This is a genomic window from Pseudomonas sp. RW409 (assembly GCF_003184125.1).
In the GTDB taxonomy this organism is placed as follows: domain Bacteria; phylum Pseudomonadota; class Gammaproteobacteria; order Pseudomonadales; family Pseudomonadaceae; genus Aquipseudomonas; species Aquipseudomonas chlororaphis_I.
In genome coordinates this window covers 691,182-797,585 of the sequence record NZ_QHHP01000021.1, presented here as the reverse complement: position 1 = coordinate 797,585, position 106,404 = coordinate 691,182, and the positions used below count along the sequence as shown (strand labels likewise).

At 64.2% G+C, this 106,404-nt stretch carries 100 protein-coding genes; 51 read left to right on the top strand and 49 right to left on the bottom strand.

Features of this window, described 5'->3' with window-relative positions; all coding sequences use genetic code 11:
• Positions 1–354 precede the first annotated feature (354 nt).
• From DK261_RS12410 to pilG, 6 genes are all read right to left on the bottom strand, one after another.
• Positions 355–810: a chemotaxis protein CheW gene (locus DK261_RS12410; RefSeq protein WP_009046013.1), complete on the bottom strand. Its 456-nt coding sequence runs from the start codon at positions 808–810 to the stop codon at positions 355–357.
• A complete protein-coding gene (locus DK261_RS12405) occupies positions 803–6,757 on the bottom strand; it encodes an Hpt domain-containing protein (protein WP_110175775.1) in 5,955 nt (1,984 codons plus the stop codon). The genes DK261_RS12410 and DK261_RS12405 overlap by 8 nt, the downstream gene beginning before the upstream one ends.
• Positions 6,758–6,787: 30 nt before the next feature.
• Complete coding sequence (locus DK261_RS12400) at positions 6,788–8,851, bottom strand: methyl-accepting chemotaxis protein (protein ID WP_009051306.1); 2,064 nt, start codon at positions 8,849–8,851, stop codon at positions 6,788–6,790.
• 97 nt (positions 8,852–8,948) lie between these two features.
• A complete protein-coding gene (locus DK261_RS12395) occupies positions 8,949–9,488 on the bottom strand; it encodes a chemotaxis protein CheW (RefSeq protein ID WP_038575084.1) in 540 nt (179 codons plus the stop codon).
• 11 nt (positions 9,489–9,499) lie between these two features.
• Positions 9,500–9,865 carry a twitching motility response regulator PilH gene (pilH, locus tag DK261_RS12390; protein WP_007929961.1) on the bottom strand — a complete coding sequence of 122 codons (366 nt, stop codon included), beginning with the start codon at positions 9,863–9,865 and terminating at the stop codon, positions 9,500–9,502.
• Between the two features lie 43 nt (positions 9,866–9,908).
• Positions 9,909–10,316, bottom strand: a complete 408-nt coding sequence (pilG, locus tag DK261_RS12385) for a twitching motility response regulator PilG (RefSeq protein WP_016704855.1) — start codon at positions 10,314–10,316, stop codon at positions 9,909–9,911.
• 236 nt (positions 10,317–10,552) lie between these two features.
• Between pilG and gshB the strand changes: the two genes are divergently transcribed.
• The 7 genes from gshB (at position 10,553) to DK261_RS12350 (ending at position 16,701) form a co-directional block, all read left to right on the top strand.
• Entirely contained in the window at positions 10,553–11,527 is a 975-nt protein-coding gene (gene gshB / locus DK261_RS12380; RefSeq protein WP_009051309.1) for a glutathione synthase, read from the top strand.
• 150 nt (positions 11,528–11,677) lie between these two features.
• Entirely contained in the window at positions 11,678–12,577 is a 900-nt protein-coding gene (locus DK261_RS12375; protein ID WP_007929970.1) for an energy transducer TonB, read from the top strand.
• Positions 12,578–12,769: 192 nt separating this feature from the next.
• Positions 12,770–13,339, top strand: coding sequence for a YqgE/AlgH family protein (locus DK261_RS12370; RefSeq protein ID WP_007929972.1), 570 nt, complete (start codon positions 12,770–12,772; stop codon positions 13,337–13,339).
• A complete protein-coding gene (gene ruvX / locus DK261_RS12365; protein ID WP_110175774.1) occupies positions 13,339–13,776 on the top strand; it encodes a Holliday junction resolvase RuvX in 438 nt (145 codons plus the stop codon). Before DK261_RS12370 ends, ruvX begins: the two co-directional genes overlap by 1 nt.
• Before the next feature lie 119 nt (positions 13,777–13,895).
• Complete coding sequence (pyrR, locus tag DK261_RS12360; RefSeq protein WP_007929976.1) at positions 13,896–14,402, top strand: bifunctional pyr operon transcriptional regulator/uracil phosphoribosyltransferase PyrR; 507 nt, start codon at positions 13,896–13,898, stop codon at positions 14,400–14,402.
• Positions 14,403–14,428: 26 nt separating this feature from the next.
• Entirely contained in the window at positions 14,429–15,433 is a 1,005-nt protein-coding gene (locus tag DK261_RS12355; RefSeq protein ID WP_007929978.1) for an aspartate carbamoyltransferase catalytic subunit, read from the top strand.
• Positions 15,430–16,701: a dihydroorotase gene (locus DK261_RS12350; RefSeq protein ID WP_110175773.1), complete on the top strand. Its 1,272-nt coding sequence runs from the start codon at positions 15,430–15,432 to the stop codon at positions 16,699–16,701. Before DK261_RS12355 ends, DK261_RS12350 begins: the two co-directional genes overlap by 4 nt.
• 105 nt (positions 16,702–16,806) lie before the next feature.
• Here the strand turns inward: DK261_RS12350 and DK261_RS12345 are convergent, their stop codons facing one another.
• Positions 16,807–17,226 (bottom strand): TM2 domain-containing protein, encoded by a 420-nt coding sequence (locus DK261_RS12345; RefSeq protein ID WP_009051311.1) that lies wholly within the window; start codon positions 17,224–17,226, stop codon positions 16,807–16,809.
• Positions 17,227–17,476: 250 nt separating this feature from the next.
• On the opposite strand from DK261_RS12345, the gene DK261_RS12340 reads away from it, so the two are divergent.
• Positions 17,477–18,109, top strand: a complete 633-nt coding sequence (locus DK261_RS12340) for a C40 family peptidase (RefSeq protein ID WP_009046022.1) — start codon at positions 17,477–17,479, stop codon at positions 18,107–18,109.
• An 82-nt stretch (positions 18,110–18,191) separates the two neighbouring features.
• Here DK261_RS12340 and DK261_RS12335 read toward each other — a convergent pair whose 3' ends face one another.
• Positions 18,192–19,226, bottom strand: a complete 1,035-nt coding sequence (locus tag DK261_RS12335; protein ID WP_053270126.1) for a type IV pilus twitching motility protein PilT — start codon at positions 19,224–19,226, stop codon at positions 18,192–18,194.
• Positions 19,227–19,283: 57 nt separating this feature from the next.
• On the opposite strand from DK261_RS12335, the gene DK261_RS12330 reads away from it, so the two are divergent.
• The 11 genes from DK261_RS12330 to DK261_RS12280 all read left to right on the top strand — a co-directional run bounded on the left by DK261_RS12330 (position 19,284) and on the right by DK261_RS12280 (position 26,990).
• On the top strand, positions 19,284–19,982 hold the full coding sequence (locus DK261_RS12330; RefSeq protein WP_009051313.1) for a YggS family pyridoxal phosphate-dependent enzyme: 699 nt from the start codon (positions 19,284–19,286) through the stop codon (positions 19,980–19,982).
• Between the two features lie 34 nt (positions 19,983–20,016).
• On the top strand, positions 20,017–20,835 hold the full coding sequence (gene proC / locus DK261_RS12325; RefSeq protein WP_009051314.1) for a pyrroline-5-carboxylate reductase: 819 nt from the start codon (positions 20,017–20,019) through the stop codon (positions 20,833–20,835).
• 10 nt (positions 20,836–20,845) lie between these two features.
• Positions 20,846–21,436, top strand: a complete 591-nt coding sequence (locus DK261_RS12320) for a YggT family protein (protein ID WP_009051315.1) — start codon at positions 20,846–20,848, stop codon at positions 21,434–21,436.
• Between the two features lie 13 nt (positions 21,437–21,449).
• Positions 21,450–21,743, top strand: a complete 294-nt coding sequence (locus DK261_RS12315; RefSeq protein ID WP_028683556.1) for a DUF167 domain-containing protein — start codon at positions 21,450–21,452, stop codon at positions 21,741–21,743.
• A 173-nt stretch (positions 21,744–21,916) separates the two neighbouring features.
• The gene (locus tag DK261_RS12310) at positions 21,917–23,056 is read left to right on the top strand and encodes a homoserine O-acetyltransferase (RefSeq protein WP_009051317.1); all 1,140 of its coding nucleotides are present in this window, start codon (positions 21,917–21,919) and stop codon (positions 23,054–23,056) included.
• Positions 23,057–23,063: 7 nt separating this feature from the next.
• A complete protein-coding gene (gene metW / locus DK261_RS12305) occupies positions 23,064–23,684 on the top strand; it encodes a methionine biosynthesis protein MetW (RefSeq protein ID WP_110175772.1) in 621 nt (206 codons plus the stop codon).
• Positions 23,685–23,711: 27 nt separating this feature from the next.
• Positions 23,712–24,146, top strand: coding sequence for a DUF4426 domain-containing protein (locus tag DK261_RS12300; protein ID WP_028683555.1), 435 nt, complete (start codon positions 23,712–23,714; stop codon positions 24,144–24,146).
• Complete coding sequence (gene rdgB, locus DK261_RS12295; RefSeq protein WP_009051318.1) at positions 24,143–24,739, top strand: RdgB/HAM1 family non-canonical purine NTP pyrophosphatase; 597 nt, start codon at positions 24,143–24,145, stop codon at positions 24,737–24,739. The genes DK261_RS12300 and rdgB overlap by 4 nt, the downstream gene beginning before the upstream one ends.
• Positions 24,736–25,938 (top strand): radical SAM family heme chaperone HemW, encoded by a 1,203-nt coding sequence (gene hemW / locus DK261_RS12290; protein WP_110175771.1) that lies wholly within the window; start codon positions 24,736–24,738, stop codon positions 25,936–25,938. Before rdgB ends, hemW begins: the two co-directional genes overlap by 4 nt.
• Positions 25,939–25,960: 22 nt before the next feature.
• A complete protein-coding gene (locus tag DK261_RS12285; RefSeq protein WP_007921199.1) occupies positions 25,961–26,284 on the top strand; it encodes a DUF3392 domain-containing protein in 324 nt (107 codons plus the stop codon).
• A gap of 157 nt (positions 26,285–26,441) precedes the next feature.
• Positions 26,442–26,990, top strand: a complete 549-nt coding sequence (locus DK261_RS12280; RefSeq protein ID WP_101283832.1) for an RNA 2'-phosphotransferase — start codon at positions 26,442–26,444, stop codon at positions 26,988–26,990.
• 69 nt (positions 26,991–27,059) lie between these two features.
• Here the strand turns inward: DK261_RS12280 and trmB are convergent, their stop codons facing one another.
• From trmB to DK261_RS12255, 4 genes are all read right to left on the bottom strand, one after another.
• On the bottom strand, positions 27,060–27,785 hold the full coding sequence (gene trmB / locus DK261_RS12275) for a tRNA (guanosine(46)-N7)-methyltransferase TrmB (protein WP_016704842.1): 726 nt from the start codon (positions 27,783–27,785) through the stop codon (positions 27,060–27,062).
• A gap of 9 nt (positions 27,786–27,794) precedes the next feature.
• The gene (locus tag DK261_RS12270; RefSeq protein ID WP_007921204.1) at positions 27,795–28,589 is read right to left on the bottom strand and encodes a thiazole synthase; all 795 of its coding nucleotides are present in this window, start codon (positions 28,587–28,589) and stop codon (positions 27,795–27,797) included.
• Between the two features lie 209 nt (positions 28,590–28,798).
• Positions 28,799–28,999, bottom strand: coding sequence for a sulfur carrier protein ThiS (gene thiS / locus DK261_RS12260; RefSeq protein ID WP_016704841.1), 201 nt, complete (start codon positions 28,997–28,999; stop codon positions 28,799–28,801).
• Positions 29,000–29,070: 71 nt separating this feature from the next.
• Complete coding sequence (locus DK261_RS12255; RefSeq protein ID WP_009051323.1) at positions 29,071–29,451, bottom strand: DUF423 domain-containing protein; 381 nt, start codon at positions 29,449–29,451, stop codon at positions 29,071–29,073.
• A gap of 73 nt (positions 29,452–29,524) precedes the next feature.
• Between DK261_RS12255 and mtgA the strand changes: the two genes are divergently transcribed.
• Positions 29,525–30,247 carry a monofunctional biosynthetic peptidoglycan transglycosylase gene (gene mtgA, locus DK261_RS12250; RefSeq protein ID WP_009051324.1) on the top strand — a complete coding sequence of 241 codons (723 nt, stop codon included), beginning with the start codon at positions 29,525–29,527 and terminating at the stop codon, positions 30,245–30,247.
• Positions 30,248–30,409: 162 nt separating this feature from the next.
• Here mtgA and rpoH read toward each other — a convergent pair whose 3' ends face one another.
• The 4 genes from rpoH to ftsY all read right to left on the bottom strand — a co-directional run bounded on the left by rpoH (position 30,410) and on the right by ftsY (position 34,608).
• Complete coding sequence (rpoH, locus tag DK261_RS12245; protein WP_007921212.1) at positions 30,410–31,264, bottom strand: RNA polymerase sigma factor RpoH; 855 nt, start codon at positions 31,262–31,264, stop codon at positions 30,410–30,412.
• Between the two features lie 115 nt (positions 31,265–31,379).
• Positions 31,380–32,402: a permease-like cell division protein FtsX gene (gene ftsX, locus DK261_RS12240; protein WP_110175770.1), complete on the bottom strand. Its 1,023-nt coding sequence runs from the start codon at positions 32,400–32,402 to the stop codon at positions 31,380–31,382.
• On the bottom strand, positions 32,399–33,070 hold the full coding sequence (ftsE, locus tag DK261_RS12235) for a cell division ATP-binding protein FtsE (RefSeq protein ID WP_009051326.1): 672 nt from the start codon (positions 33,068–33,070) through the stop codon (positions 32,399–32,401). Before ftsE ends, ftsX begins: the two co-directional genes overlap by 4 nt.
• Complete coding sequence (gene ftsY, locus DK261_RS12230) at positions 33,067–34,608, bottom strand: signal recognition particle-docking protein FtsY (protein ID WP_110175769.1); 1,542 nt, start codon at positions 34,606–34,608, stop codon at positions 33,067–33,069. Before ftsY ends, ftsE begins: the two co-directional genes overlap by 4 nt.
• A gap of 621 nt (positions 34,609–35,229) precedes the next feature.
• Between ftsY and DK261_RS12220 the strand changes: the two genes are divergently transcribed.
• From DK261_RS12220 to DK261_RS12200, 5 genes are all read left to right on the top strand, one after another.
• Positions 35,230–36,585 carry a pitrilysin family protein gene (locus DK261_RS12220; RefSeq protein WP_009051328.1) on the top strand — a complete coding sequence of 452 codons (1,356 nt, stop codon included), beginning with the start codon at positions 35,230–35,232 and terminating at the stop codon, positions 36,583–36,585.
• Positions 36,578–38,068: a pitrilysin family protein gene (locus DK261_RS12215; RefSeq protein WP_110175768.1), complete on the top strand. Its 1,491-nt coding sequence runs from the start codon at positions 36,578–36,580 to the stop codon at positions 38,066–38,068. The genes DK261_RS12220 and DK261_RS12215 overlap by 8 nt, the downstream gene beginning before the upstream one ends.
• Positions 38,068–38,688 carry a 16S rRNA (guanine(966)-N(2))-methyltransferase RsmD gene (rsmD, locus tag DK261_RS12210; RefSeq protein ID WP_110175767.1) on the top strand — a complete coding sequence of 207 codons (621 nt, stop codon included), beginning with the start codon at positions 38,068–38,070 and terminating at the stop codon, positions 38,686–38,688. Before DK261_RS12215 ends, rsmD begins: the two co-directional genes overlap by 1 nt.
• A gap of 63 nt (positions 38,689–38,751) precedes the next feature.
• The gene (locus tag DK261_RS12205; RefSeq protein WP_110175766.1) at positions 38,752–39,756 is read left to right on the top strand and encodes a hydrolase; all 1,005 of its coding nucleotides are present in this window, start codon (positions 38,752–38,754) and stop codon (positions 39,754–39,756) included.
• Complete coding sequence (locus DK261_RS12200) at positions 39,753–40,586, top strand: AraC family transcriptional regulator (RefSeq protein ID WP_110175765.1); 834 nt, start codon at positions 39,753–39,755, stop codon at positions 40,584–40,586. Before DK261_RS12205 ends, DK261_RS12200 begins: the two co-directional genes overlap by 4 nt.
• 122 nt (positions 40,587–40,708) lie before the next feature.
• On the opposite strand, the gene DK261_RS12195 is transcribed toward DK261_RS12200, so the two are convergent.
• Together DK261_RS12195 and DK261_RS12190 are read right to left on the bottom strand one after the other, a co-directional pair.
• A complete protein-coding gene (locus tag DK261_RS12195) occupies positions 40,709–41,563 on the bottom strand; it encodes a sulfurtransferase (protein ID WP_110175764.1) in 855 nt (284 codons plus the stop codon).
• Between the two features lie 39 nt (positions 41,564–41,602).
• A complete protein-coding gene (locus tag DK261_RS12190) occupies positions 41,603–42,274 on the bottom strand; it encodes a TetR/AcrR family transcriptional regulator (RefSeq protein WP_038575050.1) in 672 nt (223 codons plus the stop codon).
• Between the two features lie 145 nt (positions 42,275–42,419).
• Here DK261_RS12190 and DK261_RS12185 point away from each other — a divergent pair, with 145 nt between their 5' ends.
• The 5 genes from DK261_RS12185 to DK261_RS12165 all read left to right on the top strand — a co-directional run bounded on the left by DK261_RS12185 (position 42,420) and on the right by DK261_RS12165 (position 47,137).
• Positions 42,420–43,850 carry a coniferyl aldehyde dehydrogenase gene (locus DK261_RS12185; protein WP_110175763.1) on the top strand — a complete coding sequence of 477 codons (1,431 nt, stop codon included), beginning with the start codon at positions 42,420–42,422 and terminating at the stop codon, positions 43,848–43,850.
• Between the two features lie 27 nt (positions 43,851–43,877).
• Positions 43,878–44,423 carry a twin-arginine translocation pathway signal protein gene (locus tag DK261_RS12180; protein WP_110175762.1) on the top strand — a complete coding sequence of 182 codons (546 nt, stop codon included), beginning with the start codon at positions 43,878–43,880 and terminating at the stop codon, positions 44,421–44,423.
• Positions 44,424–44,536: 113 nt separating this feature from the next.
• A complete protein-coding gene (locus tag DK261_RS12175; RefSeq protein WP_110175761.1) occupies positions 44,537–46,132 on the top strand; it encodes a GMC family oxidoreductase in 1,596 nt (531 codons plus the stop codon).
• Between the two features lie 115 nt (positions 46,133–46,247).
• Entirely contained in the window at positions 46,248–46,727 is a 480-nt protein-coding gene (coaD, locus tag DK261_RS12170) for a pantetheine-phosphate adenylyltransferase (RefSeq protein WP_003229157.1), read from the top strand.
• Positions 46,728–46,885: 158 nt separating this feature from the next.
• Positions 46,886–47,137, top strand: coding sequence for a YfhL family 4Fe-4S dicluster ferredoxin (locus DK261_RS12165; protein WP_007921257.1), 252 nt, complete (start codon positions 46,886–46,888; stop codon positions 47,135–47,137).
• Positions 47,138–47,243: 106 nt separating this feature from the next.
• Here DK261_RS12165 and mutM read toward each other — a convergent pair whose 3' ends face one another.
• Together mutM and DK261_RS12155 are read right to left on the bottom strand one after the other, a co-directional pair.
• A complete protein-coding gene (gene mutM / locus DK261_RS12160; RefSeq protein WP_007921258.1) occupies positions 47,244–48,056 on the bottom strand; it encodes a bifunctional DNA-formamidopyrimidine glycosylase/DNA-(apurinic or apyrimidinic site) lyase in 813 nt (270 codons plus the stop codon).
• 34 nt (positions 48,057–48,090) lie between these two features.
• Positions 48,091–48,903: an HDOD domain-containing protein gene (locus DK261_RS12155; RefSeq protein WP_164485217.1), complete on the bottom strand. Its 813-nt coding sequence runs from the start codon at positions 48,901–48,903 to the stop codon at positions 48,091–48,093.
• Positions 48,904–49,167: 264 nt separating this feature from the next.
• Between DK261_RS12155 and DK261_RS12150 the strand changes: the two genes are divergently transcribed.
• Entirely contained in the window at positions 49,168–50,364 is a 1,197-nt protein-coding gene (locus DK261_RS12150; RefSeq protein ID WP_007921262.1) for a class I SAM-dependent rRNA methyltransferase, read from the top strand.
• 84 nt (positions 50,365–50,448) lie between these two features.
• Here DK261_RS12150 and DK261_RS12145 read toward each other — a convergent pair whose 3' ends face one another.
• The gene (locus DK261_RS12145; RefSeq protein ID WP_110175760.1) at positions 50,449–51,012 is read right to left on the bottom strand and encodes a hypothetical protein; all 564 of its coding nucleotides are present in this window, start codon (positions 51,010–51,012) and stop codon (positions 50,449–50,451) included.
• Positions 51,013–51,322: 310 nt separating this feature from the next.
• On the opposite strand from DK261_RS12145, the gene ilvD reads away from it, so the two are divergent.
• The gene (gene ilvD, locus DK261_RS12140; RefSeq protein WP_110175759.1) at positions 51,323–53,164 is read left to right on the top strand and encodes a dihydroxy-acid dehydratase; all 1,842 of its coding nucleotides are present in this window, start codon (positions 51,323–51,325) and stop codon (positions 53,162–53,164) included.
• A 155-nt stretch (positions 53,165–53,319) separates the two neighbouring features.
• On the opposite strand, the gene DK261_RS12135 is transcribed toward ilvD, so the two are convergent.
• Positions 53,320–54,375, bottom strand: coding sequence for a phosphorylcholine phosphatase (locus DK261_RS12135; protein WP_053270140.1), 1,056 nt, complete (start codon positions 54,373–54,375; stop codon positions 53,320–53,322).
• Between the two features lie 240 nt (positions 54,376–54,615).
• On the opposite strand from DK261_RS12135, the gene DK261_RS12130 reads away from it, so the two are divergent.
• A complete protein-coding gene (locus DK261_RS12130) occupies positions 54,616–56,007 on the top strand; it encodes an L-cystine transporter (RefSeq protein ID WP_016704825.1) in 1,392 nt (463 codons plus the stop codon).
• Between the two features lie 204 nt (positions 56,008–56,211).
• Here DK261_RS12130 and DK261_RS12125 read toward each other — a convergent pair whose 3' ends face one another.
• Positions 56,212–56,724 (bottom strand): dihydrofolate reductase, encoded by a 513-nt coding sequence (locus DK261_RS12125; protein WP_096375718.1) that lies wholly within the window; start codon positions 56,722–56,724, stop codon positions 56,212–56,214.
• Between the two features lie 96 nt (positions 56,725–56,820).
• Between DK261_RS12125 and DK261_RS12120 the strand changes: the two genes are divergently transcribed.
• Entirely contained in the window at positions 56,821–58,200 is a 1,380-nt protein-coding gene (locus DK261_RS12120; RefSeq protein ID WP_101283856.1) for a DUF2868 domain-containing protein, read from the top strand.
• A complete protein-coding gene (locus DK261_RS12115) occupies positions 58,193–59,581 on the top strand; it encodes a GTPase/DUF3482 domain-containing protein (RefSeq protein ID WP_110175758.1) in 1,389 nt (462 codons plus the stop codon). Before DK261_RS12120 ends, DK261_RS12115 begins: the two co-directional genes overlap by 8 nt.
• A gap of 112 nt (positions 59,582–59,693) precedes the next feature.
• Here the strand turns inward: DK261_RS12115 and DK261_RS12110 are convergent, their stop codons facing one another.
• From DK261_RS12110 to DK261_RS12080, 7 genes are all read right to left on the bottom strand, one after another.
• Positions 59,694–60,248: a phosphonate degradation HD-domain oxygenase gene (locus DK261_RS12110; protein ID WP_110175757.1), complete on the bottom strand. Its 555-nt coding sequence runs from the start codon at positions 60,246–60,248 to the stop codon at positions 59,694–59,696.
• Positions 60,248–61,381: a TIGR03364 family FAD-dependent oxidoreductase gene (locus DK261_RS12105; protein WP_110175756.1), complete on the bottom strand. Its 1,134-nt coding sequence runs from the start codon at positions 61,379–61,381 to the stop codon at positions 60,248–60,250. The genes DK261_RS12110 and DK261_RS12105 overlap by 1 nt, the downstream gene beginning before the upstream one ends.
• Positions 61,382–61,535: 154 nt before the next feature.
• Complete coding sequence (locus DK261_RS12100) at positions 61,536–62,561, bottom strand: putative 2-aminoethylphosphonate ABC transporter substrate-binding protein (RefSeq protein WP_110175755.1); 1,026 nt, start codon at positions 62,559–62,561, stop codon at positions 61,536–61,538.
• Positions 62,562–62,599: 38 nt separating this feature from the next.
• Complete coding sequence (locus DK261_RS12095; RefSeq protein WP_101283864.1) at positions 62,600–64,324, bottom strand: putative 2-aminoethylphosphonate ABC transporter permease subunit; 1,725 nt, start codon at positions 64,322–64,324, stop codon at positions 62,600–62,602.
• A 1-nt stretch (position 64,325) separates the two neighbouring features.
• Positions 64,326–65,402, bottom strand: coding sequence for a putative 2-aminoethylphosphonate ABC transporter ATP-binding protein (locus tag DK261_RS12090; protein ID WP_038636035.1), 1,077 nt, complete (start codon positions 65,400–65,402; stop codon positions 64,326–64,328).
• 222 nt (positions 65,403–65,624) lie between these two features.
• Positions 65,625–66,488 carry a LysR family transcriptional regulator gene (locus DK261_RS12085; RefSeq protein WP_009051348.1) on the bottom strand — a complete coding sequence of 288 codons (864 nt, stop codon included), beginning with the start codon at positions 66,486–66,488 and terminating at the stop codon, positions 65,625–65,627.
• A 20-nt stretch (positions 66,489–66,508) separates the two neighbouring features.
• On the bottom strand, positions 66,509–68,707 hold the full coding sequence (locus DK261_RS12080; RefSeq protein ID WP_233146675.1) for a heavy metal translocating P-type ATPase: 2,199 nt from the start codon (positions 68,705–68,707) through the stop codon (positions 66,509–66,511).
• A 36-nt stretch (positions 68,708–68,743) separates the two neighbouring features.
• Here DK261_RS12080 and DK261_RS33535 point away from each other — a divergent pair, with 36 nt between their 5' ends.
• Both DK261_RS33535 and cadR read left to right on the top strand, forming a co-directional pair.
• Positions 68,744–68,950: a hypothetical protein gene (locus DK261_RS33535; RefSeq protein ID WP_371923069.1), complete on the top strand. Its 207-nt coding sequence runs from the start codon at positions 68,744–68,746 to the stop codon at positions 68,948–68,950.
• Between the two features lie 49 nt (positions 68,951–68,999).
• Positions 69,000–69,449, top strand: coding sequence for a Cd(II)/Pb(II)-responsive transcriptional regulator (cadR, locus tag DK261_RS12075; RefSeq protein WP_009051350.1), 450 nt, complete (start codon positions 69,000–69,002; stop codon positions 69,447–69,449).
• A 105-nt stretch (positions 69,450–69,554) separates the two neighbouring features.
• Here cadR and DK261_RS12070 read toward each other — a convergent pair whose 3' ends face one another.
• From DK261_RS12070 to DK261_RS12060, 3 genes are all read right to left on the bottom strand, one after another.
• Positions 69,555–70,526, bottom strand: a complete 972-nt coding sequence (locus tag DK261_RS12070; RefSeq protein WP_016704815.1) for a thymidylate synthase — start codon at positions 70,524–70,526, stop codon at positions 69,555–69,557.
• Between the two features lie 47 nt (positions 70,527–70,573).
• Entirely contained in the window at positions 70,574–71,395 is an 822-nt protein-coding gene (lgt, locus tag DK261_RS12065; protein ID WP_009051352.1) for a prolipoprotein diacylglyceryl transferase, read from the bottom strand.
• A 79-nt stretch (positions 71,396–71,474) separates the two neighbouring features.
• Positions 71,475–72,257 (bottom strand): sulfite exporter TauE/SafE family protein, encoded by a 783-nt coding sequence (locus tag DK261_RS12060; RefSeq protein ID WP_009051353.1) that lies wholly within the window; start codon positions 72,255–72,257, stop codon positions 71,475–71,477.
• A 123-nt stretch (positions 72,258–72,380) separates the two neighbouring features.
• Here DK261_RS12060 and DK261_RS12055 point away from each other — a divergent pair, with 123 nt between their 5' ends.
• Complete coding sequence (locus tag DK261_RS12055) at positions 72,381–73,127, top strand: NRDE family protein (protein ID WP_029527260.1); 747 nt, start codon at positions 72,381–72,383, stop codon at positions 73,125–73,127.
• A gap of 87 nt (positions 73,128–73,214) precedes the next feature.
• Here the strand turns inward: DK261_RS12055 and ptsP are convergent, their stop codons facing one another.
• Together ptsP and DK261_RS12045 are read right to left on the bottom strand one after the other, a co-directional pair.
• Positions 73,215–75,494, bottom strand: coding sequence for a phosphoenolpyruvate--protein phosphotransferase (gene ptsP / locus DK261_RS12050; RefSeq protein ID WP_016704812.1), 2,280 nt, complete (start codon positions 75,492–75,494; stop codon positions 73,215–73,217).
• 22 nt (positions 75,495–75,516) lie between these two features.
• Complete coding sequence (locus tag DK261_RS12045) at positions 75,517–75,996, bottom strand: RNA pyrophosphohydrolase (protein WP_007927344.1); 480 nt, start codon at positions 75,994–75,996, stop codon at positions 75,517–75,519.
• Between the two features lie 143 nt (positions 75,997–76,139).
• On the opposite strand from DK261_RS12045, the gene DK261_RS12040 reads away from it, so the two are divergent.
• Positions 76,140–76,796, top strand: a complete 657-nt coding sequence (locus DK261_RS12040) for an HAD family phosphatase (RefSeq protein WP_110175753.1) — start codon at positions 76,140–76,142, stop codon at positions 76,794–76,796.
• 81 nt (positions 76,797–76,877) lie between these two features.
• Here DK261_RS12040 and DK261_RS12035 read toward each other — a convergent pair whose 3' ends face one another.
• Both DK261_RS12035 and ilvA read right to left on the bottom strand, forming a co-directional pair.
• Positions 76,878–77,306, bottom strand: coding sequence for a DUF2269 family protein (locus DK261_RS12035; RefSeq protein ID WP_009051357.1), 429 nt, complete (start codon positions 77,304–77,306; stop codon positions 76,878–76,880).
• Between the two features lie 40 nt (positions 77,307–77,346).
• The gene (gene ilvA / locus DK261_RS12030) at positions 77,347–78,861 is read right to left on the bottom strand and encodes a threonine ammonia-lyase, biosynthetic (protein ID WP_038636019.1); all 1,515 of its coding nucleotides are present in this window, start codon (positions 78,859–78,861) and stop codon (positions 77,347–77,349) included.
• Positions 78,862–79,145: 284 nt separating this feature from the next.
• On the opposite strand from ilvA, the gene rpiA reads away from it, so the two are divergent.
• Both rpiA and DK261_RS12020 read left to right on the top strand, forming a co-directional pair.
• Positions 79,146–79,817, top strand: a complete 672-nt coding sequence (gene rpiA, locus DK261_RS12025; protein ID WP_009051359.1) for a ribose-5-phosphate isomerase RpiA — start codon at positions 79,146–79,148, stop codon at positions 79,815–79,817.
• Between the two features lie 296 nt (positions 79,818–80,113).
• A complete protein-coding gene (locus tag DK261_RS12020; protein ID WP_028683528.1) occupies positions 80,114–82,066 on the top strand; it encodes an autotransporter domain-containing protein in 1,953 nt (650 codons plus the stop codon).
• A 4-nt stretch (positions 82,067–82,070) separates the two neighbouring features.
• Here DK261_RS12020 and DK261_RS12015 read toward each other — a convergent pair whose 3' ends face one another.
• The 4 genes from DK261_RS12015 to DK261_RS12000 form a co-directional block, all read right to left on the bottom strand.
• Positions 82,071–82,982: an SdiA-regulated domain-containing protein gene (locus DK261_RS12015; protein WP_053270147.1), complete on the bottom strand. Its 912-nt coding sequence runs from the start codon at positions 82,980–82,982 to the stop codon at positions 82,071–82,073.
• A 115-nt stretch (positions 82,983–83,097) separates the two neighbouring features.
• Positions 83,098–84,027: an SdiA-regulated domain-containing protein gene (locus DK261_RS12010; protein WP_110175752.1), complete on the bottom strand. Its 930-nt coding sequence runs from the start codon at positions 84,025–84,027 to the stop codon at positions 83,098–83,100.
• A gap of 190 nt (positions 84,028–84,217) precedes the next feature.
• A complete protein-coding gene (locus tag DK261_RS12005) occupies positions 84,218–84,883 on the bottom strand; it encodes a fumarylacetoacetate hydrolase family protein (RefSeq protein ID WP_028683527.1) in 666 nt (221 codons plus the stop codon).
• Positions 84,884–84,938: 55 nt separating this feature from the next.
• Positions 84,939–86,333, bottom strand: a complete 1,395-nt coding sequence (locus tag DK261_RS12000; protein ID WP_016702901.1) for an FAD-binding oxidoreductase — start codon at positions 86,331–86,333, stop codon at positions 84,939–84,941.
• Positions 86,334–86,537: 204 nt separating this feature from the next.
• Between DK261_RS12000 and serA the strand changes: the two genes are divergently transcribed.
• Complete coding sequence (gene serA / locus DK261_RS11995; protein WP_110175751.1) at positions 86,538–87,767, top strand: phosphoglycerate dehydrogenase; 1,230 nt, start codon at positions 86,538–86,540, stop codon at positions 87,765–87,767.
• An 88-nt stretch (positions 87,768–87,855) separates the two neighbouring features.
• On the opposite strand, the gene DK261_RS11990 is transcribed toward serA, so the two are convergent.
• Positions 87,856–88,293: a DUF4399 domain-containing protein gene (locus DK261_RS11990; RefSeq protein ID WP_009051365.1), complete on the bottom strand. Its 438-nt coding sequence runs from the start codon at positions 88,291–88,293 to the stop codon at positions 87,856–87,858.
• 133 nt (positions 88,294–88,426) lie between these two features.
• Here DK261_RS11990 and DK261_RS11985 point away from each other — a divergent pair, with 133 nt between their 5' ends.
• Positions 88,427–89,200 (top strand): transporter substrate-binding domain-containing protein, encoded by a 774-nt coding sequence (locus DK261_RS11985; protein WP_041985003.1) that lies wholly within the window; start codon positions 88,427–88,429, stop codon positions 89,198–89,200.
• Positions 89,201–89,296: 96 nt separating this feature from the next.
• Here the strand turns inward: DK261_RS11985 and DK261_RS11980 are convergent, their stop codons facing one another.
• A complete protein-coding gene (locus DK261_RS11980) occupies positions 89,297–89,779 on the bottom strand; it encodes a DUF523 domain-containing protein (RefSeq protein WP_038636011.1) in 483 nt (160 codons plus the stop codon).
• A gap of 2 nt (positions 89,780–89,781) precedes the next feature.
• Positions 89,782–90,414 (bottom strand): 2OG-Fe(II) oxygenase, encoded by a 633-nt coding sequence (locus DK261_RS11975; RefSeq protein ID WP_009051368.1) that lies wholly within the window; start codon positions 90,412–90,414, stop codon positions 89,782–89,784.
• A 171-nt stretch (positions 90,415–90,585) separates the two neighbouring features.
• On the opposite strand from DK261_RS11975, the gene DK261_RS11970 reads away from it, so the two are divergent.
• A complete protein-coding gene (locus tag DK261_RS11970) occupies positions 90,586–91,338 on the top strand; it encodes a DUF2059 domain-containing protein (RefSeq protein ID WP_016702898.1) in 753 nt (250 codons plus the stop codon).
• A 117-nt stretch (positions 91,339–91,455) separates the two neighbouring features.
• Here the strand turns inward: DK261_RS11970 and DK261_RS11965 are convergent, their stop codons facing one another.
• Positions 91,456–92,379, bottom strand: coding sequence for an alpha/beta hydrolase (locus DK261_RS11965; protein WP_110175750.1), 924 nt, complete (start codon positions 92,377–92,379; stop codon positions 91,456–91,458).
• Positions 92,380–92,488: 109 nt separating this feature from the next.
• Here DK261_RS11965 and DK261_RS11960 point away from each other — a divergent pair, with 109 nt between their 5' ends.
• Together DK261_RS11960 and DK261_RS11955 are read left to right on the top strand one after the other, a co-directional pair.
• On the top strand, positions 92,489–93,067 hold the full coding sequence (locus DK261_RS11960; protein WP_009051371.1) for a DUF6436 domain-containing protein: 579 nt from the start codon (positions 92,489–92,491) through the stop codon (positions 93,065–93,067).
• 107 nt (positions 93,068–93,174) lie between these two features.
• Positions 93,175–95,586 (top strand): penicillin acylase family protein, encoded by a 2,412-nt coding sequence (locus DK261_RS11955; protein WP_110175749.1) that lies wholly within the window; start codon positions 93,175–93,177, stop codon positions 95,584–95,586.
• 288 nt (positions 95,587–95,874) lie between these two features.
• Here DK261_RS11955 and DK261_RS11950 read toward each other — a convergent pair whose 3' ends face one another.
• The 4 genes from DK261_RS11950 to DK261_RS11935 form a co-directional block, all read right to left on the bottom strand.
• The gene (locus DK261_RS11950) at positions 95,875–96,765 is read right to left on the bottom strand and encodes an ABC transporter permease subunit (protein ID WP_110175748.1); all 891 of its coding nucleotides are present in this window, start codon (positions 96,763–96,765) and stop codon (positions 95,875–95,877) included.
• Positions 96,762–97,643, bottom strand: coding sequence for an ABC transporter permease subunit (locus tag DK261_RS11945; protein ID WP_164485211.1), 882 nt, complete (start codon positions 97,641–97,643; stop codon positions 96,762–96,764). The genes DK261_RS11950 and DK261_RS11945 overlap by 4 nt, the downstream gene beginning before the upstream one ends.
• 44 nt (positions 97,644–97,687) lie before the next feature.
• A complete protein-coding gene (locus DK261_RS11940) occupies positions 97,688–98,830 on the bottom strand; it encodes an ABC transporter ATP-binding protein (RefSeq protein ID WP_009048285.1) in 1,143 nt (380 codons plus the stop codon).
• A 236-nt stretch (positions 98,831–99,066) separates the two neighbouring features.
• Positions 99,067–99,828, bottom strand: coding sequence for a gamma-glutamyl-gamma-aminobutyrate hydrolase family protein (locus DK261_RS11935; RefSeq protein ID WP_110175747.1), 762 nt, complete (start codon positions 99,826–99,828; stop codon positions 99,067–99,069).
• Positions 99,829–100,093: 265 nt separating this feature from the next.
• Here DK261_RS11935 and DK261_RS11925 point away from each other — a divergent pair, with 265 nt between their 5' ends.
• The 5 genes from DK261_RS11925 to DK261_RS33530 form a co-directional block, all read left to right on the top strand.
• On the top strand, positions 100,094–101,470 hold the full coding sequence (locus tag DK261_RS11925) for a glutamine synthetase family protein (protein WP_009048287.1): 1,377 nt from the start codon (positions 100,094–100,096) through the stop codon (positions 101,468–101,470).
• Between the two features lie 33 nt (positions 101,471–101,503).
• Complete coding sequence (locus DK261_RS11920; protein ID WP_028682243.1) at positions 101,504–102,994, top strand: aldehyde dehydrogenase; 1,491 nt, start codon at positions 101,504–101,506, stop codon at positions 102,992–102,994.
• Between the two features lie 55 nt (positions 102,995–103,049).
• The gene (locus DK261_RS11915; RefSeq protein WP_177411709.1) at positions 103,050–104,330 is read left to right on the top strand and encodes an FAD-binding oxidoreductase; all 1,281 of its coding nucleotides are present in this window, start codon (positions 103,050–103,052) and stop codon (positions 104,328–104,330) included.
• A gap of 351 nt (positions 104,331–104,681) precedes the next feature.
• Positions 104,682–105,230 (top strand): cupin domain-containing protein, encoded by a 549-nt coding sequence (locus DK261_RS11910; RefSeq protein WP_009043206.1) that lies wholly within the window; start codon positions 104,682–104,684, stop codon positions 105,228–105,230.
• A 150-nt stretch (positions 105,231–105,380) separates the two neighbouring features.
• The coding region (locus tag DK261_RS33530; protein ID WP_256597577.1) for a PAAR domain-containing protein at positions 105,381–106,404 on the top strand (1,024 nt) is incomplete at its 3' end.

Below are 106,404 nucleotides of genomic sequence, written 5' to 3'. Positions count from 1 at the left end.
GTTCATCAGGGGGATGGCGCGCAGCGCCCCTCGACGCAGTCGAGGACATCGTATGGAGGTCGAAGCGAAGCCGACCGGAGTCGATGCCCCCTGATGGACACCGGAGCGAGGGAACCTGAGCGCAGCGAAGGCCGTACGCAGGGGCAAGACCTTTTGGTTACTTTTGGGGCGTTTGCCAAAAGTGACCCGCCGTAAGGGCGGAACCCTAAGTAGCCGTGACCGCAGAAACGGATATGTACACCGTCCAAAAAATGCAGCGCCAGCACGGACGCCATCGCGGGCAAGCCTCGCTCCTACAGATCAGTGGCGCCCCATCAGTCCCAAATAGGGAACGATCAAGCCGCTCGACAGGGCCTAAGACAACCCCGCCTTCACCAGCATCTCCTCCAACCCCAACAGATCCGGAATCTTCGCCACCTGCTCCCCCACCTGCACCGCGGCCTTTTCCAGCCGGCACAGCGGCACGTCGACGTAGCTCAGCTGGCTGTCGAGCCGGCAGGAACGCGGGATGCCCTGGATCACCAGGGCGATGAACTTCAGGCGCTCACGGCCGCCCAGGGTGTTGAGCACCACGATGCGGGCGCGTTCGCCGATGGCGAGGGGCTGCCCGCAGGCAGCCTCGAAGCTGATCAGCGGCAGTTGGCGGTCGCGCCAGGCCACGGAGCGCAGGTACCAGGGCGGCGCGTCGCTGGCGGGTTCGCCGCGCTGGTAGTCGATCAGTTCGGCCACCGCGACGTTGGGCAGGATCAGGGTGCGGTCGGCCAGGGGCAGCAGCAGTCCGGTGAGGAAGCTGGCGCGGTAGTCATGCATGGGGTCTGCTCCACTGGGCGATGCTCTCCAGCAGCACCGACTCCTGGTAAGGCTTGCCGAGGTAGTCGTTGACGCCGATGGCCATGGCCCGGTCGCGGTGTTTCTGGCCGGTGCGCGAGGTGATCATGATGATCGGCAGCTGTTGCAGGCGCGGGTCGGCGCGCACCTGCATCGCCACCTCGAAGCCGTCCATGCGCGGCATTTCGATGTCCAGCAGCATCAGGTCCGGGGTGTGCTCCTGCAGCAGCGCCATGGCGTCGACCCCATCCTTGGCGGTCAGCACGTTCATGCCGTGGCGTTCCAGCAGGCGGCTGGTGACCTTGCGCACCGTCACCGAGTCGTCGACCACCAGCACCAGCCTCGGCCGCAGCGGTTCGACCTCGGCGCTCACTTCATCGCCGACCGCCATGCGCGGCAGTGGCAAGCGCGTCTGCAGGGCGCGGATATGCGCCAGCAGATCGAGGATCAGCACCACCCGGCCATCGCCGAGGATGGTCGCGCCGGACAGCCCCTGCACCGCCGCGAACTGCGGCCCCAGGCTCTTGACCACGATTTCCCGGGTGCCGGCCATGGCGTCCACCTGCACGGCGATCCGGTGTTCGTTGTAGTGCACCAGCAGCACCGGCAGCGGCAGGCTCTGCCCCAGCAGTTTCGGCCGGGCCACGGTGTGCAGCAACTCGCCGAGGTAGCACAGCTCATAGCGCTGGCCGGCGTATTGGTAATGGGGCGAGTCGAGCTGGTAGTAGCTTTCCAGTTCGTGGGGCAGTACCCGGACGATGCCCTCGATGGTGTTCAGCGGGATCGCGTACTGCTCCTCCAGGCACTGCACCATCAGTGCGCGGTTGACCGACAGGGTGAACGGCAGGCGAATGCGGAAATGCACGCCCTGCCCCGGGATCGAGTCGATGGTCATCGAGCCGCCGAGCTGGCGCACCTCTTCATGGACCACGTCCATGCCCACCCCGCGCCCGGAAATCTGGGTGATTTTTTCCGCTGTGGAAAACCCCGGCTGCATGATGAATTGCAGTACGTCGCGATCGCTGATCTCGACATGGGGGGCGAGCAGGCCACGCTTGATCGCCTTGCGCCGCACCGCCTCCAGCGGCACCCCGGCGCCGTCGTCGCGCATGTCGAAGACGATATCGCCGCCTTCGTGGGACAGGTCCAGGGTGATCCGCCCCTGCTCCGGCTTGCCCGCGGCGCGCCGCACCTCGGCGGACTCCAGGCCATGGTCGACGGCGTTGCGCAGCATGTGTTCCAGGGGCGCGACCATGCGTTCCAGCACGTTACGGTCCATCTCGCCCTCGGCGTTGCCGACGCTGAACGACACATCCTTGCCCAGCTCCTCGGCCACCTGGCGGACGATGCGCTTGAGGCGCGGCACCAGGCGCTCGAACGGCACCATGCGCGTGCGCATCAGGCCTTCCTGCAGCTCGGTATTGACCCGGCCCTGCTGCTGCAACAGGTTTTCCGCATCCTGGTTGCGCCGATCCAGGGTTTCCTTGAGGTCGAGCAGGTCGGACGCCGACTCGAACAAGGCCCGCGACAGTTGCTGCAACTGCGAATGGCGGTCCATCTCCAGCGGGTCGAATTCCTCGTACCCCAGGCGCTCGGCCTCGACCTGCTGGCGGCTGAGGATTCGCCCCTGGGTTTCGGTGTCCAGGCGGCGCAACTGGTCGCGAATACGCTCGATGGTGGTTTCCATTTCGCTCAGGGCCACCCGCGCATCGTTGACCTGCTGCTCGATGCGCCCACGGAAGATCGAGGTTTCCCCGGCCAGGTTGACCAGATCATCGAGCAACTCGGCCGAGACCTTGACCATATCCCCGGCCACCACGGCTTCCGCCGGTACCACTGGCGGCTCGGGTTTGCTCGGTGGGCTAAGGTCGGGCAGCAGCAGAGGCGGCGCTTCGGCCTGGGTCGGATGGGTGAAGCCGCGAATCGCCTCGATCAAGCTGTCGGCCGGTTTGATCGGTTGTTCGGCACGGGCGGCGTCGAGCATCTGCGCCAGCCGGTCCTGGCTTTTCTGCAACAGGCCGAACAACGCCGGGGTCGCTTGCAGCAGTCCCGCGGACAGGCCCTCGTAGAGAAATTCCAGTTCATGGGCCAGGTCGCCGATCGGCGCGATCTCCACCATGCGCGCGCCGCCCTTGAGGGTGTGCAGGTCGCGCAGCAGGGTTTCCACTTCCTGGCGGCTGGCCGGCTCGGCCTGCCAGCGCGTCAGCGCCGCGCCCGAACTGTCGAGAATGTCGAAGCCTTCTTCGAGGAATATCTCCAGCAGCTCCGGATCGTGGGCCGCAGAATCGTCGGCCACCGCCGCCTCGGGCATTTCAGTGGTGACCCCGCTGCGCTGGCGAAAACCGCGGATTGCCTCGATCAACGCCTTCGGATCGCTCAGCGCTTGCTGCGCCTGCAACTGCTGCAACAGCAGCGCCAGTTGCTCATGGCTGCGTTGCAGCAGGTCGACCAGGGCCTCGCCATGCTGGTAACGGCGATCCACCAGGCCTTCGTAGAGGTTTTCCAGTTCCTGGGCCAGGTCGCCCACCGGGCCGACTTCGGCCATGCGCGCGCCGCCCTTGAGGGTGTGCAGGTCGCGTTGCAAGGAGGACAGCGGCGCGCCGTTGTCCGGGTCGGCCAGCCAGCGCTGCAAGGCCTGGCCGGCGCTTTCGAGAATATCCACCGCCTCTTCGAGGAAGATCGCCACGATTTCAGCGTCCGGTCCCTCCACCTCGATCGGCGCTTCCTGCTCCATCTTGGCGGTGGCGCTGGCCAGGTCGGTGATGCTCAGGGTGCGGCTGCCATCGCTGCGGATCAGGCCCATGGCCGACGGGTCGAGGCTTTCCTCGAGCAGTTCGCGCAAGGCCCGGACCATGGCCGGTTGCGGGCTGATTTCCTGGCCGGCGGCCAGTTCGTCGAGCATATTGATCAGGGCTTCGTGGGCGTTTTCCGCCTCATGGAAAAACCGCTCGCCGACCGCCAGGCTGCTTTCTTCCACGGCGCCGTACAGGTCCAGCAGCGCCTCACACAGCTCGTCCATCGGCTGCAGGTCCGCCAGGTGCGCGCCTTCGCCGAGGGTGGTCAGTTCGTCCAGCAGCGCACTGAGTTCCTGGCGCTCGCCGGGGTGCTGCTGCCAGCGGCGCAGCAGGTTTTCGGCATCCAGCAGGATGTCCATGCCCTGGGCCAGGAAGCTGCTGATCAATTGCGCATCGCGCTTGACCCGCAGCCCGGTATTGGGCGCGTTGAGCAGGTTTTCCAGGCGCTCGGCGGTCAGCGCCTTGACCCGTTCGATCAGGTCGTCGGCGCCTTCGATGGGTGCCAGCGGGTCGCTGCCCAGCTGTTGCAGGCCACGGCGAAACAGGCCTTCGGCTTCCAGCAGCAGCTCGACTTCGTCCAGGTCCAGGGCCATCAGGTGCGCGCGGTATTCCCGGGCCAGCAGGTCCAGCGGCGCCGCCAGCTCGGCGATCGGCAGCACGCCGGCCATGTAGGCGCTGCCCTTGAGGGTGTGCAAGGCGCGCTGCAATTCGTCGCTGGCCTGCAAGGGCAAGTGCTCGGCAGCTTGCTCGAGAAAGCGCTTGATGCTCTCCAGATGGGTTTCGGCCTCGTTGCGGAAGATCTCCAGCAACTGCGGATCGAGCCCGTCCTCCGGCTCGTCTACCGACGCCGTTTCGCCCTTGGCCAGGGCGTGCGCCCGGGCAGCCAGGCGATCGACATCGTCGCGCTGGCGCTGGGCCTGGGCGGCGAACTCGGCGACCAGCTCCGGCAGCAGCTGCAACACCTCTTCGAGCAATTGCCGCACCTGCGGCCCTGGCTCCACGCTGTGTTCCAGGACACGGTTGAGCAGGTTTTCCACGGCCCAGGCCAGTTCGCCCAGCACCAGCGCGCGGACCATCCGCCCGCTGCCCTTGAGGGTATGGAAGGCCCGGCGGATTTCGCCCAGCGCCGCCTTGCCGTGAGGGTCGGCGGCCCAGCGCGGCAGGTACTCGCGCAGCACGTCGAGTACTTCGTCGGCCTCTTCGAGGAAGACTTCACGCAGCTCGTCGTCCACCGGCGCTTCATCGCCCGGCGGCGGCAACAGGCTACCCGGTGTGTCCAGCGCCGGCGGGTTGAGCGCCGAGACCGGGCTGGCCAGCACATCGGCCAGGGACTGCACCACTTCCGGGCTGTCCAGCTCCTGCAGGTCCTGCATCACCAGGGCTTCGTTGGGGCTGAGCACATCGCTGAGCAGCGGCACCTGTTCGCTCGCTACCCACTCGTCCGGTGCCTGCTTTTGTGGCACATAGCCCAGCGCGGCCAGGCCCTGCTCGGCCACGTCGAGAATCTTTTCCCCCGGCGCCTGGTGATCGTCGCTCAGGCGCTCCAGGTAATACTCGATGCTGGTGATCACGTCGGCCAGATTGTCCAGCTGCTGCCAGCCGGGCTGGCGCGGGTCCAGCAGCAGGTGTTCACGCACGAAGCCGATGCAGGCTTCCAGCAGGCCCGCAGCCCGGCTCAGGGGGATCATCGCCAAAGCGCCACGCACCTGGGTCAGCAGCTCCGGCAGCGCCTGCAAGTGCTCGCGGTCCCAACCGGCGTCGATGTAGTCGACGATCAGGTCCTTGGCCTGCTGCAGGCAGATCCGCGCCTCCTTGATCACCAGTTGGTGGATCTGGGTCAGGTCGGTGGTCGGCAGGCGGCTCTCTTCGCGGCTCTCGGGTTCGGCCGGGCCGACCATGCCGGCCAGGGTCGCCTCCACATAAAGCAGCGCCCCGGCCACATCCATCAGCACCGCGTCATTCGGTTCGCGCTGGCCCTGGGCCAGGCTCAGCACCACCGCCAGCTGGTCGATGATGACCTTGCGCGGCTGGCCGAAACCCAGCACCGCCAGGGTGTCGGCGATCTGCCGCAGAGGCGCCAGCAGGCTGTCCAGGTCCGACGCGTGCTGGCGGTCGCTGCGCACGAACAGGTCCAGGCGCTCCTTGACCCGCACCAGTTCCTCGCACAGGGCCGACAGCACCGAGCGCATGGCGTCGCGGTCGGGGCCGGCCATGCGGGCCCGTTCCTGGTCGACCAGCGCATTGTCGGGCAAAGCGTCATCGAGTCCGTAAGCGTCTTTCATGGTCTGCATCTGCGCGGTGGGATAGCGGGCCTTGGCGATGTAAAACAACAGGCTTTTGAGCAATTCTTCGGGGGCTGGCTGGTTGATTCCGGCGATGCCCTGTTCATAGAGGCGCTTGAGCTCGCGGTCGGCATCCTTGAGCAGGCTGCGCACCGCCGGGCTGTTGGCGATCGCCCCGCTGCCCATGCCTTCCACCAGGGCCAGGGCGATCTGCCACAAGGGCCCCAGCGGGGCGTTCTGGCACAACACCTGGAGGCGCTCGAAGACCTTGGCCATGTAGCCCAGGCTGTTTTTCACATCCTGTTCGCGCAGCAGGTCGACCAGCGCGGTTTGCAGCATGTGCCGCAACTTGCGCAGCAGGATGGTCAGGTCGGGGGGCGCCAGGCGGTTCAGCGTCGCCTCGTCCAGCGCCGGCAGGTCCGGCAGTTGCGGGCTGAACAGGCTGGTTTCGCTCAGCAGGCCTTCGCCCCGGGCGCTGCGCAGGTCGTTGAGCAGCGGCAAGACCACCAGCGGCAGGTCGCGGCGCGCGCTTTGCACCCGGTCGAGGTACTGCGGCAACTGGCTGATGGCTTGGCGCAGCAGGTAGATCGCCTCGTCGCGCTGGGCCACGCGGTATTCGCGCAGGGCCAGGGTCAGGGCTTCCATTTCTTCGGCGAGCAGCGCCGCGCCATAGAACTCGACCATCTGCAGGCTGCCGTGGACCTGGTGGATGCAGTCCAGGCACTGGTCGAGGGCTTCCACCGCCTGCGGCTCGTCGACCAGGTGATCGAGCGCCTGGTGGGCCTGCTTCAGCGTTTCGGCAATTTCGCCCTTGACCCATTCCAGGGCCACATAGTCGTGCCGATCACCCATTACCATTCCCATCAAAGTCGTGCTCCGGCCTCAGCGGTTTTCCCGCGGCGTCTGCTCGCGACTGGCCGGCAAGGTGAAACCGGACACCGAGCGCCGCAGCTGGCTGGCCATTTTCGCCAGGTTGCCGATGCTTTCGGCCGTCGCGGTCGAGCCGGACGAAGTCTGTGAAGTAATCTGCTGGATCACGTTCATGGTCAAGGATATCTGTCCGGCCGACGAAGTCTGCTGCTGGGCGGCGTTGGAGATGCTCTGGATCAGCGCCGCCAGGGTCTTGGAGACGCCTTCGATTTCTTCCAGGGCCACCCCGGCATCCTGCGCCAGCCGGGCGCCACGCACCACTTCCGAGGTGGTCTGCTCCATGGAGATCACCGCCTCGTTGGTGTCGGTCTGGATCGCCCGCACCAGGGTCTCGATCTGCCGGGTCGCCGCCGAAGAACGTTCCGCCAGGCGCTGCACCTCATCGGCCACCACCGCGAAGCCGCGCCCGGCATCCCCGGCCATGGAGGCCTGGATCGCCGCATTGAGCGCGAGGATATTGGTCTGGTCGGCAATGTCATCGATCAGGCTGACAATGTCGCCAATTTCCTGGGAAGACTCGCCCAGGCGCTTGATGCGCTTGGCGGTGTCCTGGATCTGCTCGCGAATGTTGTCCATGCCGTGGATGGTGTTGTGCACCACCTCGTTGCCCTTGTTGGCGATCTCCACCGAACGCTCGGCCACCGCCGAGGACTCGGCGGCGTTGGCCGACACCTGGTCGATGGACTGGGCCATTTCGTTGATCGCGGTGGAGGCTTCGGAAATCTGCTGGGCCTGATGCTCCGAGGCTTCGGCCAGTTGCATGGCGGTGGCCTGGGTTTCCTGCACCGCGCCGGCGACCTGGCCGGCGGTGAGGTTGATGGTCGCCACCAGGTCGCGCAACTGATCCACGGAATAGTTGATCGAGTCGGCGATGGTGCCGGTGAAATCCTCGGTGACCGAGGCGGTCACGGTGAGGTCGCCGTCGGCCAGGTCCTCGATCTCGTCCAGCAGGCGCATGATCGCGTTCTGGTTGCGCTCGTTCTTCTCCGCGGTCTCGTGCAGCTGGCGATTGGTTTCCCGCACCATCACCAGGCCGATCAGGATGATCGAGGCCAGCGCCGCCAGGCCCAGGACATAACCGCCGATGGTGTCCAGCGAACGACCGCCAGCCAGGTTCTCGAAGCCGATGGCCAGGTGCGAGGCTTCATCGAGCAGGGTCTGCGACAGGCTGAAGATATTGCTCGCCGATTCGCGGACCTGGAACAGCTCGGGAGAGGTTTCAAGAATTTCGTCCACCGAGCCGGAGACGAACTGGAACAGCTCGCTGATCTCGGTCAGGCGCGCCCGCGCATCGCGGTCCTCGACCTGGCTGATCTTCAGGGTCGGGTTGCCCTGGAGCATGCCGCTCAGCACCTGGCCGAAGCGCGCCGCGTCACGGCCAAAGGCATCGGCGGCCTGCACCGCGTTCTCGTCGCCGGCCAGCACGGTATTCACCGCGCCGAGAATGCGCTCGGCGAGCAGCGACTGGCGCTGCGCCATGGCCACCTGGGCGGCTGGAGCGCCGCGCTGCAGGAGGATTTCCACGACCTTTTCATACTCGACCTGCAGCTGCGGCACGGTTTCCGCCAGGGTCGCGGCCACTTGATGCAAAGACAGCACGGTCTGTTCGCTGGCCAGGATCGCATCGGCGTTGTGCAGCAGCTTGTCCCAGTCCTGCTGCACCGCATGCATTTCCTTACGCACCGCCACCGGCGCGGCGGGCAGCCCGGTGGCCGGGTCGCCTTTTTTCAGGTAGCCCCAGCGCTGGGCGAAATCGTTGCGCGCATCGCCCAGCAGCTTGAAGGCCGCGGCCTTGCCCGCCGCAGCTTCCGTGGCGTTCTTGGCGATGCGCTGGGACAGCACCCGCAGCTCGCCGGCGTGGCCGATGTACTGCTTGTCGTAAGTGGCCTGGGTGTTGAGGTAAGCGAAGTTGGCGAACAGCAGCATGATGAACACGATCAGGGCGATGAACAGCACGATGATCTGCGAGCGGCTGCGCGATCCTTCCATTGGCTTGCCTGGGTTGGCTTTTAGCATCTGCACACCTGAATTCCGGTTGTTCTGTTGCCCGCGCAATGGACGGCGCGGTTCTGCAGGTTCATCGCGCACTATTCATCGCGAGCAGGTCTCGCGCCTACAGCGCCACATCCAGAAACCCCGGCGACTGCGCCAGGGCGAAGGGGCTGAAGACCCACCAGACCTGCTCGCAGGGGAAATACCCGCGCAGGTACGGCGTGATGGCGCCCTGTTCGCTACCGCTGGCAGCCGTCTTCAGGCTGCTCTGCTCGAAATGCTGCATGCCGGCCACCTCGTCCACCATCAAGCCGGCGAACACTTCCTTGTGCTCGACCACCAGCACCCGCCGCTGCTTGCGCAGCGCCGACAGCTCATGACCGAAGAAGCCGCACAGGTCCATGATCGGCAGTAGCCGTCCGCGCAGGTTGGCCACGCCCTTGACCCAAGGCTTGACCCCGGGCAGCAACGTATAACGCGGCTCGTGCAGGACTTCGCTGACTTCGCCCATCGGCGCCACATACCAATGCTCGCCGATGCGAAAGCCGATCCCGCTCCAGCCGTGCTGGCGGGTTTCCTGGGAGGGCAAATCGGCCGCCAGCAGGCGGCAGCGCTGGTCGATCTCGAGCAGCAGTTCGAAGGCGGTTTGCGACTCGGCCATGGCGCGGGCGGTCAGCCGGCCAGGACGCTGTTCAGGGTCTTGATCAGGGTGTCTTCGTCGACCGGCTTGGTCAGGTAATCCTTGGCGCCCTGGCGAGTGCCCCAGACCTTGTCGGTTTCCTGATCCTTGGTGGTGATGATGATCACCGGGATATGGCTGGTTTCCGCGTCCTTGGTCAACTGACGGGTGGCCTGGAAGCCATTGAGGCCGGGCATGACGATGTCCATCAAGACCGCGTCGGGCTTTTCCTGGCGCGCCAGGGCCACGCCGTCGGCGCCGTTTTCGGCCTTCAGGACTTCATGGCCGTGCTTTTCCAGCATGCCGGTCAGTTTGTACATTTCAGTCGGCGAGTCATCGACGATCAGAATACGAGCCATGGTCTTCCCCATACGAATAGGCGTGCGGCCCGCTGGCCGGACCTCAATGTGCTTGTTCTACTGCGGCGAACCCCGGCACATGGGCCTTGATCGCGCTCAGCAGCTCTTCCTTGCTGAAAGGCTTGGTCAAAAACTGGTCAGAGCCGACGATGCGACCCTTGGCCTTGTCGAACAGGCCGTCCTTGGAGGACAGCATAATCACCGGCGTGGACTTGAACGCGCTGTTGTTCTTGATCAGCGCGCAGGTCTGATAGCCATCGAGCCGCGGCATCATGATGTCGACGAAGATGATGTCCGGGTGGTGGTCGGCGATCTTGGCCAGCGCCTCGAAACCGTCGACCGCGGTAATGACTTCACAACCCACATTCTTCAGCAACGTTTCGGCCGTGCGGCGAATCGTCTTCGAATCATCGATCACCATCACCTTGAGGGCGCTGGATTGCTGTTCCATATCTGCTCTACCATCGCCACAGCGAATCGATTTTCTGCCCGTACTGGTAGCCAGTGCCTCAAGCCCTTGATGTTCAAGGCCTGAGCACGGCATGCGAGCCTTTTTAGCATACTCTCCCCATGCAATCTATCGGCCGGCCGGCGCGGTGGTTTTTCCTTGACCGGGAACCGCCCGAGCGCCACTCTGACGCCACTTTTTCAAGCCATTGCGCCCACTAATTTTCGAGGAAACCGCCCATGAGCGTTCGCGTCGGGATTGTCATGGACCCTATCGCCAGCATCTCCTATAAGAAGGACAGCTCGCTGGCCATGCTGCTGGCCGCCCAGGAACGCGGCTGGACCCTGTTCTATATGGAGCAGCGCGACCTGTACCAGGCGACCGGTGGCGTGGCCCGGGCGCGGATGCGTCCGCTGAAGGTGTTCGCCGACCCGCACAAGTGGTTCGAGCTGGAGGCCGAGACCGACAGCGCCCTGAGCGAACTGGACGTGATCCTGATGCGCAAGGACCCGCCGTTCGACATGGAGTTCGTCTACTCCACCTACCTGTTGGAGCAGGCCGAGCGCGACGGTGTGCTGGTGGTCAACAAGCCGCAGAGCCTGCGCGACTGCAACGAAAAGCTGTTCGCCACCCTGTTCCCGCAGTGCACGCCGCCGACCATCGTCAGCCGTCGCCCGGACGTGTTGCGCGAATTCGCCGACCATCACGGTGACGTGATCCTCAAGCCGCTGGACGGCATGGGCGGCTCGTCGATCTTCCGTCACACCGCCGGCCACCCGAACCTCTCGGTGATCCTCGAAACCCTGACCCAGCATGGCAAGCAGCAGATCATGATCCAGGAGTATCTGCCGGCCATCGTCGATGGCGACAAACGCATCCTGATGATCGACGGCGAACCTGTGGATTACTGCCTGGCGCGGATTCCCGCCCACGGCGAAACCCGTGGCAACCTCGCCGCCGGTGGCCGTGGCGAAGCCCGGCCGCTGACCGAGAAAGATCGCTGGATCGCCGCACAGGTCGGCCCGACCCTGCGCGAGAAAGGCCTGCTGTTCGTGGGGCTCGACGTGATCGGTGAGCACCTGACCGAAATCAACGTCACCAGCCCGACCTGCATCCGCGAGATCGACAACGCCTTCGGCACCAATATCGGCGCAATGCTGATGGATGCCATCGAGAAGAAGCTGCAAGCTGCGAGCCGCAAGCCACAAGCTTGACGGCTGTCGCATGCAGCTTGTCGCTTGAAGCTCGAGGCTTACGGCTTGAAACCAACATTGCGTTATCATGCGCCGCCTGTGAAACCCGCAATGTTGGTCTTGTGAAGTTTTTTGTGATGTTGAACCGCTGATGACTGTTGTGAACCGCTGATGGCTCTCCCTTCCGATCTGCCCCCCGAGCTGGCCCACAGCGGCGTGCGCCCGGCCGATCGCCTGGGATTTACCCTGTTCCTGGCCGCCCTGCTGCATATCGCGCTGATTCTCGGCCTGGGTTTCTCCTTCGCCGAACCCAAGCAGATCAGCAAGACCCTGGAAATCACCCTGGCCACCTTCAAGAGCGAGACCAAGCCGAAGAAGGCCGATTTCCTTGCCCAGGAAAACCAGCAAGGCAGCGGCACCCTGGACAAGAAGGCGATCCCGAAGACCACCGAAGTGGCGCCGTTCCAGGAAAACAAAGTCAACAAGGTCACCCCGCCGCCTCCAGCCAAGACCGAAGTCAAGGAAGCCGCACCCAAGGCCGCGGTCGCCACCACCGCGCCAAAGCCGAAAAAGACCGTCACCAAGCGTGAAGAGGTCAAGACCGAGGCCAAACCCAAGGTTCCCGTACCGACGTTCGACAGCGAGCAGCTGTCCAGCGACATCGCCAGCCTGGAGGCCGAACTGGCCCAGGAGCAGCAGCTGTATGCCAAGCGCCCGCGCATCCACCGCCTGAGCGCGGCCTCGACCATGCGCGACAAGGGCGCCTGGTACAAGGACGAGTGGCGCAAGAAGGTCGAGCGCATCGGCAACCTCAACTACCCGGAAGAAGCCCGGCGCAAGCAGATCTACGGCAACCTGCGGCTGATGGTCTCGATCAACCGCGACGGCTCGCTGTATGAGGTGCTGGTGCTGGAGTCCTCCGGCCAGCCGCTGCTGGACCAGGCGGCCCAGCGCATCGTGCGCCTGGCGGCGCCGTTCGCGCCCTTTACCGGCGACCTGTCGGATATCGACCGGCTGGAGATCATCCGCACCTGGAAGTTCGCCCGCGGCGACAGGCTGTCCAGCAACTGATTCCAGGGCGAAGCCATCCGCCCAGCCTTATCGCGAGCAAGCTCGCTCCTACAGGGACGGGGCAATACCTGTAGGAGCGAGCTTGCTCGCGATGGACCCGATGCCGACACAGCTGCAAAAGGCCGACCAAAATGCCCGGTGCCGCGCATCCCCAGCTTGTCAGTTCGCCCCTCCACCGCCACACTAGCGCTCATGAAAAACGTCAGCCCCAGCTACCTCAAGCATCACTTCCTGATCGCCATGCCGCACATGGCCGACCCGAACTTTGCGCACACCTTGACCTACATCGTCGAGCACAATGCCAATGGCGCCATGGGGTTGGTGGTCAATCGTCCGCAGGACCTGAACCTCGCCGACATCCTCGAGCAATTGCGCCCCGAGATCGACCCGCCAGCGCTCTGCCAGCATGTGCCGATCTTCATCGGTGGCCCGGTGCAGACCGATCGCGGTTTTGTCCTGCATCCCAGCGGCCCGACCTTCCAGGCCACGGTCGAGCTGGATGGCCTGTCGCTGTCGACGTCCCAGGACGTGCTGTTCGCCATCGCCGATGGCGTCGGCCCGGCCAAAAGCCTGATCGCCCTCGGTTATGCCGGCTGGGAAGCCGGGCAGTTGGAAGCCGAGCTGGCGGACAACGCCTGGCTGACCTGCCCGTTCGACGCCGACATCCTGTTCAACACCAGCAGCGAGCTGCGCCTGGAAGCGGCGGCCAAGCACCTGGGCATCAACCTCGCCCTGCTGACCAGCCAGGCGGGCCACGCCTGATGGCCCTGCGACTGATCCTCGGGTTCGACTACGGCACCAAACAGATTGGCGTGGCGGTTGGCCAGGCCATCACCGGCCAGGCCCGCGAGCTGTGCACCCTGAAGGCGCAGAATGGCGTACCGGACTGGAACCAGGTCGAAGCCCTGATCAAGGAATGGAAGCCGGACGCGGTGGTGGTCGGCCTGCCATTGAACATGGACGGCACCCCGAGCGAGATGTGCGTGCGCGTCGAGAAATTCGCCCGGCGCCTCAATGGCCGCTACAACCTGCCCTTCTATACCCATGACGAACGCCTGACCACCTTCGAGGCCAAGGGCGAACGCCTGGCCCGGGGCGGCCAGAAAGGCAGTTACCGCGACAACCCGGTCGACGCCATCGCCGCCGCCCTGCTGCTGCAAGGCTGGCTCGACGAAAACGCAGCGCTGTTGAACAACTGAAACGCCGAATCCTGAAGATGCGTGGCCCCCCCGGCCACGCGCCTCCTGGCCACAACACCAGCCGTAAGACCCTGCGCCTCGCTGCACGCAACCAGGCGCGGGCCCACGAAGGAGCAATCATGAGCCTGCCCAATCCCGCCGAACTGATCAGCCAGATGGCCGTGCGTCTCACCGCCCACCTGGAACAACGCGCCATCAGCGAGCCCCGCTATATCGGCATCCGTACCGGCGGCGTCTGGGTCGCCCAGGCCCTGCTCGCGGAACTGGGCAGCGACGCGCCGCTGGGCACCCTGGATGTGTCCTTCTACCGCGACGACTTCAGCCAGAACGGCCTGCACCCGCAGGTGCGCCCTTCCGAGCTGCCGTTCGAGATCGAGGGCCAGCACCTGATCCTGATCGACGACGTGCTGATGAGCGGCCGCACCATCCGCGCCGCCCTCAACGAGCTGTTCGACTATGGCCGCCCGGCCAGCGTGACCCTGGTCTGCCTGCTGGACCTGGACGCCGCCGAGCTGCCGATTCGCCCGAACGTGGTCGGTGCCACCCTGTCGCTGGCCGCCCACGAGCGGGTAAAATTGTCCGGTCCTGCGCCGCTTCAACTCGAGCTTCAAGACCTCGCCCTTTAATTCGCCCCTCTAAAGAGTCCATTGCGATGACGCCTCTAGACGCCAAGCGCCCGCTGCAGCTCAACGATCAGGGCCAGCTGCGCCATTTCCTCTCGCTCGACGGTCTGCGTCGCGAGCTGCTGACGGAAATCCTCGACACCGCCGACTCCTTCCTCGAAGTCGGCGCCCGGGCGGTGAAGAAAGTCCCTTTGCTGCGCGGCAAGACCGTGTGCAACGTGTTCTTCGAAAACTCCACCCGCACCCGCACCACCTTCGAACTGGCGGCCCAGCGCCTGTCGGCGGACGTGATCACGCTCAACGTGTCCACCTCCTCGGCCAGCAAGGGTGAAACCCTGCTCGATACCCTGCGCAACCTCGAAGCCATGGCCGCCGACATGTTCGTCGTGCGCCACGGCGACTCCGGCGCCGCGCACTTCATCGCCGAACATGTGTGCCCGCAGGTGGCGATCATCAACGGCGGCGACGGCCGCCACGCCCACCCAACCCAGGGCATGCTCGACATGCTCACCATCCGTCGGCACAAGGGCGGCTTCGAAAACCTCTCGGTGGCCATCGTCGGCGACATCCTGCACTCGCGGGTGGCGCGCTCGAACATGCTGGCCCTGAAAACCCTGGGTTGCCCGGACATCCGCGTGATCGCGCCCAAGACCCTGCTGCCGATCGGCATCGAGCAATACGGGGTGAAGGTCTACACCGACATGGCCGAAGGCCTGAAAGACGTCGACGTGGTGATCATGCTGCGCCTGCAGCGTGAACGCATGCAGGGCGGCCTGCTGCCGAGCGAGGGCGAGTTCTACCGCCTGTTCGGCCTGACCACCGCGCGCCTGGCCGGCGCCAAGCCGGACGCCATCGTCATGCACCCGGGGCCGATCAACCGCGGCGTGGAGATCGAATCGGCGGTGGCCGACGGTCCGCACTCGGTGATCCTCAACCAGGTGACCTACGGCATCGCGGTACGCATGGCCGTACTGTCCATGGCCATGAGCGGGCAGACCGCCCAGCGACAATTCGAGCAGGAGAACGCCCAGTGAAGCTCAGCATTCTCGGCGCCCGTGTCATCGATCCAAGCAGCGGCCTGGATCAAGTCAGCGATATCCATCTGGAAGCCGGCAAGATCGTCGCCATCGGCGCCGCGCCCGCCGGTTTCAACGCGGTCGAAAGCCTCGACGCCAAAGGCCTGGTGGCCGCGCCCGGACTGGTGGACCTGAACGTCTCCCTGCGCGAGCCGGGCTACAGCCGCAAAGGCACCATCGCCAGCGAAACCCGCGCCGCCGCGGCCGGTGGCGTCACCAGCCTGTGCTGCCCGCCGCGCACCAAGCCGGTGCTGGACACCTCGGCGGTGGCCGAGCTGATCCTCGATCGCGCCCGCGAAGCCGGCAATACCAAGGTGTTCCCGATCGGTGCCCTGAGCAAAGGCCTGGACGGCGAACAGCTGGCCGAGCTGATCGCCCTGCGCGATGCCGGCTGCGTGGCCTTCGGCAACGGCCTGGAGGGCTTCCGCAGCGCCCGCACCCTGTGCCGGGCGCTGGAATACGCGGCGACCTTCGACCTGACGGTGATTTTCCACTCCCAGGACCGCGACCTGGCCGAAGGCGGCCTGGCCCACGAAGGCGCCACCGCCAGCTTCCTCGGCCTGCCGGGCATTCCGGAAACCGCGGAAACCGTGGCCCTGGCCCGCGACCTGCTGCTGGTGGAGCAAAGCGGCGTGCGCGCCCACTTCAGCCAGCTGACCAGCGCCCGCGGCGTGGCCCTGATCGCCCAGGCCCAGGCCCGTGGCCTGCCGGTGACCGCCGATGTAGCGCTGTACCAGCTGATCCTCACCGACGACGCGCTGATCGACTTCTCCAGCCTCTATCACGTACAGCCGCCGCTGCGCTCGCGCGCCGACCGCGAAGGCCTGCGTGAAGCGGTGAAGTCCGGGGTGGTCCAGGCCATTTCCAGCCATCACCAGCCCCATGAACGCGATGCCAAGCTGGCGCCTTTCGGCGCCACCGAACCAGGCATCAGCAGCGTCGAGCTGCTGCTGCCGCTGGCCATGACCCTGGTGGAAGACGGCCTGCTCGACCTGCCGACCCTGCTGGCACGCCTGAGCAGCGGCCCGGCCGACGCCCTGCGCCTGCCAGCCGGCAAGCTGGCGGTGGGCGCTCCGGCGGACCTGGTGCTGTTCGACCCGAGCACGTCCACCGTGGCCGGCGAACGCTGGCTGTCGAAAGGCGAGAACTGCCCGTTCCTCGGCCATAGCCTGCCGGGCGTGGTGCGCTACACCCTGGTGGATGGGCGGATCAGCCACAAGGGCTGACGGCCATGATCGCGAGCAAGCTCGCTCCTACAGGTACGGCACAGGCCACATGGGCGCCGTACTTCTTCTGTAGGAGCGAGCCTGCTCGCGATAGCGCTCCTGCATTCAACGCCGCTGCGCGTTACGCAACGACACCTGGTCGTTCAGTGTCCAGAAGTCGTACAAGACCCCCAGAAAGAACACCCCGCCAGTCAGCAGGTACAGCAGGCCGCTGATCCATTTGCCCTGATACATACGGTGCACGCCAAAGATCCCGAGAAAGGTCAGCAGGATCCAGGCGACGCTGTACTCGATCGGTCCCGGGGTAAAACGCAGGTCGGCCTCACGGTCCATGGCCGGGATCAGGAACAGGTCGATCAGCCAGCCGATGCCCAGCAAGCCCAGGGTGAAGAACCAGATAGTTCCGGTAATCGGCTTGCCGTAATAGAAGCGGTGAGAGCCGGTAAAACCGAAAATCCACAACAGGTAACCGATCACCTTGCTGTGGGTGTCATGGGTCGAACCGTCCGGGCGATAGGTGTTCATTGAGTACCTCGTTCCACGCAATAGATAAATTTTCTTTAATTCTTTGTGACTTTTTTACAGGCAGCCGACGTGTGGCAAATGTTAAGGTCGCTGCCGTGAAACCCTTGTACTGCCTGACTTCTGTCGGACAATTGCGTCAATTTGCCGCCTCTTCAGCGAATTTGACCTCCAGGTTGAATCGACCAACGGCCTGAGAAGTGACAAAAAAGCTGTTATAAAGTTGCGCGCTAACCCATATGAGCCTTGCCTAATGCGTCCATTTTTCAAGACATGGCTAACCATTTGCCTATTGATGCCACTGGCCGCCCACGCCACCAATCGTGAGCAACGTCTTCCCAACGTGAACGGCTTCACTCCAAAAGCCCACGTTACCCAAGTCAGCAAGAACAGCTCCAAGAACAAGCTGTCGGTCAAACGCCCGACCCACCTGAGCAGCGTCAGCAGCAAGCCGGTGCCGCAGATGGCGGCCAAGCAGAGCAGCACCGTGCTCAGCCGTGCCGTCAACGTACTGGGTACCCCTTACCGTTGGGGCGGCAGCAGCCCAAGCAAAGGCTTCGACTGCAGCGGCCTGGTGAAATACGCGTTCAACGACGTCGCCGCCGTCGATCTGCCGCGCACCTCCAATGCCATGGCCAGCGGCCACGGGCAGAAAGTCGAGCGCAAGGACCTCAAGCCTGGCGACCTGCTGTTCTTCAACCTCAAGAGCCGCCGGGTCAACCACGTCGCCATCTACCTGGGCAACGATCGTTTCATCCACGCGCCGCGCCGCGGCAAGTCGGTGACCATCGATACCCTGAAGAAGCCGTACTGGGACAAGAACTACGTAGTGGCCAAGCGGGTCCTGCCAAAAGAGCAGAACACCCTGCGCATCGTCCAGCGCTGATCCGCTTTCCCTGATCGCGAGCCATCGAGCAGCCATGCTCGATGGCTCGCGATTGCATTTGCCGCCCCGATACCCCTCCCCCTCAAATACTCTCCGGCGCCCGCGCCTTCTCCCGGGCGTGCTCCCGGCTGACCAGCCCGGCATCCACCAGCGCCTTCAGGCTCATGTCCAGGGTCTGCATCCCCTGCGCCCCGCCGGTCTGGATCGCCGAATACATCTGCGCCACCTTGTCCTCGCGGATCAGGTTACGGATCGCCGCGCTGCCCAGCATGATCTCGTGGGCCGCTACCCGGCCTCCGCCGATCCGCTTCACCAGCGCCTGGGAAATCACCGCCTGCAGCGATTCGGAGAGCATGGAGCGGACCATCGCCTTCTCCTCGGCCGGAAACACATCCACCACCCGGTCCACGGTTTTCGCCGCCGAGGTGGTGTGCAGGGTACCGAACACCAGATGCCCGGTCTCCGCGGCGGTCAACGCCAGGCGAATGGTTTCCAGGTCGCGCATCTCGCCGACCAGGATCACATCCGGGTCCTCGCGCAGGGCCGAACGCAGCGCCGTGGAGAAGCTGTGGGTGTCGCGATGCACCTCGCGCTGGTTGATCAGGCACTTCTTCGATTCGTGGATGAACTCGATGGGGTCCTCGATGGTGAGGATGTGCTGGTGCCGGCTCTGGTTCAGGTGATCGATCATCGCCGCCAGGGTGGTCGACTTGCCCGAACCGGTCGGTCCGGTCACCAGTACCAGGCCGCGGGGCACTTCGCTGATGCGGCGAAACACCTCGCCCATGCCCAGTTCGTCCAGGCTCGGCACCTTGGCCGGAATGCTGCGAAAGACCGCGCCAGCGCCGCGCTGATGGTTGAAGGCATTGACCCGAAAGCGCGCCAGGCCCGGCACCGCGAAGGAAAAGTCGATCTCCAGAGCGGCCTTGAACTCGGCCCGCTGCGGGTCCGTCATGCTGGCCAGGATCAGCTCGTGCACCTGTTGCGCCTCCAGCACCGGCAGGTTGATCCGGCGAATATCGCCGTCGATGCGAATCATCGGCGGCAAACCGGCCGAGAGGTGCAGGTCCGAAGCGCCCTGTTTGACACTGAAGGCCAGCAACTCAGTGATATCCATAGCGTTCCCCAATTCCAGTAGAATGCCGCGAACCCAAGACCCGCTGGCGTACATCGAATGTCCACGATAGCAGACAACATCGCCCTGGTTAGCGCACGGATCCGTGCCGCGGCGCAGGCCTCGCAACGTGACGAAAGCAGCATCCACCTGCTGGCCGTGAGCAAGACCAAGCCTGCCGCGGCGCTGCGTGAAGCCTACGCCGCCGGCCTGCGCGACTTCGGCGAGAACTACCTGCAGGAAGCCCTGGGCAAACAGGCGGAACTCGGCGACCTGCCCTTGAGTTGGCACTTCATCGGCCCCATTCAGTCGAACAAGACGCGAGCTATCGCCGAGAACTTCGCCTGGGTGCATTCCGTGGATCGCTTGAAAATCGCTCAACGCCTGTCCGAGCAACGCCCGGCCGACTTGCCGCCGTTGAACATCTGCATTCAGGTCAATGTCAGCGGCGAGGCCAGCAAGTCTGGCTGCACGCCGGCCGACCTGCCCGCCCTGGCCAGCGCCATCGGCGCCTTGCCGCGCCTGAAACTGCGCGGGCTGATGGCGATTCCCGAGCCGACCGAAGATCGTGCCGCCCAGGACGCCGCCTTCGCGGCCGTACGCCGCCTGAACGAAAACCTGCACGCCAGCCTGGACCTGCCAACCGACACACTTTCCATGGGCATGAGCCACGACCTCGAAGCGGCCATCGCCCAAGGCGCCACCTGGGTACGTATCGGTACCGCCCTGTTTGGCGCTCGCGATTATGGCCAGCCATGACCGTGGCGGCCCCACCTCTGAATAAGGACCTGTCATGAGCAAGACTCGTATCGCCTTTATCGGCGCCGGCAACATGGCTGCCAGCCTGATCGGCGGCCTGCGCGCCAAGGGCCTGGACGCCAGCCAGATCCGCGCCAGCGACCCGGGCGCCGAAACCCGCGCCAAGGTCCAGGCCGAGCACGGCATTGAACTGTTCGCCGACAACGCCGAAGCCATCGACGGCGTCGACGTGGTGGTGCTGGCGGTCAAGCCACAGGCCATGAAGGCCGTGTGCGAAGCCCTGCGCCCCAGCCTGAAGCCGCACCAGCTGATCGTGTCCATCGCCGCCGGCATCACCTGCGCCAGCATGAACACATGGCTCGGCGAGCAGCCGATTGTGCGCTGTATGCCCAACACCCCGGCCCTGCTGCGCCAGGGCGCCAGCGGCCTGTACGCCACCGCCGCGGTGAGCGCGGAGCAACGCCAGCAGGCGCAAGAGCTGCTGTCGGCTGTGGGCATCGTCCTGTGGCTGGAACAGGAGCAGCAACTGGACGCGGTGACCGCGGTGTCCGGCAGCGGCCCGGCGTATTTCTTCCTGCTGATCGAAGCCATGACCGCCGCCGGCGAGAAGCTCGGCCTGCCACGGGAAACCGCCCGGCAACTGACCCTGCAGACCGCGCTGGGCGCGGCGCACATGGCGGTGTCCAGCGACGTCGACGCGGCCGAACTGCGCCGCCGCGTGACCTCGCCGGCCGGTACCACGGAAGCGGCGATCAAGTCGTTCCAGGCCAGCGGCTTCGAAGCCCTGGTGGAAAAAGCATTGGGTGCCGCCGCGCACCGCTCGGCCGAGATGGCCGAACAACTGGGCCAATAAGGAGCCAATGATGATTGGATTGAACACTGCGGCGGTGTACGTGCTGCAAACCCTGGGCAGCCTGTACCTGCTGATCGTGCTGCTGCGCTTCGTGCTGCAACTGGTACGCGCCGACTTCTACAACCCGCTGTGCCAGTTCGCCGTGCGCGCCACCCAGCCGCTGCTCAAGCCGATGCGCCGGGTCATCCCGAGCCTGTTCGGCCTGGACATGTCGTCGCTGATCCTGGCGATCGTCGTGCAACTGCTGCTGATGGCCCTGACCCTGCTGCTGACCTACGGCACCACCGGCAACCCGGTGCAGCTGCTGATCTGGTCGATCATTGGCGTGACCGCGCTGTTCATGAAGATTTTCTTCTTCGCCCTGATCATCAGCGTGATCCTTTCCTGGGTCGCCCCGGGCAGCCATAACCCGGGCGCCGAACTGGTCAACCAGATCTGCGAGCCGGCCCTGGCGCCGTTCCGCCGCATCCTGCCGAGCATGGGCGGCCTGGATATCTCGCCGATCCTGGCGTTCATGGTGCTCAAGCTGATCGACATGCTGGTGATCAACAACCTGGCAGCGATGACCATGATGCCGGAAATCCTGCGCCTGCTGATCTGACCCGGCCTCTGTGATGAGCTACTTTCGCTGGGACGGCGACGACCTGATCCTGGAGTGTCACCTGCAACCTGCGGCCCGTAGCGATGACTTCGCCGGGCTGCATGGCGAGCGCCTGAAGATCCGCCTCACCGCGCCGCCAGTGGAGGGCAAGGCCAACGCCTACCTGATGGCGTTCCTGGCCAAGGCGTTCGGCGTGTCCAAGAGCCAGGTCAGCCTGATCAGTGGCGAGCTGAACCGGCAGAAACGGGTGCGGATCAACGCGCCGAAGAAGCTGCCGGATCTGCCTGGCCTGACGCGCCAGACCTGAGCCTGTTTCGCGAGCAAGCTCGCTCCTACAAGGTCACCGCAGCCCCTGTAGGAGCGAGCTTGCTCGCGATAAATGGCCCGCTTGGCAATGCAATGAAATCAGCCCCGGCCTTTGCTTGCCGCTGGGGGCAGCGGTCTTTAGACTTACGCCTCATTTAAACGAGAGCAGGGTCGATGCCAACTGCCTTTCCCGCCGATTCCGTTGGTCTGGTGACGCCGCAAGTGGCGCACTTCAGCGAGCCCCTGGCCCTGGCCTGCGGTCGCTCCCTGCCAGCCTATGATCTGATCTTTGAGACCTACGGCCAGCTGAACGCCACGGCGAGCAATGCCGTGCTGATCTGCCACGCCCTGTCCGGCCACCATCACGCCGCCGGCTACCACAGCCCCGACGACCGCAAGCCGGGCTGGTGGGACAGCTGCATCGGCCCGGGCAAACCGATCGACACCAACAAGTTCTTCGTCGTCAGCCTGAACAACCTCGGCGGCTGCAACGGCTCCACCGGCCCGAGCAGCATCAACCCGGACACCGGCAAGCCGTTCGGCGCCGATTTCCCGGTGCTGACCGTGGAAGACTGGGTGCACAGCCAGGCACGCCTGGCCGACCGGATCGGTATCCACCAGTGGGCCGCCGTGATCGGCGGCAGCCTGGGCGGCATGCAGGCCCTGCAATGGACCATCACCTACCCGGACCGGGTGCGCCATTGCCTGGCCATCGCCTCGGCGCCCAAGCTGTCGGCGCAGAACATCGCCTTCAACGAAGTGGCGCGCCAGGCCATCCTCACCGACCCCGAATTCCACGGCGGTTCGTTCCAGGAACAGGGCGTGATCCCCAAGCGCGGGCTGATGCTGGCGCGGATGGTCGGACACATCACCTACCTGTCCGACGACTCCATGGGCGAGAAATTCGGCCGTGGCCTGAAGAGCGAAAAGCTCAACTACGACTTCCACAGCGTCGAGTTCCAGGTCGAAAGCTACCTGCGTTATCAGGGCGAGGAGTTCTCCGGGCGGTTCGATGCCAACACCTACCTGCTGATGACCAAGGCCCTGGATTACTTCGATCCGGCGGCGAACTTCGACGATAACCTGGCGAAAACCTTCGAAGGCGCCAAGGCCAAATTCTGCGTGATGTCCTTCACCACCGACTGGCGCTTCTCCCCGGCCCGCTCGCGGGAGCTGGTGGACGCCCTGATGGCCGCGCGCAAGGACGTCAGCTACCTGGAAATCGATGCGCCACAGGGCCACGACGCCTTCCTGATTCCGATCCCGCGCTACTTGCAGGCGTTCGGTAATTACATGAACCGAATTACGGTGTGAACAAGCCATGAGAGCTGATCTGGAAATCATCCAGGAATGGATCCCCGCCGGCAGCCGCGTGCTCGACCTCGGTTGCGGCAATGGCGAACTGCTGAGCTGGCTGCGCGATCACAAGCAGGTCACCGGTTATGGTCTGGAAAACGACCCGGACAACATCGCCGAGTGCGTGACCAAGGGCATCAACGTCATCGAGCAGGACCTGGACAAGGGCCTGGGCAACTTCGCCAGCAACAGCTTCGATATCGTGGTCATGACCCAGGCCCTGCAGGCCGTGCACTACCCGGACCGGATCCTCGACGAAATGCTGCGGGTCGGCCGCCAGTGCATCATCACCTTCCCCAACTTCGGCCACTGGCGCTGCCGCTGGTACCTGGCCAGCAAGGGGCGGATGCCGGTCTCCGAATTCCTGCCGTACACCTGGTACAACACGCCGAACATCCACTTCTGCACCTTCGAAGACTTCGAAGAGCTTTGCCGCGAACGTGAAGCCAAGGTCATCGATCGCCTTGCGGTGGATCAACAGCACCGCCACGGGTGGGCCAGTAAGCTATGGCCTAATCTGTTAGGTGAGATCGGCATCTACCGCGTCAGCAGCCCCGGCCTGCAGGATCACCAGATCGCGGTATAAACCAGGTTCAAAGCAAGGAGAACGATCATGGGTCGCTTGGTTACTTTTCTATTGGCAGCGTGCCTGAGTGCGTCGGCGATGGCCGCCGAGCCCATCAAGGGCGAGCGCCAGGAAGTGTTCGGTGACGTGACCGTGCACTACAACACCTTCAACTCCACCTTCCTGCAACCGGATATCGCCAAGGCCGCGGAGCTGGTGCGCAGCAAGAACCAGGGCGTGATCAACGTTTCGGTGCTCAAGGCCGGCAAACCGCTGGTCGCCCAGGTCACCGGGACCGTCAAGGACCTGACCAGCCAATCGGTGCCGCTGAAATTCAAGCAGGTCACCGAACAGGGCGCGATCTACTACATCGCCCAGTACCCGGTGGAACAGCAGGAAACCCGCACCTTCGAAATCAAGGTGCAGACCGGCGACACGATCAACACCATCAATTTCAACCAAGAGCTTTTCCCCGGCGAATGATGACTTTTACCCAACTCGTACTGGCCAGCCATAACGCCGGCAAACTCAAGGAACTCCAGGCCATGCTCGGCGACTCGGTGCACCTGCGCTCGATCGGCGAGTTCAGCAGCGTCGAGCCGGAAGAAACCGGCCTGTCGTTCGTCGAGAACGCCATCCTCAAGGCCCGCAACGCTTCGCGGATTTCCGGCCTGCCGGCGCTGGCGGACGATTCGGGCCTGGCGGTGGACTTCCTCGGCGGCGCACCGGGCATCTACTCGGCGCGTTACGCCGACGGCCAGGGCGACGCGGCGAACAATGCCAAGCTGCTGGACGCCCTGAAGGACGTCCCCGAGGCCGAGCGCGGCGCGCAGTTCGTCTGCGTGCTGGCGCTGGTGCGGCATGCCGAGGATCCGCTGCCGATCCTCTGCGAAGGCCTGTGGCACGGGCGCATCCTCACGGCGGCCAGCGGTGAGCACGGTTTCGGCTACGACCCACTGTTCTGGGTACCGGAGCGCAACTGCTCCAGCGCCGAACTGGACCCGATCCAAAAGAACCAACTCAGCCATCGCGCCCGCGCCATGGCCCTTCTGCGGCAACGCTTGAGCCTGCAATGACCATTGATTCGTCCGCGCAACCGCTGATTCTCGGCGGTGCGCAAACGCCCCGGGCGGCCCTCCCCCATCTGCCGCCACTGGCGCTGTACATCCACATCCCGTGGTGTGTACGCAAATGCCCTTACTGCGACTTCAACTCCCACGCCGCCAGCCCGGTGCTGCCGGAAGAAGAGTACGTCGACGCCCTGCTGGCTGACCTCGACCAGGACCTGCCCGCCGTCTACGGCCGCGAGCTGAGTTCGATCTTCTTCGGCGGCGGCACGCCGAGCCTGTTCAGCGCCCAGGCCCTGGGCCGGCTGCTCAAAGGCGTGGAGCAACGCATCCCGTTCGCCCACGACATCGAGATCACCCTGGAAGCCAACCCCGGGACCTTCGAGCAGGAGAAGTTCACCGCCTATCGCGCTCTGGGCATCAATCGCCTGTCGATCGGCATCCAGAGCTTCCAGGAAGACAAGCTCAAGGCCCTGGGCCGCATCCACAACGGCGACGAAGCGGTCCGCGCCGCCGGCATGGCGCGCCAGGCCGGGTTCGACAACTTCAACCTGGACCTGATGCACGGCCTGCCGGATCAGTCCCTGGACGATGCCCTGGGCGACCTGCGCCAGGCCATCGCCATGAAACCGACCCACCTGTCCTGGTACCAGCTGACCCTGGAGCCCAATACGGTGTTCTGGAACCAGCCGCCGACGCTTCCGGAAGACGACACCCTGTGGGATATCCAGGAAGCCGGCCAGGCGCTTTTGGCCGAACACGGCTACGCCCAGTACGAAGTCTCGGCCTATGCCCAGCCCGGCCGGGCGGCCCGGCACAACCTCAATTACTGGAGCTTCGGCGACTTCATCGGCATCGGCGCCGGCGCCCACGGCAAGCTCAGCCATCCGGACGGGCGCATCGTGCGCACCTGGAAGACCCGCCTGCCCAAGGACTACCTCAACCCGACGAAAAACTTCAAGGCCGGCGAAAAGGACCTGAGCAACGAAGAGCTGCCGTTCGAGTTCCTGATGAACGCCCTGCGCCTGACCGAAGGCGTCGAGGCCCGGCTGTACCCGGAGCGCACCGGGCTGCCCCTGGAAAGCCTCGCCGAAGGTCGCCGCGACGCCGAACAAAGCGGCCTGTTGCAGGTCGAACCGTCACGCCTGGCGGCCACCCCGCGCGGCCAACTCTTCCTCAATGACTTGCTGCAGAAATTTCTGAGCTGATTTCAGCCCTAAGGGAAAACGAATGGATTTGATACTCGACCTGCTCGCTACCGTGTCCCGCTGGAGTCGCAGCAACCTTTCAGAAATCTCCCTGGCCCTGGTCGGCTGCCTGTTGGTGCTGTTCGGTGCCGATATCAAAGGCTGGGTCGAAGCGCGCCTGGGCGGCCTCGCCGGCGCTCTGCGCGTACCGATGATGGCGCTGCTGTGCATGATCGGCAGCGGCGCAGCGCTGATCTACGCCACGCCGTGGATCGTCCGCGGACTGAGCCAGTTCAACAACTACAGCCTGGCGCCGGTGCTGCTGGTGGTGCTGGTGCTGATCGGCGTCGTCGCCGACCGCCGCTGACCTGTAGCCGCTGCCGCAGGCTGCGATTGGCTGCGCAGCAGCCATAAACCCAGACACTGCATTACACCTGACATATCGCATCAACAGGCTTGGCGGTCGCTTCGCAACCGATCGCAGCCTGCGGCAGCGGCTACATGACTTATGCACAAGGATGAATATGAGCAGAAAAGCCGCTGAAGAAGTCAGTAAATTCCTCAGCTACGTGTTGCGCCACGAGCCGCAGGCGATTGGCCTGCAGCTGGACAGCGAAGGCTGGGCCGGGATCGATGCCTTGATCGAGGGTGCCGCCAAGGAAGGACGCCAGCTGACGCCCGAACTGATCGCCGAGGTGGTCGCCAGCAACGACAAGAAACGCTTCGCCCTGTCCGAGGACGGCCAGCGCATTCGCGCCGTGCAAGGCCATTCCAGCAAGACCGTGAGCTTGCAACTGGCCGAGCAGCAGCCACCGGCCGTGCTTTACCACGGCACCGCCACGCGGTTCATGGACTCGATCAACGAGAAAGGCCTGATCCCAGGCGCACGCCATCACGTGCACCTGTCACAGGACCTGGCGACCGCCGAATCGGTGGGGCAGCGTTACGGGAAGGTGGTGATACTCAAGATCGCCGCACAGGACATGCAGGCGCAGGGCTTCAAGTTCTATCAGGCGGAGAACGGGGTCTGGCTGACCGATCAGGTTCCGGCGAATTTCATCGCAATCCTGTAGGAGCTGGCTTGCCAGCGATTGGCCCGCAAGAAGCCCATCGCCGGTCAGCCGGCCCCTACAAGGCTGGGCTCAAGCCAGCTTTTCGAACTTCAGATCCCACACACCATGGCCCAGGCGCTCGCCGCGGCGCTCGAACTTGGTGATCGGGCGCTCGGCCGGGCGCGGCACGCACTTGCCGTCTTCGGCCAGGTTGCGGTAACCCGGCGCGACATTCATCACTTCCAGCATGTACTCGGCATAAGGCTCCCAGTCGGTGGCCATATGCAGGATGCCGCCGACCTTCAGCTTGCTGCGCACCAGCTCGGCGAAGGACGCCTGAACGATACGACGCTTGTGGTGACGGCTCTTGTGCCACGGATCGGGGAAAAACAGCATCAGGCGATCCAGGCTGTTATCGGCGATGCAGCGGTTGAGCACTTCGATCGCATCGCAATCGTAGACCCGCAGGTTGGTCAGGCCCTGGGTCAGCACGCCGTTGAGCAGCGCGCCGACACCCGGACGGTGCACTTCCACACCAATGAAATCCTGCTCCGGCGCGGCCGCGGCCATTTCCAGCAGCGAGTGGCCCATGCCGAAGCCGATTTCCAGGGAACGTGGCGCCGATCGGCCAAACACCTGATCGAAATCCACCGGCGCGTCGGCCAGCGGCAGCACATACAGCGGCGCGCCCTGCTCCAGGCCGCGCTGCTGGCCTTCGGTCATGCGCCCGGCGCGCATCACGAAACTCTTGATGCGGCGGTGTTGGCGCTCGTCGCCGGCTTCCGGCTGGATTGGCGTGTCGTTTGATTCAGTCATCAATGGCTCTTACTTGATCAGACCATCCAGCGGCGAGGAGGCGCTGGCATAGAGTTTCTTCGGCATGCGGCCGGCGAGGTACGCCAGGCGGCCTGCCACAATGGCGTGCTTCATGGCTTCGGCCATCAGCACCGGTTGTTGCGCATGGGCGATGGCCGAGTTCATCAGCACCGCTTCGCAGCCCAGCTCCATGGCGATGGTGGCGTCGGAGGCAGTGCCGACACCGGCATCCACCAGCACCGGGACCTTGGCTTCTTCGAGGATGATCTGCAGGTTGTACGGGTTGCAGATCCCCAGGCCAGTACCGATCAGGCCGGCCAGCGGCATGACCGCGATGCAGCCCATTTCCGCCAGCTGGCGGGCGATGATCGGGTCATCGCTGGTGTACACCATCACGTCGAAACCTTCCTTGACCAGCACTTCGGCGGCCTTAAGGGTTTCCAGCACGTTGGGGAACAGGGTTTTCTGGTCGGCCAGCACTTCCAGCTTCACCAGGTTGTGGCCGTCGAGCAGTTCACGGGCCAGGCGGCAGGTGCGCACGGCTTCGACCGCGTCATAGCAGCCGGCGGTGTTCGGCAGGATGGTGTAACGGTCCGGCGGCAGGATATCCAGCAGGTTCGGTTCGCCCGGGTTCTGCCCGATATTGGTCCGGCGCACGGCGACGGTGACGATCTCGGCACCCGAGGCTTCGATGGCCAGGCGGGTTTCTTCCATGTCACGGTACTTGCCGGTGCCTACCAGCAAACGCGACTGGTAAGTACGACCGGCCAGAACGAAAGGCTTGTCGCTGCGAACGTTGCTCATCGGAAATCCTCTGTTGGGGTGAGGTTCTTGCAGAATGCTTTATTAGACCAAACGCCGTGAAAACGTAGCGAGCAAAGGCAAGACAAGGCAAAAACAGGCGAGGAACGGTTGGAGTCGCACCCGACTTTACTGGCTGTAAATGAGCATTCCGAGCCTGTTTTTAACGCAGTATTGCGCGCGAAGCCTGCAGTAGTTTTCACGGTGTTTGGCTAGCCGCCGCCGATGGCGTGGACTACTTCGACCTGATCGCCCTCGTTGAGGGTGGTCTCGGCGTGCAGGCTGCGCGGGACGATATCCAGGTTGAGTTCGACCGCGATCCGGCGTCCGGTCAGGTCCAGACGGGTCAGCAGGGCCGCAACGGTTTCGCCGTCGGGCAGTTCAAAGGATTCGCCGTTCAACTGAATGCGCATGCCGGATGCCGCCATCATTTTTAGGGGCCAGCATTCTAGCCCGATCATGACCTAAAGGTCAGCTACAAGCGTCAAGCGGTCAGCTGCAAGCGCCAGGCGGCAAGACCCAGGCATAACCAGCCGATCAGGAAGGCCAGCCCACCGAACGGGGTGACAATGCCCAGCTTGCTGAAACCGGTCAGGGTCAGCAGGTAGAGGCTGCCGGAAAACAGCAGGATGCCGATGGCGAACGAAGCGCCGGCCCAGGTCACCAGGCGGCCGGGGATCTGCGTGGCCAGCAGCGCCACGCCCAGCAGCGCCAGGGTGTGCACCAGCTGGTAAGTGACGCCGGTATGGAAAATCGCCAGGTATTCCGCGCTCAGGCGATTTTTCAGGCCATGGGCAGCGAATGCGCCCAGGGCAACGCCGGTAAAGCCGAAAAAGGCGGCCAGCATCAGGAAACCACGCAGCATGAGGAACTCCAGTCAGAATCGTCGGTCGGGCCTGTATAATGGCGCGCTCAACGGGTTCGGCCAAGCCATCTCTATGCTGCGTTTATTTTTCCGTCGTTTCTCTAAAGCCCTGCTCTGGTTCGCCGTCGGCAGTGTTTTGCTGGTGCTGGTGTTCCGTGTCGTGCCGCCTCCGGGCACGGCCTTGATGGTCGAACGCAAGGTCGAATCCTGGGTCGACGGCGAACCCATCGACCTGCAACGCAGCTGGAAACCCTGGGACGAGATCTCCGACGACCTGAAGGTGGCGGTGATCGCCGGTGAAGACCAGAAGTTCCCTGAACACTGGGGGTTCGACTTCGGCGCGATCCAGGCCGCCTTCGCCCACAACGAGCGCGGCGGTTCGATTCGTGGCGCCAGCACCCTGAGCCAGCAGGTGGCGAAAAACCTGTTCCTGTGGTCCGGACGCAGCTGGCTGCGTAAAGGGCTGGAGGCTTGGTTCACCGGGCTGATCGAGATCTTCTGGCCCAAGCAACGGATTCTCGAGGTCTACCTCAACAGCGTTGAGTGGGACGAAGGCGTATTTGGTGCCGAGGCCGCAGCGCGGCATCACTTCGGCGTCAGCGCGGGCTCGCTGTCGCGGCAGCAGGCCAGCCTGCTGGCCGCAGTCCTGCCCAACCCACGAGTATGGAGTGCCAGCCATCCAAGCAGCTACGTGGCGCAACGGGCCGGCTGGATCCGCCGGCAGATGAACCAGCTGGGCGGCGACAGCTACCTGCTGGGCCTGAACGATTCGCGCAAGGCGCTGTGGGCGCAGTGACGTTCAAGATCTGATCGCGAGCAAGCTTCGCTCCCACAGAAGAATGCGCGGCCCCGTAGGCGCGAAGCTTGCTCGCGATAGCGCCCTTACAGATACCGCCGCCCCAACGCCACAAACAAAAACGCCCCGATCGAATCGGGGCGTTTTGTATTGCGTGGCGTATTACGCGGCAATCGATAGCTTGAGCTTGTTCATCGCGCTCTTCTCGAGCTGACGGATACGCTCGGCCGAGACGTTGTACTTCTGCGCCAGGTCGTGCAGCGTGGCTTTCTCTTCCGCCAGCCAGCGCTGGTAGAGGATGTCGCGGCTGCGGTCGTCCAGCACTTCCAGCGCTTCGTGCAGGTTGCTGGTGGAGTTGTCGGTCCAGTCGGCGTCTTCCAGCTGACGGGCCGGATCGTACCGGTGGTCTTCCAGGTAGTTGGCCGGCGATTGGAAGGCGCTGTCGTCATCCGCTTCGGCGGCTGGGTCGAAGGCCATGTCATGGCCGGTCAGGCGGCTTTCCATCTCGCGCACTTCGCGCGGCTCCACACCGAGGCTTTCCGCCACACGATGGACTTCTTCGTTGTTCAACCAGGCCAGGCGCTTCTTCTGGCTGCGCAGGTTGAAGAACAGCTTGCGCTGGGCCTTGGTGGTCGCGACTTTCACGATGCGCCAGTTGCGCAGGATGAACTCGTGGATTTCCGCCTTGATCCAGTGCACGGCGAACGAAACCAGACGCACACCCATTTCTGGGTTGAAGCGTTTTACAGCCTTCATCAGGCCGACGTTGCCTTCCTGAATCAGGTCGGCCTGGGCCAGACCGTAGCCGGAATAGCTACGGGCGATATGTACGACAAAACGCAGGTGGGCGAGCACCATCTGCCGAGCCGCCTCAAGATCCTGCTCATAGTAGAGACTCTCGGCCAGTTCACGCTCCTGCTCGGGCGTCAGCAATGGAATGCTGTTCACCGTGTGCACATAGGCCTCCAGGTTCGCACCCGGGACCAAGGCATAAGCAGGTTGCAAAGAAGTGGTCATACGAAAAAACCTCCGACTCACATAACTCGTGCTTATTCAGCACTGCTGAAAATTGACCGGGAACCACAAAACAAGTTCCCAAAAATTCTAAAAGGTCAATACAAGCAAAAAGACACTATTTCGGCGCCAGCTCCCGCAAGTGACGGGCCACCGCAATCCACGCACCGATATACCCCAACAACACCGCGCCAAGCAAGAGTGATAGACCATCGGCGACCGGCACGCCAGCCAGGGCGAAATCACTGCCGTACAAGCCGGCCAACCCCACTACCGCGTCGTTCAGCCAGTCGAGGCCGAACGCCAGAACACCCCAGGACAGAATCCCCGCACCGAAGCCATACAAGGCGCCCATATAAAGGAAGGGACGCCGTACATAACTGTCCGTGCCGCCGACGAGTTTAATCACTTCTATCTCGGTGCGGCGGTTTTCAATATGAAGACGAATGGTATTGCCTATCACCAAAAGTAATGCAGAAACCAGCAACACCGTCAGGCCGAAGACAAACCGGTCGCCCAGCTTGAGGATCGCCGCCAGCCGCTCGACCCACACCAGGTCCAGTTGCGCCAGCTGCACCTTGGGCATTTCCGCCAGGCGCTGGCGCAAGGCTTCCAGGGTCGCCTTGTCCACTTCGTTCGGCGTGACCAGGACCACGCCCGGCAGCGGGTTCTGCGGCAACTCCTTGAGCGCCTCGCCCAGCCCGGACTGCTGCTGGAACTCGTCCAGGGCCTTGTCCTTGCTGATGAACTCGGCATCCGCCACGCCCGGCATGGCCTTGATCTGCTCACTCAGGCTTTCGCCCTCGGTGGCGCTGGCGTCGAGCTCCAGGTACAGGGAAATCTGCGCCGCGCGCTGCCAGGAGCCACCCAGGCGCTCGACGTTGTTGAGCAACAACGACAAGCCCATCGGCAGGCTCAGGGCCACGGCCATCACCAGGCAGGTGAAGAAACTGCCGATCGGCTGTTTGCCCAGGCGACGCAGGCTGTCGAGCAGGCTGGCGCGATGGCTTTCGATCCAGGCGTGCAGCAGGGTGCTGAAATCCGGACCGTCGTCTTCGTCGCGCTTTTTCTTCTGCGGCGGTTGATCCGGGGCTTTCGGAGCCACGCGTTCGGCCACTTTAGGGCTGCGGGTCGCACTCATACGCTAGCCTCCCCGTCGCCGATCAATCGGCCGCGTTGCAGGGTCAGCATGCGATGGCGCATGCGCGCGATCAGCGCCAGGTCGTGACTGGCGATCAGCACGCTGGTGCCCAGACGGTTGATATCTTCGAATACGCCCATGATTTCCGCCGCCAGACGCGGGTCGAGGTTACCTGTGGGTTCGTCCGCCAGCAGCAAGGCCGGGCGGTGCACGATGGCGCGGGCAATGCCGACGCGCTGCTGCTGACCGGTGGACAGGTCGCCCGGGTAGAGATCGGTCTTGTCCGAGAGCGCCACGCGCTCCAGGGCCGAGTCCACGCGCTTGGCGATTTCGGCCTTGGACAGGCCGAGGATCTGCAGCGGCAAGGCGACATTGTTGAAAACGGTGCGATCGAACAGCAGCTGGTGGTTCTGGAACACCACGCCGATCTGCCGCCGCAGGAACGGAATCTGCGCATTGCTGATGGTGCTCAGGTCCTGACCGGCCAACAGCAGCTTGCCGCTGGTTGGACGCTCCATGGCCAGCAGCAACCGCAGCAGCGTGGACTTGCCGGCGCCAGAATGACCGGTGACGAACAGAAACTCGCCCCGACGAACCCGGAAACTCAGCTCGTGCAAGCCGACATGGCCGTTCGGATAACGCTTACCGACCTGTTCGAAACGAATCATGAACGCTCCCGCTCGGCAAACAGTGCCTGGACAAAGGGTTCGGCTTCAAAGGTACGCAGGTCGTCGATGCCCTCACCGACGCCGATGTAGCGGATCGGCAGGCCGAACTGCTTGGCCAGGGCGAAGATCACCCCGCCCTTGGCGGTGCCGTCGAGCTTGGTCAGGGCCAGGCCGGTCAGCTCGACCGTCTGGTTGAACTGCTTGGCCTGGTTGATGGCGTTCTGGCCGGTACCGGCGTCGAGCACCAGCAACACTTCGTGCGGCGCGTCGGCGTCGAGCTTGCCGATCACCCGGCGGACCTTCTTCAGCTCTTCCATCAGGTTGTCTTTGGTGTGCAGGCGGCCGGCGGTGTCGGCGATCAGCACATCGATGCCACGGGCCTTGGCGGCCTGCACGGCGTCGAAGATCACCGAAGCCGAGTCGGCGCCGGTGTGCTGGGCGATGACCGGGATCTTGTTGCGCTCACCCCAGACCTGCAGCTGTTCCACGGCCGCGGCGCGGAAGGTGTCGCCCGCGGCGAGCATGACCTTCTTGCCTTCGAGCTGCAGCTTCTTGGCCAGCTTGCCGATGGTGGTGGTCTTGCCGGCGCCGTTGACGCCCACCACCAGAATCACGAACGGCTTGGTTTGCGAAGCGATCTGCAGCGGCTGTTCCACCGGCTTGAGCATGCTCGCCAGCTCGGCCTGCAGCGACTTGTACAGCGCATCGACGTCGGTCAGCTGCTTGCGCGCGACCTTCTGGGTCAGGTTCCGGATGATCACCGCGGTGGCTTCCACGCCCACGTCGGCGGTCAGCAGGCGGGTCTCGATATCTTCCAGTAACTCGTCGTCGATGGTCTTCTTGCCCAGGAACAGGCTGGCCATGCCTTCGCCGATGCTGGCGCTGGTCTTGGACAGGCCCTGCTTGAGGCGAGCGAAGAAGCCGACCTTGTTGTCTTCGGCACGGGGCGGCTCGACGGCAGCAGGCACTTCGACCGCCGCGACCGGAGCAACTGGAGCAACGACAACCGGGGCAGGCTCCGGTGCTCGGACAGGCTCGGGCTGCACGAAGGCCGCGATCACTGGTTGTGGCACGTCCTCCTCTTCGATCAGCGCCTGGGCCGCAGCTGGCTCGCTGTGTGCCAACTCGGCCACCAACAGCTCGGCGGCTTGCTGCACATCGGTCGCGGCCGGAATCGGCGGGGTGATGTGCGGCGCCTGCTCGTCTTCCACCAGCGCCACCGGCTCTTCCGCCACCGGCAGGGTCAGCCAGGGCTTGTGCTCGGGGGTCAGCGGCAGTTCCGGCGCGGGAGCATGTTCGACCGCCGGCGCAGGTTGTTCAGGCTGCAGGATCGGCTCGGCAATCGGCGACACCACAGGAGCGGCGACTTCGACAACCGGGGCTTGATCTATAACGGGAGCGGGAGCCGGGGCAGGCTCGACAGGGACTTGTGGCTGTTCGACGACGGTTTCCTGCGGTTTTTTGCGCAGCCATCCGAACAGGCCTTTCTTTTCGCCAGCCGCGGCTGGGGTCTTCTTGTCGTCGTTGGAACCAAACATGGAGGACGGCTATCTCAAGGTAGCGACGCGCCATCAAGGCGCACCGGCAAATAAATATTCGATGCAGAACAGACTGCGTTTCCGCCGGCTTGTTCACGCGCAACATTTTGTCGAGGTGCCCAATGGCATCTCAAGGATCGATTTTACTAAAGGACTGAAACGGCAAAATCGGCGAAAAGTCGAAGTCTAGTCGATAAAACAGCGCTTCTTGCCGGGAACCCATACAACCTGCTCAAGCACACGTTGATCCATGCGAGCCTGATAGGCGTGGCCGCCAGTAAAACGGATCAGTATCCTAGGGCGTGTCATCAATCATTACCAGTACCGCGTGGCCGCCTGAAAACGGGCCAGGCAAGGCGCAGTCCGCCGGAAATGTGTTTTCCTTTCCAAGGACTGCAACGCAGCATGGCCCGCTTTCAGGCGCCACCCGGAGGGCCGGGCCTGCCAGTGCGCAGGGCTGCGTTGCTCGGAGTTTATTTGGAATGACCAAACCACACTCCTCGCGCCTTGCCCTGCGCACTGGCAGGCTCCGGCGCGGTACTGGTAATGATTGATGACACGCCCCAACCTCTCGCCCGTAGGCTAAGACCAAGCGGGCAGTCCAACAGGTTTAAAAAACGAATGAATGCTCTAGCCCGCCGCGCCGCAGGCCTGCTGCTCAGTACGGTTTGTCTGCCCCTTTCAGCCTTGGCTGCCGATCCACAACCCACCCACGAATTCAGCCTCGACAACGGCCTCAAGGTCGTGGTCCGGGAAGACCATCGGGCTCCGGTCGTGGTCTCCCAGGTCTGGTACAAAGTCGGCTCCAGCTACGAAACCCCGGGCCAGACCGGTTTGTCCCACGCCCTGGAACACATGATGTTCAAGGGCAGCGAAAAGGTCGGCCCCGGCGAAGCCTCGCTGATCCTGCGCGACCTGGGCGCCGAAGAGAACGCCTTCACCAGCGACGACTTCACCGCCTATTACCAGGTGCTGGCCCGTGACCGCCTGGGCGTGGCCTTCGAGCTGGAAGCCGATCGCATGGCCAGCCTGCGCCTGCCGCCGGACGAGTTCAGCCGCGAAATCGAAGTGATCAAGGAAGAGCGCCGCCTGCGCACCGACGACAAGCCGATGTCCAAGGCCTTCGAACGCTTCAAGGCGATGGCCTACCCGGCCAGCGGCTACCACACGCCGACCATCGGCTGGATGGCCGACCTCAACCGGATGAAGGTCGAAGAGCTGCGCCACTGGTACGAGTCCTGGTATGTGCCGAACAACGCCACCCTGGTGGTGGTCGGCGACGTCACCCCGGACGAAGTCAAAACCCTGGCCCAACGTTATTTCGGCGCGATTCCCAAGCGCGCCGTGCCCGCGGCGAAGATTCCCCTGGAACTGGCCGAGCCCGGCGAGCGGCAGATCACCCTGCGGGTGAAGACCCAGCTGCCGAGCGTGATGCTGGCCTTCAACGTGCCGAGCATTGCCACCGCCGAAGACAAGCATTCGGTGCATGCCCTGCGCCTGATCGCTGCGCTGCTCGACGGCGGCTACAGCGCCCGCATCCCGACCCGCCTGGAGCGCGGCGAAGAGCTGGTGTCCGGCGGTTCGTCGAGCTTCGACGCCTACACCCGCGGCGACAGCCTGTTCCTGCTTTCGGCCATGCCCAACAGCCAGAAGAAAAAAACCATCGCCCAAGCCGAAGCCGGGTTGTGGCGTTTGCTCGAAGAGCTGAAAACCACCCCGCCGACCGCCGAAGAGCTGGAGCGCGTGCGCGCCCAGGTGATCGCCGGCCTGGTCTACGAGCGTGACTCCATCACCAGCCAGGCCACCGCCATCGGCCAGCTGGAAACCGTCGGCCTGTCCTGGAAGCTCATGGACACCGAACTCGCCGAACTGCAAAGCGTGACCCCTGAAGACATCCAGAAGGCCGCTCGTACCTATTTCACTCGCGAACGCCTGAGCGTTGCCCACGTATTGCCTGAGGAGTCCGCTCATGAGTAAGCGCAAAAGCGCCAGCCCGGTCCTGCTCGGCCTGGCACTCGTGGCCCTGATCATCGCTGCCGGCCTTTATCTGCTGCGGGCGAACGAATCCAACGCCAGCCAGGCGCTGGACAAGGCCAAGAGCAGCCAGAAGCTGCAATCCCTGGCCGAGCTCGACGGCAAGGCCCCAAGCCGCCGCAGCCTCGACATCAAAACCTGGAGCACCGCCGAAGGCGCCAAGGTGCTGTTCGTCGAAGCCCATGAGCTGCCGATGTTCGACATGCGCCTGACCTTTGCCGCCGGCAGCAGCCAGGACGGCGACGCGCCAGGCCTGGCGATGCTGACCAACGCCATGCTCAACGAAGGCGTGGCCGGCAAGGATGTCGGCGCGATCGCCGAAGGTTTCGAAGGCCTGGGTGCCGACTTCGGCAACGGTGCCTACAAGGACATGGCCATCGCCTCCCTGCGCAGCCTGAGCGCACCGGACAAGCGCACGCCGGCCCTGCAACTGTTCGCCGATGTCGTCGGCAAGCCGACCTTCCCGGCCGACTCCCTGGCGCGCATCAAGAACCAGATGCTTGCCGGTTTCGAATACCAGAAGCAGAACCCCGGCAAGCTGGCGAGCCTGGAACTGATGAACCGCCTGTACGGCAGCCATCCGTATGCCCACTCCAGCGACGGCACCGCGCAGAGCGTGCCGCCGATCAGCCTGGCCCAGCTGCGGGCGTTCCACGCCAAGGCCTATGCCGCCGGCAACGTGGTGATCGCCCTGGTGGGCGACCTGTCGCGCAGCGATGCCGAGGCGATTGCCGCACATATCTCCGCCGCCCTGCCCAAAGGCCCGGCGCTGGCGAAAATCCCGCAACCGACCGAGCCGCAGGCCAGCGTCGGCCATATCGAATACCCGTCCAGCCAGACCAGCCTGCTGCTGGCGCAACTGGGCATCGATCGTGACGACCCGGATTACGCCGCGCTGTCCCTGGGCAACCAGATCCTTGGCGGCGGCGGTTTTGGTACCCGGCTGATGAGCGAAGTGCGCGAGAAGCGCGGCCTGACCTACGGCGTCTATTCTGGCTTCAGCCCGATGCAGGCCCGTGGTCCGTTCATGATCAACCTGCAGACCCGCGCCGAAATGAGCGAGGGCACCCTCAAGCTGGTGCAGGACGTGCTCGCCGACTACCTCAAGACCGGCCCGACCCAGAAGGAACTCGACGACGCCAAGCGCGAGCTGGCCGGCAGCTTCCCGCTGTCCACCGCCAGCAACGCCGACATCGTCGGCCAACTGGGCGCCATCGGCTTCTACAACCTGCCGCTGAGCTATCTTGAAGACTTCATGCAGCAGTCCCAGAGCCTGACGGTGGAGCAGGTCCGGGATGTACTGAACAAGCACCTGAGCGCGGACAAGATGGTCGTCGTCACCGCCGGTCCGACCGTGCCGCAAAAGCCGTTGCCGGCCCCTACTGAAAAACCCGCCGAGCAGCCGCTCGGGGTTCCGGAGCACTAATGGCCAGCCCATCGCGTCCCAACAAGAAACCCGTCCACAACCAGCACAACGGTGTGGGCCAACTGCGCATCATCGGCGGCGAGTGGCGCAGCCGTCGCCTGAGCTTCCCCGATGTGCCGGGCCTGCGCCCGACCCCGGACCGGGTGCGCGAAACCCTGTTCAACTGGCTGGCGCCTTATGTCGCCGGGGCCAAGGTGCTCGACCTGTTCGCCGGCAGCGGCGCGCTGTTTCTCGAAGCCCTGTCCCGTGGCGCCGCCATGGGCCAGGCGCTGGATGCCAGCAACCTGGCCGTGTCGCGCCTGCGCGAGCACCTGGGCACCCTGCGCTGCACCGTTGGCCAGGTGCAGACCGCCGACGCCCTGCGTTATCTGGAAACCCAGCCGGCCAGCCGTTTCGACCTGGTGTTCCTCGACCCGCCGTTCCATCAGAACCTGCTGCCGGCCGCCTGCGCCCTGCTGGAAGAACGCGACTGGCTGGCCGACGACGCCTGGGTCTATACCGAAAGTGAAACCGCGCCGTCGACCCTCGGCCTCCCGGCGAACTGGCGCCTGCACCGCGAGCAGAAATCCGGGCAGGTGTACTACGCCTTGTGGCAACGTATGGCAGAGATCGCCGGTTAAACCACTGGCCTGAAAAGGTGCGCAGCCCCGCCGGGGACGCGCACCGCTGCTACGAGAATCACCGTGCCTACTCCGTCAGATCGCTTCATTCCCGCCTTCGGCCTCGGCAACCCGCACCTGCAAACCCTGTGGGGCCCGCTGTGGCGCAAGACCACTCACCTCGACCGCCAGCGCGAACGCCTGTGGCTCGACGACGGCGACTTTCTCGATCTCGACTGGCACGGCCCGCACACCGCCACCGCGCCCCTGGTGCTGGTGCTGCACGGCCTGACCGGTTCTTCCAATTCGCCTTACGTGGCCGGCCTGCAAAAGGCCCTGGCGAACCAGGGCTGGGCCAGCGCGGCGCTGAACTGGCGCGGCTGCTCGGGCGAGCCGAACCTGCTGCCACGCAGCTACCACTCGGGCGCCAGCGAAGACCTGGCCGCCGCCATCGACCACCTGCGCAGCAAGCGCCCGCTGGCCCCGCTGTTCGCGGTGGGCTACTCGCTGGGCGGCAATGTATTGCTCAAGCACCTGGGGGAAAGCGGCAGCGCCAGCCAGCTGCAAGGCGCCGTCGCGGTATCGGTGCCGTTTCGCCTGGACCAGTGCGCCGACCGTATCGGCCAGGGCTTTTCCAAGGTCTACCAGGCGCATTTCATGCGCGAGATGCTTGCCTACATCAAGGACAAGCAGCGCCAGTTCCAGCACGACGGGCGCCATGAGGGCCTGGCCGTGCTGGAGCGGCTCGGGCCGCTGGAAAAGCTGCGCACCTTCTGGGACTTCGACGGCCGGGTCACCGCGCCGCTGAATGGCTTTGCCGATGCCCAGGATTATTACCGGCGTGCCTCCAGCCGCTATTTCCTTGGGGAAATCCGCACACCAACCCTGATCATCCAGGCCGCGGACGATCCTTTCGTATTCCCCCACAGCCTGCCGGAAGCCCGGGAGCTGTCCGGCAGCACCCACTTCGAATTGCAGGCCAAGGGTGGGCACGTCGGCTTTGTCGAGGGTTCGGTGAAGACGCCGGGTTATTACCTGGAACGGCGCATTCCCCAGTGGCTGTCCGGCCTGGGGGGCGAGCTGCGATGAACAGCGGCCAGGGCGAATCGATCCGTTTCTGGCAAACCGCACCCCTGGCCGGCGTGGAGTTGCTGGCCGCGCGTTATATCGAGCATCGCTTCGTGCCCCATGTGCATGACGGCTATGTGATCGGCATGATCATGGACGGCGCCCAGCGCTACCGTTATCGCGGCGCCGAGCACCTGGCGGGGCGCGGCACCCTGGTGCTGATCAACCCGGACGAGTTGCACACCGGCCACAAAGGCACCGAGGACGGCTGGCTGTACCGGGCGTTTTATCCGGACAACGCGCAGATCCTCGCCATGCTGGGCGAGCTGGAATTGCCCACTGACAGCCTGCCGGCCTTCGGCGCCACGCTGTATCGCGACCCCGATCTGGTCAGCGGCTTCTGCCAGTTGCATCAATTACTGGAAAGCCCGGCCACCGCCCTGCAACAACAGACCCTGTGGCGGGAAATGATGCTCTTGCTGCTGCGGCGTCACGCCGGGGTCAGGGCGCCGGGCAAACCCGGGCGGGAACACCGGGCGATCGTCCAGGCCAAGGAGTTGCTGCAAGCGCAGCTGGCCGCCCCGCCGTCCCTGGAAGAACTGGCCGCGGCGGTCAATCTCTCGCCGTTTCATTTCGCCCGGGTATTCCGTCGCGCCACCGGCATGCCGCCGCACACCTGGCTGATGCAACAGCGCATCGCCCAGGCCCGGGCATTGCTGCGCGACGGTTGCCTGCCGCTGGAGGTGGCGACGCAATTGGGGTTCGCCGACCAGAGCCATCTGAGCCGGCAGTTCAAGCAGGTCTATGGCGTGGGGCCGGCAGCCTACCGCAGCGCCCGCCAGTTTCTCTGAAACAGCACCTGTCCCCTGTAGGAGCGAAGCTTGCTCGCGAAAAATGTCTCAGGCGACGCGGTCCAGCAGAAACAACGCAGCGCCTGGATCGCGAGCAAGTTTCGCTCCTACGGTAAGGGGATTCAGTCGCCCGTGGCGACCGCGCGCTGCGGATCGGTGATCCATTCGCTCCAGGAGCCGGCATACAACTTGCCCAGGGGATAACCGGCCAGGCACAGGGCGAACAGGTTGTGACAGGCAGTCACGCCCGAGCCGCAGTACGCCACCAGTTCGGTCGGCGCACGCTCGCCCAGCTTCGCGGCAAAACGCTTCTTGAGCTGATCGGCCGGCAGGAAACGGCCGTCGCTGTCCAGGTTGTCGGTGAACGCCGCACATTGCGCGCCGGGGATATGCCCGGCCATCGGGTCGATCGGCTCCACCTCGCCGCGAAAGCGTGGCTGGGCGCGGGCGTCGAGCAGGGTCAGGGTCGGCTGGCCGAGGCGTTTTTGCAGCTGCTCGGCACTCAGCAGCAGGGTTTTGTCGGGCTGGCCCGTGAAATGGCCGAGAACATTGGTCGGCGGATCCAGGCTCAACGGCAGGCCCGCGGCGTGCCAGGCTTTCAAGCCGCCATCGAGGATGAACACACCGTCGCGCTTGCCCAGCCAGGCCAGCAGCCACCAGGCGCGGGCGGCATAGGCACCGGGGCCGTCGTCGTAGAGCACGATGTCGCTGTCGGCGTCGATGCCCCAGGCCTGCAGGCGCGCGATCAGCGTCGCCGGTTCGGGTAGCGGATGGCGCCCGGTCATGCCCTTGACCACCCGCCCACTGAGATCGCGCTCCAGGTCGGCAAAATGCGCGCCGGCCAGATGCCCGCTGGCATAACTGCGTTGGCCGTAATCCGGGTCTTCCAGGGCAAAACGACAATCGAGAATCACCAGCCCGGGCTGCTCCAGGCGAGCGGCCAATTGCTGTGGACTGATCAGTTGCGCGATGGGCATGACGGGCTCCAGTAATTGAACGATGACTTGATCCAGATCCTACTGCACTTCTTCCAGGGCTTGCGCGAGGGGCACGTAAAACTCGTCGTATAGCGCATCGACCGCCTCCCGGGCGTGGTCGGTGACAAATCCGGCCTCCAGCACCAGCACCTGGTACACACCGCGCTTGATGGCTTCTTCGCTCAGGTGCGCGGAGTTTTCCCGGGTGGTGCACAAAAAACGCACCCAGGAAGTGAGAATGATCCAGGCATTGAGGGTCAGGGACTCGATCTGCACCTTGTCCATCCGCAGGATGCCGGCCTCGACGAAACCTTCGTAGATCGCCGTGCCGTGGATCAGGCAGCGCTGGGAGAAGCGTCGGTAACGGGCGGCCAGTTCGGCGTCGCTGTCGAGCAGGTGTTCCAGGTCGCGGTGCAGGAAGCGATAGCGCCACATGGCGGCCAGCAGTTCCTGCAGGTAATAGCGCTTGTCCTCCACGGTCACGCTGCGGCCCTGGGGCAGGCGCAGGAAGCTGTCAACCAGGGCTTCGTACTCGCAGAACAGCACGGCGATAATCGCCTGCTTGTTGGGGAAGTGGTAATACAGGTTGCCCGGCGAAATCTCCATGTGGGCGGCAATGTGATTGGTGCTGACACTGCGTTCGCCTTGCTGGTTGAACAGCTCCAGGCTGTTCTGGACGATACGTTCGCGGGTTTTTATGCGTGGGGCCATGAGCGTGGGCTTTAATCGAGAAGGCATTGCCCGGCATCTTACGACCTATCCCCGATGGGATAAATCAAAGCTGGCCCGGGATCTCATTTGACATTTTAGAGTATAAACTCTAAAAATCTCCCACCCACAAAAACCGGAGCCGCCCATGTCTGCCGAAATCGCCTACTTGCCGGAAGCCCACCAGCAGCTGGATGAGCTCCACCGTCTGTTCGCTATCCAGCGCCAGGCCTTCGCGGCCAACCCCATGCCACCGGCCGGCCAGCGCCAGCAATGGCTCAAGAGCCTGCGCGACCTGCTCGACAGCGAACGCCAGGCCCTGATCGAGGCCATCAGCGAAGACTTCAGCCATCGCAGCGCCGACGAAACCCTGCTCGCCGAAATCATGCCCAGCCTGCAGGGTATCCACTACGCCAGCAAACACCTCAAGGGCTGGATGAAACCTTCGCGGCGCAAAGTCGGCGTGGCCTTCCAGCCGGCCTCGGCCAAGGTCGTCTACCAGCCATTGGGCGTGGTCGGGGTGATCGTGCCGTGGAACTACCCGCTGTTCCTGGCCATCGGCCCGCTGGTCGGCGCGCTCGCCGCCGGCAACCGGGTATTGCTCAAGCTCAGCGAATCGACCCCCGCCACCGGCCTGCTGCTCAAGCGCCTGCTGGCCAAGGCGTTCCCCGAGGACCTGGTCGCCGTGGTGCTGGGCGAAGCCGACGTGGGCGTGGCCTTCTCCCGGCTGCCTTTCGATCACCTGCTGTTCACCGGCGCCACCAGCATCGGCAAGCACGTGATGCGCGCTGCGGCGGAAAACCTGACCCCGGTGACCCTGGAGCTGGGCGGCAAATCCCCGGCCATCGTTTCCGACGACGTGCCGCTCAAGGACGCCGCCGAACGCATCGCCTTCGGCAAGACCATGAACGCCGGCCAGACCTGCGTCGCCCCGGACTACGTGCTGGTCCCGGAACACCGCGTCGGCGCCTTCGTCGACGCCTATCGCCAGGTGGTCCGGGGCTTCTTCCCGACCCTGGTCGACAACCCCGACTACACGGCGATCATCAACCCGCGGCAACTGGCGCGCCTGAACAGCTACATCAGCGACGCCACCAGCAAGGGTGCGCTGCTGATCCCGCTGTTCGAGGAGAACCAGGAACGGCGCATGGGCCACAGCCTGATGCTCAATGTCAGCGACGACATGACGGTGATGCAGGACGAGATCTTCGGCCCGATCCTGCCGATCGTGCCCTACACCGGCCTGGACCAGGCCTTCGCCTACATCAACCAGCGCCCTCGCCCCCTGGCGCTCTACTACTTCGGCTACGACAAGGCCGAGCAGGAGCGGGTACTCAACGAAACCCACTCGGGCGGGGTCTGCCTCAACGACACTCTGCTGCACGTCGCCCAGGACGACATGCCGTTCGGCGGCATCGGCCACTCGGGCATGGGCCATTACCACGGTCACGAGGGTTTCCTGACCTTCAGCAAAGCCAAGGGTGTACTGAGCAAGCAGCGCCTGAATGCCGCGCGACTGATCTACCCGCCTTATGGCAAACCGATCCAGAAGCTGATCCAGAAGCTGTTCATCCGCTAACCAGACCATTGCCGGGTAATAACAATAATGACTCCCAGCCTGCCTGCAGCACCCGTACTGTCGCGCCGTGGCCTGTTGAAAATCGGCCTGTGCGCCAGCGCGTTCCTGACCACCGCCGGCCTCGGCGCCAGCCTCAGCGGCTGCTCGTACGGCACCGCGGCCAGCGGCTTTGCCGCATTGCGCAGCAGTGACCTGCCGGTGCTGCGGGCGCTGATCCCGGTCATGCTCGACGGCGCCGTGGCTGCCGAGAAGCTGCCGGCGGCGCTCGACGCCACCCTGAACAGCCTGGATCACAGCCTCGACCACTTGTCGCCGGAGATGCTCAAGCTCACCCGCCAGCTGTTCGACGTGCTGGGCATGGGCATCACCCGCGGCCCCCTGACCGGCATCTGGGGCAGTTGGGAAAACGCCAGCGCCGAAGACATCCGGCACTTCCTCGAACGCTGGGAAAACAGCTCCCTCAGCCTGCTGCGCATGGGCCACGCGTCCCTGCTGCAACTGGTGATGATGGCCTGGTACAGCCGCCCCGAATCCTGGGCCCATTGCGGTTATCCCGGGCCGCCCAGGATCTGACACCCGTAGCCGCTGCCGCAGGCTGCAATAAGCCCCGCAGGGGCTTGCTTTGCAGCCGATCGCAGTCTGCGGCAGCAGCTACAGAAATACAGAACAACTAGAGAGCGCCTGATATGCCCGTACCCGATCTGTTTCGCGAAGGCCTGGCCCGAGGCTGGAAAACCTACAACGGCTCGCAATTGCAGGAGGACCTGACCCTCGAAGCGGATGTCGCCATCATCGGCAGCGGCGCGGGCGGCGGCACCAGCGCCGAGATCCTCAGCGCCGCCGGCTACAAGGTGCTGCTGATCGAAGAAGGGCCGCTCAAGACCAGCGACGACTTCAAGATGCTCGAGGACCAGGCCTACGCCAGCCTCTATCAGGAAGGCATCGGCCGCGTGAGCAAGGATGGCGCCATCACCATCCTGCAAGGCCGCGCGGTCGGTGGCACCACCCTGATCAACTGGACCTCCAGCTTCCGTACCCCCGAGCCGACCCTGGAGCACTGGGCCAAGGAGCACGGCGTCAAGGGCCACAGCCCGGCCGAGATGGCGCCCTGGTTCGAAAAAATGGAGCAGCGCCTGGGGGTCGCTCCGTGGATCATGCCGCCCAACGCCAACAACGACGTGATCAGGATCGGCTGCGAGAAGCTCGGCTACAGCTGGCACGTGATCCCGCGCAACGTGCGCGGCTGCTGGAACCTTGGCTATTGCGGCATGGGCTGCCCGACCAACGCCAAGCAGTCGATGATGGTCACCACCATTCCCGCGACCCTGGAGAAAGGCGGCGAGCTGCTGTACCTGGCCCGCGCCGAGCGCTTGCAGATCAAGGGCGACCAGGTCGAAAGCCTGCTCTGCCTGGCCATGGACGAGCGCTGCGTGGCGCCCACCGGGCGCACCATCAAGGTCAAGGCCCGGCACTACGTGCTGGCCGGTGGCGGCATCAACAGCCCGGCCCTGCTGCTGCGCTCCGACGCGGCCGATCCGCACAAACGCCTGGGCAAACGCACCTTCCTGCACCTGGTGAACTTCTCCGCCGGGCAGTTCGACCAGGTGATCAACCCGTTCTACGGTGCGCCGCAGTCGATCTACTCCGATCATTTCCAGTGGCAGGACGGCGCCACTGGCAAGATGTCCTACAAGCTCGAGGTGCCACCGCTGCAACCGGCGCTGGCCGCCACCCTGCTCGGCGGTTTCGGCCCGCAAAGCGCGCTGAACATGCAGCAGTTGCCCCACACCCACGCCATGCTCGCGCTGCTGCGCGACGGTTTTCACCCGGACAGCAGCGGCGGCAGCGTGGAACTGCGCGGCGACGGTTCGCCGGTGCTCGACTATCAGGTCTCGGACTACGCCTGGGACGGCGTGCGCCGGGCCTTTCACAGCATGGCGCAGATCCAGTTCGCCGGCGGCGCCAAGGCGGTCATGCCGATGCACAGCGATGCCCGCTACGTGAAGACCCTGGCCGAGGCCAGGACCCTGATCGACGGCCTGAACCTTGCGCTGTACCGCACCCGCCTGGGCAGCGCCCATGTGATGGGCGGTTGCGCCATGGGCGAAGACCCGAAAAACGCTGTCGCCGACAGCCTGGGCCGCCATCACCAACTGGCCAATCTGTCGATCCACGACGGTTCGCTGTTCCCCACCAGCATCGGTGCCAACCCGCAATTGTCGGTCTACGGCCTGACCGCGCAACTGGCCACGGCCCTGGCCGAACGGCTGAAAAGCAGGTGAAAACGCCGCTTATTTTCGTCGTCTATAGTGCTTTCTTCCGTTACAGGCGACTTGGCCGACCGGAAAGGCTGCGATACCATCCGACTCCCCAACGGACTCCCGCCAGGACGACGCGATGAACCGAGTGTTGTACCCAGGTACCTTCGACCCTATTACCAAGGGCCATGGCGATCTGGTCGAACGCGCCTCGCGCCTGTTCGATCATGTGATCATCGCCGTCGCCGCCAGCCCGAAGAAAAACCCGCTTTTTCCCCTGGAACAGCGTGTGGAACTGGCTCGCGAGGTCACCAAGCATCTGCCGAACGTTGAAGTCGTCGGTTTTTCCACGCTGCTGGCGCATTTCGCCAAGGAGCAGAACGCCAATGTCTTCCTGCGGGGGCTGCGGGCGGTTTCGGACTTCGAATACGAATTCCAGCTGGCCAACATGAACCGCCAACTGGCGCCGGACGTGGAAAGCCTGTTCCTCACGCCGTCTGAACGTTATTCGTTCATTTCCTCGACCCTGGTCCGGGAAATCGCGGCATTGGGCGGCGATATCAGCAAGTTCGTGCATCCGGCCGTGGCCGACGCCCTGACCCTGCGCTTCAAGAAATAACCCCCGCGGGAGCTGGCGCAGCCTGCGCCAGCTCCCGCGCAGTCGACCTGCAAACGCCCCTCCCATCGAGCCCCGCGTGCACTGCGCTCGCCAATGCGGCACAATTGCGCCATTGGTTTTTCAAATGCCTGGGCCCGCCGCCCTGGCCGGAGTGCCCCATGTCCCTGATCATCACCGACGATTGCATCAACTGCGACGTCTGCGAACCCGAGTGCCCGAACGCCGCGATTTCCCAAGGCGAAGAGATCTACGTGATCGACCCGAACCTGTGCACCCAATGTGTCGGCCACTATGACGAGCCGCAATGCCAGCAGGTCTGCCCGGTGGATTGCATCCCACTGGACGAGGCCCACCCGGAAACCGAAGAAGAGTTGATGGCCAAGTACCGGAAGATCACCGGCAAGGCTTGAGAAATTTAGCGTCTGGCTGGACGCCTTCGCGGGCAAGTCGGATCGCCGCCCGCTCGCCCCTACAGGGTTTTGCTTCTGTAGGAGCGAGGCTTGCCCGCGATGCTTTTCAGCTCTGGCATTTAGGGCAGAACACGCTCGCACGCTGCCCCAGCTTGATCTCGCGCAGCCCCGTGCCACAGACCTTGCAGTGTTCCCCGCCACGCCCGTAGACGAACAGTTCCTGCTGGAAATAGCCCGGCTGCCCGTCGCCGCCGATAAAGTCGCGCAGGGTGGTGCCACCGCGCTCGATGGCCGCGGCCAGGATACGTTTGATCTCGATCGCCAGCTTCAGGTAGCGCGCCCGGGAAATCCCCTTGGCTTCGCGACGCGGGTCGATGCCGGCGGCGAACAGCGCTTCGGTCGCGTAGATATTGCCCACCCCCACCACCACCGCGTTGTCCATGATGAACGGCTTGACCGCCATCGAACGTCCCCGCGACAGCTGATACAGGCGCTCGCCGTCGAACAGGTCGGTCAGCGGCTCCGGCCCCAGGCGGATCAGCAACTCGTGATTGAGCGGATCGAGGCTCCAGAGCATCGCGCCAAAGCGCCGCGGGTCGGTGTAGCGCAGTGCCAGGCCGGACTCCAGCTCGATATCGACATGCTCGTGCTTGGCCGCCGGCAGGCCGACTTCCACCAGGCGCAGGTTGCCCGACATACCCAGGTGACTGATCAGGGTGCCGACTTCGGCATTGATCAGCAGGTACTTGGCGCGGCGCTCGACCTTGACGATCTGCTGGCCGGACAGGCGCACATCGAGGTCCTCCGGAATCGGCCAGCGCAGACGCCGCTCGCGCACGATCACGCGGCTGACGCGCTGCCCTTCCAGGTGCGGCGCGATACCGCGCCGGGTGGTTTCGACTTCCGGTAATTCAGGCATGTGCGCCTCGTGTTCTCTATAACGTGGTCGGGAATCAGTGCGCGCCCAGTTCGCGCACGGTTTCCTTGAGGTTCTCGAAGTCATAGTCGGACAGGCCGACGTAATCGAGGATCAGATGGCCGATGCTGTTCCATTCATGATCATCGACCTGATTGCCCAGCACCCGGTAGGACGCGCAGATATGCTCGGCCATTTTCAGGATCGCCAGCAGGTTCTTCAGCTGGCTGTTGCGCGAAGACTCGTCGCTGAAGATCGCCAGGGCGTTGTGGTGATTGGCGATGGCGTTGGTCACATGCTCCGGCAGGCGCCAGGACTTGGCCGTGTAGTAACCGACCACCGCGTGGTTGGTATTGAACACACGGTTTTCCGTGTCCACCACCCGGTTCTCGGGGCCCGCGCTGGCGTAGGCCTCTTCCAGCACCGTCATGTAGTCGGGGAAGCGCTTGAGCATCAGCGGCACGCCGCAATCGTGGAACAGCCCCAGGGCATAGGCTTCGTCGACCGCTTGCGAGCCGGTGCGCTTGGCCAGGGTCAGGCAGGTCATCGCCACATCCTGGGCGGTGTCCCAGAAGCGGTTGAGGGTGACGATGGTTTCGTCGCTCATCTCGCCCTTGATCGACTGCGCGTTGATCAGGTTGATGATCGAACGGCTACCCAACAGGTTCACCGCGCGCTGGATCGAGGCGATCTTGTTGCTCAGCCCGTAATACGGCGAGTTGACGATTTTCAGCAGGGCGCCGGAAAGGCCCGGGTCCTGGGAGATCAGCCGCGCGATCACTTCCAGGTCAGGGTCGGGCATGTACTGCTCCATCTGCAAATCCACCATGATTTGCGGTTGGGGCGGCACGCTGATGCCTTGCAGGGCCTGTTGAATCTGTTCGGCGGAAAGCTCTTGGGACATAGATACGCACTCTGGACTAGGCGGCGATTCTAACCCTTTAAAAGGCGCCCATGGCCACCCGAAAGGAACTTTACAACGGGCGCCTCGGGGCAACGCCGGGGCAGGCGCGAGATATCCATGGCGGGTCTGCCCTGTCACCGCATATCCACTCGCCAGCCTCTCGGCGAGCGCAACACGTTATACTCCCGCTCTTTTTTCCGGAGCGACGTCATGTCCCTGCCAAGCCTGCGCCTCAAAGCCAACGCCGATCGCCGCCTGCGCGCCGGCCACCTGTGGGTCTACAGCAACGAAATCGATGTAGCCGCCACCCCACTCCACGGCTTCAAGGCAGGCGACCAGGCAGTGCTGGAAGCCGCCGGCGGCAAGCCGCTGGGCGTCGTCGCCATGAGCCCGAACAACCTGATCTGCGCCCGCCTGCTGTCGCGCGACGCCAAGCTGGCGCTGGACAAGTCGCTGCTGGTGCACCGCCTGAACGTGGCCCTGTCGCTGCGCGAGCGCCTGTTCGACAAGCCGTTCTACCGCCTGGTCTACGGCGATTCCGACCTGTTGCCGGGCCTGGTGGTCGACCGCTTCGGCGACATCCTCGTGGTGCAGCTGGCGTCAGCGACCATGGAACAGCACAAGGACGACGTGATCGCCGCCCTGGTCCAGGTGCTCAAGCCCAGCGGCATCCTGTTCAAGAACGACTCCGCCGCGCGTGACGCCGAAGGCCTCAACCGCTACGTGGAAACCGTGTTCGGCCTGGTGCCGGAATGGGTCGCCCTGGAAGAGAACGGCGTGAAGTTCGAAGCCCCGGTGATGGAAGGCCAGAAAACCGGCTGGTTCTACGACCACCGCATGAACCGCGCCCGCCTGGCGCCTTACGCCAAGGGCAAGCGCGTGCTGGACCTGTTCAGCTACATCGGTGGCTGGGGCGTGCAGGCCGGCGCCTTCGGTGCCAGCGAAGTGTTCTGTGTCGATGCCTCGGGCTTCGCCCTCGATGGCGTTGAACGCAACGCCGCCCTGAACGGCATCGCCGAGAAAGTCACCTGCATCGAAGGCGACGTATTCGAGGCCCTGAAAGAACTCAAGGCCGCCGAAGAGCGTTTCGACGTGATCGTGGCCGACCCGCCCGCCTTCATCAAACGCAAGAAAGACCTGAAGAACGGCGAAGGCGCCTACCGCCGCCTGAACGAACAGGCCATGCGCCTGCTCAGCAAGGACGGCATCCTGGTCAGCGCTTCGTGCTCGATGCACCTGCCGGAAGACGACCTGCAGAACATCCTGCTCACCAGCGCCCGCCACCTGGACCGCAATATCCAGCTGCTGGAACGCGGCGGCCAGGGCCCGGACCATCCGGTGCACCCGGCCATCCCGGAAACCCGCTACATCAAGAGCATCACCTGCCGCCTGCTGCCTAACAGCTGAGCCTGACTGGACGCCCCTTGCCCCACGCGGCAAGGGGCATCCATGCCGATTGCCCCCACCACCTCCTCACCCAATACTCAGCGCTCAAGCGACCTGTGCCCGACGGCGCGCGCGCCATAAAGCGCCGAGGAACATGGCGCCGGAGAACGCGAGGGTCGGCGCGGCAAAAAACGCCAGGGACAGGAGTCCGCTCTTGAAGGGGTCGAGGTGGCGGTGCTGAATCCATAGCTTGAACAGCCACTGCGCCAGCCAGGGCATTGGCAGAGCCAGCAGCACCCAGGCGCCGTTGCCGAGCAGCCGTCGCCACAGATGGTCACGCCCCTGCAGCAGCGTGGCACCGAGCAGGGTCATCAGCAGCAGGCCGGCTGTCACGCCGCCCCCCACGCCAAGGCTGAAGGGCAGACCACTGCAGGCCCACACCAGCCCCGCCGCACCCAACGCCACCAGTAGTATCGCGATCCAGGTCCGCGGCTGGCGTCGTTGCTCGGCCAGCAGTTGCAGCAGCCCGCCGCCCATCAACAGGCCAGCCGTCAGCGCACTCATGGCGACACCGGACAAGCCGCTGTAAAGGACGGCCCACATCAGCAGCAGGCCCTGCGCCAGGCCGACGACAAGGTAGAACCTCAGGGATCGCAGCGTCGCGGACATTCCAGCTCCATTGGAAGGTGATCGAAGGCCGGCGAGTCTAAACCAGTCCCTGATCGCCAGCTGCCCGATTCGATCTCCAGGCAATCGACGCCGTAGAGCGGCCACTGCATTCCTTCCTGGCGCCAGCGGTGTAGAATCGCGAGATTCATCGCCAGTCATCCCCCGGCGGGTTTATGAGCTCAGGCTGAGGCGCGCGGCGATCCCGCGGCGTCATCGGCAGCTTCAGGACACACGGCCATTTCTGAGTGTTCCAGAGGTCAATAGAAGCTCACTCCCCATTTGTTACCTGATTAGCCGCCCGGAGTGCTCCATGCCTGATTACCGCTCGAAAACATCCACCCACGGCCGCAACATGGCCGGCGCCCGCGCACTGTGGCGCGCCACGGGGATGAAAGATGACGACTTCAAGAAGCCGATCATCGCCATTGCCAACTCCTTCACCCAGTTCGTACCGGGCCACGTGCACCTCAAGGATCTGGGCCAGCTGGTCGCCCGCGAAATCGAACGCGCCGGCGGCGTGGCCAAGGAGTTCAACACCATCGCCGTGGATGACGGCATCGCCATGGGCCACGACGGCATGCTGTATTCGCTGCCGAGCCGCGAGATCATCGCCGACTCCGTGGAATACATGGTCAACGCCCACTGCGCCGACGCCATCGTCTGCATCTCCAACTGCGACAAGATCACCCCCGGCATGCTGATGGCCGCCCTGCGCCTGAACATCCCGGTGATCTTCGTCTCCGGCGGCCCGATGGAAGCCGGCAAGACCAAACTCGCCTCCCACGGCCTCGACCTGGTCGACGCCATGGTGATCGCCGCCGACTCCAGCGCTTCTGACGAGAAGGTTGCCGAGTACGAGCGCAGCGCCTGCCCGACCTGCGGTTCCTGCTCCGGCATGTTCACCGCCAACTCGATGAACTGCCTGACCGAGGCCCTGGGCCTGGCCCTGCCGGGCAACGGTTCGACCCTGGCCACCCACAGCGACCGCGAGCAGCTGTTCCTGCAGGCCGGCCGCACCATCGTCGAGCTGTGCAAGCGCTACTACGGCGAGAACGACGAGTCGGTGCTGCCGCGCAACATCGCCAACTTCAAGGCGTTCGAGAACGCCATGATGCTCGACATCGCCATGGGCGGTTCGACCAACACCATCCTGCACCTGCTGGCCGCCGCCCAGGAAGCCGAGATCGATTTCGACCTGCGCGACATCGACCGCCTGTCCCGCAGCGTGCCGCAGCTGTGCAAGGTGGCGCCGAACATCCAGAAGTACCACATGGAAGACGTGCACCGCGCCGGCGGCATCTTCAGCATCCTCGGTTCCCTGGCCCGCGGCGGCCTGCTGCACACCGACCTGCCGACCGTGCACAGCCGCAGCATGGAAGAAGCCATCGCCAAGTGGGACATCACCCAGACCAACGACGAAGCGGTGCACCACTTCTTCAAGGCAGGCCCGGCCGGCATCCCGACCCAGACCGCGTTCAGCCAGTCGACCCGCTGGCCGAGCCTCGACGACGACCGTGAACACGGCTGCATCCGCAGCGTCGAGCACGCCTACTCGAAAGAAGGCGGCCTGGCCGTGCTGTACGGCAACATCGCCCTGGACGGCTGCGTGGTGAAGACCGCCGGCGTCGACGAGTCGATCCACGTCTTCGAAGGCAACGCGAAGATCTTCGAAAGCCAGGACAGCGCGGTGCGCGGCATCCTCGCCGACGAAGTGAAGGAAGGCGACATCGTCATCATTCGCTACGAAGGTCCGAAAGGCGGCCCGGGCATGCAGGAAATGCTCTACCCGACCTCCTACCTGAAGTCCAAGGGCCTGGGCAAAGCCTGTGCCCTGCTGACCGACGGCCGCTTCTCCGGCGGTACCTCGGGCCTGTCCATCGGCCACGCTTCGCCGGAAGCTGCCGCGGGCGGCGCCATCGGCCTGGTCCAGGACGGCGACAAGGTGCTGATCGACATTCCGAACCGCTCGATCAACCTGTTGGTCAGCAACGAAGAACTGGCCACGCGCCGTGTCGAGCAGGACAAGAAAGGCTGGAAGCCCGCGGAAAAACGCCCACGCAAGGTGACCACCGCCCTGAAGGCCTACGCCCTGCTGGCCACCAGCGCCGACAAGGGCGCGGTGCGCAACAAGGCAATGCTCGACGGCCTGTGATTGCCTGCCGCTGAATGAAAATGCCCCGCCAAGTGCGGGGCATTTTTTTGCCTGGAGATCGGCCTCTGCGAGGCCTATCGCGGGCAAGCCTCGCTCCTACAGACGGCACTGATCCTGTAGGAACGAGGCTTGCCCGCGATGGGTTCAACCCGCTGTTACTGGATATCTTCCGGCTTGACGATCACCCAGTTCTTGTCCGCCGTCACCGGCAGCCCTTCCTTGGCCTGGGCCGCGGCGTGCTTGGCCATCATGCCGTTGATCTGCGCCATGTACTTGTCCTTGCGGTTGACCCACAGGTGGATGCCGCCCTTGGCCACGTCGACACCATGGAACAGCATGTAGCCGTCGCTGGTCGGGGTGTCGCCGCCCACCAGCACCGGTTTTTTCCACTCGTCGATGTAAGTCAGGATCGCTGCGTGCTTGCCGGCCATCCAGGTCGCCGGGGTCCACAGGTAAGGGGTCAGTTCCAGGCCGAGGTTGGCCTTCTCGTCATATTTGCCGGCGGTGATCTGCTTGCGCGCGGTGGTCAGCTCGCCGGTCTTGCGATCCTTGAGCAGGGTGGTCACGCCGATGACGTTCTGCGGCTTGACGTTGTAGCCGTACTTCGGATCGGAGGCGACCATGCGCACCAGTTCCTCGGAGGCGGCGGTCATCACGTAGACCTCGATGCCGTTCTCCATCAGCTTGTTGTACAGCTCTTTCTGGCCGGTGAAGATCTTCGGCGGATTGATCTCGGTGTTCTTGACCACGTCGCCTTCGAAATAAGTGGCCGGCACCGGTTTGCCCGAGGCCATCAGCTCGTCGACATAGCCCTTGAGTTCCTTGAGGGTGAAGCCGGAGAAGACTTGCGCCACCCAGGGGTAGCAGACCATGTCGTCGATTTCACAGAGGCGATAGTAGTAGCTGAACAGGCTTTCCTTGTGCTCGGCAGTGTCCTTGAACGGCATCAGCTTCAGGGAGGGGTCGAGGGTCTCGCGGGTGATCAGGCCCTTGTTCTCCATGAACGGCAGCAGCGACTCTTCCAGGTCGTAGCGGTAACTGGTGTTGTCCATGTCGAACACCGCGTAGTTACCCTTGTTGGCGTTGGCCGCGATCATCGCGTCCAGTTGCTTGGCCTGTTCCGCGGGCCAGTGCTTCAAGTCGGTGGCGAGAACCTGGCCGGCAAGGCCCAGGCAGAGTGCGGCAACCAGAAATTTCGGAGTGAGTTTCATCGGCGTTTTCTCCCTGATTTAAAGAGATCGACGCTAACAAATCGCTGTGACAATCCTCGCCTGTGGGCGACCGCCCGCGTCCTGATTCCGCCACCGGCATGTGCCTGAGCGTCAGCGGCTTATTCCAAAAACGACAGTCTCAATGCGTTTTTGATATTAATTCATTAGATATCAAGCTGTTAGGCTTGCCGGTTCGCAATCGCAGCCACAAGCGATTGGCACAAGTCTTATGGAGCCTCAATGAACCTGCCGCTGATCCTCAATCTGCTGGTGTTCCTCGCCTTGCTGCTGGGCCTGGCACAAACCCGTCACACCACCTGGAGCCTGGCCAAGAAGGTCCTGCTGGCGCTGGTGCTGGGCGTGGTCTTCGGTGTTGCCCTGCACAGCCTCTACGGTGCCGGCAACCCCATCCTGAAAACCTCCATCGGCTGGTTCGACCTGGTGGGCAACGGTTACGTGCAGCTGCTGCAGATGATCGTGATCCCGCTGGTGTTCGCCTCGATCCTCAGCGCCGTGGCGCGCCTGCACAACGCCTCGTCCCTGGGCAAAATCAGCTTCCTGACCATCGGCACCCTGCTGTTCACCACCGCCATCGCCGCGGTGATCGGCATCGCCCTGACCAACCTGTTCGGCCTGACCGCCGAAGGGCTGGTGGCCGGTACCCAGGAAATGGCTCGCCTGCAGGTGATCCAGAGCGATTACGCGGGCAAGGTCGCCGACCTGAATATCCCGCAGTTGCTGCTGTCCTTCATTCCGCAGAACCCCTTCGCCGACCTGGCCCGGGCCAAGCCGACCTCGATCATCAGCGTGGTGATCTTCGCCGCCTTCCTCGGTATCGCCGCCCTGCAACTGCTCAAGGACGACGCCGACAAGGGCCAGAAAGTGGTCAACGCCATCGACACCCTGCAAGCCTGGGTCACCCGCCTGGTGCGCCTGGTGATGAAGCTGACCCCTTACGGCGTGCTGGCGCTGATGACCAAGGTGGTCGCCAGTTCCAACCTGCAGGACATCATCAAGCTCGGCAGTTTCGTGGTGGTGTCCTACATCGGCCTGGGCCTGATGTTCGTGGTTCACGGCCTGCTGGTGTCGCTGGCCGGGATCAACCCGCTGCGCTTCTTCCGCAAGGTCTGGCCGGTGCTGACCTTTGCCTTCACCAGTCGCTCCAGCGCCGCGACCATCCCGCTGAGCATCGAGGCGCAGACCAGCCGCCTGGGCATTCCGCAGTCCATCGCCAGCTTCGCCGCCTCGTTCGGCGCGACCATCGGGCAGAACGGCTGCGCCGGCCTGTACCCGGCGATGCTGGCGGTGATGGTGGCCCCGACCGTCGGCATCAACCCGCTGGACCCGCTGTGGATCGCGACCCTGGTGGCGATAGTGACCTTGAGTTCGGCCGGGGTGGCCGGGGTGGGCGGTGGCGCGACCTTCGCCGCGCTGATCGTGCTGCCGGCCATGGGCTTGCCGGTGTCCCTGGTGGCGCTGCTGATTTCCGTGGAGCCGCTGATCGACATGGGCCGTACCGCACTGAACGTCAGCGGTTCGATGACTGCCGGTGCGATCACCAGCCAGATCATGCAGCAGACCGATAAAGAAAAGCTCGATGCCGATGAGCATGCGGAGCTGGCGCAGGCCTGATCTTTCAGCCCCGTTCCGGGTTCACGCCCGGAACGGGATCACGACCTGTAGCCGCTGCCGAGCTCGCGAGGCTGCGATCGACTGCGAAGCAGTCGTAAAACCAGACAACCTGTTTTTCCTGAAACACCGCGCGCTCAGGTTTTGCGAGGACTTCGTCCTCGATCGCAGCCTCGCGAGCTCGGCAGCGGCTACAGGGCTACGGGGTTAAACCCGCTCCCAGACTTCGAAGCTGTAGGCCGGCTTGTCGCCTTCCGCCGGGTTCGGCATGTCAGACACCAGTTTCCACTGCTGCTGATCGAACTCCGGGAACCACGCATCCCCTTCCGGGCTCAACGCCACGCGTGTCAGGTACAGGCGATCGGCCTGCTCCAGGCCCTGGGCATACAGCTGCGCCCCGCCGATCAGCATCAGCTCGGCGACGCCCTGCTCCAGCGCCCATTCCTCGGCACGCGCCACCGCGGCGTCCAGCGACGGGTACACCTCGGCGCCTTCGAGCCGTAGGTCGGCCTGGCGGCTGACCACGATATTCAGCCGCCCCGGCAGCGGACGCCCCAGCGAATCCCAGGTCTTGCGACCCATGATGATCGGCTTGCCCAGGGTGGTGGCCTTGAAGTATTTGAAATCCCCCGGCAAGTGCCAGGGCATGCTGTTGTCGACGCCGATCACGCGGTTTTCACCGAGGGCCGCGATCAGGCTGAGAGGGAGAGATTTTTTCATGCCGGCGAGGATACCAGAGGCTCGGTGCCCCGCAACGTACCCCGATCGGCGCGACAGCGGTTATGCTCACCCCTCATTTGAGCAACGGAATGACGTGTGACAGCACTGACCCCACTGGAAAAACTCTGGCTCACCGAAGCCGTACGCCTGCGTGAAGAACACGCCGGCGCCCTGGAGGACCAGGAAGCCAATCGCCTGGCGCGCACCGCTGGCGGCGATCTGGCGAGCCGCCTCCAATACCGCGCGCTGTGGCTGGCCGAACGCGACGGCCTGGCCGCTGCCCTGCGCCACTGGGTCCAGGGTGCGCGCCTGGCGCTGATGCTGCTGGCGCTGCTGGCCATCGTCAGCGGCGCCGGCCTGGCCTTCGCCGCCCTGGGCAACGGGCAGGCGCCGGTCAATGTGTTCTGGGCCCTGGGCAGCCTGCTCGGTCTCAACCTGCTCCTGTTGCTGAGCTGGGCCCTGGGCCTGCTGTTCGCCGGCGAACAGGGCGCCAGCCTCGGCCGCCTGTGGCTGTGGCTCAGCGCCAAGCTCGCCCGCGACGCCAAGGCCGCGCAGCTGGCGCCCGCCCTGCTGCTGTTGCTGCAACGGCGCAAACTCAATCGCTGGGCCATCGGCACCCTGGTCAACGGCTTGTGGCTGCTGGCCCTGCTCAGCGCCACGGCAATCCTGCTGATGCTGCTGATCACCAAGCGCTACGGGTTCTACTGGGAAAGCACCCTGCTCGGCGCGGATGCCTTCGTGGCGATGACCAACGCCCTCGCCGCCATACCCCGTGCCATAGGTTTTGGCGTACCGACCGTAGAGATGATTCACGCCAGCACCCGGGATGTTTACAACACTGAACTGGTGCGCCAGATGTGGGCCGTCTGGCTGGTGGCCTCGCTGATCATTTACGGCGTGCTGCCGCGCCTGCTGTTGATGCTGTTCTGTCGCTGGCGCTGGAAGCACGGGCAGGCGCGCCTGCAACTGGACCTCAACCTCCCCGGCTACAGCCAGCTGCGCGAAGCGTTGATGCCCAGCAGCGAACGCCTGGGGATCAACGATGCCGCCCCCGACTTGCTGCACCGTATCGAAGGCGGCGTCAGCGCGCAGGACAGCGATGGCGCCCTGCTGGTGGCCATCGAACTGGACGACCAGCGCCCCTGGCCACCGCCATTGCCGGCCACGGTGAAAGACGCCGGCATCCTCGACAGCCGCGAATCCCGGCACAAGCTGCTGGAACAGATGAGCCGCTTTCCGCCGGCGCGCCTGGCCATCGCCTGCGATCCACGGCGCTCGCCGGACCGTGGCAGCCTGGCGCTGATCGCCGAGCTGGCCCGCAGCGCCACTGCCACCCGGGTCTGGCTGCTGCAGGCGCCACCGGGCCAGGCGCTGGACGCCGAACGCCTGGGTGACTGGCAGGTGGCCCTGCAACAACTGGAGCTGCCATTCGCCGATTGCGTGCCGCTGAACTGGCTGGAGACCGGGCATGACTGATTCTCGCAAACCGCCGTTGAAGCTGGCGGTAGTCGGCCACACCAACGTCGGCAAGACCTCCCTGCTGCGTACCCTGACCCGGGACGTCGGCTTCGGCGAGGTCTCCCATCGCCCCAGCACCACCCGCCATGTCGAGGGCGCGCGGCTGTCGGTGGACGGCGAACCGCTGCTCGACCTGTACGACACCCCCGGCCTGGAAGACGCCATCGCCCTGCTCGACTACCTGGAACGCCTGGAGCACCCCGGCGAGCGCCTGGACGGCCCGGCCCGCCTGGTGCGGTTTCTCGAAGGCAGCGAGGCGCGCCAGCGTTTCGAACAGGAAGCCAAGGTGCTGCGCCAGCTGCTGGACTCCGACGCCGGGCTGTATGTGATCGATGCCCGCGAGCCGGTACTGGCCAAATACCGCGACGAACTGGAAGTCCTCGCCAGTTGCGGCAAGCCGCTGCTGCCGGTGCTGAATTTCGTCAGCAGCGCCGACCATCGCGAGCCGGACTGGCGCGAAGCCCTGGCCCGCCTGGGCCTGCACGCGCTGGTGCGGTTCGACAGCGTGGCGCCGCCGGAGGACGGCGAGCGGCGGCTGTATGAAAGCCTGGCGTTGCTCCTGGAAAGCTCGCGGCCACAGCTGGAACGCCTGATCGCCGATCAGCAGGCGCAGCGCCTGGCCCGCCAGCAAAGCGCCGCGCGGCTGATCGCCGAACTGCTGATCGATTGCGCCGCCTGCCGGCGCAGCGTGGTCAGCGAGGTCGAGCAGGAACAACAGGCCATTGGCGAACTGCGCAAGGCCGTGCGTCAACGTGAGCAGCGCTGCGTCGAATCGCTACTCAAGCTCTACGCCTTCCGCCCGCAGGATGCCGCCGCCAGCGATGTGCCGCTGCTCGACGGGCGTTGGGGCGATGACCTGTTCAACCCGGAAACCCTCAAGCAGCTGGGCGTGCGGGTCGGTGGCGGGATTGCTGCCGGCGCGGCGGCCGGGGCCGGCGTCGATCTGCTGGTGGGCGGCCTGACCCTGGGCGCGGCGGCCCTGGCCGGGGCGATTGCCGGTGGCGCGCTGCAAACCGCCCGCAGCTACGGCGGCCGCCTGCTGGGCAAACTCAAGGGCCAGCGCGAGCTGACCGTGGACGACAGCGTGCTGCGCCTGCTGGCCCTGCGCCAACGGCAACTGGTGCAGGCGCTGAATGTGCGCGGTCATGCGGCGCTGGGCAGCATCCAGCTGGCCACGCCCCAGGACCAGAGCTGGCGCGAGGGCAAGCTGCCGGAGGCACTGAACAAGGCCCGCGCCCATCCGCAGTGGTCGTCACTGAACCCGGCGCCGCGCCTGAGCCAGGCCGAGCGCCAGGAGCAGATCGAGGCGTTGGCGCAGAAGCTGGTGGTCGGGGATTAGGTTAGCGCCGTTCTCACGGACGCCATCGCGGGCAAGCCTCGCTCCTACAGACGGCACTGATCCTGTAGGAGCGAGGCTTGCCCGCGATAGCCATCTTCCAGGCACCACAAAATCAGGGGTTCAGCAGACGCGCCGCCTTGTCCTTGAGCACCTGCAAATCCATCACCGGCACCCACAGTTCCTTGGCCTGTTCGTCCCACTGGCGCAGGCGCAGGCTGACCGCGCACAGCGGGTCCTGTTCGAAGGCCCGGGCTTCCTCGGCACTCATCACTCCACCCTGGTATTCCAGGGTGCGCCGGCTGGCTTGGCTGAGCCGCTCGTAGTAGCCCGGTTCCTTGAAGGTCAGGTAACGCTTGGCCTGCACGTGGTATTCCACCAGCCGCGCCAGGCGCTCGCTGAAACCGGCGCGGCGCAGGTAGTCGGCGCCCAGCCGCTCATGGCTGACCACGCCGAAACCGCCCATGTTCTCGGCATCCTGCGCACAGATATGCCCGATATCGTGGAAGAACGCCGCCAGCACCACTTCGTCGTCGAAGCCCTCGGCCATGGCCCGTTGCGCGGCCTGGGACATGTGTTCGAGCTGCGACACCGGCTCGCCGATGTAGTCGCTGTCGCCAAAACGCTCGTACAGGCCGAACACCTCGGCGATCCGCTGCTCAGGCCCCATCAGGCTTCCTCCAGCAAACGGGCGATATTGCCCTCGGCCATGGCCGGGCCGACGCTCATGCCCACACCGCTGTGCATCAGCGCCACGCTGACCCCGGCGGCCGGGCGCAGGAACGAGAACGGCCCCGGGCCGCGGGCGCCATAGACACCCTGCCAGCGCTCGATTACCTGCACCTTGCAGCCCAGGGTGTGTTCGGCCAGTTCGAGCATCCAGTTGTCCACCTGTTCGGCATTGAACGGCGAGGGATCGCTGCCGTAATGGTGGGAGTCGCCGATGATCAGCTCACCATAGGGCGTCGGGCTGATCAGCAGGTGGATGCCGTTTTCGTGCAGGTGCGGCGCGTCCCGCAGGATCTGCGCCTGCACCGCCGCCGCTTCGGGCAGGTCGGCAAAGGCGCCGTAATGCACACAGCTCAGGCCGGTGAGCAGCGCGTGTTGCAGGTCCAGCTGCATCTCTGGCCGGGCGCGGAGCATTTGCAGGCGACAGACCTGCGGCGCCAGCGCGGCGATCGGCTCGGCCAGCAGGGTCTGGTAGTCATGCCCGGAACAGACCAGGATCTGCGCCGCGCGAAAGCTGCCGGCGGTGCTGTGCAACTGGCCGGGCTCGATGTCGCGCACCAGGGTGGAGAAATGAAACTCCACCCCCAGGTCGCGGCGCAGGTAGTCGATCAGCATCGGGATGGCTTCCCGGGAGTACAGCTGCTGGTCGTCCAGGCCGTGCAGCGCCGCGCGATGATGGCGCAAGCGCCCGCCGTACAGATCGTTCAAGGCCGCGCCGCGCAGCAGTTCGACGCGGTAGCCGTGCTCCCGCGCGCGTCCGGCGCAGAAGGCCTGCAGCAATTGCTCTTCGACCTCGGTGCGGGCGAACAGGTAAGAGCCGTTGCGCTTGAGCGGCAGGCCGGCCAGTTCGGCCCAGTCACCCCAGATGCCGCGGCTGGCCTTGGCCAGGTCGAGCATCACCCCAGGCGGCTGGCCGGTCACCAGGGCCTGGCCGAAATTGCGCACCGACGCGCCCAGGGGCGTGGCGCTGCGCTCGAAAACCTTGACCCGCAAACCGCGCTTGGCCGCGGCATAGGCATGGGACAGCCCGAGGATGCCGGCGCCGACGATCAGCAGGTCGTTGTGGTTACTCATGTGTATGTTGTCCTTGGGAGATGACCTGTAGGAGCGAGCTTGCTCGCGAAAAAAACCAAGGGCACCGCGTGCATTCAGGACGCCCTTGTCATCGTTGGCCTCCATCGCGAGCAATCGAGCGTCGACCGGCTGCTCCTACAGGGAGACCTTGCGGTTACTTCGTGGCGACCTTCTCGGACTTGCCGTCATAACGCTTGCGCCACTCGGCGAGGATCTCGTCGCGGTTCTTCGACGCCCAGGCGAAGTCGTTCTTGATCAGGCGCTGCTCGTAGTCGGCCGGCAGTTCGGTCTGCGGCTTGGCGATCCCCGGCTGGGCCAGGACGGCGAAGTTTTCCTTGTACAGCTCCATGGCCGCGGGGCTGGCGGAGAAGTCGGCGAGTTTCTTCGCGGCTTCTTCATGCGGGGTGCCCTTGATCACCGCGGTGGCTTCGATTTCCCAGCCCAGGCCCTCCTTCGGCAGCACGATGTCCAGCGGCGCGCCCTGGCGCTTGAGCTGCACGGCCGGGTATTCGAAGGAGATGCCGATCGGGAATTCGCCGGCCGCCGCCAGCTTGCACGGCTTGGAACCGGAGTGAACGTACTGGCCGATGTTCTGGTGCAGCTCGTCCATGTACTGCCAGCCCTGCTTCTCGCCGAAGGTCTGCAACCAGGCGCTGACGTCGAGGAAGCCGGTGCCGGACGAGGCCGGGTTGGGCATGACGATCTTGCCCTTGTACTCAGGCTTGGTCAGGTCCTGCCAGCTCACCGGCTTGGTCAGGCCCTGCTTTTCGGCCTCGACGGTGTTGAAACAGATGGTCGCGGCCCAGACGTCCATGCCGACCCAGGCCGGCGGGTTGGCGGCGTCGCGGTAGTTGCCGCCGATCTTGCCCAAATCCTTCGGCGCATAGCTTTGCAGCATGCCCTGCTGATCGAGGATCGCCAGGCTGGAGGCCGCCAGCCCCCACACCGCGTCCGCCTGCGGCCGGGCTTTTTCCGCCAGCAGCTTGGCGGTGATGATCCCGGTGGAGTCGCGCACCCATTTGATTTCCACGTCCGGGTTGGCGGCTTCGAAGGCCTGCTTGTAGCTCTTCAGTTGCTCGGCCTCGAGGGCGGTATAGACCGTCAGTTCGGTCTTCGCGGCGAAGGCGTTCATGCTGAAAGCAGTGAGGACAGCAGCGGCAACAGCCAGGGGCTTGAACATGGTGCGGTTCCTTTCTGTGGTAGTGGGGTTGGACAGATTCAGTGGCCAGGCGCGGTCTGCCGCCAGGCCTGGGAGCGGCGCAGCAAGCCACGCGAAGCCCAGGCCAGGAGCAGGGACACGCCCGCCGAGGTCAAGAGGATCAGGGTCGACATGGCGGCCGCGCCGCCGACGTTGCCGGCGTCGTCCATGTTCAGCACCGCCACCGCCGCGAGGATGGTGTCGGGGCTGTAGAGGAAGATCGCCGCCGAGACGGTGGTCATGGCCGAGACGAACAGGTAGCGCAGGATATCCAGCAGCGCCGGCAGACAGATCGGCACGGTGACCCGCAGGTAATGGCGGTACAGCGGCGCCTTGAGCGACAGCGCGGCGGCCTCGAACTCGGCGTCGAGCTGGCGCAGCGCGGTGGTGGCGGTCATCTGCGCGGTGGTCAGGTAGTGGGCGATGGTGCACACCACCAGCAGGGTCATGCTGCCGTAGAACACATGCAGCGGGTTGCCGCTGAGGTTGAAGAAGAAGACATAACCCAGGCCCAGCACCAGGCCCGGCACCGCCATCGGCACGAAGCTGAGCATGCGCAGCGCCAGGTTGAGGCCGCGCTGGGCGTGGGTCTTCTCCATCAGGTAGGCGCCGGTGAAGATCAGCGCGCCGCCGATCAGCGCCGTGCACAGGGCCATGGTCAGGCTGTTGCGGTAGGCCAGCCAGCCGCCGCCGGCGGTGTCGTTGAACTGGTAGTGGTTGAGCGACATCGACAGGTTATAGGGCCAGAACTTCACCAGCGACGAGAACACCGCCATGCCGAATACCAGCAGCAGCGCCGCGCAGATCAACAGGACGATCGCCAGGTAGCAGCCGTCTCTCACGCGAGAAGGCGCCGGCTGGAACACCTGGGCCCGGCCGCTCATGGAATCGCCATGACGGCGGCGCAGCCAGGCATCGACACCGAAGCTGAACAGCGCCGGCAGCAACAGCACCATGCCGATCAAGGCGCCACGGCCGAACTGCTGCTGGCCGACCACCGCCTTGTAGGCCTCCAGCGCCAGCACCTGATAGTCGCCACCGACCACCACCGGCACCCCGAAATCGGTGATGGTCAGGGTGAACACCAGGCAGAACGCGGCGAACACCGCCTGCCGGGTGGCTGGCCAGGTGATGCTGCGAAAGGCCTTGGCCGGGCTGGCGCCCATGCTCGACGCGGCGTCGAACAGCCGCGCATCGGCCAGGGACAGGGCCGACAGCAGGATCATCAAAGCGTGGGGAAAGGTGTAGATCACTTCGCCGAGGACAATGCCCCAGAAGCCGTAGATATTGTCCGAGAGCAGCCCGCGCAGCAGGCCCTGGTTGCCGAACAGATAGACCAGGGCAATCCCCGGCAGCATCGACGGCGCCATCAGCGGCAATAGCGACAGGCCGCGCCAGATCGCCTTGCCGGGAATCAGCGTGCGTTGCAGGGCATAGGCGAACAGGTAGGCCAGCGGTACCACGATGGCAGCGACGCTGAGGGAGACTTTCAGGCTGTTGCCCAACAGCCAGTGGAAGTTGGCGCTGGTCACCAACTCACGGGCGGCGACCAGGCCACCGCCCTGCCCGGCTTCACCGCTGAAGCCGCGCCAGAAGATCGCCAGCAACGGCAGCAGTACCGCCAGGCCCAGCAGCACGAGCAGCACCAGCTTGCCGCCGAGCACGAAGATGCGGTCGCCGATTTCCGCACGGGAAGCCTGGCGCGCCCGTTTTGCGGGTAGCGGCAGGCTCAGATCAACGGCCATCTCAGGCAAACACCTGCAGGCTGCGCGGTGGCAAGGCGACCCAGATGTCCTGGGCGCCAAGGCGCGGCATGGCTTCCGGGGCCAGCTCGGCCAGCAGCGGATGGCCGGGCAATTCGTTGAGTTCGAAGCTCATGCGGCAGCGGTTGCCGAGGAAGGTGATCTCCCGGACCTTGGCCGGGAACAGGTTTTCCTCGTGCACCGGCGGATTGACGTTGATCGCTTCCGGACGGCAGAACAACCGGCCCGAAGCGGCCTTGCCGGAGTCGGCCGCCAGCCGCAGGTTCATCCCGCCGACCTGGGCGTGGCTGTCGCTGCTGCGGCGGAACGGCAGCCAGTTGCCCTGGCCGACGAATTCGGCGACGAATGGGGTGGCCGGGCGATCGTAGATTTCCTGCGGCGTGGCGTACTGCTCGACCCTGCCGTTGTTCATCACCGCGATGCGGTCGGCCATCAACATGGCCTCGTCCTGGTTGTGGGTCACCATCAGGGTGGTGATACCCAGGCGCCGCTGCAGCTGGCGCAGTTCGGTACACAGGTGCTCGCGCACCCGGGCATCCAGCGCCGACATCGGCTCATCCAGCAACAGCAACGAAGGCGCCGGGGCCAGGGCGCGCGCCAGGGCCACCCGCTGCTGCTGGCCGCCGGACAGCTGGCCGGGGTATTTCTTTTCGCTGCCGGTCAGGCCCACCAGTTCCAGCATCTGCGCCACGCGCTGGCGCACTTCGTCACGGCCGCTGCCGGCCAGGCCGTAGGCGATGTTGGCTTCGACGCTGAGGTTGGGGAACAGCGCATAGGACTGGAACAGAATGCCGTAGTCCCGGGCCTGGGGCGCCAGGTGCGAGACGTCGCGGCTGCCCAGGTACAACTCACCCCGGTCCTGGCGCTCGAGGCCGGCGATGCAGCGCAGCAAGGTGGTCTTGCCGCAGCCCGACGGGCCGAGCAGGCACACCAGCTCACCGGCCGCCACGTCCAGGGAGACGTTATCCAGCGCGGTGAAAGCGCCAAAGCGCTTCTGCATGCCACGCACCTTCATCGGCGCGCCGGGGTTGCTCAGGGCAGTTGCGATCGGATTGTTCATGGACGGACCTCATCAAGCTGATGCAGGCCATCCTAGGGAGCGAATGCGTAGTTACTGTGGCAGTGAGGCAAAAGCTGCCGATAGTGGTATTGGCGGATTTGGGTTGGGGATCGCGTTAGCCGTTGCGACGCTATCGCGGGCAAGCCTCGCTCCTACAGAAGCCGAGCGGTGTTTCTGTAGGAGCGAGGCTTGCCCGCGATCACCTGCGCAGCAGGTGGCTGTTCAGGCCGGCGCCATTTCCTGCGCCAGCCCGAGGAAGGCCGCCGGCAGGCGCGCGCCCTTGCGCTCCTTGAGGCAGTACAGGTATTCGGCGATCTGCGGCGCGTTCTCGATGGTCAGCACCCGCAGCTGCGGATCGTGGGGCACTTCCTGGCGGGCAATGATGCTGATGCCGATATTGCGCAGCACCGCCTCGCGGATCGACTCGCGGCTGCCGATTTCCAGCAGCGGCCCGAAGCTGACCCGGGCGCTGTCAAGCAGCTCTTCGGTCAGGCGCCGGGTGGTGGAGCCCGGCTCGCGCATCAGCAGGGTATGCCCAGCCAGGGCATTCAGGGGGACGTGATCGAGGGCCGCCAACGGATGATTGCGATGCACCGCCAGCACCAGCGGATCGCTGCCGAGCACCCGGCGGATCAAGCGCGAATCTTCCAGCAACTGCGAGGACGCGGCGATGTCGACCCGATACTCCTCCAGCGACTCCAGGACCTGCTGCGAGTTGCCGATTTCCACCGACACCTCCACCTGGGGCAGGCGCTCCCGAAAGGTCTTCACCAGATCGAGGATGTAATACGGCGCCGTGGCGGCGATCCGCAGGGTGCCTTGCAGCTGGCCGCTGTTACGCAGGAAAAACTCGATATCGGCTTCCTGTTGCAACAGCGCCTTGACCATCGGCAGCAGCCGGGCGCCCTCCTCGCTAACGCTGAGGCGGCGCCCGCCGCGATAGAACAGCTCGACCGCGTACTGGCTTTCCAGATGGCGGATCTGGGTGGTCACCGTGGGCTGGCTCAGGCCGAGCTTTTTCGCCGCCAGGGTGATGCTGCCCAGGCGGGCCACCATGTAAAACGCCTTCAGCTCGGCACTCAGCACTGCACGCTCTCGTTATCCCTTTATTTGCGCAACAGGCGCAAACCGTTGAAGACCACCAACAGGCTGACGCCCATGTCGGCGAACACGGCCATCCACATGGTGGCCAACCCGAAGAAGGTTACCCCAAGAAAGATCGCCTTGATGACCAGGGCCAGGGCGATATTTTGTACGAGGATGTTCGAGGTCTGGCGGGACAGTCGGACAAAGGCCGGAATCTTGCGCAGATCGTCGTCCATCAGGGCGACATCGGCGGTCTCGATGGCAGTGTCGGTCCCCGCCGCGGCCATGGCGAAACCGATCTCTGCGCGGGCCAGGGCTGGGGCGTCGTTGATGCCGTCGCCGACCATACCGACCCGATGCCCTTGGGCATACAGATCTTCGATGGCTTGCAGCTTGTCGGTGGGCAGCAGGTCGCCGCGGGCCCGGTCGATGCCCACCTGGGCGGCGATGGCCTCGGCAGTGTGCGGGTTGTCGCCGGTCAGCATCAGGGTCTTGATGCCCAGCTCGTGCAACTGCTGGATCGCTTCGCGACTGGACTCCTTGACCGTGTCCGCCACGGCGAACAGGGCCAGGGGGCCGGCGCTGTCGAGCAACAGCACCACGGTCTTGCCCTGTTTCTCCAGGGCGAACAGCTGCTCTTCCAGCTCTGGCGAGCACAGCCCCAGTTCCTCCACCAGGCGATGGTTGCCCAGGTGGTAGAGCTGGCCGTTGATTTCCCCGCGCACACCGCGGCCGGCCAGGGCTTCGAAGTTATCCACAAGGTGCAGACTCAGTTGCTTATCCACAGCCGCATTGGCGATGGCCAGGGACACCGGGTGATCGGAACGGGACGCCAGGCTGGCGGCGATGGCCGGGGCGCTGCTGTCCGCCAGCGGGTCGAGGGACAGGAAATCGGTCTGCACCGGCTTGCCGTGGGTGATGGTGCCGGTCTTGTCCAGCGCCAGGTAGTCGAGCTTGTAACCGCCCTCCAGGTAGACCCCGCCCTTGATCAGGATGCCTTTGCGCGCCGCCGCGGCCAGGCCGCTGACGATGGTCACCGGGGTGGAAATCACCAGGGCGCACGGACATGCCACCACCAGCAGCACCAGCGCGCGGTAGATCCAGTCGAACCAGGCGGCGCCCATGAACAGCGGTGGAATCACCGCCACGGCCAGGGCGAAGGCGAACACCGCGGGGGTATAGATTTTCGAGAAGCTGTCAACGAAACGCTGGGTCGGCGCCCGCGCGCCCTGGGCCTGTTCCACCGCGTGGATGATCCGCGCCAGGGTCGAGTTGTTGGCCGCCGCGGTCACCCGATACTCCAGGGAACCGGCCTGGTTGATGGTGCCGGCGAAGACCTTGTCGCCCAGGGTCTTCTCCACCGGCAGGCTTTCGCCGGTGATCGGCGCCTGGTCGATGGTCGAACTGCCGGCCACCACCTCGCCGTCCAGGCCGATGCGCTCACCCGGACGCACCCGTACCCGCGCGCCGAGTTCGATGCTTTTCGCTTCCAGCTCGAGCCAGCTGCCGTCCGCCTGCTGCACCGTGACCCGTTCCGGGGTCATCTGCATCAGGCCGCTGATGGCATTGCGCGCGCGGTCCAGGGACCGGGCCTCGATCAGCTCAGCCACGGTGAACAGGAACATCACCATCGCCGCTTCCGGCCATTGGCCGATCAGCACGGCGCCGGTCACGGCGATGCTCATCAGGGCGTTGATGTTGAGGTTGCGGTTCTTCAGGGCGATCCAACCCTTCTTGTAGGTGCCGAGACCGCCGCTGAGGATCGATACCAGGGCAATCACCGCCACCACCCAGGTCGGCGCGGCGCTGGTGAAGTGGATCACTTCCGCGGCCAGCGCGCCGATGCCGGACAGCGCCAGCGGCCACCAGTGCTTTTTCACCGGTGCTGCGGCCGGGGCATCGGACTCGCCACCCTGGCCGATGGGCTCTGCCTCCATGCCCAGGGACTTGATGGCGGCGATGATCGGAGCGTCGTCCTGCAGGTCGTGGGTCACGCCCAGCACGCGGTTGATCAGGTTGAACTCCAGTTGCTGCACACCCGCCAGCTTGCCCAGCTTGTTCTGGATCAGCGTCTGCTCGGTCGGGCAGTCCATGGCGTCGATGCGAAAGCTGCTCAGGCGCGCATTGGCGCTCGGCGCCGCGCTGAGCTTGACCAGCGATGGCGCGGCGGCCGACGAACAACAGGCATCGCCATGGCTGTCAGCCTGGGGCTCGCTCAACTGGACCAACGACGGCGCTGAACAGCAGGAACCGCCGTGACCGGCATGATCGTGTTTTTTCACCGGATGCAGTTTTGCGCCATGGCCGTGATCGTGATCGTGATCGTGATCGTGATCGTGATCGTGATCGTGATCGTGATCGTGATCGTGGCCAGCATGCTTGGAACCAGCGCCGGGTTTGCCAGGGGTGTGCAACGAATCGCTCATAAGGTCGCGTCCGAAAAGGTGCCTGTTGCCAAGTGAACACCCTGTAGCCACTATAGGGTCAAGCACCCTTTCGGAGATTGGCGCGATGAAAATTGGCGAGCTGGCGAAGCTGACCGACTGTCAGGTCGAAACCATCCGTTACTACGAGCGTGAAGGCCTGCTGCCGGAACCGGCCCGCAGCGAAGGCAATTACCGTCTGTATACCCAGGCCCACACCGAACGCCTGACCTTCATCCGCAACTGCCGCAGCCTGGACATGACCCTCGAGGAAATCCGCAGCCTGCTGAACCTGCGCGACAGCCCGCAGGACCAGTGCCAGAGCGTGAATGCGTTGATCGACGAGCATATCCACCACGTCAAGGCGCGGATCGACGGGCTGCTGGCCTTGCAGACACAGCTGCTCGACCTGCGCCAACGCTGCAGCGAAGGGCCGGATCTGGATCAGTGCGGGATTTTGCAGAGCCTGGAAGTCAGCGGCTCGGTGGCCCCCAGCGAGGCCGAGGACTCTCACGTGGGCCGTAGCCACGGCCACTAGACAAACCCTGTAGGAGCGAGCTTGCTCGTGATAGCGGTAAGGTGGGCACCGCAAATCTCAGCCTGGCGGCTGATCGCGAGCAAGCTCGCTCCTACAGAGGGTGTATCAGACCGCCATCGGCGCGGTCATCGGCGCGTGGTGCTCGTAGCCTTCCAGCGAGAAGTCGCTCGGCTCGACCTTTTCCAGCCACTCCGGCTCGTACACGCCGGTCTTGGCGAACTCCGGTACACGCTCGGAAATCACCAGCTTCGGCATCGGGAACGGCTCGCGCTTGAGCTGTTCGTTGAGCATGTCCAGGTGGTTTTCGTAGACGTGGGCGTCACCGATGAAATAGGTGAACCAGCGCGGAGTGTAGCCGGTCAGGCGACCGATCAGGCTCAGCAGTGCCGCGCCTTCGGTGAGGTTGAACGGCGTGCCCAGGCCCAGGTCGTTGGAGCGGATGTAGAGGGTCAGGGAAATCTCCCGGGTCTCGACATTCGGGTGGAACTGGTACAACAGGTGGCACGGTGGCAGGGCCATTTCATCCAGCTGGGCGCAGTTCCAGCCGTGGAACAGGATACGGCGGCTGCCCGGGTCCTTGATGATGGTGTCCACGCACTGGCGCACCTGATCGATGGCCTTGTACAGCACCACGTAGGCCTGGCCGTTTTCCTCGCCTTCGGCGATCTGCCGGTAGCCCTGCTTCAGGGTCTGTTCGATGGCGGCGGGGTTGCTCAGGGGAATCTGCTTGTACGCCGGCCACTTGCGCCATTGCACGCCGTAGATCTCACCCAGGTCGTCCTCGCCCTGGCGGAAGGGGTTGGCCAGCCACTGGGCGTTTTCGTTGGCGTTCTGGTCCCAGACCTTGCAGCCCAGGGCACGGAATTCGGCGGCGTTGTTCACCCCACGAAGGAAACCGCACATCTCGCCGATGGCCGATTTGAAGGCCATCTTGCGGGTGGTGATCGCCGGGAAACCGTCTTTCAGGTCATAACGCAGCATCGCGCCGGGAAAGCTGATGGTGTTCACGCCCGTGCGGTTGGCCTGCTTGGTGCCGTTCTTGATGACGTGAGCGACCAGATCGAGATATTGCTTCATGTATTACCTGTGTCCTTGAAGGCAGGGCTCGCGCCCTGCGATCCGAATTAGAGCGCGGCGTCTTTCGCCGCCGGTGCCGCTGGAGCGCGGTGGTAGGCCAGCCAGATCAGGAACAGGCCGCCAACTATCATCGGCAGGCACAGCACCTGGCCCATGGTCAGCCAGTTCCACGCCAGATAACCCAGCTGCGCATCCGGGACCCGGACGAACTCGACGATAAAACGGAAAATACCGTAAAACAGGGCGAACATCCCGGAAACCGCCATGGTTGGGCGAGGTTTGCGCGAGAACAGCCAGAGGATGAGGAACAGCGCCACGCCTTCCAGGGCGAACTGATACAGCTGCGAAGGATGGCGCGGCAGCTGGGCCGGGTCGCTGAACGGCGGGAAGATCATCGCCCACGGCAGGTCGGTCGGCTTGCCCCACAACTCGGCGTTGATGAAGTTGCCGATGCGCCCGGCGCCCAGGCCGATCGGCACCATCGGCGCGACGAAGTCCATCAGTTGGAAGAACGACTTGTTGTTCTTCTTGCCGAACCACAAGGCCGCCAGCATCACCCCGATGAAACCGCCGTGGAACGACATGCCGCCTTTCCAGACCTCGAAGATCAGCGTCGGGTTGGCCAGGTAGGCGCTCAGGTCGTAGAACAGCACATACCCCAGGCGCCCGCCGACAATGACCCCCATCGACATCCAGAACACCATGTCGGAGAGCTTCTCCTTGGTCCAGGTCGGGTCGAAGCGGTTCAACCGGCGCGACGCCAGCAGCCAGGCGCCACCGATGCCGATCAGGTACATCAGGCCGTACCAGTGAATTTTCAGCGGGCCGATGGCCAGGGCCACCGGGTCGATCTGCGGGTAAGGCAGCATTGCGACTCCTCGTTAGAGTGAAACTCGATGTGCGCCGCGACCATGTCACGCGCGGATTAAGCCAGGATTGCGAAACCTGTCAGAGCAGGAACGTCAGGCCGACCACGAACAGCAGGCCGGCGAACAGCCGCTTCAACAGGCGCGGAGACAGCCGATGGGCCAGTCGCGCGCCGAACCGGGCAAAGACCATGCTGGTCAGGGCGATGCCCAGCAGCGCCGGCAAATACACAAAACCCAGACTATGAGCCGGCAGCGACGGATCATGCCAGCCCAGAATCATGAAACTTATTGCACTGGCCACGGCAATCGGCAAACCACAGGCCGAGGACGTGGCCACCGCCTGCTGCATCGGCACGCTGCGCCAGGTCAGGAACGGCACGGTCAGCGAGCCGCCGCCGATGCCGAAAATCGCCGAAGCCCAGCCGATCACACTGCCGGCCAGGGTCAGCCCGAGCTTGCCGGGAACGTCGCGGCTGGCCTTGGGCCGCAGGTCCAGGGTCATCTGCAGGGCGATCACCAGGGCGAAGACACCGATGATTTTCTGCAGGTTCGGCCCGGAGATCGCTTCGGCCGTCAGCGCCCCGACCCCGGCGCCGAGCAGGATGCCCAGGGTCATCCAGGCAAAGATCGGCCAGCGCACCGCGCCCCTGCGCTGGTGTTCGCGAACCGCGTTGACCGAGGTGAAGATGATGGTCGCCAGCGACGTGCCGACCGCCAGGTGGGTCAGGATCGACGGATCGAAACCTTGCAAGGTGAAGCTGAACACCAGCACGGGCACGATGATGATGCCGCCACCCACGCCAAACAGACCAGCCAATACGCCGGCGCAGGCCCCCAGCAGCAGATAGAGCAGAAATTCCATGGAGGCATCCCGAAAAGAGAGCGGCATGGTAACGGATGCATGGCCCTTGGCTCCACTGGATGGCGATGGATACCCAGTCGATCTGTGCGTAGAGTGGGCAAAAAACACAAAAGGGACGACCTGATGTGCTTGATCGTATTCGCCTGGCGGCCGGGCCACGCCCTGCCCCTGATCGTCGCGGCCAACCGTGACGAGTTCTACGCCCGCCCCAGCCTGCCGCTGGCGCAATGGCCCGAAGCGCCCGACATCTACGCCGGCCGCGATCTGGAGGCCGGCGGTACCTGGCTCGGCCTCGGCGCCGACGGACGCTTCGCCGCCCTGACCAATATCCGCAATCCCCACCAGCCCCCCGCACGCCGTTCCCGAGGCGAGCTGGTAGCGCGTTTTCTCAGCAACAAGATGTCGATAGACGACTATTTCAGCGACGTTGTCGGCCGATCCCTGGAATATGCCGGCTTCAACCTGCTGATAGGCACCCCTGACCAGCTCTGGCACTACAACGCCCAGGCCCGTGAGCCGCAGCAACTGGACAGTGGCGTGTACGGCCTGTCGAATGCCGGGCTCGACACACCCTGGCCCAAGCTGCTCAAGGCCAAGGCGGCGCTGCAGGAAGTACTGCACGACCCGCACCCCCAGGCTCTGCTCGCCCTGCTCAGCGATGCGCAGACCGCGCCGTTTGCCGACCTGCCCGACACCGGGGTTGGCCTGGCCACCGAGAGCCTGCTGTCGAGCGTGTTTATCGCCAGCCCCAGTTATGGCACGCGGGCCAGCACGGCGCTGATCGTCCGGGCCGATGGTTCCAGGCACATAGTCGAGCGCAGCTTCGGGCCCTATGGCGGGCATCTGGGGGAAGTGGAGCTGAAGGTTTAGCGGTGTCTGAAAGTACGCTATCGCGAGCAAGCTCGCTCCTACAGGGTTTGGCGGCGCCTGTAGGAGCGAGCTTGCTCGCGATAGCTCTTAAAGGGTCTTGGCCGACGCCGGATTGATCATCCGCGCCAGGCCCAGGTTCTTCAGCGCCAGTTGCAGCGAGCTGTGGATAACTTGCGGGTTGTCGATGGTCATCAACTCGGCCAGCAGTTCCTTGGCCTTGCTGAGATTGATCTGACGCAGCATCCACTTCACTTTCGGCAGGTTGGTGGCGTTCATCGACAGGCTGTCGAAGCCCATCGCCATCAGCAGCACCGCCGCCGCCGGATCGCCGGCCATCTCGCCGCAGATGCTCACCGGCTTGCCTTCGGCATGGGCGTCGCGCACCACGGTCTGCAAGGCTTGCAGCACCGCCGGATGCAGGTAGTCGTAGAGATCCGCCACCCGTGGGTTGTTGCGGTCCACGGCCAGCAGGTACTGGGTCAGGTCGTTGGAGCCGACCGACAGGAAGTCCACCTGGCGCGCCAGTTCCTTGGTCTGGTACACCGCGGCCGGGATCTCGATCATCACCCCGATCGGCGGCATCGGCACATCGGTGCCTTCGTCGCGCACTTCGCCCCAGGCGCGGTGGATCAGGTGCAGTGCCTCTTCCAGCTCATGGGTGCCGGAGATCATCGGCAGGAGAATGCGCAGGTTGTTCAGGCCTTCGCTGGCCTTGAGCATGGCGCGGGTCTGGACGAGGAAGATCTCGGGATGGTCGAGGGTGACGCGAATGCCGCGCCAGCCGAGGAAGGGGTTGTCTTCCTTGATCGGGAAATACGACAGTGACTTGTCGCCGCCAATGTCCAGGCTGCGCATCGTCACCGGTTGCGGGTGGAAGGCCGCAAGTTGCTCGCGATAGATCGCCAGCTGCTCCTTTTCGCTCGGGAAGCGTTGGTTGATCATGAACGGCACTTCGGTGCGGTACAGACCCACACCTTCGGCGCCGCGCTTCTGCGCCCGCGCCACGTCCGCCAGCAGGCCGGTGTTGACCCACAGCGGCATGCGGTGGCCGTCCAGCGTCACGCACGGCTGGTCGCGCAGCGCATCCAGGCCCTGGGCCAGTTGCCGTTCTTCCTCGACCACATCGGCGAACTGCTTGCGCAGCACATCGCTGGGGTTGGTATAGACCTCGCCGTGGTAGCCATCGACGATCATCTGGATGCCGTCGACTTTCGAGTACGGCAGGTCGACCAGGCCCATCACTGTCGGGATGCCCATGGCCCGGGCCAGGATCGCCACGTGGGAGTTGCCCGAACCCAATACCGAGACCAGGCCGACCAGCTTGCCTTCCGGCACCTCGCCGAGCATGGCCGGCGTCAGTTCTTCGCTGACCAGGATAGTGTTGTCGGGGTAGACCAGGGTTTGCTGGCGCTCTTCCTGCAGATAAGCCAGCAGGCGACGGCCCAGGTCCTTGACGTCCGACGCCCGCTCGCGCAGGTAGGCATCGTCCATCAGTTCGAAACGGTTGACGTGATCGGTGACCACCTGGCGCAACGCGCCCTGGGCCCACTGGCCGGTCTTGATCACGGTGGTCACTTCGCTGCCCAGGGAGGCATCGTCGAGCATCATCAGGTAGACGTCGAACAGCGCCCGCTCTTCGGGGCGCAGCTGGGTGGCGAGTTTTTCCGAGAGGGTGCGCATGTCGGCGCGCACGCCTTCGATAGCGGTCTTGAACAACGCCAGCTCGGCGTCGATGTCGGTAATGCTCTTGTCAGGCACCACGTCCAGGTCGGCCGGCGGCAGCATGACCACCGCGGTACCGACCGCCGCGCCGGGCGAGCCGGGCACGCCGATGAACTTGGCTTCCTGGATACCCTTGCCCTGACGACCCAGGCCACGGATCGAACCGGTGGCTTCGGCATGAGCGATAACCCCCGCCAGTTGGGCGCTCATGGTCACCAGGAAGGCTTCTTCGCCCTCGTCGAACTGACGACGCTCCTTTTGCTGGATGACCAGAACGCCGACGACCCGGCGGTGGTGAATGATCGGCGCGCCGAGGAAGGAGGCATAGCGCTCCTCGCCGGTCTCGGCGAAGTAGCGATAACGCGGGTGATCGGCGGCGTTTTCGAGGTTCAGCGGTTCTTCGCGCGTACCGACCAGGCCGACCAGACCTTCGTTGGGTGCCATGCTGACCTTGCCGATCGAGCGCTTGTTCAAGCCCTCGGTGGCCATCAGGACAAAACGGTTGGTCTCCGGATCCAGCAGATAGACCGAGCAGACCTGGCTGCCCATGGCCTCTTTGACGCGCAACACAATAATCCCCAACGCCGCCTTGAGATCCTTGGCGGAGTTAACTTCCTGGACGATCTTGCGCAGCGTATTGAGCATGGCTCGGGGTCGAACTCCGTCGTCAGTCGCGCGCTAGAAGGCGCGGGGCAAGCTCTTTGAGAGCGCGGCGATAAACCTCGCGCTTGAATGTCACCACCTGGCCCAACGGATACCAATAACTGACCCAGCGCCAGCCATCGAACTCCGGTTTACCGGTCAAATCCATCCGCACCCGCTGCTCGTTGGAGATCAGGCGCAGGAGAAACCATTTCTGTTTCTGGCCGATGCACAGCGGTTGGCTGTGGGTACGGACCAGGCGTTGCGGCAAACGATAGCGCAACCAGCCCCGGGTGCAGGCGAGAATTTGCACATCTTCGCGTTCCAGGCCTACTTCTTCGTTCAACTCGCGGTACAGAGCGTCTTCCGGCGTCTCTTCGGGGTTGATTCCCCCTTGCGGAAACTGCCAGGCATCTTGATTGATACGGCGAGCCCATAGCACCTGGCCGGCATCATTCGTCAGAATGATCCCGACATTGGGGCGGAAACCATCGGGGTCGATCACGGCAACAACCTCGCAAACGCATGTCGCCGCATTGTTCCACAAAGGTTGTGAAAGCAGCAACGAGGCTTCCTAGCTTATGTGCACTCTTGTGAAAAGACCGTATTCTGGACGCCTTTTTTCAGACTTATCAGCGAGTAACCGTGATGCGCCTGGCTTTATTCGACTTGGACAACACCCTTCTGGGCGGCGACAGTGACCACGCCTGGGGCGATTACCTGTGCGAACGAGGCTTCCTCGACGCCGTCGCCTACAAGGCCCGCAACGACGAGTTCTACCAGGACTACCTGGCCGGCAAGCTCGACCAGGCTGCATACCTGAACTTCTGCCTGGAGGTTCTCGGCCGCACCGAGATGGACGTGCTCGACCAATGGCACCGCGACTACATGCGCGACTGCATCGAGCCGCTGATGCTGCCCAAGGCTGCGCAATTGCTGGCCAAGCACAAGGCCGCCGGCGACAAACTGGTGATCATCACCGCCACCAACCGCTTCGTCACCGCGCCGATCGCCGAACGCCTGGGCGTGGAAACCCTGATCGCCACCGAGTGCGAGATGCAAGACGGCCGCTACACCGGGCGCAGCATCGACGTCCCGTGCTTTCGCGAAGGCAAGGTCACCCGCCTGACGCGCTGGCTCGAGGAAACCGGCCACAGCCTGGAAGACAGCTACTTCTATAGCGATTCGATGAATGACTTGCCGCTGCTGGATCTGGTGGCGAACCCGATCGTCGTGGACCCGGACCCGAACCTGCGGGCCCTGGCCCAGCAGCGTGGCTGGCCGGTGATCAGCCTGCGCACCTGAGGACGCCATCGCGAGCAAGCTCGCTCCTACGCCAATCTCTGTAGGAGCGAGCTTGCTCGCGATAACAATGCTAAAAGCCGATCAGACAGGCTTGGCGCCCATCAACCCGGCAATGGCGAAGAAACACACGAAGCTGAACACCGCCAGCGCCAGGGTGAACTTCGGACTCCCTACACCCGAAGCGATCCGGACCCGATTGAGCCGCGCCAGCAGCCAGAAACAGCTCAGGGCACCCAGGGTATAGATCAGGCTGGAGGCCAGGATCCAGGTCTGCCCCAGCGACCAGCCCAGCAGGTGCACCAGCCACCAGCCGCTGAACGGCAGGCTGGCCAGGCAGATCACCAGCAACAGCCAGACGAACACCAGCGGCCGGCGCAACAACCGGCTGTAAATGCTTGCGTCACCCTTGCTACGAGCGCGCCAGACCCAGATCGCCAGCCCTAGCGCGCTGCCCAGCAGCAACACGGTGGCCAGGATATGGACGGTTTTGAGGACGGTCAGCGTTTCCATGTAATCGACTCCTTGAGGCCTTGCCCACCAGCGTAGCCGTTCAGCCGAGGAACAGCTGATACGCCGGGTTATCACTCTCGTCCCAATACGGGTACCCGATCTGCTCCAGCGCCGTCGGCACCAGGTGGCGTTCGCTCGCCGGCACTTGCAGGCCGGCGACCACCCGGCCATCGGCCGCGCCATGGTTGCGGTAGTGGAACATCGAGATGTTCCAGCGCCCGCCGAGCTTGTTGAGGAAGTTGAACAGCGCGCCCGGACGCTCCGGGAACTCGAAGCGGAACACCACTTCGTCGCTGACCCGCGCGGCATGCCCGCCGACCATATGACGGATATGCAGCTTGGCCAGTTCGTTGTCGGTCAGGTCGGTCACCGGGAAGCCCTGTTCGGACAGGCTGGCGATCAGCGCACTGCGCGGATCGTTTTCCGGGTGGGTCTGCACGCCAACGAAGATGTGCGCTTCGCTGCCGGTGTTGTAGCGGTAGTTGAACTCGGTGATCTGGCGCTTGCCGATGGCTTCGCAGAACGCCTTGAAGCTGCCCGGCTGCTCGGGAATGGTCACGGCGATGATGGCTTCGCGGCCCTCGCCCAGTTCGGCACGCTCGGCGACATGGCGCAGGCGGTCGAAGTTGACGTTGGCACCGGAGTCGATGGCCACCAGGGTCTGCCCGCTGACGCCACGCTGCTCGACGTATTTCTTGATCCCGGCCACGCCCAGGGCGCCAGCCGGCTCGGTGATGGAGCGGGTGTCGTCGTAGATGTCCTTGATCGCCGCGCAGATCTCGTCGGTGCTGACGGTGATCACTTCATCCACGTAGTCCTTGCAGATGTCGAAGGTGTGCTGGCCGATCTGCGCCACCGCGACGCCGTCGGCGAAGATGCCCACGGTCGGCAGCACCACGCGCTCGCCGGCGGCCATCGCCGCTTGCAGGCAGTTGGAGTCGTCCGGCTCGACGCCGATGATCTTGATTTCCGGCCGCAGGTATTTGACGTAGGCCGCGATCCCGGCGATCAGGCCGCCACCGCCGACCGGCACGAAGATCGCGTCCAGGCGCCCCGGATGCTGGCGCAGGATTTCCATCGCCACGGTGCCCTGCCCGGCGATGGTGTGCGGATCGTCGTACGGGTGGATATAGACGTAGCCTTTTTCGTCCACCAGCTTCAGCGAGTAGGCCAGGGCTTCGGGAAAGGAATCGCCGTGCAGCACCACTTTGCCGCCGCGCGAGCGCACGCCTTCGACCTTGATCTCCGGGGTGGTCTTGGGCATCACGATGGTCGCCTTCACCCCCAGCACCTTGGCCGCCAGGGCCAGGCCCTGGGCATGGTTGCCGGCCGAGGCGGTGACCACGCCACGGGCGCGCTCCGCGTCGCTGAGCTGGGTCAGCTTGTTGTAGGCGCCACGAATCTTGAACGAGAACACTGGCTGCAAGTCTTCGCGCTTGAGCCAGATCTGATTGCCCAGCCGCTCGGAGAGCTGGCGGGCAGTCTGCAACGGGGTTTCTACGGCAACGTCGTAAACGCGCGAGGTGAGGATCTTTTTGACGTACTGTTCGAGCATCGGAAAGCATCACTGAGCGGGTTGGGCAGGGCCAGCGAGTCTAACCCAGCGTTTGCCCGGGCGACCACACGAATCCAGAGGTTTAACCCTCTGTAGCCGCTGCCGAAGGCTGCGATAGGTCCGTAGGACCTCCAGCGCACTCTCGTCCGTCACGACCTGACGGTCGATCGCAGCCTTCGGCAGCGGCTACCAAAAGCGCTTCGCCAAACGGGCAATGACCTGCTCAGGACACCGGCCTATAATGCCGGCCTTTCCGTTCCCCCTTGCCCGCTTCCGGAGCCCGCATGACCCAGGATCAACTCAAACAGGCCGTGGCCCAGGCTGCCGTCGACCTCATCCTCCCGAAACTCGATGACAAGAGCATCGTCGGGGTCGGCACCGGCTCCACCGCCAACTGCTTCATCGACGCCCTGGCCCAGCACAAGGCCGCCTTCGATGGCGCGGTCGCCAGCTCCGAAGCCACCGCGGCGCGCCTCAAGGGCCACGGCATCCCGGTGTACGAACTGAACACCGTCAGCGACCTGGAGTTCTACATCGACGGCGCCGACGAAAGCGACGAGCACCTGAACCTGATCAAGGGCGGCGGCGCGGCCCTGACCCGCGAAAAGATCGTCGCGGCCGTGGCCAAGACCTTCATCTGCATCGCCGACGCCAGCAAGCTGGTGCCGGTGCTGGGCGCCTTCCCGCTGCCGGTGGAAGTGATCCCGATGGCCCGCAGCCACGTGGCCCGCGAGCTGGTGAAGCTGGGCGGCGACCCGGTCTACCGGGAAGGCGTGATCACCGACAACGGCAACATCATCCTCGACGTGCACAACATGCAGATCACCAATCCGGTGGAGTTGGAAGCACAGATCAATGCGATTGTCGGCGTGGTCACCAACGGCCTGTTCGCCGCCCGCCCGGCCGACGTACTGCTGCTGGGCACCAGCGAAGGCGTGAAGACCCTCACCGCCTGATGCCGCCGATTTCGCCCCTGCCGCAATGGCGGGGGCGAATGCTTCGATCCATACCTTCCCCCGCCTCTCCCCGCACCAACTCCGCCCGCACCGCTACTTTTCGCCGCATTTAGCCGCAGAAATATCCAGATTCGCGCACCAGGTCTCAGCACGGCCCACGACTTCCCGTATCAAATCCGTTACAAATTACCGCCAGGCGACGTTCGGTTTAAGCAATGCGCCAATCCAGGGTCGCCCAGGGAAAGAGGCGCGCATTGTGCAACGACCCCCGTTTTTCACCCTCAAGGAAGATCACCGTGCTCAAACCCCTCACGCTTGCTGTCAGTCTTGCCAGCGTCCTGCTGTCCACCCAGGCCCTCGCCTATGAATATGGCGAACACGCAGCCACCACTCTCGACAAACTGATCAACGACTACCCGGGCCGCTACCGTGGCACCGCCAACTTCGCCGGTGCCGCCGACTGGATGCAGAGCCAGATGGGCAGCGCCTACGACATCAGCCGCCAGGACTTTTCCTGGACCGCCGGTGGCAGCAGCCGCAGCTCGCAAAACGTGGTGGCCTACGCCGCCGGGACCAAGCCGCAGTACGTGGTGGTCGGCGCGCACTTCGATACCTATTTCGGCCGCCCGACCCTGCAAGGCCTGGACGACAACGGCTCCGGCGCCAGCGTCCTGACCGAGATCGCCCGTAACCTCGGCGGGCTGCAGCTGGAAAACGGCTTGCAGGTGGTCGGCTTCGGTGCCGAGGAGGAAGGCCTGCGCGGCTCCAGGGCGTTCGTCGACTCCCTCAGCGCCAGCCAGCGCGCCAACATGCTGGCCATGATCAACCTCGACAGCCTGATCACCGGCGACATGATGTACGCCCATGCCGGCCAGAACAGCACCGCCAACCCGGCCCTGGCCTCGTTGCGCGAACACACCCTGCAGATCGCCAGGGAACTGCAGATCAATCTGTTCACCAACCCCGGCCTCGACCCGGCATACCCCGCGGGCACCGGCTGCTGCAGCGACGGCGAGGCCTTCGAAGGGCTGAACATCCCGATTCTCTACATCGAGGCCACCAACTGGGAAATCGGTGACCTGGATGGCTACACCCAGACCACCAACCCGGCCATCCCCGGCGGCTCCACCTGGCACGACCCCACTGAGGACAATAAGGCGGTGCTGACCAACGCCTTCGGCCAGGAGCTCATCGACCAGCGCCTGCGCGATTACTCGCGGCTGCTCAGCCGCCTGGTCCTGGAGCTGACCAACGCCGACCTGCTGGCCTCCACCGCTTCCGGCGGCGCCGTGGCGCGCAACCAGCAGGATCATCTGCAACGCCAGCATCAGGCCATGGTCCGGCTGCACGACCGGCGCTGGCTGACCTTGCAGGCGATGGGTCGCGAAGTCGGCAGTTTCGATGGCGAGATCGGCATCGACGGTGAATACAGCCCCGACAGCGGTTTCGACAGCGCGCCGAATCCCGAGGCGCGTCGGCTGGGGGTGCATGCCCTGGGCGACTACCAGCTCAATTCGAGCCTGAACGTTGGCGCCAGCCTCAGCTACCAGAACGGTCGCGACAAGCTCGAGCATCGCGGCAAGCTCGACAGCGACACCTGGCAGGCGGCGGTCTACGCCTTGCTCAATGACGGCGGCCCGCAATGGCTGGCCGGCGACCTGAGCGTCGGCCGCACCCGCTTCGAATCCAAGCGCAACCTGGTGATCCAGGCCAACGGCGGCCCGGTGCTGCTGAACCAGAAGCTGACGGGCGATACCGACGCCCTGACCCTGGGCGCCCGTGTGCTCGGCGGTTACGACCTGGATTTCGGGGCGATCAAGAGCGGCCCCTTCGCTGGCCTCGATTACACCCACTACCGCATCGACCGCTTCCACGAGAAGCAGGACCTGCGCACGGCGCTGGGTTATGAGGAGCAGTCATTCGATTCGCTGGAAGCCAGCCTCGGCTGGCGCGTTCGCGGCGCCGTCACCCTGCCCTACGGCATGAGCCTGCTGCCTTATGGCGACCTGGCCTGGGTCAAGGAGCTGGGAGATGGCCGCCTGGACGACCTGGACCTGACCAGCCGCGCCGATGGTCAAGTGCGCGTGGCTCGCCTGGGCGGTGTAGACAAGAGCTTCGGCCGCGCCCAGCTCGGCAGCCAGCTGGCGATCACGCCACAGCTAGGGCTGTACGCCGAGGTCAATGGCCGGATCGGCCACGCCGAAGGCAGCCAGACCGGCTACTCCCTCGGCGTGCAGTGGCAGTTTTAAGGGGTTACTGGGCCGGCTTCTTGAAGACGTAGAACAGGTTCGGCTCGCTGACCAGGTACAGGGTGCCATCATCGTCCATGGCAATGCCTTCGGCCTGCGGCACCGTGGCCTGCAAACCTTGCCGCCCCTTGCGCAGCGACATGGTGCTCAGGGGCCGGCCATCCACATCCAGTTCCAGCACCAGCCACGACTCATCCGACAGCGCCAGCAGATGCCCGGTGCGCTCGTCGTATTGCAGGCTGGACAGGTCACGCACGAACAACCCGGCATCGCGCTTGGGGTTGTTGACCACATGCACCGCGTAGGACTTCTCCGGGTCGTAATGCGGGAAGCCCTTGACCTCGTAGATCAGCATCGGGTCGCGTTCCTTGGCGACGAACAGGCGTTTGCCCACCGAATCGTAGGCCAGGCCCTCGAAACCCTTGTTGCCGCTCATGTGCACACCCAGGGTCATCTGCTCGGCGTCCGCCGCGTCGAGGAACACCGTGTCCTCCTCCAGATGAATCTTGATCAGCCGCTGCTGGCGCTCGTCGGTAATCACGTAGGTGTCGGCGCTGATGAACTCGACCGCTTCCGGATCGCCAAAACCGGTCAGGGCGATGCGCCGCAGGATGCGCCCGTCGAGCGACAGTTCGATCAGCTCGGCATTCTTGTTGGTCACGGTGAACAGGCTTTTGCGCACCGGGTCGTAGGTCAGCGCCGAGACATCATCCAGACCTTCGATCTTTTGTGCTTCGAGACTCACCCGATAGCCATCCAGGCCAATGGCATCGGTGTTGACCGGCTGCGACATGACCCGCCAGTTGAACCACAGGCGCTCGAAGTAACGGTGGTGCTGCCCGGCAATGCCCAGCAGCACCAACACGATAAAACACAGGAGGAGGAACAACGGTTTGGGATAGGCGAGTCGACGCATGCTGGCAAGCTCAAATACAAATCAGGCGGATGAAATATCACAGCCGGATGAATTTAAACTTAATCGCAGCGGGCGTATGCCAGATTATGGCCTTTTGCCGCTAGAAACTGCTGAATCAGTGCTTCTCAAAGCGATAGAACAGGTTGGGTTCGCTGACCATGTACAGGTTGCCCAGCTCATCCATGGCCACGCCCTCGGCCCGCGGAATGGTGTCTTTCAGGCCGTTGAAACCGCCCAGCAAGGTCATGAAGCTGACCTGCTCGCCGGTTTCGTCCAGCTCCAGCAGCATGTGCGAATCGGCGGACAGCACCAGGGTATGACCGGTGCGTGGGTCGATGCTCAGGGCGGACAGGTTGCGCAGGTCCAGCTCATCGCTTTCCAGCTTCTGCTTGTCGCCCTTGAGGGTCTGGCTGCCGTCGCTGTTCCAGATGAACAGCGCCGGCGGACGCTCCTCGCCCAGCAGCAACTGCTGCTTGCGCGGGTCCCAGGCCACGGCTTCGAACGCCTTGTTCTGGTCCTGAGAGGGCCCCAGGTCGTATTTCGGGAAGTCGGAAATGTTCAGCTCGCGGGTATTGGCATCCACCTTGACGATGGTCAGCAGGTGATCGCGCTCGTCGACGATCCCCAGCAGGCCGTTCTCCATGACCGTCACCCCTTCCGGGTTGCTCCAGCCCACCAGCGGCATCTTGCGCAGCACATCGCCCTGCAGGTTCAGCTCGACCAGGAACGGGTTCTTGCCCATCACCGAAAACAGGGTCTTGGTCTGCGGGTTGTAGGCCAGGTCGGAGGCCTCGTCCTTCTCCATGCCCGGCAGCACCTTGGCGTCGATCACCGCGCGGTAATCCGGCAGCCAGACACTTTCCTGGCGCTCGGCCGGAGTTTCGAAACGCTCCAGCACCCAGAGCAGGCCACGGTCGTCCCAGTGCATGGCGATCGCAATGCCATACATCACCACGCCCGACAGCAACAGCCAGGAATACCAGCGCATGTGGAACAAACCGCGACGACGAACCGTTTGAAGCTCGGGGGTGTGAGGCATGGACATGGGGAGCGCGTTCCAGAAAACCAGCTATGGGTAATAGCACATCGGGGCAGACTCAGACGTCTGTAATCGGAAAATTATCCAGAACGGATGTGAAAAAAACGGCAAAGGGTCTGAAACGCCCCAGATGCCAGTACTTTCGCTGAAGAGGCCCGCCCATTGCAGGCGAGCCTCGCGTCGAAAACCGGCTGGATCAGCTGACGCGACTTTCGAAGCGGCTGACGCCCGGCAGCTCCAGCACCAGCTCATCGCCTACGTTCAACGGCCCCACACCCACCGGCGTGCCAGTCAGGATCACGTCGCCCGCCTGCAGGGAGAAGCAGCCGGCCATGTACTGGATCATCGGTACGATCGGGTTGAGCATGATGCTGCTGTTGCCGTCCTGGCGGACTTCGCCGTTGATGGTCAGGCGAATATTGATGTCGGTCAGGTCCGGGAAGGTGCTGCCGACCACGAATGGCGCCAGCACGCAGGCGCCGTCGAAGCACTTGGAGATTTCCCAGGGCAGCCCCTTGGCCTTGAGCTCGGCCTGCTTGTCGCGCAGGGTCAGGTCCAGGGCCGGGGCGAAACCGGAGATGGCATCCAGCACTTCCTCACGGCTGGGCTTGGTCGACAGCGGCTTGCCGATCAGTACCGCGATTTCCGCCTCGTAATGCACGGAGCCACGTTCGGTGGGGATGGCAAAGCCGCCTTCCAGCGGCACCACGCAACTGCCCGGCTTGATAAACAGCAGCGGCTCGGTCGGCACCGGATTGTCCAGTTCCTTGGCGTGCTCGGCATAGTTGCGCCCGATGCACACGATCTTGCCGACCGGGAAATGAATACGGGTACCGTCGACATACTGGTGCTGATAGCTCATTACCGACTCCTGCTCGTTTGGTTCATCAGGTACCGCTGCTTGAGTGACCCTGGGGTCAAACAGCGAAAATCTTGCCCGGGTTCATGATGCCGTTCGGGTCGAACACCGCCTTGACCGCCTTCATGTAATCGATTTCCACCGGCGAACGGCTGTAGGTCAGGTAATCGCGCTTGGTCATGCCCACGCCGTGCTCGGCAGAAATCGAGCCGTTGTACTTCTCGACGGTTTCGAACACCCACTTGTTGACGGTGGCGCACTTGGCGAAGAACTCGTCCTTGCTCAGGTCATCCGGCTTGAGGATGTTCAGGTGCAGGTTGCCGTCACCGATGTGGCCATACCAGACCACTTCGAAGTCCGGATAGTTTTGCGCGACGATCGCGTCAATATCCTTCAGGAAAGCCGGCACCTTCGACACGGTGACCGAAATGTCGTTCTTGTACGGTGTCCAGTGCGAGATGGTTTCGGAGATGTACTCGCGCAATTTCCACAGGTTCTGCAGTTGCTGCTCGCTCTGGCTCATCACGCCGTCCAGCACCCAGCCCTGCTCCACGCAGTGCTCGAAGGTGGCCAGGGCGTCGTTGGCCACGTCCTCGTTGCTGGCTTCGAACTCCAGCAGCACATAGAACGGGCAATCGGTCTCGAACGGCGCCGGCACATCACCGCGGCCGAGGATCTTGGCCAGGGCCTTGTCGGAGAAGAATTCGAAGGCGGTCAGGTCGAGCTTGCCCTGGAAAGCATGCAGCACCGGCATGATCGAGTCGAAATCCGGAGTCCCGAGCACCATCGCCGTGAGGTTGTTCGGCGCGCGCTCCAGGCGCATGGTGGCCTCGACCACGAAACCCAGGGTGCCCTCGGCACCGATGAACAGCTGGCGCAGGTCGTAGCCGGTGGCGTTCTTGACCAGGTCCTTGTTCAGTTCCAGCAGGTCGCCCTTGCCGGTGACCACCTTCATCCCGGCCACCCAGTTGCGGGTCATGCCGTAGCGAATCACCTTGATCCCGCCGGCATTGGTGGCGATATTGCCGCCAATCTGGCTGGAACCGGCGGAAGCGAAGTCCACCGGGTAATACAGGCCGTTTTCTTCGGCGCGGTTCTGCAACTGCGCGGTCACCACGCCCGGCTGGCAGACCGCGGTGCGGTCGGTCAGGTTCAGGTCGAGGATCTGGTTCATGTAGTCGAAAGACACCACCACTTCGCCATTAGCTGCCACCGCCGCGGCCGACAAGCCGGTACGGCCGCCGGACGGCACCAGCGCGACCTTGTGCCGGTTGGCCCAGCGCACGATGGCCTGGACCTGCTCGATGGTCTTGGGAAAGACGATGGCGCTCGGCGCCGGCGCGAAGTGTTTGGTCCAATCCTTGCCGTAAGCGTTCAGGGAGTCGGCGTCGGTCAGGACCTTGCCAGCCTCGACCAGGGTCTTCAGCTCATCAATCAGCGCAGGATTGGTCATCGACAGAACTCTCGAACAATTCATGGTCATCCTGAGAACGCTTCACGTCGCAGGAACGAGTGTTTCGCGGGGTCCGTATGCTAGCATACGACCCCCCGCAGAATAGTGCCGAAGGGCGTTCTGCGGCGACGGCTTTCCTGCCGTCCGGGTCAGCATCTGTTGACCATTTCCTGCCATTTTTCTCCGGGACACAGGTTTACGCAGATGAGCAAGACTTCTCTCGATAAGAGCAAGATCAAGTTCCTTCTTCTCGAAGGCGTCCACCAATCGGCTGTCGACGTCCTCAAGGCCGCGGGCTACACCAGTATCGAGTACCTCACCGGTTCTCTGCCGGAAGCCCAGCTGAAGGAAAAGATCGCCGATGCGCACTTCATCGGCATTCGCTCCCGCACCCAACTGACTGAAGAAATCTTCGATCACGCGAAGAAGCTCGTTGCTGTTGGCTGCTTCTGCATCGGCACCAACCAGGTCGACCTCGACGCGGCTCGCGAGCGCGGCATCGCGGTGTTCAACGCACCGTACTCCAACACCCGTTCCGTAGCCGAACTGGTGCTGGCCGAAGCGATCCTGCTGCTGCGCGGTATCCCAGAGAAGAACGCCTCCTGCCACCGTGGCGGCTGGATCAAGAGCGCGGCCAACTCCTTCGAGATCCGTGGCAAGAAGCTGGGCATCGTCGGCTACGGCTCGATCGGCACCCAACTGTCGGTCCTGGCCGAAGGCCTGGGGATGCAGGTGTTCTTCTACGACACCGTGACCAAGCTGCCACTGGGTAACGCCACCCAGGTCGGCAACCTGCACGATCTGCTGGGCATGTCCGACATCGTCACCCTGCACGTCCCGGAAACCGCTGCCACCCAGTGGATGATCGGCGAGAAGGAAATCCGCGCCATCAAGAAAGGCGGCATCCTGATCAACGCCGCGCGCGGCACCGTGGTCGAGCTGGACCACCTGGCCGCGGCGATCAAGGACAAGCACCTGATCGGCGCCGCCATCGACGTGTTCCCGGTGGAGCCACGCTCCAACGACGAAGAGTTCGAAAGCCCGCTGCGTGGCCTGGACAACGTGATCCTGACCCCGCACATCGGTGGCTCGACCGCCGAAGCCCAGGCCAACATCGGCCTGGAAGTGGCGGAGAAGCTGGTCAAGTACAGCGACAACGGTACTTCGGTATCGTCCGTGAACTTCCCGGAAGTGGCCCTGCCGGCTCACCCTGGCAAGCACCGCCTGCTGCACATCCACGAGAACATCCCGGGTGTGATGAGCGAGATCAACAAGGTCTTCGCGGAAAACGGCATCAACATCTCCGGTCAGTTCCTGCAGACCAACGAGAAGGTTGGCTATGTGGTGATCGACGTCGACGCCGAGTACTCGGAGCTGGCGCAAGAGAAACTGCAACACGTCAACGGCACCATCCGCAGCCGCGTGCTGTTCTAAGCGCTCGCTGGCAATGAAAAAGGGAAGCCCTGGGGCCTCCCTTTTTATTTACAGGCAGTTATTTACAGGCAGTTTTTGCCGTCCGCACTTACTTGACGGTGATGGTGATCTTTTCCGAAACGATTGGCGGGTCGAACGGCACGTGGTTCTTGTCGCCCAGCTCCAGCTGCAGGGTGTGCTTGCCCGGGGCCAGGGTCAGCTCGGTTTCGGTCTGGGCCTTGCCGAAGTGGATGTGCTGGGCGTCGGCCGGGATCGGCATGTTTTCGGCCGGCAGCTTGTCGACGTCGACCAGCAGGTGGTGGTGCCCGGTGTGCGGAGTCTGGTCGCCGGCGGGCGCCAGGGAGATGTCGCTGACGCCGAACTTGACCTTGAAGGTCTTGGCCACGGTATCGCCATTGACCGGGGTGACGATAAAGACAGAAGCGCCTTCCGGCGCCTTGGTGCGAGGAATATCCGCCGCAGAAGCCAACATCGAAGCCCCCAGCATCAGGCCGGCCAATGCAGCACGAGATATAAAGGTTTTCATTCTATTCTCCAGTTTTTCCGCAAAATCGGTACGGTTATGACAACTTCGTGGCATATCGTTGTCGAAGGGCAATCAACACCATAGCAAAGCGAGCCTGAACAGCGCATCGCACATATAAATTCAAGGAGTGACCATGCGTTTCCTGCCTGGCCTGATACTTTTGCTACCTCTTGTGAGCACTTACGCTCAAGCCGAACTGATCGACGATGTGAATGACCGCGGGGAACTGCGTATCGCCCTGGAAGCCAATACCCCACCCTTCAACTTCAAGGACGACGGCAAGCTCACCGGCTTCGAAGTCGAGCTGGGCCAACTGCTCGCCCGCGAGCTGGATGTGCGGGCGGACTTCGTAGTCACCGACGCCGCCGACCTGCTGCCAGGCGTCGAAAGCGGCCGCTACGACATCGCCATCAATCACATAGCAATGACTCCAGAACTCAAGGATCGTTTCGACTTCAGCGAGCCTTACAGCTATTCCAGCGCACAATTGATCGTACGCAAGGAAGAAGAGCGCACGCTGGGCAGCCTGCAGGCGCTCCAGGGCCAGGCACTGGGCGTGGCCCAGGGCAGCCAGTTCGTCGAGCAGGCGCGCACCGTGGAAGGCATCGACCTGCGCAGCTACCCGAACGCCCAGCAGCCGATCAAGGATGTGGCGGACAAGCAGCTCGACGCCGCCATCAGCGACCGCCTGCTGATCCCCTACGCCATTCGCGACAGCCGCCTGCCGGTGAAGGAAGGCGCCAAGGTCGGGCCGACCCTGAGCCTGGCGATCCCGTTCCAGAAAGGTAATCCGGCGTTCCAGGCGAGCCTCGACGGCGCGCTGCAGCGCATCAAGGCCGATGGCCGGCTGATGGCGTTGTCGGAAAAATGGTTCGGCATGGATGCGAGCAAGCCACCCAAGCCTTGATGCTGTAATCGCTGCAGAAGGCTGCGGCTGCGCAGAAGGTGATATCGCTGAAGTCCTGCGGACCTTTCGCAGCCTGCGGCAGCGGCTACAGGGGCGTTAGAGCGAGGCCAGGGCCGCGGCGGCCTCGGCCAGTTCCAGCTCGCTGAAGACTTGCACCCCGGCGCGCTTGAGCAAGGCGGCGGTGACGCCCTCGCCGCTGACCTTGACCCCACTGAAGCTGCCGTCGTAGGTCAGCAGGTTGCCGCACGACGGGCTGTTGGCCTTGAGCACGGCGATGCGAATCCCGTGTTCGCGCACCAGTTCCAGCGCCTGCCGGGCACCGCTGAGGAATTCGGCGCTGACATCTTCGCCCTCGGTGGTGATGACCTGCGCCAGGCCATCGAGCACTTCGCCGCCCTGCCCTCCGGGTATTTCCGCCGCCGCCCGTGGCGTCGGCAAGCCGCCGGCGACTTCCGGACACAACGCGACCACCCGCCCTTCGGTCTGCCAGCTCGCCAGTTGATCGAACGGCCCGCTGGCGCCACCGTCGTAACGCACGCGGTGGCCCAACAGGCAGCGACTGACCAGGATCTTGTGCATGATCAGAACGGCTCGTTGCCGCGCCGGCGGAACCAGCCCGTCAGGGACAGGCGCTCGCGGGTCGCGGGCAGGACTTCATGGGGCACCTCGCCGGAGAGGAACACCACCAGCCGGCCGCCAGCGGGATCCACGTCGTATTCGCTTTCGCCATCGAAGTACATGCGCAGTTGCCCGCCCTGCTCCGGCAGCCAGTCCTGGTTGAGGTAGATCACCGCCGACACCATGCGCCGGTCATCGTCGCGGAAACGGTCGACGTGCTTGAGGTAGAACGCACCTGGCGGGTACAGCGCGAAATGGCTTTCGAAGTCTTCCAGGCCGAGGAACAACCCACGGTTCAGCGCCTCGCGCAGGCTGTCCATCAAGCCCAGGTAGGTATCGCAGCAGTCGGCCTGGCCGGGCTCGAGCCACTGGATGTGATCGCCACGGATCCCCTCGCGAATCTCCTGCGCCGGGCCACGGCCAACCGCCGCCGGCGCCAGCTCACCTTCGGCCGCGCGCTTGCGGCACTCGGCCGCCAGCTCCAGGGTCAGGGCTTCTGGCAGGAAGATGTTCTGCTGCGACCAGCCACGGGTGGCCAGGTCATCGACAATGCGTAACAGCAGTGGGTGATCAGAGGGTATTTGCATGGCGCGCATAGTATCCACACCCAGATGAATCCGACAGATCATCTCGATAATTCTGACCAAGCAGCCTGGCGCTGTCTCTGTTCGTCGTTCGATCGGACAGTTTGCGTACTGAACCTGATACGAATTCTCGACAACCATCGCCTTGCCCCGGAGAATAGTGGGCTGCCGACAGGAGTCCTTATGCGCCGTTTGCTTTTTTCACTGTTGATGTTCTGTGTATTGCCCGCCTGGGCAGACGGCCACGACCAGTTGTACAAGGTCGCCGGCTGGCCGGAACAACGTGCGCATTTCAACGATGCCCTCACCGCTGCCCAGCAGCGTTACCAGAATAGCCTGCCGCCAGCGGTCTATCAGGCGCTGGTCAATAACAGCAACCAGCGCTTCGCCCCGCAGGCCATGGACCGCCGTGCCCAGGCGCAGCTGCGGCAGAACCTCGCCGATCCGAAACCGGCCCTGGCGTTTTTCCAGTCGCCGCTGGGGCGCAAGATCGTCGCCGCCGAACTGCTGGCGACCCGCCGCGACCAGTTGGCGAAAAATGCCCAGGGCCTGCCGAAGATGCAGGCCAGCGACACCCGTCAATTGATCATCGGCCACCTGGCCCAGGCGCTGCCGGCCCGTGAAGCCGGCGCGGAAGTCAGCCTGGCGATCGCCGGCGTGGCCGCCGACAGCCTGAGCCAGATGATCCCCGGCCTATTGGGGGCCGGCCAGGCGCAGAACATGCTCAATGGCCAGCGCCAGCGGCTGATGGCGCAGATCGGCAACGACCTGAACAACACCCTGCTGTACGTCTATCGCGACCTGTCCGACCCGGAGTTGGAAGAGTTCGCCAACTTCGCCGAATCCGCCGAAGGCAAGGCCTACTACCAGGCCGCCCTGGCCGCGATCCGCGCCGGGCTGGCTGTCGGCCAGAGCACTTCCAGCCTCGCACCCTGACCTGTAGCCGCTGCCGCAGGCTGCGATAGGTCCGAAGGACCTCAGCGGTCGCGAGATCGCCGCGTCCGTACCAGTCAGCCCGAGCCTTCGGCAGCGGCTACAGACGCATGAATCCGTTCAAAGATGCTGGTTGAGGAAAGCGAAGTATTCCTGGCGAATGCGCGCCGCCTCGTTCGCCAGGTGATGCCGCGCCTCGGGCAGCATCAGCACCTGGGGCTGCTGGAACTTCTGCCGGATCACCTGCAGGTTGTGCTGCCAATCCACCGTCATGTCCGCCTGCCCCTGAACGATCAAGAGCTGCCGACTGCTGCGCGGGGCCAGCTCGATGCGCTTGATCCATTGCGCCAACGCCCCGACCCAGGCGGTCGGCAGGCGCAACGGCTGCAACGGGTCGCGCTGCAGGAACGGCAGGAAATCGGGATCGGTGGAGTTCTCGCTGAAGCGCCGGGCGATGCCTTTGACGAAAGGCCGGAGCATGTAATAGCTGAGCTTCGACCAGCCCCAGGCACGCGGGCGTACCAGCGGCGACAGCAGGATCACCTGGCCCTGGGCCGGGCTCTGGGCACCCTGGTTGAGCAGGTGATCGATCACGATCGCACCGCCCGTGCTTTGCCCGCACAGGTGCCAGGGCTGGGGCAGATCGAGGGACCGGGCCTCGTCGAACAAACCTTGCAGCACCGCCTGGTACACCGCGAAATCATCGATGCTGGCGCGCTCGCCGCTGGACAGGCCGTGGCCCGGCAAGTCGCAGGCAATCACCGCCCACTGCCGCTCCAGCGCCCACTCGATCACATGCCGGTACAAGCCCATGTGATCGTAGAAACCGTGCAACAGAAACAAGGTCGCCACCGGCTGTTCGGGCCACCAGACCTGGCCGACCACGTCAAAACCGCCGACCGAAAAACGCCCCAGCCCACGCTTGACCGGCAGATCCAGCCCATAGAAACGCTGATAGGCCTGCGCCTGCGCCGAGAGCGGCTGCGCCTCAGCCAGGGGCCGCAGGCTGGCGCGCAGAAGGTCGGGGTCGAAGGTCGCAGGCATAAGGGTTTTCCCAGGGTGGCGCGGAACGCGAAACAGGCTTTATCGGCCTGCGATATTCATCTGTCGGGGCAAGCATGGCAAGCTACGCGACCTTCGAGGAATGATCCGTATGCGTCTGCCCTACCGCACGACCCTGCTTGCCAGCCTGCTCGCCCTCCTGTGCGCCGGGGTGCTGTGGGTCGCCTACGACTGGTTCCAGGGACGTTTCCTGCGGACCTTCAGCGAACACACCGCGGTATTTTCCGGCGACCCGCTGCAACTGCCTCCTGGCCTAGCCGGCGAAGGCGTCATCCGCCTGGTGCACTTCTGGGACCCGGCCTGCCCGTGCAATGTCGGCAACCAGCAGCACCTGGCCGAGCTGATCGAGCACTACGGCCCGCAGGGCGTGGAGTTCTACTCGGTACAGAAGGCCGGCAGCCACGGCCAGTTGCCCGCCACCCTGAGCCGCCTGAAAGTCCTCGACGGCCTGCCCGGCTCGGAGCAGATCCCCGCCAGCCCGGCCGTGGCGATCTGGGACCGCAACGGCACCCTGGCCTATTTCGGCCCCTACAGCGAAGGCCTGACCTGCAACTCCAGCAACAGCTTTATCGAACCTATCCTCCAGGCCCTGCACGAAGGCCGTACGGTGAGCGCCACCCACACCTTGGCGGTGGGCTGTTATTGTCCATGGCCGAAACAGACGGATTAAGGCATTCCTGACTTTTCCCAGACAACGGATGCCCGGCACAGAAGGCCTGTGCTAAATGTTTGCCCTCCCCCACGGCAGGCAAATCGCAGAAAGAACAAGGAGTCACCATGAAACGCAGCCTGACCGTACTCGTCGTCCTGATCCTCGCTCTTGTCGCGGGCGGGGGCTGGTACCTGTACAGCAAGCAGCCGTCGCGCCAGGGCCAGGTCGAGCTGGAGCGCCTGCAGGGCTCGGTCACGGTGCGTTACGACGAACGCGGCGTGCCGCATATCCGCGCGGAAAACGAAACCGACCTGTACCGCGCGCTGGGCTATGTCCACGCCCAGGACCGGCTGTTCCAGATGGAAGTCATGCGGCGCCTGGCCCGTGGTGAGCTGGCCGAGATACTCGGCCCCAAACTGCTCGACACCGACAAACTGTTCCGCAGCCTGCGCATCCGCGAGCGCGCCGACAGCTACGTCGCCGGGCTGGATCGCCAGTCCCCCGCCTGGAAGGGCCTGCAAGCCTACCTGGACGGGGTCAACCAGTATCAGAACAGCCACCCGCAACCGATCGAGTTCGACGTCCTCGGCATTCCCAAGCGCTCCTTCACCGCCGAAGACAGCATCAGCGTCGCCGGCTACATGGCCTACAGCTTCGCCGCGGCCTTCCGCACCGAGCCGCTGCTGACCTACGTGCGCGACCAGCTCGGCAGCGACTACCTGAAAGTCTTCGACCTCGACTGGCAGCCCAAGGGTGCCCTGGCCAAGGGCCGTGGCCCGCTGGCGCCGAGCCTGGCCGCCAGCGACTGGCAGGACCTGGGCACCATCGCCCGGCTGAGCGAACAGGCCCTGGCCGACGCCGGCCTGCCGCAATTCGAGGGCAGCAACGCCTGGGCGGTGTCCGGCAGCCGCACCAAGAGCGGCAAGCCATTGCTGGCCGGCGACCCGCACATCCGCTTCGCGGTGCCGTCGGTGTGGTACGAAGCCCAGCTGTCGGCGCCGGGCTTCGAGCTCTACGGTCATCACCAGGCGCTGGTGCCCTTCGCCTTTCTCGGCCACAACCTGGACTTCGGCTGGAGCCTGACCATGTTCCAGAACGACGACCTGGACCTGATCGCCGAGAAGGTCAACCCGAACAACGCCAACCAGGTCTGGTACCGCGGCAAGTGGGTCGACCTGGTCAACAGCGAGCAGCAGATCGCGGTGAAGGGCCAGCCGCAGGTCACCCAGATCCTGCGCCAGTCGCCCCACGGGCCGATCATCAACGACGTGCTCGGGGCCAATGCCGGCAAGACGCCGATCGCCATGTGGTGGGCCTTCCTCGAGACGCCGAACCCGATCCTCGACGGCTTCTACCAGCTCAACCGCGCCGACACCCTGGCCAAGGCCCGCAGCGCCGCGTCCAAGGTCCAGGCGCCGGGCTTGAACATCGTCTGGGCCAACGCCAAGGGCGATATCGGCTGGTGGGCCGCGGCGCTATTGCCCAAGCGCCCGATTGGCGCCAAGGGCGCGTTCATCCTCGATGGCAGCACCTCGCTGGCGGACAAAGAAGGCTTCTACCCGTTCAGCGCCAACCCGCAGGAAGAAAACCCGGCGCGCGGCTATATCGTTTCGGCCAACTTCCAGCCGGTCTCGCCCACCGGCATGGAAATTCCCGGTTACTACAACCTCGCCGACCGCGGCCAGCAACTGGACCGCCAGCTCAGTGACAAGAGCGTGAAGTGGGATATCGAAGCCAGCCAGAAACTCCAGCTGGGCACCACCACCGCCTACGGCCCGCGCCTGCTGGCGCCGCTGCTGCCAGTGTTGCGCGAAGTGGTGAGCGACCCGCAGGAACTCAAGCTGGTGGAGCAGCTGGCGCAGTGGAAAGGCGACTACCCGCTGGACTCCACCAGCGCCACCCTGTTCAACCAGTTCCTATTCAACCTCACCGACGCAGCCTTCCACGACGAGTTGGGCGACGCCTTCTTCGACACCCTGCTGTCCACCCGGGTGATCGACGCCACGCTGCCACGCCTGGCCGCCTCCGCCGACTCGCCCTGGTGGGACAACCGCAACACGCTCGGCCGGGAAAGCCGCGCCGACACGGTCAGGGTTGCCTGGCGCACTAGCCTCGCTCATCTCAAGGCGACCTTTGGCGACGACTCGAGCAAATGGCTGTGGGGCCAGGCGCATACCCTGACCCACGGCCACCCGCTGGGCCTGCAGAAACCCCTGGACCGGGTTTTCAACGTCGGCCCGTTCGCCGCGCCGGGCACCCACGAGGTGCCCAACAATCAATCGGCCAAGATCGGCCCGGCGCCCTGGCCGGTGACCTACGGCCCTTCAACCCGGCGCCTGATCGACTTCGCCGACCCGGCCCACAGCCTGACCGTCAACCCGGTCGGGCAAAGCGGTGTGCTGTTCGACAAGCACTATCAGGACCAGGCCGAGGCCTATATCGAAGGGGTGTACCAGCAGGCGCACTTCAACGAAGAAGAAGTCATGGCCAATACCCACAGCACCCTGAAACTGTTGCCGGCGCGGGCGGCACAGTAAGCCTCACGGTGAACGATGCATAACCTGCAGGAGCCAGCTTGCTGGCGAAGCGGCGGCGGCGGAAAACGATGTGCTGGATGCCAAGACCCGCGAGCTGAAGCGCTTTCGAAGCTATCACTGTAGCCGCTGCCGCAGGCTGCGATCGACCGGAACGGTCGCAGCGGTCTCAAGGTCGCCGAGGTCCTTCGGACCTATCGCAGCCTGTGGCAGCGGCTACCCCCGAAAACGACATCGCCCCTGAACAGGGGCGATGTCTTGTCACGGTCAAAGCCTTCCGGCTGTTGCCTATCAGGCCGCTTCCGGGGCCTGTGCGCGGCGCACGTCCGGCTGTTTCCAGGAATCGGCCGCGGCCTCTTCGATGGCTTGCTGGATGGCGCGCTTGCGGCGCTCTTCGGCCTGACGGCTGAAGTACCAGACCAGGAAAGTCACCAGCGACACCGCCAGCAGGATCAGGCTGGCCACCGCGTTGATCTCCGGTTTCACCCCGAGGCGCACCGCCGAGAACACTTCCATCGGCAGGGTGGTGGAACCCGGGCCGGAGACGAAGCTCGCCAGCACCAGGTCGTCCAGGGACAGGGCGAAGGACATCATGCTACCGGCCGCCAGCGACGGAGCGATCATCGGGATGGTGATCAGGAAGAACACCTTCCACGGCCGCGCACCCAGGTCCATGGCCGCCTCTTCGATGGACAGGTCCAGCTCACGCAAGCGCGCGGAGACTACCACGGCCACATAGGCGGCGCAGAATGTGGTGTGGGCGATCCAGATGGTGACGATGCCACGCTCCTGCGGCCAGCCGATCATCTGCGCCATGGCCACGAACAGCAGCAACAGCGACAGGCCGGTGATCACCTCCGGCATCACCAGCGGCGCGGTGACCAGGCCACCGAACAAGGTGCGGCCCTTGAAGCGGGTGACCCGGGTCAGCACAAAGGCCGCCAGGGTGCCCAGGGCCACCGCGGCGATCGCGGTGTAGCAGGCGATCTCCAGGGAACGCACCACCGAACCCATCAACTGCTGGTTGTCCAGCAGGCCGACGTACCACTTCACCGACCAGCCGCCCCAGACTGTCACCAGCTTGGAAGCGTTGAACGAGTAGATCACCAGGATCAGCATCGGCAGGTAAATGAACGCCAGGCCGAGCACCAGCATCAGGCTGGAAAATCCGAAACGTTTCATGCCCGTCCCTCCATCTCTTTGGCCTGGCTGCGGTTGAACAGCAGGATCGGAATAATCAGGATCGCCAGCATCACCACCGCCAGGGCGGAGGCCACCGGCCAGTCACGGTTGTTGAAGAACTCCTGCCACAGCACGCGGCCGATCATCAGGGTCTCGGGGCCGCCCAGCAGTTCGGGAATCACGAACTCGCCGACCACCGGGATGAACACCAGCATGCAACCGGCAATGATGCCGTTCTTGGCCAGGGGCACGGTGATCTTCCAGAAGTTGTTGAAGTTGCTCGAACCCAGGTCCGACGCGGCTTCCAGCAGGCTCTGGTCGTGCTTGACCAGGTTGGCGTACAGCGGCAGCACCATGAACGGCAAATACGCGTACACCACCCCTATGTAGACCGCGGTGTTGGTGTTGAGGATTTCGATCGGTGCCGAGGTCAGGCCGCTCCACATCAGGAAGCCGTTGAGCAAACCGTTGTTGCTGAGGATGCCCATCCAGGCATAGACGCGGATCAGGATCGCGGTCCAGGTCGGCATCATGATCAGCAGCAGCAAGACGTTCTGCGTTTCCTTGCTGGCCTTGGTGATCGCGTAGGCCATGGGGAAGCCGATCACCAGACACATCAGGGTGCTGAGCAGGGCGACTTTCAGCGAGCCGAGGTAGGCCGAGATGTACAGCTCGTCACCCACCAGCAACGCGTAGTTGCCGACGTTGAGCAGCAGCTGGAATTTCTGTTCGGCGAAGCTGTAGATCTCCGAGTAAGGGGGAATGGCCAGGGCCGCTTCCGAGAAGCTGATCTTCATCACCAGGAAAAACGGCAGCATGAAGAACAGGAACAGCCAGAGGAATGGAATGCCGATCACCAGCTTGCGACCGCTGGGCAGCACACGGGTCAAACGCTGATTGAGAGTGCTCATGGTTGACGTACTCATGTGCGCAGTACCACGCCGCTGTCGTCTTCCCACCACACGTACACCTGGTCGTCCCAGGTCGGCCGCGCGCCACGGCGTTCGGCGTTGGCCATGAACGACTGGACGATCTTGCCGCCAGGCAGTTCGACGTAGAACACCGAATGCCCGCCGAGGTAGGCGATGTCATGCACCTTGCCCTGGGACCAGTTGTAGCGGTGCTCGGGCCGGGTGGTGCTGACCAGCATCTTTTCCGGGCGGATGGCGTAGGTCACCGACTTGTCCTGCACCGAGGTGCTGACGCCGTGGCCGACGTAGATCTTCTGTTCCAGCTCCGGGCAGTGGATCACCGCGTGGCCTTCCAGGTCTTCGATGACGGTGCCGTCGAAGGCGTTCACGTTGCCGATGAACTCGCAGACCATGCGGCTGACCGGGGCCTCGTAGATGTCCACCGGGCTGCCGATCTGGGCGATCCAGCCCAGGTGCATGATGGCGATGCGCTGGGCCATGGTCATGGCCTCTTCCTGATCGTGGGTCACCATCACGCAGGTCACGCCGACGCGCTCGATGATCTCCACCAGTTCCAACTGCATCTGCGAACGCAGCTTTTTATCCAGGGCGCCCATGGGTTCGTCGAGCAACAGCAGCTTCGGCCGCTTGGCCAGGGAGCGGGCCAGGGCCACGCGCTGGCGCTGGCCGCCGGACAGCTGGTGCGGTTTGCGCTTGGCGTACTGGGTCATGTGCACCAGCTTGAGCATCTCGGCCACGCGGGCATCGATCTCGGCCTTGGGAATCTTGTCCTGCTGCAGGCCGAAGGCAATGTTCTGGGCCACGGTCATGTGTGGGAACAGCGCATAGGACTGGAACATCATGTTGATCGGCCGCTCGTAGGGCGGCATGTCGGTGATGTCCACGCCGTCCAGGTAGATACGCCCCTCCGTCGGTCGCTCGAAGCCCGCCAGCATGCGCAGCAGGGTGGACTTGCCGGAACCCGAGCCACCGAGCAGGGCGAAGATCTCGCCCTGGTGAATGTCCAGGGACACGTCGTCCACGGCCACGGTTTCATCGAACTTCTTGGTCACGCGGTCGACTCTCACCAGCACCTTCTGCGGTTGCGGGTGACCTTCCAGAGCCTTTCTGTACGTGCTGGAGGCGTTTGCCATGTGGAACTCCCAACAGATGTCAGTCGTCGGGCCAAAACGGCCCGGCTTAATAGATGGATGACAAACCCGTGGTGGCGGGTTTATTCGGCGCTGCCGTCCTGGCGGCCTGACGCTGGTTCTTGTTCTCGTATTGCTGGGTGTGGCTTGAACCGCCCCAGAGGCCAAGGCGGGCGCACAAGGGCGCACCGCCGCCGGCCGGGGGGCGTGGCAGTCAATTTCGCGGGTGAAGCTTTTAGTCAGTGGCCGTTGCGCTGCGCCGCCCGTTGCCGGCAGGCATCGCCGAAGGCCTGGAAGATCCGCAGGTAGACCGGGTTCGACAGCACCTGCCATTCCGGATGCCACTGCACGCCCAGGGCAAAGGCCGCGCTGTGTTCGACCGACACTGCTTCGATCAGGCCGTCCGGCGCCAGGGCCTCGGCGCGCAGGCCGGGGGGCAGGCGGTCGATGCCCTGGCTGTGGATCGAGTTGACCTGGAATTCCTGGGGCAGGTCCAGGGCCTGGAACACGCCGCCCGGTTGCACCCTGACGGCATGGGCGGGGGCGTATTGCACGGCCAGGTCCGGGTGGTCGGCCTCGCGGTGATCGAGATAGCCCGGCAACTCATGGACCTTCTGGTGCAGGCTGCCGCCGAAGGCCACGTTCATCTCCTGGAAGCCGCGGCAGATGCCCAGCACCGGCACGCCGGCGGCAATCGCCGCGCGCAGCAGGGGCAGGGTGGTGGCATCGCGCTGGGGATCGTGGGCGGTGCCCGGTTCGCTGGCCGGGCCCTGATAGTGGAAGGGCTCCACATTCGATGGCGAGCCGGTGAACAGCAGGCCGTCCAGGTTCTGCAGCAGAGCCTCGGTATCGATGAGGTCCGCCAGGGAAGGAATGATCAGGGGCAGGCCCTCGGCCGCGCTGCTGACAGCACGCAAGTACTTGTCGCCGCTGACGTGGTAGGGGTGCAGCCCGATCTCTTTGACGCACGCAGTAACGCCGATCAATGGCTTGAATGCCATTTTTATCACCTCGAAATTCACGCTGGAACGAGTTTTTCGAGAGCTTATCCTCGTTGATTTTAATTAACAACTTCTGTGTAAAAAATTCTAAACGTAATTCGTCGGATACTCAGTGTCTGTGAGCGTTTTGCCTGTTGGTTCGGCCATAAATGGCAAAATATTTAACGATGATGGCCCTCTGTTCGCTATTGACTTCACTTTTCCTTTCGGATTGACTGCTGCCACGAAACCGCTTTGAACATAATAATTAACACATAGGTGCATCATGTCGGTCCCACTGCGTGCCGTTCAGCTCAACGAAGCCAACGCTTTCCTGAAGAACCATCCCGAGATCCTCTACGTCGACCTGCTGATTGCCGACATGAACGGCGTGGTGCGCGGCAAGCGCATCGAACGCACCGCCCTGCACAAGGTGTACGAGAAGGGCATCAACCTGCCGGCCTCGCTGTTCGCCCTGGACATCAACGGCTCCACCGTGGAAAGCACCGGCCTGGGCCTGGACATCGGCGACGCCGACCGCATCTGCTACCCGATCCCCGGCACCCTGAGCGTCGAGCCCTGGCAGAAGCGCCCGACCGCGCAACTGCTGATGACCATGCACGAGATCGAAGGCGAGCCGTTCTTCGCCGACCCTCGCGAGGTGCTGCGGCAGGTGGTGAGTAAATTCGACGCCCTGGGCCTGACCATCTGTGCGGCCTTCGAGCTGGAGTTCTACCTGATCGACCAGGACAACGTGAACGGTCGTCCGCAGTCACCGCGCTCGCCGATTTCCGGCAAGCGTCCGCAGTCGACCCAGGTCTACCTGATCGATGACCTGGACGAATACGTCGACTGCCTGCAAGACATCCTCGAAGGCGCCAAAGAGCAGGGCATCCCCGCCGACGCCATCGTCAAGGAAAGCGCTCCGGCGCAGTTCGAAGTCAACCTGCACCACGTCTCCGACCCGATCAAGGCCTGCGACTACGCGGTGCTGCTCAAGCGCCTGGTGAAGAACATCGCCTACGACCATGAGATGGACACCACCTTCATGGCCAAGCCGTACCCGGGCCAGGCCGGTAACGGCCTGCATGTGCACATCTCGATTCTCGACAAGCAAGGCAACAACATCTTCGCCAGCGACGACCCGGAAACCAACGACGCCCTGCGCCACGCCATCGGCGGCGTATTGGAAACCCTGCCGGCGCAGATGGCCTTCCTCTGCCCGAACGTCAACTCCTACCGCCGTTTCGGTGCGCAGTTCTACGTGCCGAACTCGCCGAGCTGGGGCATCGACAACCGCACCGTGGCCGTGCGCGTGCCGACAGGTTCCGCGGATGCGGTGCGCATCGAACACCGCGTGGCCGGCGCCGACGCCAACCCTTACCTGCTGATGGCTTCGGTACTGGCCGGTATTCACCACGGTCTGACCAACAAGATCGAGCCCGGCGCGCCGGTGGAAGGCAACTCCTACGAGCAGAACGAACAGAGCCTGCCGAGCAACCTGCGCGACGCCCTGCGGGTGCTGGACGACAGCGAGGTGATGGCCAAGTACATCGATCCGATGTACATCGACGTGTTCGTCGCCTGTAAGGAAAGCGAGCTGGCCGAGTTCGAAAACTCGATCTCCGACCTCGAATACAACTGGTACCTGCACACGGTCTGACGGCCGTTCCTTTTCCTGCGTTGAGTATTTGCCATGACTAAATCCCGCAGCGACTGGGAGCAGCGCTTCCAGTCCTTGACCCTCGAAGGTCGCGCCTTTATCGACGGCCAGTATTGCCACGCCGCCAGCGCGGCCACCTTCGAATGCATCAGCCCGGTGGACGGGCGTTTCCTGGCCAACGTCGCCAGCACCGACGAGGCCGACGCCAACCGGGCGGTGCAGGTGGCGCGCCAGGCATTCGAGTCCGGCGTCTGGTCGCGCAAGGCGCCGGCCGAGCGCAAGCGCGTGCTGATCCGCTTTGCTGATTTGATTCTCGAGCACCAGGAAGAACTGGCGCTCCTGGAAACCCTGGACATGGGCAAGCCCATCGGCGACTCCCTGAGCATCGACGTGCCGGCCACCGCCAACGCGATCCGCTGGAGCGCCGAGGCCGTCGACAAGATCTATGACGAAGTGGCGGCCACGCCCCACGATCAACTGGGCCTGGTGACGCGCGAGGCTTCCGGCGTGGTGGCGGCCATCGTGCCGTGGAACTTCCCGCTGATCATGGCCAGCTGGAAATTCGCCCCGGCCCTGGCAGCGGGCAACTCGTTCATCCTCAAGCCTTCGGAAAAGTCGCCGCTGACCGCGATCCGCATCGCCCAGCTGGCGCTGGATGCCGGCATCCCCAAAGGCGTGTTCAACGTGCTGCCGGGCTACGGCCACACCGTCGGCAAGGCCCTGGCCCTGCATATGGACGTGGACGTGCTGGCCTTTACCGGCTCCACCGCGGTGGGCAAGCAACTGCTGGTGTACTCCGGGCAGAGCAACATGAAGCGCGTCTGGCTGGAGGCGGGCGGCAAGAGCCCCAACGTGGTGTTCGCCGACGCGCCGGACCTGCGCGCGGCAGCGGAGGCGGCGGCCAGCGCCATCGCCTTCAACCAGGGCGAAGTCTGCACCGCCGGCTCGCGCCTGCTGGTGGAGCGCTCGATCCGCGATCAATTCATTCCGCTGCTGGTGGACGCCATCAAGGCCTGGAAACCCGGGCATGCCTTGGACCCGGAGACCCGCGTCGGCGCGCTGGTGGATCAGCGTCAGTTGGACAACGTGCTGCGTTACATCGGCATCGGCAAGGAGCAGGGCGGCCAACTGCTGGCCGGCGGCGCGCGGACCCTGGAAAGCACCGGCGGGCTGTATGTCGAGCCGACCATTTTCGATGGCGTGACCAACGCCATGACCATCGCCCGCGAAGAGATCTTCGGCCCGGTGCTGTCGGTGATCAGCTTCGACACCGAGGAAGAAGCACTGACGATCGCCAACGACAGCATCTTCGGCCTCGCCGCCGGGGTCTGGACCAGCAACCTCAGCCGTGCCCACCGCTTCGCCCGTGGCCTGCGCGCCGGCAGCGTGTGGGTCAACCAGTACGACGGCGGCGACATGACCGCGCCGTTCGGCGGCTTCAAACAGTCGGGCAATGGTCGCGACAAGTCGCTGCATGCCTTCGACAAGTACACCGAGCTGAAAGCGACCTGGATCAAGCTCTGACTCTTATAACAACGGCGGGGCTGGCTGCAGCTGGCACCCGCTGGAGAATTCGATAATGCAAACCTACGTAAACAGCTACTACGCCGCGACCCGCAACCAGACCACTGACTTTCCGGTATTGGAAGAAATGGTCGAGTGCGACGTCTGCGTGATCGGCGCCGGCTACACCGGCCTGTCCTCGGCGCTGTTCCTCGCCGAGGCGGGCTACAGCGTCACCGTGCTCGAGGCGGCCAAGGTCGGCTTCGGCGCCAGCGGGCGCAACGGCGGGCAACTGGTCAACTCCTACAGCCGCGACGTCGACGTGATCGAGTCGCGCTACGGCGAGAAAAGCGCCGAAGTGCTGGGCAGCATGATCTTCGAAGGCGCCGACATCATTCGCCAGCGCATCCAGCACTACGACATCCAGTGCGACTACCGCCCGGGTGGCATCTTCGCCGCCATGAACAAGAAGCAGCTCAAGGGCCTGGCCGAACAGAAGGCCAGCTGGGAGCGCTACGGCAACAAGAATCTGAAGCTGCTGGATAAGGCGCAGATCGCCCAGGAAGTCGGCTCCGACGCCTACGTCGGCGGCCTGCTGGACATGCAGGGCGGGCACATCCACCCGCTGAACCTGGCCCTGGGCGAAGCCAGCGCCATCATCGGCCTGGGCGGCAAGATCTTCGAGCAGTCGGCGGCGGTGGAAATCACCTACGGCGAGCCGAACATCGTGCGCACCGCCAAGGGCGTGGTCCGCGCCAAGTACCTGCTGATCGCCGGCAACGCCTACCTGCAGCAGGATCTCGACCCTCGGGTGACGCGCAAGAGCATGCCGTGCGGCTCGCAGATTGTGGTCACCGAACCGCTGTCGGAGAAAATGGCCCGCAGCCTGATCCGCAACAACTACTGCGTCGAAGACTGCAACTACCTGCTGGACTACTACCGCCTCACCGCCGACAACCGCCTGCTGTACGGCGGCGGCGTGGTCTACGGCGCCCGTGAGCCGAACGACATCGAACAACTGATCCGGCCGAAGATCCTCAAGACCTTCCCCCAGCTCAAGGACGTGAAGATCGACTACCGCTGGACCGGCAACTTCCTGCTGACCATGTCGCGCATGCCGCAATTCGGCCGCATCGAAAAGAACGCCTACTACATGCAGGGCTACAGTGGCCACGGCGTCACCTGCTCGCACCTGGCCGGCAAACTGATCGCCGAAATGATCCGCGGCGACGCCGAACGCTTCGACGCCTTCGCCTCGCTACCGCACATGCCGATGATCGGCGGCCGCACCTTCCAGGCCCCGTTGACCGCCATGGGCGCCGCGTACTACGCGCTGCGCGACCGCTTCGGCATCTGATCCCGATACGCTTCCTGCGTTTGCCCGCGCTTGCGCGGGCTTTTTTCAGCCCCGAAACCCGCCCCGAACCCGCAAACCTGTAGCCGCTGCCGCAGGCTGCGATGAGGGCCGAAGGCCCTCCCGAGGCCCGAAAGAACACCGCCGCTTTTCAACGCCTGGCACGCCCCACGACAAGGCCAATCACCACCGTCGGCCACCGCTACAGCTCCACCCACAAACGTGATTTAATAGCCGCCTTTCAGGTTCCGGGGCCACTGGATCGGCGAACTTCGCAACTAAACTTCGCAACTAAAAGTCACCGGCCGCACTCCAACTTGCAACACCCCCACGTACACCTCACACAAGGCTGCTATGGACACGGGCACTCGACTCAAACTCGTTCGCGAAAGCTACAAACTGTCCCAGCGCGAGCTGGCCCGGCGCAGCGGCGTGACCAACGCCACCATCTCCCTGATCGAACAGAACCGCGTCAGCCCCTCGGTCAGCTCCCTGAAAAAACTCCTCGAAGGCATCCCCATGTCCCTGGCGGACTTCTTCACCTTCGACCAGCCCCCGCGCGAACACCAATACGTCTTCCGCGCCAACGAACAACCCGACCTCGGCCGCGACGGCGCCCGCCTGCTGCTGATCGGCGCCGCCCTGCCAACCCGCCAGATGCGCTTCCTGCGCGAACAATACGCCCCTGGCGCCAGCTCCGGCGACGAGCCGATCGTGCACAGTGAAGGGGAGGAGTGCGGCCTCGTCACCCGCGGCACCGTGGAATTGACGGTGGACGGGCAGGTGAGCGTGCTGAACCCGGGGGATGGGTATTATTTTCCGACCACCTTGCCGCATAAGTTTCGCAATATTGGGCAGGATGAGGCGGAGATTATTAGTGCGAATACGCCGGCGAATTTCTGAGCCGGGATCGTCTTCCCCGATCACGAGCGGCCCTCCACAGCCGCTCACCCGTTTTTAAGAATCGCCTTAAAGTCTACGCCCCGGGTCCTGCGCTAGCGTCCCCTGTCTTCCAGACGGGAGGCACTTTCACCCTTAGCGCAAGGACACGCCATGATTTCCTCAGCTCGCCTCGGCGATAGCCATGTCTGCCCAATGCCGGGACACGGCACCACCCCCATCGTTTCCGCCGCCATGGACGTCAGCATCAACGGCATGGGCTCCGCCCGGGTCGGTGACACCTGTGGCTGCGGTGCTGTCATCACCACCGGCTTCCCCTCGATTGTGATCAACGGTCGGCCCATGGCCCATCTTGGCAGCCCCACCAGTCATGGTGGCACCATCACCACTGGCTCCAGCGATACCTTCGGCGGCTTCATCTTCGCCCCTGCGCCCGGAGCGGCCATCGTCAACTTCGCCACTCTGGGCGCCATCCGCGCCGATGGCACGGTAGACGAACAACGCATGGCCTCCTTGCTGGCCGACCCAGCGCTCATCGAAAAAGCCGAGGCCGCCAACGCTCTGGTCAACTCACCGGTCGCGCCCGCTGCGCCCATGGCCAGCCTGCAAGAAGGGATCGAGCCGGGATTTCATATCGTCGAACAGCCCATGTCCCGCTCGGCACTGGAATCCTTACTCTTCGCCGAACCCAATAGCGCAGTACTAGAGAAATTCCGTACCCTCAACCCACAGCTCACTCATTACGCCAAGCCAGGCCAACTGATCGTCCTGAGCGACCCGGCTAACTTCCAATGTACCCGTGAGGAAGCCTGGTTGATGGAAGCAGCAGCAAAGGTCAACGCGGCACTGGAACCGATGAGCGACGAAGAGGCCAGCTTTCTGGCGCGCAATCGTTATCTATTGGAGTCCTTTGCTTCCCAGGGATCGACCGCGATGGGCGTTGGCGCCTCGATGTTCGCCAAGCACCTGGAGGATGTGAAAGCTTCGCTGCGGGAAATCGAGAGCCTGCATAAACGCAGTTTTCAGCAACATGGGCACCTGCGTTCCGCCGAGTTTTTTGCCGAGCGCAAGCGGCTGCTGGCTCAGTTGGATACTCGACTGACTACCTTTACTCGAGCGGGGATTGGTTTTCCGGAGCATCCGAAGTTGAAAACGGCTTTGGGAATTTCCAGTCGCA

Coding starts and splice junctions, on each gene's coding strand:
- DK261_RS12195 (WP_110175764.1), bottom strand. CDS start 41,563: ATGCCCATCGCGCAACTGATCAGTCCACAGCAATTGGCCGCTCGCCTG.
- DK261_RS12180 (WP_110175762.1), top strand. CDS start 43,878: ATGACTCCCAGCCTGCCTGCAGCACCCGTACTGTCGCGCCGTGGCCTG.
- DK261_RS12320 (WP_009051315.1), top strand. CDS start 20,846: ATGATTGGATTGAACACTGCGGCGGTGTACGTGCTGCAAACCCTGGGC.
- DK261_RS12200 (WP_110175765.1), top strand. CDS start 39,753: ATGAACAGCGGCCAGGGCGAATCGATCCGTTTCTGGCAAACCGCACCC.
- DK261_RS12060 (WP_009051353.1), bottom strand. CDS start 72,257: ATGGAATTTCTGCTCTATCTGCTGCTGGGGGCCTGCGCCGGCGTATTG.
- DK261_RS12015 (WP_053270147.1), bottom strand. CDS start 82,982: ATGCGTCGACTCGCCTATCCCAAACCGTTGTTCCTCCTCCTGTGTTTT.
- DK261_RS11990 (WP_009051365.1), bottom strand. CDS start 88,293: ATGAAAACCTTTATATCTCGTGCTGCATTGGCCGGCCTGATGCTGGGG.
- DK261_RS12055 (WP_029527260.1), top strand. CDS start 72,381: ATGTGCTTGATCGTATTCGCCTGGCGGCCGGGCCACGCCCTGCCCCTG.
- DK261_RS12035 (WP_009051357.1), bottom strand. CDS start 77,306: ATGGAAACGCTGACCGTCCTCAAAACCGTCCATATCCTGGCCACCGTG.
- hemW (WP_110175771.1), top strand. CDS start 24,736: ATGACCATTGATTCGTCCGCGCAACCGCTGATTCTCGGCGGTGCGCAA.
- DK261_RS12125 (WP_096375718.1), bottom strand. CDS start 56,724: ATGAAAAAATCTCTCCCTCTCAGCCTGATCGCGGCCCTCGGTGAAAAC.
- DK261_RS11940 (WP_009048285.1), bottom strand. CDS start 98,830: ATGGCAAACGCCTCCAGCACGTACAGAAAGGCTCTGGAAGGTCACCCG.
- DK261_RS12040 (WP_110175753.1), top strand. CDS start 76,140: ATGCGCCTGGCTTTATTCGACTTGGACAACACCCTTCTGGGCGGCGAC.
- DK261_RS12335 (WP_053270126.1), bottom strand. CDS start 19,226: ATGGATATCACTGAGTTGCTGGCCTTCAGTGTCAAACAGGGCGCTTCG.
- DK261_RS12410 (WP_009046013.1), bottom strand. CDS start 810: ATGCATGACTACCGCGCCAGCTTCCTCACCGGACTGCTGCTGCCCCTG.
- trmB (WP_016704842.1), bottom strand. CDS start 27,785: ATGACTGAATCAAACGACACGCCAATCCAGCCGGAAGCCGGCGACGAG.
- gshB (WP_009051309.1), top strand. CDS start 10,553: ATGAGCGTTCGCGTCGGGATTGTCATGGACCCTATCGCCAGCATCTCC.
- DK261_RS11910 (WP_009043206.1), top strand. CDS start 104,682: ATGGACACGGGCACTCGACTCAAACTCGTTCGCGAAAGCTACAAACTG.
- ptsP (WP_016704812.1), bottom strand. CDS start 75,494: ATGCTCAATACGCTGCGCAAGATCGTCCAGGAAGTTAACTCCGCCAAG.
- DK261_RS12310 (WP_009051317.1), top strand. CDS start 21,917: ATGCCAACTGCCTTTCCCGCCGATTCCGTTGGTCTGGTGACGCCGCAA.
- DK261_RS12280 (WP_101283832.1), top strand. CDS start 26,442: ATGAGCAGAAAAGCCGCTGAAGAAGTCAGTAAATTCCTCAGCTACGTG.
- DK261_RS12345 (WP_009051311.1), bottom strand. CDS start 17,226: ATGAACACCTATCGCCCGGACGGTTCGACCCATGACACCCACAGCAAG.
- DK261_RS11920 (WP_028682243.1), top strand. CDS start 101,504: ATGACTAAATCCCGCAGCGACTGGGAGCAGCGCTTCCAGTCCTTGACC.
- ruvX (WP_110175774.1), top strand. CDS start 13,339: ATGGCCCTGCGACTGATCCTCGGGTTCGACTACGGCACCAAACAGATT.
- rsmD (WP_110175767.1), top strand. CDS start 38,068: ATGGCCAGCCCATCGCGTCCCAACAAGAAACCCGTCCACAACCAGCAC.
- rdgB (WP_009051318.1), top strand. CDS start 24,143: ATGATGACTTTTACCCAACTCGTACTGGCCAGCCATAACGCCGGCAAA.
- metW (WP_110175772.1), top strand. CDS start 23,064: ATGAGAGCTGATCTGGAAATCATCCAGGAATGGATCCCCGCCGGCAGC.
- DK261_RS12090 (WP_038636035.1), bottom strand. CDS start 65,402: ATGAACAATCCGATCGCAACTGCCCTGAGCAACCCCGGCGCGCCGATG.
- rpiA (WP_009051359.1), top strand. CDS start 79,146: ATGACCCAGGATCAACTCAAACAGGCCGTGGCCCAGGCTGCCGTCGAC.
- DK261_RS12145 (WP_110175760.1), bottom strand. CDS start 51,012: ATGTCCGCGACGCTGCGATCCCTGAGGTTCTACCTTGTCGTCGGCCTG.
- DK261_RS11965 (WP_110175750.1), bottom strand. CDS start 92,379: ATGCCTGCGACCTTCGACCCCGACCTTCTGCGCGCCAGCCTGCGGCCC.
- DK261_RS12000 (WP_016702901.1), bottom strand. CDS start 86,333: ATGACCAATCCTGCGCTGATTGATGAGCTGAAGACCCTGGTCGAGGCT.
- rpoH (WP_007921212.1), bottom strand. CDS start 31,264: ATGACCACTTCTTTGCAACCTGCTTATGCCTTGGTCCCGGGTGCGAAC.
- DK261_RS11980 (WP_038636011.1), bottom strand. CDS start 89,779: ATGCACAAGATCCTGGTCAGTCGCTGCCTGTTGGGCCACCGCGTGCGT.
- DK261_RS12375 (WP_007929970.1), top strand. CDS start 11,678: ATGGCTCTCCCTTCCGATCTGCCCCCCGAGCTGGCCCACAGCGGCGTG.
- DK261_RS12370 (WP_007929972.1), top strand. CDS start 12,770: ATGAAAAACGTCAGCCCCAGCTACCTCAAGCATCACTTCCTGATCGCC.
- ilvD (WP_110175759.1), top strand. CDS start 51,323: ATGCCTGATTACCGCTCGAAAACATCCACCCACGGCCGCAACATGGCC.
- DK261_RS12215 (WP_110175768.1), top strand. CDS start 36,578: ATGAGTAAGCGCAAAAGCGCCAGCCCGGTCCTGCTCGGCCTGGCACTC.
- DK261_RS12010 (WP_110175752.1), bottom strand. CDS start 84,027: ATGTCCATGCCTCACACCCCCGAGCTTCAAACGGTTCGTCGTCGCGGT.
- DK261_RS12400 (WP_009051306.1), bottom strand. CDS start 8,851: ATGCTAAAAGCCAACCCAGGCAAGCCAATGGAAGGATCGCGCAGCCGC.
- DK261_RS12285 (WP_007921199.1), top strand. CDS start 25,961: ATGGATTTGATACTCGACCTGCTCGCTACCGTGTCCCGCTGGAGTCGC.
- DK261_RS12270 (WP_007921204.1), bottom strand. CDS start 28,589: ATGAGCAACGTTCGCAGCGACAAGCCTTTCGTTCTGGCCGGTCGTACT.
- DK261_RS12105 (WP_110175756.1), bottom strand. CDS start 61,381: ATGAGTAACCACAACGACCTGCTGATCGTCGGCGCCGGCATCCTCGGG.
- DK261_RS12165 (WP_007921257.1), top strand. CDS start 46,886: ATGTCCCTGATCATCACCGACGATTGCATCAACTGCGACGTCTGCGAA.
- lgt (WP_009051352.1), bottom strand. CDS start 71,395: ATGCTGCCTTACCCGCAGATCGACCCGGTGGCCCTGGCCATCGGCCCG.
- DK261_RS12135 (WP_053270140.1), bottom strand. CDS start 54,375: ATGAAACTCACTCCGAAATTTCTGGTTGCCGCACTCTGCCTGGGCCTT.
- DK261_RS12315 (WP_028683556.1), top strand. CDS start 21,450: ATGAGCTACTTTCGCTGGGACGGCGACGACCTGATCCTGGAGTGTCAC.
- DK261_RS12005 (WP_028683527.1), bottom strand. CDS start 84,883: ATGAGCTATCAGCACCAGTATGTCGACGGTACCCGTATTCATTTCCCG.
- DK261_RS12405 (WP_110175775.1), bottom strand. CDS start 6,757: ATGGGTGATCGGCACGACTATGTGGCCCTGGAATGGGTCAAGGGCGAA.
- DK261_RS12150 (WP_007921262.1), top strand. CDS start 49,168: ATGTCCCTGCCAAGCCTGCGCCTCAAAGCCAACGCCGATCGCCGCCTG.
- pyrR (WP_007929976.1), top strand. CDS start 13,896: ATGAGCCTGCCCAATCCCGCCGAACTGATCAGCCAGATGGCCGTGCGT.
- cadR (WP_009051350.1), top strand. CDS start 69,000: ATGAAAATTGGCGAGCTGGCGAAGCTGACCGACTGTCAGGTCGAAACC.
- DK261_RS12190 (WP_038575050.1), bottom strand. CDS start 42,274: ATGGCCCCACGCATAAAAACCCGCGAACGTATCGTCCAGAACAGCCTG.
- pilG (WP_016704855.1), bottom strand. CDS start 10,316: ATGGAACAGCAATCCAGCGCCCTCAAGGTGATGGTGATCGATGATTCG.
- DK261_RS11925 (WP_009048287.1), top strand. CDS start 100,094: ATGTCGGTCCCACTGCGTGCCGTTCAGCTCAACGAAGCCAACGCTTTC.
- DK261_RS12220 (WP_009051328.1), top strand. CDS start 35,230: ATGAATGCTCTAGCCCGCCGCGCCGCAGGCCTGCTGCTCAGTACGGTT.
- mtgA (WP_009051324.1), top strand. CDS start 29,525: ATGCTGCGTTTATTTTTCCGTCGTTTCTCTAAAGCCCTGCTCTGGTTC.
- thiS (WP_016704841.1), bottom strand. CDS start 28,999: ATGCGCATTCAGTTGAACGGCGAATCCTTTGAACTGCCCGACGGCGAA.
- pilH (WP_007929961.1), bottom strand. CDS start 9,865: ATGGCTCGTATTCTGATCGTCGATGACTCGCCGACTGAAATGTACAAA.
- DK261_RS11935 (WP_110175747.1), bottom strand. CDS start 99,828: ATGGCATTCAAGCCATTGATCGGCGTTACTGCGTGCGTCAAAGAGATC.
- DK261_RS11985 (WP_041985003.1), top strand. CDS start 88,427: ATGCGTTTCCTGCCTGGCCTGATACTTTTGCTACCTCTTGTGAGCACT.
- DK261_RS11975 (WP_009051368.1), bottom strand. CDS start 90,414: ATGCGCGCCATGCAAATACCCTCTGATCACCCACTGCTGTTACGCATT.
- DK261_RS12300 (WP_028683555.1), top strand. CDS start 23,712: ATGGGTCGCTTGGTTACTTTTCTATTGGCAGCGTGCCTGAGTGCGTCG.
- DK261_RS11970 (WP_016702898.1), top strand. CDS start 90,586: ATGCGCCGTTTGCTTTTTTCACTGTTGATGTTCTGTGTATTGCCCGCC.
- serA (WP_110175751.1), top strand. CDS start 86,538: ATGAGCAAGACTTCTCTCGATAAGAGCAAGATCAAGTTCCTTCTTCTC.
- DK261_RS12185 (WP_110175763.1), top strand. CDS start 42,420: ATGTCTGCCGAAATCGCCTACTTGCCGGAAGCCCACCAGCAGCTGGAT.
- DK261_RS12340 (WP_009046022.1), top strand. CDS start 17,477: ATGCGTCCATTTTTCAAGACATGGCTAACCATTTGCCTATTGATGCCA.
- DK261_RS11915 (WP_177411709.1), top strand. CDS start 103,050: ATGCAAACCTACGTAAACAGCTACTACGCCGCGACCCGCAACCAGACC.
- DK261_RS12355 (WP_007929978.1), top strand. CDS start 14,429: ATGACGCCTCTAGACGCCAAGCGCCCGCTGCAGCTCAACGATCAGGGC.
- ilvA (WP_038636019.1), bottom strand. CDS start 78,861: ATGCTCGAACAGTACGTCAAAAAGATCCTCACCTCGCGCGTTTACGAC.
- proC (WP_009051314.1), top strand. CDS start 20,017: ATGAGCAAGACTCGTATCGCCTTTATCGGCGCCGGCAACATGGCTGCC.
- DK261_RS12095 (WP_101283864.1), bottom strand. CDS start 64,324: ATGGCCGTTGATCTGAGCCTGCCGCTACCCGCAAAACGGGCGCGCCAG.
- DK261_RS12070 (WP_016704815.1), bottom strand. CDS start 70,526: ATGAAGCAATATCTCGATCTGGTCGCTCACGTCATCAAGAACGGCACC.
- DK261_RS12395 (WP_038575084.1), bottom strand. CDS start 9,488: ATGGCCGAGTCGCAAACCGCCTTCGAACTGCTGCTCGAGATCGACCAG.
- DK261_RS12175 (WP_110175761.1), top strand. CDS start 44,537: ATGCCCGTACCCGATCTGTTTCGCGAAGGCCTGGCCCGAGGCTGGAAA.
- ftsX (WP_110175770.1), bottom strand. CDS start 32,402: ATGAGTGCGACCCGCAGCCCTAAAGTGGCCGAACGCGTGGCTCCGAAA.
- coaD (WP_003229157.1), top strand. CDS start 46,248: ATGAACCGAGTGTTGTACCCAGGTACCTTCGACCCTATTACCAAGGGC.
- DK261_RS12100 (WP_110175755.1), bottom strand. CDS start 62,561: ATGTTCAAGCCCCTGGCTGTTGCCGCTGCTGTCCTCACTGCTTTCAGC.
- DK261_RS12330 (WP_009051313.1), top strand. CDS start 19,284: ATGTCCACGATAGCAGACAACATCGCCCTGGTTAGCGCACGGATCCGT.
- DK261_RS12110 (WP_110175757.1), bottom strand. CDS start 60,248: ATGGGGCCTGAGCAGCGGATCGCCGAGGTGTTCGGCCTGTACGAGCGT.
- DK261_RS12255 (WP_009051323.1), bottom strand. CDS start 29,451: ATGCTGCGTGGTTTCCTGATGCTGGCCGCCTTTTTCGGCTTTACCGGC.
- DK261_RS11955 (WP_110175749.1), top strand. CDS start 93,175: ATGAAACGCAGCCTGACCGTACTCGTCGTCCTGATCCTCGCTCTTGTC.
- mutM (WP_007921258.1), bottom strand. CDS start 48,056: ATGCCTGAATTACCGGAAGTCGAAACCACCCGGCGCGGTATCGCGCCG.
- DK261_RS11950 (WP_110175748.1), bottom strand. CDS start 96,765: ATGAAACGTTTCGGATTTTCCAGCCTGATGCTGGTGCTCGGCCTGGCG.
- DK261_RS12130 (WP_016704825.1), top strand. CDS start 54,616: ATGAACCTGCCGCTGATCCTCAATCTGCTGGTGTTCCTCGCCTTGCTG.
- ftsE (WP_009051326.1), bottom strand. CDS start 33,070: ATGATTCGTTTCGAACAGGTCGGTAAGCGTTATCCGAACGGCCATGTC.
- DK261_RS12115 (WP_110175758.1), top strand. CDS start 58,193: ATGACTGATTCTCGCAAACCGCCGTTGAAGCTGGCGGTAGTCGGCCAC.
- ftsY (WP_110175769.1), bottom strand. CDS start 34,608: ATGTTTGGTTCCAACGACGACAAGAAGACCCCAGCCGCGGCTGGCGAA.
- DK261_RS11960 (WP_009051371.1), top strand. CDS start 92,489: ATGCGTCTGCCCTACCGCACGACCCTGCTTGCCAGCCTGCTCGCCCTC.